Here is a 102,861-nt window from a genome sequence, read left to right as displayed (position 1 = left end):
GTACTGGCCTTCGCCGTCGTACTCGTGGATGACCAGCTTTTCGCCGTGGGTGCCTTTCATGAACACGTAGACGTAGCCAGGGCGCAAGGCACGCAGGGTGTAGGCGCAGTGCTGCAGCGTGGGGAAGTTTTGTTCCAGGGCGAAGCCCGAGCCACTGTAGCGGTAGGGTGGTGCATTGCCGGTGCGAGGCACGATGGCGTAGCGCAGCGGCAGAATGGGTACACGTGGGCTGCAGGGTGGGCCGGAGGTGGCGCGGCTGACGGTGGCCTCAGTCATGTGAGTTCCCCTTGTTGTGAACGAGCGCCTGCAGCTGGCGCAGGCGGCCTTGAGGCGACTCGTCGAGATTGTTGTAGATAGCCCCGGCTTGGGTGTCATTCATCAACCACATATGCTCCGCCACCAGCCGTATGAACTGACCTGCGACGGTCTCATCGCTGAAGTTGATTGCTCGCAGCTGCGGCAGCAGGGTCTCGATCCATTCACGCATTTCAGCCAACGTGCGATCGGCATGGCGTGGGGTGGCCAGGATTTCGTGGGCGAGGCTGAGCACGAAGTGCTCATGAAGGCCAGATTGCAGGCGGGCAAGCTCATGTTCATCGAGTGACAAGTGCGCAGCTGATTGGGTGCGAGCGGCGGTGGGAGTGTGCTCGTAGACTTTCCAGTCATGCACAGGCCCCCAATTCACCCTCCATGCCAACCGGGACACTGGGCCTAGCCAGGAAGCGCGATTGGCGTCACTCAACGCATGAAGCCAGGCATCGAGATGATTGGGTGCGATGTGGTGGGTGGCCAACCCTTGATCCGGCAGCCTGAATTGCACCAGGCTGTTGAAATGCTCGGAAAGGTCATCAAGGCTGGCCTGCGCATCCAGCGCGATGGCCCCACCAATGGGCATCCAAGCCTCGATGGCATGGCGGAGCAGTTCCGGCGCTTCACTGACATCCAGCAGCAAGGGGCCGAACTCGTACTCTTCGTCCATCACGCTGCGCTTCCAAAGCCATGCATGGCGGGGACGCTGGGTGACAGCGTCGACCAGCTCAAGCACAGACGGTGCGTAGGCCGGCACAACTTCACCCTCAGGTGATATGGACGGAAGGCGCACCGCCCAATGCTCAAGCGCCCGGCTGAGTAGCAGAAGGTATCGGTAGCCGCTGGCAAAGCTTGCGTGGGGTAACGGGTTGGACACTGTTCTGCTCATGCGCCCGGCACTCCGATGCACTTGCAGTCGGGGAGCGAGCAGGTTCCATCGGCACCTCGCCCACATTGTCGATCCAGCGGGTCACCGTTGAACGGCGCTGCGTTGATGGAAAAGGGATTGGTGGATCCCGCCGGCGTCTGATGCAATGCCCCTTTGATGCGTATGTTTGGGCTGTCCAGCGTGATACCGGACTCGTCGATCTGGATCGAGCCGGCCGGGCCTTGGATGATCAGGGTTTCAGCTGCTCGCAGGTTATAAATACGTGTGCGCCGGCGAATTTCCGCGCGCGCTTCCAGGTCCGCGTGCCCTTCGACATGCTGCTCGAAATTCCCGCCCACCTTGAGCTGGAAGTTGGCAGCAATCTTGTCCTGGCGATGGTTACCGACTGTTTCGATACGGTCCTTGCCGATGCTTATCGTCTGGTTCCGACCCACACGATGCGCTTCATCCTGGCCAACGGTGATGCGTGCATCGTTGCCGATGGTTTCGCTGCGGTCATGCCCGATGCTCACCGACTCATCGTGGCCAACCTCCTCGGACCGGTCATTGCCCACCTGGGTGGTTTCATCGTGCTTGACCACGTTGTTCTGGTCGCGCTCGGCATGAATGAACACCTCCTGGCGGCCCAGTTCGTCTTCGAAGCGCAGCTCGTTGAAGCCATCGCCCTTGTGGGTCTGGCTTTTGATGGTCATGCGGGTCTTGTGGTCGGGTAGGTCGTAGGGCGGTAGCTGGTTCCCGCAATAGGTGCGCCCAGTGATCATCGGCTGGTCGGGGTCGCCGTTGACGTAGTGAATGATCACGTCCTGGCCGATACGCGGTATGGCCATCGAGCCCCAGCTGCCCCCGGCCCAGCCCTGGGACACCCGCACCCAGCACGAACTGAACTCGTTGTCCTTGCTCTCCCGGTCCCAGGGAAAGCTGACCTTGACCCGGCCCCATTCGTCGCAGTAGATCTCCTCACCCGGCGGGCCGACCACGGTAGCCATGTGTGGGCCGTCGACGTGGGTTTTTTCCAATGGGGCAGGGCGCCATTCGGTTCTGCCGGGAACAAGCTGGGCGGTTTGTTCGTAGCGCGTGCTCTGGTCAACGCCAGCCGCTTCTTCCTGCAGGCTGGTGAATTGGCTGCCCTTGTGAACCACACGGCTTACGCGCCAATGGGCATTCAGATCTTCACGTGGGTGGCCTGTGAGGGTGAAGCTCAGTCCAGGTTGCAGCCTGACGTCATCCCCTTCAACGTCAGCAATGCGTACATCGTGGCGCAAGGCGGTGATGCGCGTTTCAGTGAATGGCTTGCCCACGACGTCGCGCTTGTAGCGGCCGGGGTAATCGAAGCACTCGTACTCGGTGGACTGGTGTTCAAGGAACGGTCCGGAAGCACGGTGTTCCTGGCGATACGCTGGATGGGTGAAGGTGTAGTCGCGCTGAACCTGCCGCGCGGTGCGTACCTGCTCGCTGTAACGCAAGCGGCGTAGGCACGGCCTGGCCTGATCGCCTCCACTGTTGGACAGGTACAGCACGGTATTGGGGTCGATCACTTCCCCGTCTTCGAAGAAACCCTCATCTTCATCAACGCCCTTGACTGCCCCATGGCTGATCAGCCCCATGGACTGCACACGGTCGGTGATGATCAGCTTGTGCAGCTTTTCACTGTGTTCAAAGCGGTAGACGAAACCTTCCTCGGCCGCGAGGCGGGCGATGAAATCAAGGTCCGTTTCACCGGCCTGAACACAGAACTCGCGGACCTGATGGTTATCGATGGCGCGCAGTTCGTATTGCTGGATGCCTTGACGCTTGAGCATCAGCTCCAGAATCTGCGGTACGGTCTTTTGCTGGAAGATGCGCCAGTTCGAGCGCAGCCGGGCGCGCGCCAGGATTGGTTCGACCACGGCGTGATAGTAGGTGCGGTAAAAGCCACTTTCGCCCTGGCTGAAGCTACTGACCAAACCGTGCACGTAACGCACCGGCTTTTGGCCATTCCAGAGAGTGAACAACACCGGCTTGTCCAGCAGCTCACCGAAGTTGATATCGGGCTCGAAACTGATCAAGTCCAGTTTGAGGCTGAAGGGTGTGCTGATCGCTTCCTTGAGTTCAAACGACACCACTTCGAATTCAGCCTTGCCCACGAGGGGCTTAAAGCTGAAGCGCAAATCAGATTGGCTAGGCATAAAAGATCCTTGTCCGCCTTCTGAGTGTTCGAAGCGCCCAGGCAGAACCAGACTGCCTGGGGCATTTCAGTAAGATCAGACGATCGGTTTACGCCAGTCGTCGGAGCCTTCGGTGCCTGCCACTACGTGGGTCCAGGAGATCTTGCGGTAGGACATGGCTACTTCGATCATCTGGGTGTAGTTCGCGTTGTCCTGGTTTTGGGCGTGGGGCAGGACCGTGTTGATATCGACGATGGTGGCGTCCTCCAACTTGGTGGTGAAGAAGTGCTCCTGCTTGCCCTCCACCGAAGTGCGGTACCAGTTGACTTCAACGGTCGGCAGCATTTCGCCGCTGGCCAGCGCCTGATACATCAGGGGCGTGGCCTTGTTCAGCGCGCTGGTGAAGATGAACGGCTTGTGTACCCGCTGGCCGGCGGGTTGGCCGCTTTGCGGGTCGGTGGGTGTTTTGATCTGGTGTTTGATTTCCTGCACCAGAATCTCGTCTTCATGGCCCTCGACGAATACGTTGCCGACTGAGTCTGAGGTGAAGGCACCGGCGGTGATGTTGCCTTGGGTTTGGCCTTGGATCTTGATGTAAGCGGGTGTTGGCATGGCAGTTTCTCCTGCATCCATGTGGATAAAGCACGCACACCGAAGGCGGCGTGGCCATCGGGAACGATGGACTTGTCAACGAAGCAATCGCCCCGTTAATTCGTTGAATTCAGTGGTGCCGGTTAAAGGCGTGCTACTGCTGCAAAATGCCGTTGAGCGACTGCAGCACCTCGGTGGTGATCAGGTGCAGGCGGTAGCTGTAGATGCCGTAAGCCGTGGCCATGGCAATGGCGGAAATCACCAAGGGGCTCCACCAGGGCCATTGCCGGTTCATGCGGAAGTTGCGCGGGGCAACATTGGTGTAGGGGTCGCAGACGGTCGTCGGCGTGGGCCCACGTAGCTCACGGATGATTCCGTGGAGTTGGTGAATGAGGGTGTTCAGCGTTTCTTCGCCCTTGGGCGCGAGGGCGTACTTGCCCTTCAGCCCCAGGCAAAGGATGAAGTACATGAACTCCAGCACATCCTTGTACTGCCGGGGCTCTTGCATCAGGCGCGAGATCACGGTGAAGATCTTTTCACCGCCGAAGGTTTCATCATGGAAGATGCTCAGCAGGGGCTCCTGGCTCCAGTAACTGGTCTGGCCCCACGGCCGGTCCATCACGGCCTCATCGATGAACAGGCACAGTCCGTAGGAATAAGCGAGCAGCTGCGTGGTTTCATAGCCGTGCTGACGCATCTCCTCCTGGATGTTCTCGATCTGGTTGCGGACCTTTTGGTGCACCTGCGCAAGGTTCGGCAGTGCGTCAAGCGTGCGCAGGCGCATGACCAGGCCGAATAGCGGTGCGGCAGCATCCAGCATCAGGTTGTCGTAGCCGCCGCGTAGCTGAAAGACCGGGTCGGCGGGGTAGCCTTTTTCGGCAGGTGCTGGATTTTTGTCGGGTGCATCCGCTGTTGCGGCGTTGGTGGGCACAGACTTCACCAGCATCGGTTGCAACTGCTCAGTGTTAGCAGGCGCAGAGTCATCAGCTGCAAGATCTTGCTCTTTCATCTCACTCACTCCTTATCGCCCAGAACTGCAGCTCAAGCCCTGGGAACTCCCCCGCGATATGAATTCCGAAACCGTTGGCCGTTTTCATGCAGGCCCAGGCCGGGTCGCGTCGATCAAGCTCGAAATAGCTGAAGCCTGCATGGAAGGGCAGGTCGCGCGGCGCCACGGGCAGCGGATGCAGCGCAATACCGGGCAGCTGCTTATGCACCACGTCATGCAAGGTCTCCAGGGACGTGACCTTGACTTTCTGCAAGAACAGCTGGCGCAAGGTCGGCGGCGGCAGGTCCGCGCGCACGGCGAGAATGAAGTCCGCGTCATCGATCAAGCGGCGGTCTTCGAGCGTTGTGGTCATCACGCCGTAATCCAGCGCGTCCAGTGGCAGCGAAACAGCGCGCGGTTGCAGAACTGTGCCCAGGGCGCGGCGCAAGGTGTCTTGCAGGGGTTTGAAGGACGTGCGCAGCGCGGTGTGCTGATAGGCCGGATACTCTGACGGCAGTCGGCTCTCGTCGGTGAAGGTCGCGAACTCGCCACAGGCCTGGCTCATGTGCAGGTACAACTGCTCAGGGTGTGTCTGCCCCTGCCTGGCCAAGTGCTGGAAGCACGGCCACCAGCGGTTCATGGCCTGCAACAGGTTGAAGTCGCGGATGTCGGCGATGCCGGACTGGCCCGATGCGCCAATCCGGGCCGCCAGGTTGCGTGCACGCTCGCGCAGGGTGTGGGTGATTTCTTCGAGGTAGCGCTGCAGTGCCGGTACGGCCCGCACCGAGACACTGGTGGGGTAGAACGCTTCATCCAGTTGCAGGGTGCCGTCGGGGCGGCGTTCAAGGATGCGCGCCACGGCCAGGCGGGTATAAGCACTGCTGTCATCGACCTTGCGCTTGAGTTGCAGGTTGGGCACGGCCAGGTCGACCTGTACCAGGTCGCCGTCGGCGCTGTGGGTGTCCTTGATGTCCTGGGCCTGGGCGTGGTAGCGCACGTTGGCCGTGCTGTCGGGCCAGCTCACTTCGCGGCCACCTTCGGTGCGCAGCGGCAAGCAAAGGTACACCTCACTGCCGGACGCGCCGTCGTCGTCGATTTCCAGCGGCGGCGGCGGGGGCAGGTCAGCGGGGATGTCGAACGCCGTACCATCGGGCATGATGCCGCGGGCGCGGGTGATGGCGACCTTGCCCAGGCTTAGGTACTCATCGTTCAGTTGCAGCTCGCTGAAACCGTAGAACGCCGCGTTCAGGCTGGCCAGGCGCTGATGCAGCGCCGCTTCGCTGGCCCGCGTGGCCTGCTGGAAGTGCTGCGGTTTGACGAACAGGCCCTCAGGCCACAGGACGGGGTTACGTGAGCTCATGGGCGTTCCTTGTCAGCGTGCGGGAGGGAAAGGTGCAGGGGCGCCATCAGTCTTCCTCCTTGAGCAGGATCTGCGTGTCGTTGACCAGCAGCGACAGGATGATCTGGTGCCCGCGAGGGGGAATGCGCAGCACTTGGCGCCAGGTGGCGTCTTCCTGGTTGCGGTAGTCGGCGATCACCGCGACGAAGCGCGTGTCGGGCTCGATGGGCGCGAAGGGAATGAACTTGAACTGGCCGGGGCGCAGCAGGTAGTCGTCATCGCGGATGTAGGTGCTGCGCAAGGCCTTGGCGGGGTCCTTGTCCAACAGCTGGAAAACGCTGTTGCGCAGCAGCGAGTCGTCGCGCAGTTGCAGGATCTTGATCGCGATGGGGGTGGCAATCGACTCGCTGGCCATGGCCATGGGGCGCGGCAAGGTCAGCACTACCGTCGAGTCGTCATACCCACCCGGTGTGCTTTCCTCCGATGGCGAGCGAAGCGTTTGGGCATCGGCTTGCTCGTTCAGCGCAGTGGCTTCGATGGCAGGAAACTGTTCGTGCAGGTACTCGAACAAGGTGCCCACCTTCTCCTTCAGGCTGTACGGGTCGCCTGCGCTCAGGCTGACTGCGTAGGGGCTGGGCTCCAGGGCTTGGTCCAGCTGGTCCGGCAGTTCGACGCTGTTGGGGTTGCCATTGAGCGTAGGGCTGACGTTGATGCTGATCGCGACCTGGGTGGGGTGGTCCTTGGGTGGCCCGATCGGCAGCGAGTGGTCTTTGATGACCTGGCTGGCTCTGTCCCAGGAGGTGCAGCCGGGCAGTGCGATCAGCGCGATCAGCAGTGGCGTGAGCAAGAACGGTCGGCAGCTCATAGGCGTTCTCCTGCCGTGAGGCCCTGCAGCGGATCGCGCTGCGATGGCGTTGCAGTGACCTGAGCATCCAGTGCCACCAGCGGGTCGTTGCCCGGGGTTGGCGCGAATGCCGAGCAGACTTCGGGAAACGCTTGGGCAGGGCCAGCTTCGGGTTGCCAAGGTTGGGCGTGCGCGTGCTCTATCCACTCGTCAAGCAGCCGTAGATCAAGATTGAACAGGCCCTCCAGCGGCTGCGTTTCGCCAGTTGCGCAGCGCACGTGGAGCCGGTAGGCGCCAATGCGCAGTTGGTCGCCCTCGTTGAGGCGCGTGGGGTAGTGGAGATCAAGGCTGACATCGCTACCGTTCAGATAGGTGCGCTGGCAATGGTCGACCACGCAGAAGCTGCCCTCGGTCCAGCGGATTTCGCAGTGCACCGGCGCAACGCCGTTTTTGCGATCATCAAGCAGCCAATCCGCGCCGTTGCTGCCGATGGTGCCGCCGGTGCTGGCGAACAGGCGCCGCGCCGTAACGGTTTGCGGCACTTGGCCGAGGTTGATAATGCTCAGGGTCATTGTGCTCATGAGCGCCCCCGGAAGCGTACGACAGGGCTGATCTTGCCGTGGCGGTCATCGACGAAGCTGGTCCAGCCCAGATAAGCACCCTGGGTTGGGTGCAGGCAGAAGGGCGACAGGGCGTTCTGCTTGAGGCGTAGTTCCAGGTCGTAGGCCAGGCCGTCGCGCAGCAAGAAGTCGATCAACGCACGCAAGCGCCCAAAATTGACGCCACTGGGCAGCAGGTCATGCAATTGCTGCTGGTCGAGTTCACTGATCACGATGGTGAACTTGCTGCTGCGCGTGCGGGTGCGGCTGCCGACCATGAAAGTGCTCCCCAGTTGCCCATTGCTGCACCCAAGGCTGACCAGCTGCTTGGCTGCGCAGGGCACCAGGCGTGTTTCGAACTCACGGATTCGCACATGGCTCAGGTCGAAACAGTGGCCGATGATGCCGGCTACGGTGCCCGGGGCACGGCTGCGGCTGGCGATCACCCCGGCAAAACTGAGCAGCCGGCTCCAAGGCAGCGCGGTATCGCCGCGCAGCTGTTTGTCGTTCAGCCCGAGCAGGGCAAAGATGTATTGGGAGAACCCATCGCGCGCACCCGGCTGGAAGCGGATGTAGTAGCGGTACTTGCGCCAGATACGGTGCAGCAGGCCCAGCAGGTAATGGTTGAAGAAGTCGAAGAATGCAGGCCGAACACCGATACCGTGCGCATGCTCGTACGCTACCTCCTCCAGGTAATACGTCGGCAGGGGCGAGTCGGTGCCGTGCAGGCCCATGAAGGTGGTGCACACCCGGTAGCGGTCCTCGGCGCCAGGCATGCGTTCGGCCTTGTAGATGTCCGATACGGGAAAGGTCAACCGAGGGTCGCTGGTAAGCCGCACGCGCCGCCGGGCCTCATCGCTGGGCCAGCGGGGTTCAAGGTCGTCTCCGTGCAGCCCGTGAAGGCGCTCCAGCAACTGGTAGAAGTTGTATTGGTGCGCGTTGGCGAGCAGTTTGTCGGCTAGATCAGCGGTTGCTTGCCGGTCTGGATGGGCCATGTATAGCGCTCGTTGTTGGTGGTGTTGATCACTTCCAGCTGGTGGAAGGAATTGATGCTGGCGTACAGCGCGAAGAAGTGGGCGAACACGCAACTGAACAGGTAAAGGTCGCCTTCGCAGAGGAAGGCGTCCTGGTCCAGTTTCAGCTGCGTATGCAGGCCGCGAATGGGTTGCCCCTTGATCAGCCAGTCCATGGGCGTGGTTTTTATGTCGCGCAAGCCGTCGAGGCGCTTGCCCGTGGTACGGGCTTGCTGCAGGTCGTGCAGGGCGGTGAAGTCATAGGCGCGGATCACTGCCTTGAGCGGGTCGGTCGAAAGCAGCGACAGGTAGTTGAGCGACATGTTGGAAATCAGTGCCCACTGCAACTGGCCGTCCAGCACGGGGCGGCAGGGGCGGGTCGGTACACGGATGTTGCGGTAGGTCGCCAGCGGCGGCGTCTTCTCGTCGATCACGTCGATGTCGCCAATACCTAACGCCAACGGCAAATCACGGTTGGTGCAGGTCAGGTCGATGGACGCCGTTTCAAGCGCCCCTATGTAGCTGCTGGCATCGGCGCGTACGAATGCGATGCGATGCGTTACGCCATCGCCTTGCAGGGACTCATCGAGCGAATAGCGGTAGTACAGGGCCTTGCGGCCGTGGATATGCTCGATTTCATGGGCAAACGATTCGAACGGGCGGAAGGTGCGCAGGTATTCGCCGGTGCTCCCGTCGGTGGTGGAGCGGGTGCTGATGACCTGGTCGACACTGAAAATCTCGTAGGCGTGGGGGTGGGTACCTCTGGGCTTGAGCTCGGCCTGGGCGGTTTCGCTGGCGAGATCGATGGGTTCGGCGCTGTGAGCGAACAGGTTGACGGCTGGCGTGCAGAACAGGCTGAAATCAGCAATGCCAACACGTAGCACGTCGGGCAGTTGACGGGTGAAGTGAAATGCGATCGCTACCCGATCGCTTGGCTGGGCAGGCCAGACCTTATCCAGGCCTGTGATGCAGAAGAAATGAAAACGCTGTGGGAAGGCAAAGTACTCCTGCAGGATGCGGTAGCCATCGAAGACGTTCTGCGGGTAGGGCAGCATGGCGTCTTCCGGGGCGAACCCCGGAAACACAATGCTGCTGGCGGGTAGCCGCCGTGCCTGGCCATTGATCGTTACGCTGACCTGCCTGAGGTATTGGGCAAGCCACAAATACAAGGTGCGGGCGCTCTGGTCATCGCCGCTCAGGTGAACGGCCAGGCTGGAACAGCCCAACGTATTCAGCGGCCGCTGCACCAACGTTCGCAGGCCGATGCTCACCACCGAACTGCCAAGCGCCTGGCTAGCGCCCACCGTGTCGAGCTGAAACGGCTGGATGTTGACTTCGGTGCAGGTGCGGAACTCGCACGGCACGCCGTCCACTGGCTTGGAGAACAACCGTGAGCCCTTGGCGATGCGCTGCGACTGGCTGAGCGACTGTTGGCACGGCGTGAACTGGACGATCGTGGCGCTGGGCAGTGGCCTAAGATAATTGGGCCACAACAGCTGCAGCATGGGATGGGTCAGCTCGGGCAGGTCGTCCTCAAGCTTGAGGCGTAGCTTGGCCGTCAGGAACGCAAAAGCTTCCATCAGGCGCTCGACATCCGGGTCACTGCCGCCCTTGCCAAGCAGGCGGGCCAATTGCGGGTTGTCCTTGGCGAAGTCGTTACCCAGTTCTTGCAGGTAACGCAGCTCTTCGCTGAAGCGGTCCTTGAGTGACATGGGGTCACCTCACTCTAGTGTGGCGGTTGTGCCCGTTGACCAGCAGTTCAAGTTGCAACTGTTCCGTGTGGTCGTTGACCTGCACCTGGCAATCGAGCCTGAAGTGCAGCTCCAGCGGGGCGTGGCAATCGGGAACGGCCTTGAGCGCAAGCACCGTGATACGCGGCTCGAAGCGCTGGAGGGTATGGCGGATGTCGGTGCTGACCTGCTGCAGCAGGTCGCCACTGCTCACGTCATGCCCGTTGAAGTCGCGCAGGCCGAGCTCCGGGCTGCTTTGTGAGCAACCCTGGCGCGCGTTGAGCAACGTTTCGAGGTGGCGCTTGATGGCGGTGATCTTGTGTGACGTGTTTTCCTGCCGGGACGGAGCCCGGCGGATGGACTGATCCGCCATCAAGCGTTCGAACAGGCCTGTCATTGTGTGTCGAGCCGCCCAACCAGGGAGATCTCGAAATTCGCGCCCATGTACTTGAAGTGCGGGCGCACCGCGAGCGAAACCTGGTACCAGCCTGGGTCGCCGGCAACATCGGAGACTTCCACCTTGGCCGAGCGCAACGGGCGACGGCTGCGTACATCGGCCGAGGGGTTTTCCTGGTCGGCGATGTACTGCTTGATCCACTTGTTGAGCTCGGACTCCAGGTCCTTGCGCTCTTTCCAGCTGCCGATCTGTTCGCGCTGCAGCACCTTGATGTAGTGGGCCAGGCGGTTGACGATGAACAGGTAGGGCAGCTGGGTGCCCAGCTTGTAGTTGGTCTGGGCCTGCAAGCCTTCCGGGGTCTTGGGGAAGTTCTTGGGCTTTTGCACCGAGTTGGCCGAGAAGAACGCCGCGTTGTCGCTGTCCTTGCGCATGGTCAGGGCAATGAAGCCTTCTTCGGCCAGTTCGAATTCCTTGCGGTCGGAAATCAGCACCTCGGTTGGAGTCTTGGCCTGCAACTGGCCCAGTGCTTCGTACAGGTGTACCGGCAGGTCCTCGACGGCGCCGCCCGATTGCGGGCCAATGATGTTCGGGCACCACCGGTAGCGGGCGAAGCTGTCGTTGATGCAACTGGCCAGCAGGAACGCGGAATTGCCCCACAGGTAGTTGTCATGTCGCCCGCCGATGTGCTCGTCGTAGTTGAAGCTCGCAATCGGTTGTTCCTGCGGGTGGTACGCGCAACGGAGCATGAAGCGTGGCCCGCTGAGGGCAAGGTGCCGTGCATCTTCGCTGTCTCGCAGCACTCGCCACTTGGCATGGCGGGGCCCGGCGAAGATGTCCTTGATTTCCTTTAGGTTGGGCAAGTCCTCGAAGCTGCTGAGGTTGAAGAATTCAGGGGAGGGCGCCGCAAGGAAGGGCGCATGTGACATTGCGCCGACCGATGCCATGTAGCTCAGCAGCTTGATGTCTGGCGAGGAGGGCCCGAAGGTGTAGTTACCGACCATGGCCGCAACCGGCTCGCCACCAAACTGGCCATAGCCAGCGGTGTAAACATGCTTGTAGATACCACTGCAGGTAATGTCGGCCGCATTCTCGAAGTCATCGAGCAAGTCCTCTTTGCTGACATGCAGGCATTCAAGCTTGATGTTTTCCCGGAAGTCCGTGCGGTCGACCAGAAGTTTGAGGCTTCGCCAGGAAGACTCAAGCTGCTGGAACTCGGGCTGATGCAGGATGGCATCCATTTGTTTACTGAGTGCCCGATCCAGCTCGGCAATCATTTGATCAACACGGTGCTTGTTGACTAATTGATCTGGGTCAGGATTTTTGAGGATTTCGGTAATAAAGGCGGATACGCCCTGCTTGGCGACTTGATAGCCCTCTTGAGCGGGCACCAACTTGGTTTCGGCCATGATTTGGTCGAGCAAGGTGGCATTGCTTATCGTGTCGGTAGTGACTTCTGCAGTTAGGGTCGTGGTGGGCTTTGGCATAAGGACGCTCCGTTGTCTCAGTGTTCTTCAGGCGCTTCGAGCACCAAGTCCAGTTCCTGGGCGAGCTGCTGACGGGCCTGGCCATCGTTCAGCAGCTGCTGCAGGTGTTTGCGGAAGGTGGGCACGTTACCCAGCGGGCCCTTGAGGGCAACCAGGGCCTCGCGCAGCTCCAGCAGCTTGTTCAGCTCGGGCACCTGGCGCGCGATGCGGTCGGGCCCGAAGTCGTTGATTGACTTGAGCTGCAGGCTTACGGCCAGCTGCGCGTCCGGGTCTGTGCCGAGCACGCAGGGCACCGTTATGTTTAGGCTGACTTGGGCGTCACTCAACACATCGTTGAAGGTGTGTTTATCGATGCGCATGACCGGGCGGTCTTCAAGGGCGCGGCTGTCGTCCAGGCCAAAATCGCCGAGCACGAGCATTTTATGCGGCAGCTCTATCTCGGCTTTTTCATCGCCGGTGGCGGGGACATATTTGATGTTGATGCGCTCTTTGGGCGCGACGGAACCAGTGCGTGAGGACATCGCAAAGTATCTCCTGAGTTGTAGGGCCAGTCCGTGGCTATGCGATTAAATTGCTTGTGGAGCTTGTAGGAAATTTCTCTGTTACAGTGGTGTCGGTTAAACAAAAAAATCAGGCCTTCCTGGGTCGCCTAAAAACATGCGCCGCATTTTGTCGTTAAGTCGAGCGCAAAAATGTAAAAAAATATTTGGTTTGTAGTCGGCCAATTTTATGCACTAGGATTTCATCGAGCCTTGAGCGCCAGGATGCGCGTTGCCGGACTTTCAGTTCGAAAAGCCGGCAAGGGGTTGTGTGCTGCTGAACAGGGAAAGTTTGTGATGAATGATCGAGTTACATATTGCCTAGGCCTTTCGTTGATAGTGTGTTGCACGTCATTGCACGCCTATGCCAATCAGGATTGCGCGCGGATCGTATCCAACCTCGAGCGCCTGGCCTGTTTCGATACATCGGCGGGAACCCCCGCTCACGTCGAGCAATCGAGGTGGTCCGCCCCGGAGCAGGAGTCACCCACGCTGCGCCGTGTCATGGTCCATGAGGCGGATCGCCAGCAGGAAGACTTGACGTTTCGCCTCAGGCGCCAGGATGACGGGCTTTTGATTTCGGCTCCCGCCATCGCCTCAGTCGCACCACACCCCTACCTGGTCATCAGCTGCGTGCAGAACATCTCCAGGTTGCAACTGGTCACCGCCCACCCCCTTGATGCCAGCCGAGTGCAGGTGCGATTGCAAGGGGAGCGGGGCGCCACCGTGGCCACGCCATGGCAAGTGATGGAGAACGGCCAGGTGCTTGACGCCGGCCGAGGCTTGCCTGGTATAGAACAGATCAAGCAGTTGATCGGTGCTCACCGCATTGAAGTGCACAGTGACAGCCCAGCGGTCGATGGGCTGGTGTTTGACGCACAGGGGCTGGACCCTCTGATCGACGAGGCGCGCAAGACATGCCGCTGGTAGCCCAGGTCACGGCCGGGGAAATCACCCGGTTACTCGCCCCGATCGACGCCCAGGCGCCGGCCGGCCTATTCGATGTGGAAGATGAAACCTACCAGGCCATCGACCAGGAAATGGTCAAGCTGGGCGGGTTGCAGGAGGCTGGCCTCGACTGGAGCTACATCGAGGAGGCTTCGCGCCATTACCTCAGCCAGCAGTGCAAGCACATGCGTATCGTTGCCCACCTGAGCGTCGCATGGCTGCGCAGCGGTTGCTGGGAACGCTGGGGATACACCCTGTCACTGCTGGCTGGCATGGTCGAAGGCTACTGGGAAACCGCGTATCCGAAGCCTGGCCCAACCGGCTTTATCGGCAAGCGCAAGCTGGTCGGGCTGGTACTCAACCGCCTGGCCGATGCGCTGCCGCGCCTGGACCGTTTTACCTACACCCCGGCTCATGCAGCAGCCGCCGAACAGGCGTTGAGGCGGCTGCAGCAACAACAAGCTGCCGCCCAGCTCGATGCAGTGCAGCTAGACGGGTTGGTAGACGTGTTACGCAAACACACCGCGCTTGCCAACGGCGTGGGTGAGCCTGCTGTAACCAACGTGCGCAAGGCAACCACCCAACCGGCGCCGCTGGCTGAGGTGATTGCCCCGTCAACGCCGCGGGTGTCGCCGGGCAATGAGCGTGAAACACGCCGGGCCGTGTTGGGCATGGCCGAGCTGATCAACCAGCAGGACGTTTACGACCCCACCGGCTACCAGCTGCGGCGCTTCGGATTGTGGGCGCACATTCAAGCAGCGCCCCAGCCCAGGCAGGGCAACCGCACCGAGTTGATGGCAGTACCCCAGGATATTGCCGCAGATTATGAGGACGCCATCGCCGCCAGCGCGGTAGACGCTGCATTGCTCCAGCGCATCGAAAAGAGCCTTGCGGCCTGCCCCTACTGGATTCGCGGCAGCTTCCTGGCGGCCAGTATTGCCTCGCGCTTGGCGATGCCTGAGGTGGCGGAGGCGATTCGCGCCACCACTGCACGCTTCGTATTGCGCCTGCCGGCATTGCAGCAGCTGTGCTTCAGCGACGGCCGGGCCTTTGTTGATGACCAATGCCTGGCGTGGCTGAGAGGTGGGCAGGCGCACGCTGCCCCTGCTGCAGCGTCCCAGGAGTTCGCCTCCCTGCGCGAAGAGCTGGCCTGCCAACTGGATGCAGGCGGTATAGAAACGGTTTTGCTGCGCCTGCAAGGCATGCAGACGCAATTCCTGGCCCCCCGCGAGCGCTGCCACAGCACGGTGATTGCAGCTGACTTGCTGGCTGCCAAAGGCGTGTCGTGGCTTGCCCAGGAGTTGTGTGCAGGTGTTGCCCGAACGATGCAGCAGACGACTGCCAGTGTCTGGGAACCTGAGGTATTTCAAAGGCTTGAACAATATGCCTGCAATCACGTGCTGACCCCTGGAATCAAGGAACGGGAGCCTCGATGAATCTATTACAGAAGTTGCTCAAGCGTTGGGGCTTGCCGCTGGTTACCCGTATCGGTCTGGCGCTGCCGGTACTGCTCACGCTGGGCGCCTTGCTGATCATGATCGGCATCTGGTGGCTGGGCCCGCAATGGACCTGGCGTGCGCAACAGCCCCTGGCCAGCGTGGCGCACCGTAGCCTCGCGAGCCTGGCCTTGTTGCTGGTTGCGCTGCTGGGCTGGCTTTTCGTGCTGCGTACAGGCTTTCGGCGCCTGCAAGCAGAGCGCAAGCAGGCCATGGCTGCAGAGCTGGATCGCGCATTGCCCTTCATCCAGGCACAGGAACAGGCCTTGAACCAAGGCCTTGCACGGCTTCTCGACAATGCCGGTGGGCGGCGCGCCTTGTACCGGTTGCCCTGGTACCTGGTGTTGGGTGGCGAGCACGCCGGCAAAACCAGCTTTATCGACCGCAGCGATCAGCGTTTTTCCCTGACGCGCATTGACAAGGCGCAGGCTCAGGGGCTGCAAGCGCAGGCGCAGCCCTATCCGATTGGCTGGTGGATGGGTGATGACGCAGTACTCATCGACCCACCCGGTGCGCTGGTTAGCCAACAAGTATCGGCAGGCTCGATCCCGGCAAGCCAGGCGCAGGCCGAGCACTGCGTGCCTCCCGGCACGCCGGCGAGGTTGTGGTTGCACCTGTTGGGCTGGCTGCTGCGCAATAGAAGCCGGCGTGGGCTTAATGGCGTGTTGTTGGTGGTCGACCTGCCGGCGCTGCTGCATGGCACGCCCGAGCAGCGTATGGCGTTGGCGCAGACCTTGCGCGCGCGCCTGTATGAAGTGAGCAGCCAGCTAGGCTCGCGTCTACCGTTGTACGTGGTGCTGAGCAAATTCGACCTACTGGATGGTTTCGACCCGCTCTATGCCGGGCTTTCTGCCAAGGCGCGGGAAAAACTGCTGGGCTTTACATTCAAACTGGATGCCCTCGGCAGTTTCGATGCCTGGCTCGATGAATATGGCGAGCACTACGATCAGTTGCTCGGCCAGCTGTTCGAACACGTTGTCGACCGGCTTGACGCACAGAGCGAGGCGCCAGTGCGAGCACGGCTTTTCTCATTGCATGCCCAGTTGATCGGGCTTAAGCCTATCCTGCTGAGTTTCCTGCGTGAAACCCTTGCAAGCGACCGGTTCACCACGCCTGCCTTGGTGCGTGGCGTCTACTGGTCGTCGGTGGTTCAACAAGGCGACATGCTCAATGCCTTTGTGCGCGAAGCGGCGCAGCCCTACCAGACCGAGCGCCCTCTGCGTGAAGGCAAGGTGCGGGGCAGGGCATCTGCTTATTTCATCCAGCAGGTGTTCAGGCGTGTCATCTACCCGGAAGCAGGGCTTGCCGGCGACAACGTCAAGGTGGCGCGCAGCAAGCGCCAGTTGTTCTGGGTAGGGTCCGGGGTCGGGGTGTTGGCCTTGTGCGTCGCGGTCGCCAGCTGGCAGCGCTACTTCGACATCAATGCTGCCAAGGCGGCCAGCGTGCTGGCCAAGAGCAGGGAATTCAGCGACCACGAAGTGGACCAACGCCTGGATCCAACCGGGCGCAATTTGCTTGAACCGCTGGACCAGATTCGCGACGCGGTGGCGGTGTTTGGTGATTACCGAGCAGCCTGGCCCGGGGTTGCCGACCTGGGGCTGTACCAGGGCCGGACTATCGGGCCACGGGTCGACGAGGCCTACCTCAATTTGCTTTCCAGGCGGTTCTTGCCAGCGCTGGCCAGTGGCGTGGTCGATGCCATGGACGCAGCGCCCCCGGGAAGTGAGCAGCAAATGGCTGCGCTCAGGGTCTATCGGATGCTGGAGGATCGTCGCAACCGTCGGCCTGAGTGGGTCGAAGGCTGGATGGCCCACCAGTGGCAACAAAAATTCCCGGGGCAAGGGCAGTTGCAGCGCGACCTCATGCAGCACCTGAAGTACGCCTTGGCTTATGCCGATACCGAGTTGCCTCAATACAGGCAACGTATCGCCGATGTACAGCAAGCGTTGCGCAAGGTGCCATTGCCCGAGCGGGTTTATGCAGGCCTCAAACAGCAGGCCGAGGAACAGTTGCGCACGGGCTTGAACCTGCGTCATCAAGTGGGGCCGGCTTTCGATGTGGTGTATCGCACCTCCTCCGGCAGCGGGCAGGGGGCGGGCAGCGTGATGCTCCCGTCGATGCTCACCGCCAAGGGCTTCAAGGCCTATTTCGAACCGCGCAGTCAGCACTTCGCCGAGCTGGCCATGATCGATCAGTGGGCACTGGGCGAGCGCGGCCAGCTCGATTACTCGGCCGCCGACCGGGAGGCGCTGAGCGAGCGCGTACGCAACCTTTACAGCGCTGACTTCATCGACAGTTGGCGCCATGCCTTGAATGCTTTTTCGGTAGCCGATTTCCGCGACCTGGACCATGGTGTGGCAATCCTGCAGCAGTTGACTGGGCCAACAGCTCCGCTGCACCGCCTGCTGGAGACGGTGAAGGACAACACATCGCTTTCGGCGCCCGCAGGCACCGACATCGTCAACCAGGCCGAAACACTGCGCCCGGCAAACAGCCCGCCAGGGCAGCAGCAGGCGTGGGCCATCCAGCGGGCGTTCGCCGGCTTGAGCGCCATGCTGCAGGCGGCGGGTGAAAAGCCGAGCTACTACGACGAAACCCTAGCCGCCATCACGGCCGTTCATGATTACGCCAAGGCCGTGCAAGACAGCCCGGACCGAGGCAAAGCCGCACTCCAGGCTGTTCATCAGCGCTTTTCGATGACCGGGTACGATCCGATCGGCACCTTGCAGCGGGTGGCGAGTGGCTTGCCGGAGCCGATCAATCACCAGGTGCGCAAAGTGGCCGAGCAAACCGCCATGGTGCTGAACGTCGAGGCCCTTCGCGAGCTGGAGCGGCGCTGGGATGCCGAGGTGTACAGCTTCTTCCAGCAGCGCCTGGCAGGGCGCTACCCCTTCGTGGTGCGGGCACCGGATGCCTCGCTGGACGATTTCGAAGCCTTCTTTGGGCCCAAGGGGCGGTTGCAACAGTTTCAGGATCAATACCTGAAGGTTTTCCTGAAGGACAACCTCGAGGCATTGAAGGCGGGCCGCCAGGGTGGTTCGCTGATTCGAGCCGATGTGATCGAACAGCTGGAGGCGGCCGATCGCATCCGCGAAACCTTTTTCGACCCACGGGGCAACCTCAGCGTGCAGTTCAGCATCGAGCCCTTGGGGCTGAGTGCCAACCAGCGTACCAGCCTGCTGGATTTGGACGGGCAGCTGATTGCCTATACCCACGGGCCGAGCCAGATCATTGGCGTGATCTGGCCCAATACGCTGGGGCCGCAGGTGCGCAGCAACCTTACGCTGCTCAAGCAGGGCGGCAACAGCAGCAGCCTTGAGTACCGCGGGCCGTGGTCGATGTTCCGCCTGCTCAGCCGCGCAGCGCTGAACGGGCGCACGGCGAGCAGTGTTGACGTGAGCTTTCGCACCGGTGATGGCGTGATGCGCTATCGGTTGAATGCTGAAAAGGCGTTCAACCCCATCACCCAGCAACCGTTCAAGGGCTTCAAGTTGCCGCGGGGCCTGTTGCAGAGCACGGCGTCCAACTGACTGTCGAGCCCCTGAAAGTACTAATACCCGTGACGGACACCGTTGCGGGTATTTTTTTGCCTGTAGGAGCGGGCTTGCCCCGCGAAGCAGGCGACGCGGTGGATGGCACCGGCTGCGCCGGTGTTCGCGGGGCAAGCCCGCTCCTACAAGGCGTGGCGGCGCTTTGCACACGTGCAGTACGCGGCGACACAGAAAGACCTGCATTTTGAGCGATAACATTCGATAAGCCGTGATTATTAAGCCTTAGATTTCACTTGAAAAAAGCCTTCAATATGGTGAAAATTCACCCGTATTTACATATTACGTAACACAATACGAAATCGTAGGAGCAAACATGGCCCGGGGCGGTATCAACAAGGCGGTAGTGCAGCAGGCGCGGCAGGTGCTGATCGCCCGGGGTGAATACCCCAGCATCGATGCGGTACGTATCGAGTTGGGCAACACAGGTTCGAAAACCACCATTCACCGCTACCTGAAAGAGCTTGAAGGCGTAAAACCCGCGGCGTTACAGGGGCAGGCGGCCTTGAGCGAGCCCCTGAGCAAACTGGTGGCGCAACTGGCGGCGCAGGTACAGGAAGAGGCGGATGCGCAGGTTCTGGCGGCTGAAGCGGCGTTCAGCGAGGAACGCGAACAGTTGCAGGCGCAATTGCAGGTGGCCCAGCAGGCACTGGCGGCTGCCCACCAGCAACAGCAGATTCAAGCAGCCGCGCTGGCCGCTGAGTCGGAACGCCTGACTACCACGCAAAACACCCTGCAGGCCGAGCAGTTGCGCAGTGCAAGCCTCAACCAGTCACTCGGTGAATTGCAGCTGCGCCTGGCCGACAAGGACGAGCAGGTCAAATCGCTGGAAGACAAACACAAGCACGCCCGGGATGCGCTGGAGCATTACCGCACCGCCAGCCGCGAACAGCGCGAGCAGGAGCAGCGCCGCCACGAGGCGCAACTGCAGCAACTGCAGGTGGAACTGCGTCAGCTGCAGCAGGGCATGATCGTCAAGCAGGATGAACTCACGCGCCTGCACCGCGACAATGAACGCCTGCTTGGTGAGCACCGCCAGGCCACCAGCGAATGCAAGGTCCAGAATGAACTGCTGGAGCAGCGCGATGCGCAGATTCAAGGCTTGCGTACCATCCTTGCCCAGGCGCAGGGCGCCAGTGACGAGATGCGCAGGCAGTTGCAGGGGCTGGAGCAAGCCCTGGAAGACAAGCGAGCGCTGTATGGTGAGCAAGGTCGACAGTTGCAGCACTTGCAAGAAGAACTGCTCAAGCGTGATGAGGCCTTGAAGGCGTATAGGGACGCCGAACGATAGAGGCGTGTTCCGGCCGCATCGCTGAGCCTGGTTCCCGACTGAAGGCCTGGTCGCAGCTGGGCTATAGTCATAGGCGGCGCACGCTCCAGGGGCAGGGAATTGCATGGGTACGGCCAGAAAACAGGACGAAGATGGGCTGTACGCAATCACCGGTGAAGCACGCACGGTGGCGTTGTTCCGGTTGGTGCTGGCAATCACAGGGTAATTGTGTCGCTGTCGCGCAGGGAACCCTGTAGGAGCGGCGGTGCGGCGACCCGACTTGCCCCGCGAAGAGGCCGGTGCAAGCAACCTCTACTTGCAATGATGGAGTTATAACGTAACATTTATGACTCCCGTTCACCCGAGCCGCCATGCCATGACCGAAGACGAACTGCTCCGCCAGGCCCCCGCAGCCTACATGAACGAAGTCCAGCAGCAATTCTTCCGCAGCCTGCTGCTAGGCCAGCGCGTCGACTTGCAGCAGCGTATCGAGCAGGAATTCCGCGCCTTGCGCGAACAAGAGGTGCACAGCGACCCTGCTGATATCGGCAGCGCGGAAGAGGAGCGGCAGTGGCAGCTGCGCTCGCTGGAGCGGGAAAAGAAACTTCTGGACAAGATTGACCAGGCGCTGGAGCGCCTGGCCCGCGGCGACTACGGCTGGTGCGAGGAAACCGGCGAGCCCATTGGCCTGCGCCGCTTGCTGTTGCGGCCCACGGCCACCCTGTGCATCGAGGCCAAGGAGCGCCAAGAGCAAAAGGAACGCCATCTGCGCGACGAGCGTTAATCCGCCGGCAGCCCCTGCGGCTGCAACTGCCAGCGCACCGAGCTGACCCCTTTTTCCAGGCTCACGCGGCTCACCAGGCGTTCCAGCTGGGCCGGCGCCTTGGGCGTGCCAAGCAGTTCGGCACGCACTTCCAGGCGCGCTGGGTTGGCCAAATCCTCGCTTTGTAGCGATTGCAGGCGCAGTTCCGGGTCATTCAGGCTGTGCAGCATCAAGCTGCGCACCTGAATTTCATCCTCGGCACGGCAAACAATGCGCACCTCGAAATGTTGCTCCACCTCAGTGGCCGGCAGTACTTCCTGGCGGTCGAGCCGCTGGGCGATATCGCGCAGCAGAATGTTGGCGCATAACACCACCAGGCTGCCAAGTGCTGCCTCCAGCAGCAATCCCAGGCTGCACAGCACGCCCACTGCAGCGGTGCACCAGAGGGTGGCGGCGGTGTTCAGGCCACGCACATTCAGGCCATCACGCATGATCACACCCCCTCCCAGAAAACCGATGCCCGACACCACGTAGGCGGCAATGCGCGAGGCATCAGTGGGGGCCATGCCTGGCACTGCCTGGGTCATCAGCACGAACAGGCAGGCACCCGTGCTGACCAAGGCATTGGTGCGCAAGCCGGTCAGGCGCTGACGCAGTTGGCGCTCGGCGCCGATCATGGCGCCCAGCAGCAGGGCGATGCTGACGCGCAGCAGAAAGACTTTCCAATCCATAGCGTACCTCTTCCACGGGCACAGGCCCGCATGATCGCCACATCAGGTGGCGCGGTTGAAAAACCAGAAAATGCGCAGGACCACGGAGGGAAGGAGGGAGGCAGCCTACCTGGGCTACCAGATTCACCGTCTTGCCAATGGCAAGACAGTGGCAGGGGCTGCCGGACTAGCTCGCCGAGTGGGCCTGTCGCAAGCGACTGGGGCTACTGTCCAATGCAGGACTCCTGTAAAGGGTTGCGAAGTTGCGCCGCGGACGTTACGCCCGCACAGGAGCGGGGTCAAGGGTGAAAGCATGACAAGGGATTCATGAGGAAATCCCCTACAACCGGTCACGCCTGCATGGAAATGCCCAGCCAGAATCGTTACCCTTCGCAGCATTCTTTGCCATCCGCGGAACCGTTACATGCTGTTCAATCTCGCCGTGTTGATTGGCACCTTGGTGGCCATGGAAGGGGTCGGCACGTTTGCGCACAAATACATCATGCACGGCTGGGGCTGGTGGCTGCACCGTTCGCACCACGAACCGCAACTGGGCATGCTTGAGACCAACGACCTGTACCTGCTGGCGCTGGCCTTGATCGCCACCGCCCTGGTGGTGTTGGGCAAGGCCGGCCATGCGCCGTTGCAGTGGGTAGGCGGTGGTGTGGCGGGGTACGGCGTGCTCTACGTGCTGGCCCATGACGGCTTCTTCCACCGGCACTGGCCACGCAAGCCACGCCCGGTGAGCCGCTACCTCAAGCGCCTGGACCGTGCCCATCGCCTGCACCATGCGGTGAAGGGGCGTACGGGCAGCGTGTCGTTCGGCTTTTTCTACGCGCCGCCCCTCAAGGTGCTCAAGCGCCAGCTGCAGGCGCGGCGCAACAGGCCCTGAAGGCGTCAGTTGGCCGACTCGGCCTGCGCCTGCGCAGCCCCGTGGCCGCGGCTCACCCACCAGCCAAAGGCCGCCGCAGTGAAGAACATGATCAGGCTGTAGAGCGCCGCTGGCACGGCCATCGTGGCGTTGTTCAACAGTGACGGGCTCAACGCCAGGGCGATCGCCAAGGTGCCGTTATGGATGCCGATCTCCATGCCAATGGCAATGGCCTGGCGCTTGGGGATGTTCAGCAAGCGTGGCACCCAGTAACCCACCGTCAGGCTCAGCACGTTGAACAGCAGCGCCGCCAGGCCCACTACCGGTGCATAGGCGACGACGGTCTGCCAGTCCTTGGCCAGGGCCAGGACGATGGTGAACGCCAGGAACAACGCTGCCACCAGCTTCATCGGTTTCTCCATGCGTGCGGCAAAGCCCGGCGCCCAACGGCGAATCATCATGCCCAGGGCCACCGGCAGCAGTACGATGGCGAACACCTGCAGAACCTTGGCAAATTGCAGCGGGATTGCCTGGTCCGAGGCCATGAACCAGGCCAGCGACAGGTTCACCAGCAGCGGCATGGTCAGGATGGCGATCAGCGAGTTGACCGCCGTCAGGGTGATGTTCAGCGCCACGTCACCGTGGGCCAGGTGGCTGAACAGGTTGGCGGTGGTGCCGCCCGGCGAGGCTGCCAGCAGCATCAGGCCAACCGCCAGGGCAGACTCCAGGCCGAAGCCATTGGCGATCAGGAAACACACCAGCGGCAGCAGCAGGATCTGGCAGCACAAGCCGACCAGAACCGGCTTGGGGTACTTCACCACCCGGGCAAAATCGGCCAGGGTCAGCGACAGCCCGAGGCCGAGCATGATGATGCCCAAGGCCAGGGGCAGGACGGCGGTAAGCAGGGGCGAAGCAGTCATTGGCAAACTCTCGGGCACATGAATGCAAGCAGTCTAGGTCGCCCTTGGGCGCAGGTTGATCGCATTGCGCCAGCACTTGGTAACTTATTGTTACTGGATCTCGGCCCCATCATGCCGCGCAGCGCGTGCATGCCACATTGCGATAGGCGGTCGGGCGCAGTAGCATTCCCGCTTTTTTACCGAGGATTAGCCTGTCATGCCGTTTCAGCAAGGTCTGCTTGCCACTCCGGTGCCGGCCCATGCCCGCCACCTGTTCTTCTCCCTGCAGTCGCCCGAAGCATTGCCTGCGGCCCTGGATGCGCTGCTGCCCCAGGTAGACGGCCAGCAGCTGGTGCTTGGCATTGGCGCGCCGCTGGTGAAGGCGCTGGGCCGTGAAGTGCCGGGCCTGCGAGCCTTCCCGCAACTGGATGCGGCAGTGGAGAACCCCAGCACCCAGCATGCGCTGTGGCTGTGGCTGCGTGGCAACGAACGTGGCGAGTTGCTGTTGCAGGCCCAGGCCCTGGAAAAGCTGCTGGCCCCGGCCTTGTGCCTAGCCGATAGCGTCGATGGTTTCCTGCACCGCGGCGGCCATGACTTGACCGGGTACGAGGACGGCACCGAAAACCCCGTCGACCAGGACGCGGTAGACGCCGCCATCGCGGTTGGCCAAGCCCCAGGCCTGGCAGGCTCCAGCTTCGCCGCCTTCCAGCTGTGGAAACACGACCTGGCGTATTTCAAGTCGCTGCCCCAGCAAGACCAGGACAACATCATCGGCCGTCGGCTGAGCGATAACGAAGAACTCGACGACGCGCCCGAGTCGGCCCACGTCAAGCGCACCGCCCAGGAGAGTTTCGAGCCCGAGGCCTTCATGGTGCGCCGTTCGGTGGCCTGGGCCGACAGCCGTGGCGCGGGCCTGGCGTTCGTCGCCCTGGGCCACAGCTTCGAGGCGTTCGAGGTGCAACTGCGACGCATGAGTGGCCTGGAGGACGGCATCATCGACGGCCTGTACCGCTTCAGCCGCCCGCTGACCGGCGGCTTCTACTGGTGCCCGCCCATGGGCGAAGTGGGCGTGGACCTGCGCCTGCTGCTGGCCTGACTGATTTAACAGCAGATTCTGTAGGAGCGGGCTTGACCCGCGAAGCAGGCGACGCGGTGCATGGCACCGGCTGCGCCGGTGTTCGCGGGGCAAGCCCGCTCCTACAGGCGATCGCGGCGCGGCGGCTGGCGATGTTCCCGGCGCGACAGCGCAGCCAGGAGAGCTGGGTTATCCCCTGCAGGACCTGCGTGACTGGCAGGCGCAATAGCATCAGCTGGAACAACCGGTCGCTGGCGCGCCAAATACTCCCGGGCCGCATATTTAACGCCACCGGTCCGAACCTGTCGCACTAAAACGAATGCATTGATATCGCCGAACTCTCAACCTGTGTACGGCGCCTGTGCCGTGCACTTTTGAAGTCACATGAGGTTAGAAGACCATGGCCAACAAAGAGAACAGCCGTACCGGCAGCCAAGGCAGCCAGGGTGGCAACAAGAACCCGGGCAATTTCGCCAATGACCGGCAAAAGGCGTCCGACGCCGGCCGCAAGGGCGGCCAGTCCTCAGGGGGCGGCAACATGCACCAGGACCGCGAGTCGGGCCGCAAGGGCGGCCGCTCGTAAGTGACGGCGCGCAGTGCCGGGGCGACCTGGTACTGCGCCCATTCGAGCAGGGCTTGCAATCAGGTAGCGATTGCCGACAATGGCAGCGCCCATCGCAAGCCACCCGGACACCCGCGCGCAATGATGCTGATCAAGCAATTCCCTGATATCTCTCTGGACGACACCCTGTTCGTCTTCGCCCTTGAAGCCGAAGCGGGCAGCGTGTTTGCCCACGTCAATACCGTGTTCACCGGCATCGGCAAGGTCAATGCAGCCATCGCGTTGACCAAGGCCATCGCTCGGCGCCGGCCAAAGTTGATCGTCAACCTGGGTTCCGCTGGCAGCCTGCGCCACGGCAAGGGCGCCGTCGTGTGCTGCACACGCTTCGTGCAGCGTGATATGGACGTGACCCCGCTCGGGTTCGCCCGCTACCAGACGCCGCTCGCCGATATCCCGGTACTGCTGGAACATGGCCAGGCCATTCCCGGTTTGCCGGTGGAAACCTGCGGCAGCGGCGACAGCTTCGAGATCAACCACGGTGACGCGCCTTACGATGTGGTCGACATGGAGGCTTATGTCTTCGCCCTGATCGCCCGCGAAGAAGGCATTCCGTTCGTATGCCTCAAATACATTTCCGATGACGCCGGTTCCGATGCCGCGCAGGACTGGTCGGTGCAAGTGCACCTGGCGGCGCAGGCGTTCGAGCGGGTGCTGTTCACCCAGGTGGATTGAGCCTGCCGCAAGGCTGACGGGGTAAACCTTCAGCGCGCCATGCGGTCGGTTCTGGTAGGGCCCGCCAACTGCCGGGCCGTCCTCGGGAGCTACTGACATGGCCAGGGCAATCTGGAAAGGTGCGATCAGCTTCGGCCTGGTGCATATCCCTGTGTCGCTGAACACCGCCGTGCGCAGCGAGCGGGTGGATTTCGACTGGCTCGACAAGCGCAGCATGGAGCCGGTGGGCTACAAGCGGGTAAACAAGGTCACCGGCAAGGAAATCGACAAGGACAACATCGTCAAGGGCGTGGAGTACGAGAAGGGCCGCTACGTGGTGATCAGCGAGGAGGAGATCCGCAAGGCGCGCCCGGAAGCCACCCAGACCATTGACATCTTCTCGTTCGTGCACGCCTCGGAAATCCCGTTGCAGCACTTCGATACCCCTTATTACCTGAGCCCCGACAAGCGCGGCGGCAAAGTCTACGCGCTGTTGCGCGACACCCTTGAAAAGACGGGCAAGGTGGCCTTGGCCACGGTGGTGCTGCATACCCGCCAGCACCTGGCCTTGTTGCGCCCACTGGACGAGGCGCTGGTGATGATTACCCTGCGCTGGCCCGAGGAAGTGCGTGGGCTGGAAACCCTGGAACTGGACAACAGCGTGACCGACAGCAAGCCGGCCAAACGGGAACTGGACATGGCCCGGCGGCTGGTGGACGACATGAGCGGCCCGTGGGCGCCGGACGATTACCATGATGCGTTTCGCCAGACCATCATGGACCTGGTGCAAGAGAAAGCCAGCAAGGGCAAGATTGCCGTGGTCGACAAGGGGCAAGGCGAGGCGGACGAGAAGGGCGCCGATATCATCGACCTCACCGAATTGCTCAAGCGCAGCCTGGGGGGCAAGAAAGCCGCCAAGCGCACGCGCAAGGCCTCCTGAAACCAGGCCCGCTTTTTTGGTAGGAGCGAGCGCAGCTCGCGAAGCGGTGGCTCAGGTGAACGGGGTTTGAAGGCAGTGTATTCCTGGCAGATCGCATCGCGAGCTTTGCTCGCTCCTACGTACGGGATTCATGCGGGATTCGCCACTCAAAGCAACACCAATTCGAACGGCTGCAGCAGGCACTCCTGCAGGTTGACCGGCAGCACCGCCGGGCGAGGGCCGTCCGTTTGCAGTTGGCTGACATGTGCGGCCAGGGCTTTGCGCTTGCGGGCAACGCTGGCCTCGTCCAATTGCAGGCGATGGGCACGGGCCCAAGGCAGACGCGGGTCATCCGGCTGGGCCCAGTGCCAGGCCCACACCGGTACTTCCACCAGTTGCGCCTTGCGCGCCTGGGCCGCCTGGGCTGCAGCACGGCCCACGGCCTCGTGGTCGCAATGGCCGTCGTCGCGCCAGGTGGCCATCAGCACATCATCCGGGCGCAGTACTTGGGTCAGGTGGTTGACCAGGAAGGCCTCCTCGCGTGGCAGGCCGCCGTCCTTGAGGTTCAGCCGGCGCCAGTCCAGGCGCATCAGGTCAAGGTCGAGGGCCTGCAGGGCCTGGCGGCTTTCCAGCGGGCGTTGCCGGCGCAGGCGGTGTTCGGTCCAATGCGCGCAGCCGGGGTGGCTGCCTTCGCCATCGGTGGCGGAGATCAGCACCAGGTCGTCCTCGCGCCCGCGCAGGTTAGCCAGCAAGCCTCCCGCCATCAGGATTTCATCGCCTGGGTGTGGGGCAATCAGCACCAATCGGCGACCTGCCGGCAACAGTTGCTGCACGTTCATCCAGGTGGCACGGGCCAGATGAGCGCCTTGCTGCCAGGCGGCCCACGGGGTGCCGTTACTGGACTGAATCAGGTTGCGGTTCATAGTTTCCAGGCTCCGGCCGGCATTTGGGCCAACTGATGCTCATGCCAGCCCCATTTGCTTGCGCATGCGCGCGGTGATTGATTGGCGGGTCTTGGCCAGGTCTGCCCAGGGGTCGTCGACTTCGACCAGGCGCTGGCGCAGGTTGCCGATGTGCCACTGGTTGGCGCCCTTGAGCTGGGCCAACTCCTCGCGCCAGATCGGCACCGATACCGGCAGGCCTTCGCGGGCGCGCAGGGAATAGGCGCATACGGTGGTGGCGCCTTTGCCGTTGCGCAGGAAGTCGATGAAGATGCGCCCCACCCGGTTTTTCGGGCCCGATACCGCGCTGAGGCGGTCGGGGAACAGCTCGGCCAGGTAGTTGACGATGGCGTGGCTGAAGGCCTTCACCTCATCCCAGCTGGCGCGCCGGGTGAGTGGAACCACCAGGTGCATGCCCTTGCCGCCGCTGGTTTTCAGAAATACCTTCAGGCCCAGTTCGTCGAGCAGGGTCAGCGTCAGCTGGGTGGCTTCGAGCATGGCTTTCCAGGGCAGCGCCGGGTCCGGGTCGAGGTCAAGAACGAAGCGGTCGGGCTTGTCGAAGTCCTTGTCGGTGGCGTTCCAGGTGTGCAGTTCCAGCATGTTCATCTGCACCGCGCCCAACAGTGTGTCTGGGCGGTTGATAACCATGGCCGCTTGGCCGGCTTCGGCCTTGTCATAGGCCAGCAGGTACGGGAGGTGCAACGGGTCGGCGTGCTTCTGGAAAAACAGCTCGCCACCCAGGCCATCCGGCGCACGCACCAGCGCCACCGGGCGGTGCTTGAGGTGCGGCAGAATCCACGGGCTGATGTCGGCGTAGTATTGGGCAATTTGCCGTTTGCTCGCGCCAATGGTGGCGTCGATCACGCGGTCTGGGTGAGTCAGGCGCAGCTTGCCGAGGCCTTTGGGTAGTGGCTGCGGGTGGTGGTTGTTGCCGGGCATGGCATGCTCCAGGTCGATGGCCATGGCCGGCTTATCGTCGCGCAGGCCATGGAACACGGAATGACGCACCACGCCATCGCGGGTCATCTGCGCATAGGCGACTTCGGCCAGCAACTGTGGCTTGAGCCAGTGCACCCCGCGCGCCTCGGCACCGGTTGGCGGCCTGGGTAGGGCAGGCTTGGCGATTTCCAGGGGCTTGAGGCGAGCATGCAGGGTGGCCAGGGTGGTGGCGCTGAAGCCGGTACCGACCTTGCCGGCGTAGCGCAGCTCGCCGCTGTCGGTGTCGTGCAAGGCCAACAGCAGGGCGCCAAAGCCGCTGCGGCTGCCTTTGGGGTCGGTGAAGCCGACGATCACGAACTCCTGGCGCTGCTTGCACTTGAGCTTGATCCAGTCGGCGCTGCGCCTACCCACGTACGGGCTGCCCGCGCGCTTGCCAATCAGCCCTTCAAGTTCCAGGCGGCAGGCGCTGTCGAGCAGGGCATCGACCGGCTGATCGAAGTCTTCGGAAAACTTCAGGGGTGCTGATGGCGCGTGCGCCAGCAACTGGCGCAGCGCTGCCCTGCGCTGCTGCAGCGGCAGTTGGCGAAGGTCTTCGCCGCCCAGATACGGCAGGTCGAACACGTAATAGGTCAGCGGCTCGTCATTGGCGCTGTCGAAGGCATTCTGCAGTGCCTGGAAGTCGGCCTTGCCGTTTTCATCGTTGACCACCATTTCGCCATCAAGCCACGCCGAGTCGACACCCAGGGCCTGCAAGGCCGCAACCTGGCGCGGCATTTTCGCGCTCCAGTCGTGCCCATTGCGCGTGAACAGGCGCACGTCATCGCCCTGGATGCGGGCCAGGATACGGTAGCCGTCGAACTTGATCTCGTAATACCACTCGCCGCTGGGCGGGGAGTCGACCAGCGTGGCCAATTGCGGCTGCAGTTGCTTGGGCAGCTCGGCCTTCCTACCGGTACTGGCACGCTTGCGCGTACTGCGCGGGGCGGGCTTGGCTGCACGTCTGGGCAGCAAGGTACGGTCGCTGAGCACGCTGTCGGGCTGGGCCTGGACGACGCTGTACTGCGCTTCGCTGCGGGCCTCGCCATCCTGGGACTTGACCAACATCCACTGTTCTTTCTTGCCGGCCAGGCGGGTACGGAACAGGTGCCACAGGCCACTGAGCTTTTCACCTTGCAGGCGAAAGCTCAGTTTGCCGTGCGCATAGCCCTGGCGTGCATCGCCTTCCGGCACCCAGATGCCCCGGTCCCAGACGATGACATTGCCGGCGCCATAATGGCCCTCGGGGATGTGGCCTTCGAAATCGGCGTAGTCCAGCGGGTGGTCTTCCACATGCACCGCCAGGCGCTTCACGCTGGGATCAAGCGAAGGGCCCTTGGGGAGAGCCCAGCTTTTCAGCGTGCCATCCAGCTCAAGGCGAAAATCGTAATGCAGGTGGCTGGCGTCGTGCTTTTGGATGCAGTAGCGCAGGGCATGGGCCTTGCCCCGGCCGCGCTTACCCCTGGGCTCGGGCGAGGCGCCGAAGTCACGCTTGCGCTGGTATTCCTGCAGTGCCTTGGCCATCACGGGCTCCAGGGATAAGGCTCTTTAGAAATGGGAGCGGGTGGCCGCCGGCCGAGTTCAAAAAACTCTGAATCATTGCCCAGGGCGGGGAGTCGACCAGAAGTACCCCATTACCGGAGAGCCGCCATGTCGCGAACAGACGAGCACAAGCCCTACACCCCAACCGAGATCGACGACACCGAAGACCGCATGGGCAGCGTCCATGAACTGGACTTCAACGAGCGCCCCGAGGGGCGCATCGGCGATGAGCGCCCAGCTGACGAGGTGGCCCGGGAGTTTCCAGCCAAACGGGTGGCCGAAAGCGGCATGACCGGTGGCGAGGCACTGAGCGACAGCCTGCATGAGGATGGCGTAACCGATGATGACCTGAGCCCGGACACGCTGCTGGACGAAACCGGTGCGCGCGACCCGCATGAACCGGGCGGCGTGGGCCCATCGGACCAAACCCTGCGCCAGGTTGATGCCGAGGAGATAGGCGGCGGCATCGGCCTGGACGAGGCAGAGTTGGCGCGCTCGGCGCCGTTGGATGGCGAACCGTGGACCGATGATGTGGTCAATGACGATGAAGGCAAGGCGCCTGCCAGGCCTGCGGCTGATTAACATTGCTGCCAACTTTGGAGGCGAGCATGGCCAGACACATCATCCATTTCACCGGCCCGATCAACTCATCTACCTGCGGCAACCTGATCAACACCTGTTCGCGTGCGATGCAGCAGGGGGCCGAGGAGATTCAGCTGAACATCGCCACCATGGGCGGGGAGTGCAGCTACGGGTTCACCCTGTACAACTTCCTGCGCTCGCTGCCGGTGCCCGTGCACACCCACAACCTCGGCACCGTGGAGTCGATGGGCAATATCCTGTTCCTGGCCGGCGAACACCGCACGGCGTGCAGCCACAGCAAGTTTCTGTTCCACCCGTTTCACTGGACGCTGCATGGATCGGTGGACCATGCGCGGATGGCCGAGTATGCGATGAGCCTGGACTATGACTTGCGGTTGTATGCGCAGATTGTGGCGCAGCGCACCGAGGGGAGTACAGATGTACTCGATGTGCCGCGCTACCTGATGGCGTACCCACGGATACTGGGGCCTGAGGAAGCGTTGGCGAGCGGGATGATTCATGCCATCGACGAGATGCCCGTGCCGGCGGAAGCCCAGCAGTGGAGTGTGCATGCGTGATGAGGTTGGTAGGAGCGAGCGTAGCTCGCGATGGGGCGCGCAGCGGCCCCGGGTTCTCACGCAGAACGGCTTTGCAGCTTGTATCGTCGGGGCTGCTTTGCAGCCCATCGCGAGCTGCGCTCGCTCCTACACGTGCAGCGCCAGGCAAGTGCAGGGTCAGGGTCAGGGTCAGTAAGGTATCGACCCGCTCAGCGATTCGATGGCCTCGACCAGTTCGTCATAGCCCACGGGCTTGTTCAGGTGCCGATCGAAGCCAGACTGGCGCGACTTGTACTGGTCGGCACTGGCGCCGTAGCCGGTGAGGGCGATGGCTGGGGTGTAGCGCAGGTGCGCATGGCCACGCAGGGCTTTTATCAAGGCGTGGCCATCCATCACGGGCATGCCGATGTCTGACAGGATCACGTCGTACTCGCCGGCAGCGGCGGCTTCCAGCGCCCTGATCGGGTCACTGAAGGCGGCGACCTCGGCGCTCTCCATCTCCAGCAACTGCTGCATCACCTCCAGCACTTCCACCGAGTCATCCACCAGCAACACCCGTGTACCCTGCAGGCGCCCGTCGCTTTCAGGAACTGGCGCTGCGGCCTGCTGGTGCGTACTCGGGTCGCACAGGGGCAGCCGTACGGTAAACGTGCAGCCCTGGCCAAGCCCTGGGGAGCTGGCCTCGACGCTGCCGCCGTGGGCTTCGGCCAGCTGGCGTACCAGCGACAGGCCGATACCCAGCCCCTCGTGCGTCGGGTTGGCCGCTGCCGGCGCGGCCTGGCTGAACAGGTCGAAGATATGCTCCAGGCTTTCAGGGCCAAGGCCCACGCCCTGGTCGATCACCTGCAGGCAGGCCTGCCCCTCACGGTGGTGCAACTGCAGGCGAATCTCGCTACCCACCGGGCTGAACTTCAATGCATTGTTCAGCAAGTTCCAGATGATCTGCTCAAGGCGCGTGACATCACCTTCGATCATCAGCGGTTGGCCGTCATCGGGCAGTTCCAGGTTCACCGTGCCACCGTGCTGCTCGCTCAGGATCACGCCATGAATACCCTGCAAGATGGCGCACAGGTCCACAGGTTCCGTCTTGAGCTTGAGCTTGCCGGTGCGGATGCGCGCCACGTCCAGCAGGTCGTCGATGATCCGCGCCTGGCTGGACACCGCCTCGCAAATGGTGCCCACCGCTTTGCTGGCAACGCCCAGGCCCTTGATCGAGGGCAGGCGGCGAAGGATTTCGGCATTGAGCTGAATCAGGTTGAGCGGGTGCTTGAGTTCGTGGGACATGACGGCGAAGAACTCGTCCTTCATGTGGCTGCTGCTCTGCGATTCGGCCAGTTGCTGGCTTAACCGCTCCTCGCCCTGGCGCACGCGCTCTTCGGCGGCGTGGCCTTTGCTGATGTCGATGAAGGTCAGCACCGTGCCGTCGATTTTCTGTTCGCTGGAGCGGTAGGGCAGCAGCCTGGCCAGGAACCAGTGCCCGCCCAGGCCGCCGATCTCGCGCTCGATGATGCTTTCGCCCTTGGCCACGGCACGGGCGTCGTCGGCTAGGGCCGGGTAGTCGAGGCGGTGGGTGATGTCGAGCAGCGAGCGGCCGGTATCGACCGGCAGCATGTTGAACAAGTCGGTGGCACGCGGGGTGAACCAACGGATACGCAGGTTGCGGTCGACGAACACCGTGGCGATGTCGGTGGACGCAATCAGGTTGCTCAGGTAGTCGTTGACCTTGTCGGTTTCCTCGACCTTGTTCTTGAGCTCGTAGTTGACCGTCAGCAGCTCTTCGTTGATCGACTGCAGCTCTTCCTTGCTGGTTTCAAGCTCCTCGCTGGCCGAGCGCAGTTCTTCGTTGATGGCCTGCATTTCCTCGTTGGAAGCGGTCAGCTCCTCGCTGGAAACCTCCGACTGCTCGATGGTTTCCTGCAGCTGCAGGCGGGTACGCTGCAGTTCGCGCTCCAGGTTGTGCAGGACCATGCTGTCGGTCTGGCGAATGACTCCGGGCAACGGTAGCGACGGGTCCGGTGCGCGCAGCTCGAACACCACCAGCAGGCATTCGCTGTTGCCCGCTTCGTCCTGGTATGGCTGCACGGTGATTTCCACCTGCTGGGTGTGCTCGCCGTCCACCAGGTCAACCGGCCTTGAGGTTACCGCGTCAACGCCCTGACGCGCCTGGAACAACGTGCTGCGCAGGGCCAGGCGCAAGGTCGGCAGCACCAGGTTGAGCAGGCTACGGCTCGGCTCGCCGCTGGCCAACTGCAGGAAACGGCCAATGCCTTCGCTCATGTGCAGGATATTGCCGTCACCATCGACGATCAGGCTGGGCGGCGTGCGCAGGGCCAGGGCACGGTGGTGCATGTCGGCATAGGACGGCTTGCGCCCCGGCTTGGCCTTGGCGGGTACGCCCTGGGCGACGTTGGCAAGGTCTGCCCCTGGCAATTGCCGGCCAGAGCGGCGCCCGGCAGGGTTCGTGTCACGGGCGCGGAAGATGCGGTTGCGCTTGTCCACCGGGGTGAACAGTTCGCCCGCCACGTCGGCCGACTCGGACGAGCCAAGGAACAGATAGCCGCCACTGCGCAGGGAAAAGTGGAACATCTGCAGGATGTCGCGCTGCACTTCGCGGTCGAGGTAAATCAGCAGGTTGCGGCAGACGATCAGGTCGATTTGCGAGAACGGTGGGTCGGAAAGCAGGTTGTGGCGGGCGAACAGCACCTTCTCGCGCACTTCCTTGCGCACCCGGTAATGCTGGTCTTCCTTGATGAAGAACTGGCGCAAACGGGTGGGCGGCACGTCGGTGACGATGGCTTCGGGGTAGGACCCGGCGCGGGCAATGCCGATGGCGCGTTGGTCTAAGTCGGTGGCGAACACCTGCACCTTGCTCGAACGCTGCTCCAGGGCCATTTGCTCGCACACCAGCATCGCCAGGCTGTAGGCCTCTTCGCCCGTGGAGCAGCCGGCCGACCAGACGCGGACCTCGTTGCTGGCGCTTTCCTCGCTGACCAATTGCGGCAGCACATGGCGCTCCAGTGCCTCGAAGGCCTCGCGGTCGCGGAAGAAATTGGTCACGCCGATCAGCATGTCGCCCAGCAATGCGGTGGCTTCTGCGGCGTTCTGTTCCAGGTAACGCAGGTAGCCGACCAGGTCGGTTTGCCCGGTGACGTGCAGGCGGCGCTCGATACGGCGCAGCACCGTGGCACGTTTGTAGTGCTGGAAGTCGTGGCCGGTGGCGCTGCGCAGGTTGAGCAGGATTTCTTCGAGCAGCGGCTCCGACGCCTGGGGGTTACCGGCGCGGGTGCCAAGCGGCGGCGGCAGGGTGTCGTCCTCGATTTCCGGCAGCTTTACCTGGCGGGCGGTGCGCCACAGCTCCAGCAGCTTTTGCGGCATTTCCGCGGCGGGCAGCACCAGGTCGACCATGCCGGTTTCAATGGCGGCGCGGGGCATGCTGTCGTATTGCGCATCGTCCGGGGTTTGCACCAGGGTGACGCCGCCTTGTTCCTTGATGCGCGAGAGGCCCACGGCACCGTCGGCACCGGTGCCGGACAGCACCACACAGAAGGCGTGGTCCTTGTGCACGTCGGCCAGGTCACGGAAGAACAGGTCGATGGCCACATGGTCGCCACGGCGCCGGTTGGCCGGGGTAACCCGCAGGTAGCCGTCGTTGGTGGACAGGCGGTTGGCCGGGGAAATCACATAGACATGGTTGCGCTCGATCGGTACTGGCGAAGTGACCTGGCGCACCGGCATCGAAGTGGTTTCCTGGATGATCCGGTCGGCCACGCTCTGGTGGTCGGGCGACAGGTGCAGCACCACCACGAAGGCCATGCCGCAATCGCCGGGCATCTGCTGGAAGAAGGTACGGATGGCCTCCAGCCCGCCCGCCGAGGCGCCGATGCCGACCACCGGGAAGTCCAGGTGGCTGGGGCTTAGCGCAGGGTTGTGCGGCGATGCGGGTTGCTCGGGGGTCGAGGTCATGGCGAAGCCTTGTGCAGACCGGAAATTTCAGCCCGTTGACGCATCGCCGGGCGCGTGGAAAGCGATTATAGGCCGTTCGTCGGCTCTGCCGCGAGGTGGAGCTGGCGAAGCGCCTTTGCGTTGTGACCTTGGTGGCCTGGGAAAAGTGCCGTCGGCGTATGCAGCGCGCAAACTTTTACCCTGGCGGTGTTTCGTGCCACCGGTCAGCCGTTTGCAATCGAATTGAGCAGACCGGCCCGTTGCCTGTTCGGAACTAAGGCATGGCACCGTTCCATGCGCCCAACCCATCCATTACGCAAGGAGAAAGGACATGGCGGGTGATCAACAACGGACCAGCCAACGCGGCGGCACCAAGGAAACCAACCCGGGCAACTTCGCCAACGACCGTGAGCGGGCTTCGCGCGCAGGCCACAAGGGCGGCCAGGCGTCCGGCGGCAATTTCGCCAACGACCGGCAGCGGGCCTCCGAAGCCGGGCGCAAGGGTGGCCAGAACAGCCACGGTGGCGGGCGGCAGCCTCAGCATCAGCAATAGCCCTGGTGGGAGCAACTCGCAAACATCTGATTTCAAAGAGAACCCTGTAGGAGCGGGCTTGACCCGCGAAGCAGGCGGCGCGGTGTATGGCACCGGCTGCGCCGGTGTTCGCGGGGCAAGCCCGCTCCTACACTCCCACAGGGCATTGAAAGGCCAATTATTTTGAATCTTTCGGGCACGGCATCACTCAATGCAAAGGTCATCCATGGAGAAAAGGAGGGCTGCGTGATGCCGAGTCCCCAGCTGTACATTATCGATTACCTGCTGCACGGCGAGCCGCGCAGTTTCATTATTCGCCTTGAGAAAATCGATAACGCCGAGGCTTGGCACTGGGCCAGTTGCGATGCGGGTATAGGGATCATTCCCAAATTCGGGCGGGAGAAAATCAAGAAGGTGAGCAGGCCCATGGCTGAGCGCTATGGGATAACCGGCGTGAGTTGGCGGCTGTCCGGCGCCAAGCCGAACCAACCGGTGAGTGACAAGACGATTCCAGGCTGACGCCTGCTTTGGCGGGTCAGGTGCCTGTGTACTTGACCGCTGCCGCCGTGCGCGAGGTCACGTTCAGCGCCTTGAGCAGCGACGACACATGAATGCGCACGGTGAACGGCGAAATATCCAGCGCCTTGGCAATTTCCTTGTTGGTCTTGCCCTGGGCAATCAAACGCAGCACCTCGTATTGGCGATGGGTAAGCTGCTCCAGTTCCGTTTCGCTGCCCAGGCTCGGCGCCAGCCCGGCCGGGGTATAACGCACCAACACTTCACCTTCGCGGATGGCCAGGATCGCCGTGCCGACCTCGTCCGGGGCGATGCTCTTGCCAATGAAACCGTCGACACCACAGGCCATCACGTGCTCGATCAAAGCGGGGTCGTCGACCATCGACACGATGATCAGCGTGGTACGGCGCAACTGCTGGCGCAGTTCGGCCAGGCGCTCGATGCTGTCGAGCCCTGGAAAGCGCAAATCCAGCACCAGTGTGTCCGGCGCCTCGCCCTCACGGGCCAAGGCCAGCACCTGCTGCAGGTCACCGGCTTCTTCCAGTTGCGCTTGCGGCATTACCCGCTGCACGGTACGGACCATCGCTTCCCTGAACAATGGATGGTCGTCCGCCACGATGATGCGGCACGTCACGTACTGACACTCCCTGAGGACCCTGGCTCTGCTGAGCATGTTAATTTAGCAGGCGCAAACCTGCGCCGTCGCGCCAGGATGGCCGTAATGCGACCCCGTGCACAAGGATGAGTACCATGGAATACAACAAGAACAACGAACTGGACCAAGCCAACCTGCGGGTTATCGTCGCTTCGATTGCCTTGGTCTATATCACCGTGCTGGGCTTTTTGCCTGGGCATTCGCTGCACAACTACCTGCCGGTGATCTACTACATCATCACCTTCATCACCCTGTCGATCGGCCTGCGCCAGGCCATTGCCCGCTGGCCCGGGCATTACCCATGGCGCCGGGTGCTGGGCATCGTGCACGACTACACCGGCACCTGCTTCGGCCTGGTGCTTGGCGGCGAGGCGGCGCTGCCGTTGTATGCGGTGATGGTGTGGGTGAACCTGGGCAACGGCATGCGCTTTGGCACCCGCTACCTGGCCATCGCCACGGTGCTGGCGCTGACCGCCCTGGTGGCGGTGTATCAGCTCAACCCGTACTGGCAGGCCAACCCGTTCATGGTGCTGATGCTGCTGACCACCAGTACGGTGATCCCGTTCTATGCCCACATGCTGCTCGAACGCACGCGCCAGGCCTCTGAGCGGGCGATGGTCGCTACCCAGGAGAAGTCGCGCTTCCTGGCCCAGGCCAGCCATGATTTGCGCCAACCGATCCACTCCATCGGCCTGTTCACCGCGTGCCTGCGCGAAGCGCCCTTGGCAGAGCAGGAGCGGCGCCTGGTGGACAGCATCGACCGCTCGCTGCTCAACGTCTCCCAACTGTTCCGCTCGATTCTCGACCTGTACACGTTGGACAACGGGCAGGTGCAACCGAAATACGAGGTCTTTTCGTTGCACGACTTCCTCGGTGAACTGTTGCGCCAGAATGCCGAAGCCGCGCGCTGGGCAGGGGTGGAGGTTCGCTTGCATCCCAGCCGCCACTGGACCCGCGCCGACCGCGGCATGTTGGCGACCATGGTGCAGAACCTGTTGTCCAACTGCTTCAAGTACGCCAGCCACAGGCCGTTGCTGATCGGCATACGGCGCCGGGGCGATGGCCTGGCCATCGAAATCTACGACCAGGGCCGTGGTATCGCCGAAGAGCATTGGGGCTTGGTGTTCGACGAGTTCTATCGGGTGCGCCAAGTACGTGACAAGGACGTTGAGGGGGTGGGCCTGGGGCTGTCGATCGTCAAACGCCTGGGCGGCCTGATGGGCCTGGCGGTGACATTGCGCTCGCGCCTGGGCCACGGCACGGCGGTGAGCCTGCAGGGCCTGCCGCGCCTGGCGCCGCAGCCGGCTACCCGCAGCCATGAGCAGCAGGCGCTGCAGGGCGCGATGCTGGGCGGTTTGCGGGTGTGCCTGGTGGAAGATGACCACAACGTGCTGCGCGCCACCTCGGCGCTGTTGCAACGCTGGGGCTGCGAGGTGGAGGCCCATGGCTCGCCGCTGGGGTTGGCCAGCCAGTGCGACGTGATCGTCGCCGACTACGACCTGGGGCAGGACGCCACGGGCGTCGACTGCATCGACAGCCTGCGGGCGCAGCGGGGCTGGGAAGTACCGGCATTGATCATGACCGGGCATGACCTTGAGAAGATCCAGGCGATGGTACATGGGCGCAGTATCGCCATCCTGTCCAAGCCGGTGCGGCCGGCAGAGTTGCGGGCGGCCCTGCGGGCCTTGCGCGAGGAGCCGGCGGCGCCGGTGTTGGAGCGCGGCGCCTGAGGCAACGGCGGGGGTTATTGCAGGATGATTGCCTGGCCTTCCTTGAGGCAGGACGGGGTGGGCTGGTAGAGGCCCATGCTACCGACCGCGACAATGGCGCCGCTTGGCATCTGGCAGTTGTACTCGCCTTTGGCGGTGGTGGCGGTGTAGTAGGTGATGGTGCTGTCACTGCGCACGTTGGCGACCTTGCTGACCGGCGTGTTGAGGGCGAACTCGGCACGCTCCTTCAGGGTTTGCTCGGAGGGCTTGATGGTCTGGCAACCGGCGACGGTGAACAGGGCTGCGGCGCACAGCAGGAGTTTGGCGGGTTTCATGGTGGGGGGCTTCCTTGGCGTTGTGGGGTGTGGCGGATGGCCGCACTATAGCGCCGGGGGCGGGATTGGGCAGTAGGGCGGATGTACGAGGTGGCCATGTGCCTTTAGTTTGCCTGTCGGGCCCTATCGCGACCTTTGGTCGCTCCTACAGGGGCGTGGGATCCCTGTAGGAGCGACCAGAGGTCGCGAAGAGGCCCCACAGGCCTCAGCCTTTCTTCAACACCAAGGTCAGGATGTCATAGCTGGCCACCAGCTCACCCAGCTGGTTGGTCACCTCCACATCCCATGCCACCACCCCCTGTGGCTGCCCCAGCGGGCTGGTCTTGCCCTGGTCGATCTTGCGCTTGCAGGTCAGCCGCGCCTGGATTGTGTCACCGATGCCCACCGGGTTGATGAAGCGCAAGGTATCGAGCCCATAGTTGGCCAATACCGGCCCTTCGCCCGGCGAAACGAACAGCCCGGCGGCAGCCGACAGCACGAAGTAACCGTGGGCGATGCGCTTGCCGAACTGCGAGGCCTTGGCTGCGATCTCGTCGAAATGCATGTAGAAGTGGTCGCCCGACAGGCAGCCAAAGTTGACCAGGTCGGCTTCGGTCACGGTACGGCGGTGGGTGAGCAGCGATTCGCCGATGCGCAGTTCGTCGAAATAGCGGCGGAACGGGTGCACCTCGGTTTCGATCACCTCGGCGCCACGCACATACTCGCCGGTCACGGCACTGAGCATGCTTGGCGAGCCCTGCACGGCAGCGCGTTGCAGGTAGTGCTTGACGGCGCGCAGGCCGCCCAGCTCCTCGCCACCTCCGGCGCGGCCTGGGCCACCGTGCTTGAGCTGCGGCAATGGCGAGCCATGGCCGGTGGACTCCTTCGCCGCCTCGCTGTTGAGCACCAGCAGACGGCCATGCCAGGCGGCTGCCACGGGAATGGCCTTGGCCGCCACGGCGCGGTCAGCCGTTACCAGCGACGCCACCAGGCTGCCTTTGCCACGTGCCGCAAGGGCCAGGGCTTCGTCCAGGTCGTGGTAGGCCATCAGCGTGCTGACCGGGCCGAACGCCTCGATATCGTGGGCGCCACCGTCTGCATGGGGGTCGCGGGCCTGGAGCAAGGTGGGCGCGAAGAAGGCGCCCTCGGCAACGCCCTCGCCGCGCGGGGCAAAGCCGTCGCTGGCGCCGAACAGCTGGTCGCAGCTTTGCAGCAGGGCGCGCACGCGCTCGCCCACGTCACGCTGCTGGTCGTGGGAGGCCAGGGCGCCCATGCGCACGCCTTCGAGCGACGGGTCGCCCACCACCACCTTGGCCAGGCGCTCTCGCAGCCCGCTGGCAACGGCGTCCAGGTGTTTGGCCGGAACGATGGCGCGGCGGATGGCGGTGCATTTCTGCCCGGCCTTGGTGGTCATTTCACGCACCACTTCCTTGAGATAGAGCTCGAACTCCTCGCTGCCTGGGTTCACGTCAGGGCCAAGAATGGCGCAGTTGAGCGAGTCGGCTTCGGCGGTGAACGGCACCGAATGGCGGATCAGGTTGGGCGTGACGCGCAGTTTGGCGGCGGTATCGGCAGAACCTGTGAACGTCACCACGTCCTGGCCCTGCAAGCGGTCGAGCAGGTCGCCGGTGCTACCGATCACCAACTGCAGGCTGCCTGCGGGCAGCAAGCCGGATGCATGCATCAGGCGCACCACGGCTTCGGTCAGGTAGCTGGTGGCGGTTGCCGGCTTGACGATGCAGGGCATGCCGGCCAGGAAGGTGGGGGCGAATTTTTCCAGCATGCCCCAGATCGGGAAGTTGAAAGCGTTGATGTGCACTGCAACACCGGCACGCGGCACCAGGATGTGGCTGCCGGCGAAATGCCCCTGCTTGCCCAGTGGGATCGCCGGGCCTTCATGTACCAGGTTGCCCGAGGGCAGTTCGCGGCTGCCAATGCCGGCATAGCTGAACAGCGTGGCATTGCCGCCTTCGATGTCGATCCAGCTGTCGGCGCGGGTGGCGCCGCTGTGGTGGGACAGCGCGTAGAGCTGTTCCTTGTGTTCGGCCAGGTACAGGGCCAGGGCCTTGAGGCGCTGGGCACGTTGCTGGAAGTCCATGGCCATCAGTTCGGCCAGGCCACGGGCACGGGCGAAGTCCACGGCTTCGGCGAAGTCCGGGCGCTCTTCGTGGCTGTAGGCCAGGACATGGCCGTCCAGGGCGCTGCGCAGGGCCTGGGCGCCGTGCTGGCCGATCCAGCGGCCGGCGATGAAACTCTGCAGGGTTGGGGCGTCAGACATGCTGTTCTCCTCGAAGTCGAAAGGGCGCGGTTACCACAGCGCCAGGGTGTAGCCGATGATCAGGCGGTTTTCGTCCAGGGCGTTGGTCAGGCCATTGCCGGAACGGAAGGTGACGTTGCGCCAGCGCAGGCTCATGTCCTTGAACGGGCCGCTCTGGATGACGTAGGTCAGGTCGGTGTCGCGCTCGCGTTCACGGCCGTTGCTGAGCGTGGCGGTTTCAGCGTGACGGCCGTCGGTGTAGCGAGTCATGAAGCTCAGGCCGGGGATGCCCATGGCCACGAAGTCGTAGTCGTAGCGCACTTGCCAGGAGTCGAGCCCGGCACGGGTGAAGGTGTTGTAGGTCACCAGGTTGACGGTGAACGGGTCGCCGCCGTTGACGAACGGGAAGGCGCTGTCACCGGACATCTGTTGCCAGGCCACGGTGAATTTGTGGGCGCGCACGCCCAGGGTGAACATGGCGTTGAAATTGCGGTTGTCGATGTTGCCGGCGCGCTCGGCGCCGTCGTTGCGGCTGTCGAAATAGCGCAGGTCGCTGCGCAGGCTCAGGCCCTCGCCCAGCGGGCGGGTATCGACCAGGCCGACGAACTGCTGGCGGTAGATGTCCTGCAGCTTGGCGTAGTAGTAGCTGACGCTGGTCTGTGGGCTGAGTGCGTAGCTGCCGCCGGCGAAGTCGAGGTGGTCGCTGCTGGCCGCGCCATAGCCGATGTCGTCGCGCCCGGAGGAATCGCGCAGGTTGGCCTGGGTCAGGCGCCCGGCGTTGACGGTGAGCCCGGTGATGTCCTGGCTGGTCAGCAGGCCGCCCTGGAAGGTCGAGGCCAGCAGGCGGGTGTCGTTGTACACCACCACCGGCAGAATCGGCTGCAAGGTGCCGACGCGCAAGGTGGTCTTGGACACGCGAACTTTACCGGTCAGGCCTAGCTCGCTGTAGTCGTCGACGGGCTCATGGCTGTTGGGGCCGAATGGCAGGAGGCCGGTGTTGCGCCGGTCGCGGCTGGAATCGAGCTTGACCCCCAGCTGGCCCATGGCATCCACGCCGAACCCCACTGGCCCCTCGGTGAAGCCCGATTCCAGCTTGGCGGTGAAGCCCTGGGCCCACTCTTCGGCCTTGGATTGGGGCGCGTTGCTCTGGCGGAAGTCGCGGTTGATGTAATGGTTGCGCAGCTCAAGCCGTGCGTGGCTGTCGCCGATGAAGTCCGCCAGGGCCGGCAGGGGCAAGGCGAGGGTGGCCAGGCAGGCGGCCGATTTCAGGTGTGTACGGTTCATTGTTGTTATACCCGACATGGTGAGGTTCAGTGCTTGCTGGCGCCGGCGGCGCCGATTCCGGTCATGGAACGGATGAACTGGGCCAGGTAACGCCCGCGCTCTTGGGCGGCGCGCTCGGAGCCGTCAGTGACCGAGAAGGCCCAGGCGCCGAGGAAGGCCAGGCTCATGGAGAACAGGGCAGGATTGCTGTAGGGGAACAGCGCGGTTTCGTGGTGCAGCACGTTCACCCATACCGCCGGGCCCAGCAGCACCAGCACGATCGCCGACACCAGCCCGGCCATGCTGCCGCACACCGCGCCACGGGTGGTCAGGCCCTTCCAGAACATCGAGAGCAACAACACCGGGAAGTTGACCGAGGCCGCCACCGCCAACACCAGGCCGGAGAGGAAGGCGATGTTCTGCGATTCGAACACCAGGCCCAGCACCACCGCGAGCATGCCGATCACCAGGGTGGCGATACGCGACACGCGCATTTCCTCCTGCTCGGTCGCCTGGCCCTTGCGTACCACGCAGGCATACAGGTCGTGGGACACGGCGGATGCACCCGACAGCGCCAGGCCCGCCACCACGGCGAGGATGGTGGCGAAGGCCACGGCGCTGATGAAGCCCAGGAACAGGTTGCCGCCGACCGCCTGGGCCAGGTGCACGGCGACCATGTTGCCGCCGCCAATGATGGCGCCGCTGGCGTCACGGTAAGCCGGTTCGGTACCGACCATGACGATGGCGCCAAAGCCGATCACGATCAGCAGCAGGTAGAAGTAGCCAATGAAACCGGTGGCGTAGAACACGCTCTTGCGCGCTTCCTTGGCATCGCTGACGGTGAAGAAGCGCATCAGGATATGCGGCAGGCCAGCGGTGCCGAACATCATGCCCAAGCCCAGCGAGATGGCATCCACCGGGTTCGACAGCAAGCCCCCTGGGGCCATGATCGCCTGGCCCTTGGCGTGCACGGCCACGGCATTGGCGAACATCGCCTCGGTGCTGAAGCCGAAGTGCCTGAGCACCATGAAGGCCATGAAGCTGGTGCCCGAAAGCAGCATCACCGCCTTGATGATCTGCACCCAGGTGGTGGCGAGCATGCCGCCGAAGGTGACGTAGGCGACCATCAGCACGCCCACCAGCACCACGGCGTACAGGTAGCTGATGCCGAACAGCAGCTCGATCAGCTTGCCCGCCCCAACCATCTGTGCCACCAGGTACATCAGCGCCACGGCCAGGGTGCCGAACGCCGAGCTCAGGCGCACCGGGGTTTGCGCGAGGCGGTACGAAACCACATCGGCAAAGGTGTACTTGCCCAGGTTGCGCAGGCGCTCGGCGATCAGGAACAGGATGATTGGCCAACCGGCCAGTACACCCAGGGCGTACAGCAGGCCGTCGTAGCCATTCATGAACATCATGGCGGAGATGCCCAGGAAGGAGGCGGCGCTGATCATGTCGCCCGCAATCGCCAGGCCGTTCTGCATGCCGGTGAGGCCGCCGCCGGCGGTGTAGAAGTCGCTGGCCGAGCGGGTGCGCAGGGCGGCCCAGCGGGTCACCAGCAGGGTGAAGCAGACGAACACCATGAACATCGAAATGGCAGTCCAGTTCATGCTGCGCACTCCTGCTTGACCTTGTCGTTGAGCGGGTCGAGCACGTTGTTGGCGCGGTGCACGTAGATGCCGGTGAGGGCGAAGGACAGCAGTACCATGAGCACGCCGACCAGCATGCCAACGGTGGTGACGCCGCCGCTCAGGGACTGGCCCAGGGTGCTGGGGGAGAAGGCCACCAGCAGGACGAAGCCGTAGTAGATCACCAGCATGGCCAAGGTGAGGCTGCCGTTGAGGCGGCGTTTGCGCCGCACCAGGTGCTGGAAGTCGGGGTGGTTGGCGATGCTTTCGATGTGTTCGGGGGTCATGGCAAGCGATCTCTTGTGTTTTGTAGTTGTTTTCTTGAGGTCACGCGGTTGTTGCTGGAGGGCCTCTTCGCGGGGCAAGCCCGCTCCTACACGAACCGGCTTGCCCCGCGAACGCTGGCGACGCGGTCTACAGCTGGTCGAAGTCGAGCACCACCTTGTCGCTGACCGGGTAGGTCTGGCACGACAGCACGTACCCGGCCGCCACTTCGTAGTCCTCCAGCGCGTGGTTGCTGTCCATCTCCACCTCGCCCTCGATCACCCGGCACTTGCAGGTCGAACACACCCCGGCCTTGCACGAATAGGGCAGTTCGGCGCCGATGGCGTTGCCGGCATCGAGGATGTTCTGGCTGTTGCGTGGCAGGTCGAAGCTCAGTGCCCTCCCGTCGCTGATTACCGTGATATGGCTGAGCGCTGCATCGGTTTGCCGCGCGGCTTCCCGGGCCTCGCGACGGGCTTCGCTGCCGGTGGCGGCGAACAGCTCGAAATGGATGCGCTCGCGGGCCATGCCATTGGCCTGCAGGCTGTGGCGCACGGTTTCGGTCATGGCTTGCGGGCCACAGATGAACGCAGCGTCCAGGCTGGCCACGTCCATCCAGCGGGCGAACAACTGGCCGCATTTGTCGGCGTCGATGCGGCCGTTGTAGAGGTCCACGTCCTGTTGTTCACGGCTGAACACGAAAATCAGGTTGAGGCGGTCGAGGTAGCGGTTCTTCAAATCTTCGAGCTTGTCGCGAAACAGCGCGCCGGAACTGGAGCGGTTGCCGTAGAGCAAGGTAAAGCGGCTGTGCGGCTCGCTGGCCAAGGTGGTGGCGATGATCGACAGGATCGGCGTGATGCCGCTGCCGGCCGCCACGCCCAGGTAGTGGCCCTGGCGCGCTGGGTCCAGCGGGACGAAGAAACTGCCGGCCGGTGGCATCACCTCCAATTGCTGGCCGGCCTTGAGCACGTCGTTGGCAAAGGCCGAGAAGCGCCCGCCGGGCACGCGCTTGACGGCAACGCGCAGTTCGCCGTCCTGCACCGCGCTGCAGATGGAATAGGAACGGCGCACTTCCTCGTCATCCAGTTGAGTGCGCATCACCAGGTATTGGCCCTGGGTGAAACGGAAGGCGCTCTGCAGGTGAGCCGGCACGTCGAAGGCGATCGATACCGCATCGCGGGTTTCATGGCGCACTTGCTTGATGGTCAGGCTGTGAAACTGGCTCATGGTGATCTCCACGGCTCAAATGCATTTGAAATAATCGAACGGCTCCAGGCACTCGCGGCAGCGGTAAAGCGCCTTGCAGGCCGTGGAGCCGAACTGGCTGAGCAGTTCGGTGTGGGTGCTGGCGCACTGTGGGCAGCACACCTGGGGGGCATCGCCCAGCAGGCTGCGCTTGCTGGCGCTGCCCTGGGGTGGAGCGATGCCATAGGCGCGCAGGCGGTCGCGGCCCTGGGCGCTGATCCAATCGGTGCTCCAGGCCGGGGTGAGGCGGCGCTCCAGGGCTGGCGCGGGGAAGCCGGCCTGCTCCAGGGCCTGGCGGATATCGCCCTCGATCACCTCGGTGGCGGGGCAACCGGAGTAGGTTGGCGTCACCACCAGGTGCAAGTGCCCTGCACGCCAGCCCAGGTCGCGGACGATGCCCAGGTCCACCACGCTGACCACCGGCACTTCCGGGTCCATCACCTGGCCCAGCACCGCCCAGGCCCGGGCCAGGTCGTCGCCCTGCAGCGCCCGGGCACCACGGTCGCCGGCAATCAGCTCACCAGGTTGCATCGGGGTAGGCCCTTGGCAGGAATTGCATTTCGGCCAGCAGCAGGCCCAGGTGTTCGCTGTGCACGCCCTGGCGACCGCTGAGGTAGAAGTGGCTGGCGGCCTTGGGCAACGGCAGCTCGACCGACTCGAACGTTGCGCTTACCTGCTTGAGCCAGGCGGCGCCGACGATGGCCGGGTCGGCACCTATGCCGGCTTCGGCCAGGCGCACTTCGTTGTCGCTGCCGCTGGTGAGTTCCACGGTGAAACGCCACAGCAGCGGGATGGCGGCGAGCATGCGCTGGCGGCTTTCCTCAGTACCACCGCCCAGGCGTTGCACCCACTCGCTGGAACGGCGCAGGTGGTAGGTGACTTCCTTCAGGGCCTTGGCGGCGATGCCGGCGATGCGTTCGTCAGCCGATTCGGCCAGCTGTTGCAGCACCGCATGGTGCCAGGCGTCGTAGAAGAACTGCTTGGCCATGGTCACGGCGTAGTCGCCATTGGGCTGCTCGACCAATAGCAGGTTGCGGTAGGCCCGCTCGTCGCGGCGAAACGCCAGGGCATCGGCGTCGCGGCCGTCGTCGAGCAATTCGGCGGTGTAGTCCAGCCAGTTGCGGGCCTGGCCGACCAGGTCGAGGCCAACGTTCATCAGGGCCAGCTCTTCTTCCAGGGCTGGCGCGTGGCCACACCACTCGCACAAGCGCTGGCCCTGGACCAGGGCGCTGTCGCCGAGCAGCAGCAGATACGGAATCAGGTCGTGCTTGTTCATGGCCTGCCTCACATGTGCCCGACTTCGTCGGGCAGTTCGTAGAAGCTGGCGTGGCGGTAGACCTTGTCGTCCGAGGGGGCGAACAGGGGGTCTTTCTCGTCCGGCGAGGAGGCGCTGATCAGGGCCGAGGGCACCACCCACAGGCTGACGCCTTCGCTGCGGCGGGTGTACAGCTCGCGGGCATTCTCGATGGCCATGGCGGCGTCGGCGGCATGCACGCTGCCGACATGCTTGTGGTTCAGGCCGTGCTTGCTGCGCACGAACACTTCGTAGAGGGTCCAGACAGACATTTTCGCTCTCCGCATCAATCGCCGCTCAGGCGGCGTTCTTGTTCTGTTGCTTGCGTGCATAGGCCACGGCGGCTTCGCGCACCCAGGCGCCACCTTCGATGGCCTGGCGTCGGGTGGCGACGCGCTCCTGGTTGCACGGGCCGTTGCCCTTGATGACTTCGTAGAACTCGTCCCACTGGATGTCGCCGAAGTCGTAATGACCGCGCTCGGCGTTCCACTTCAAGTCCGGGTCGGGGGCGGTGCAGCCGAGCAGTTCGAGCTGCGGCACGGTCTGGTCGATGAAGCGCTGGCGCAGTTCGTCGTTGGTCTGGCGCTTGATTTTCCAGGCCATCGACTGGGCGCTGTTGGGGGAATGCTCGTCGCTTGGGCCGAACATCATCAGCGCAGGCCACCACAGGCGGTTGATGGCGTCCTGAACCATGTCCTTCTGGGCTTGGGTGCCCTCGCGCATCATGGTCAGCAGCAGTTCGTAGCCCTGGCGCTGGTGGAAGCTCTCTTCCTTGCAGATGCGCACCATGGCGCGGGAGTAGGGGCCGTAGGAGGTACGTTGCAGCACCACCTGGTTGACGATGGCGGCACCGTCGACCAACCAGCCCACCGCGCCCATGTCGGCCCAGCTCAGGGTGGGGTAGTTGAAGATGCTCGAATACTTGGCCTTGCCGTTGTGCAGCTTGGCGATTTCCTCGTCGCGGTCGGCGCCGAGGGTTTCCATGGCGCTGTACAGGTACAGGCCGTGGCCGGCTTCGTCCTGGATCTTGGCCATCAACTGCAGCTTGCGTTTGAGGCTGGGGGCGCGGGTGACCCAGTTGCCTTCGGGGAGCATGCCGACGATTTCCGAGTGGGCGTGCTGGGAGATTTGCCGGATCAGGGTTTGGCGGTAGGCCTCGGGCATCCAGTTCTTGGCTTCGATCTTGATTTCGGCGTCGATCTTTTCCTGGAAGTGGCGTTCCTCGGCGGACATTTCCTCCAGGGCTTTGACGCGCTTGACTCCGGTTTCCACTAGCTGTGCGTACATGTTCTGACTCCTGCTAAGGCATGAGTCATTTGTAAGCGATACAAAACATAACGTCAAACGGTTTTATATGTATCGAATATGATTTGTGTATCGGATTGGAGGGTGGTGGGGGATGTGGGGCTAGGGATGTTCGGCGAGGGAGTGTTGGCGCCTGTGCGATCGAGCGCCGCGCAGGCAGCGCTCGGTCGTATAGGCGCCACACATCCCGCGCCAAACACCCAAAAAAAAGCCCCGGACCATGCCGGGGCTCATACACCTGCGCCCTGTCAGCTAGCCAACCGCTTGTCAAACACATGGCAAGCCTTGCCCTCGGAGCGCTTGAGCGTGCCACACGGCTGCAGCCGCACCTGTGTACTGATGCCGATGTAGGTCTTGATCTGCCGGGTCAATTCCCCCGTCAGCAGCTTGCGCTGCCCCTCGTCCAGCGCCTGGCACTCGGCACGCAGTTCCACATGCACCTCAACGCTGTCCAGATTGCCATTACGATACAAATGAATCTCATACATCTCTGAAAGCTGTTTTATTTTAAGCACCTGCTCCTCGATCTGGGTCGGGAACACATTCACCCCACGGATAATCAGCATGTCGTCACTGCGCCCGGTGATCTTGCCAATGCGCCGCATGGGCCGCGCGGTGCCGGGCAGCAGGCGGGTGAGGTCGCGGGTGCGGTAGCGCACCATCGGCAGCGCCTCCTTGCTCAGCGAGGTGAACACCAGCTCGCCCAGCTGGCCGTCAGGCAGCACCTGGCCGGTGACCGGGTCGATGATCTCGGGGTAGAAATGGTCTTCCCAGATGGTGGGGCCATCCTTGGTTTCGATGCACTCCATGGCCACCCCCGGCCCCATGATCTCCGACAGGCCATAGATATCCAGGGCATCGATGCCCAGGCGCTGTTCGATGGAGCGGCGCAGTTCATCCGTCCAGGGCTCGGCGCCGAAAATACCCAGGCGCAGCTTGAGGGACTGTGGGTCGATGCCCTGGCGCTCGATCTCGTCGGCAAGGTTGAGCATGTAGGAGGGCGTGACCATGATGATGTCAGGCTGGAAATCGCGAATCAGCTGCACCTGCTTCTCGGTCTGGCCACCGGACATGGGGATCACCGTACAACCCAGCCGTTCAGCACCGTAGTGCGCGCCCAGGCCGCCAGTAAACAGGCCATAGCCATAGGACACGTGCACCTTGTCGCCCTTGCGCCCGCCGGCGGCGCGGATCGAACGGGCCACCACGTTGGCCCAGGTGTCGATGTCGTTCTGGGTGTAGCCCACCACGGTCGGCTTGCCCGTGGTGCCGCTGGACGCGTGCAGGCGCACCACCTCCTGCTGGGGTACGGCGAACATGCCGTAGGGGTAGTTGTCGCGCAGGTCGTTCTTGCCGGTGAAGGGGAACTTGGCCAGGTCATCCAGGGATTTCAGGTCGCCGGGGTGGGCGCCGCAGTCGTCGAAGCGTTTGCGGTACAGCGGCACGTTGGCGTAGGCGTGGTTGAGGCTCCAGCGCAGGCGTTCCAGCTGGTGCTGGCGCAGGGCGCCGATACTTGCGGTTTCCATCGGGTCCAGCAGGGCACGATCGGCATCATGGTACATATTCATGGCTTCACTCGAATTGTTCTTGTACGTCGGCTGCCCGAGGCTCAGGCCGCTTACCGTGAGTGTCATGGGCGCAGCATAACCGGCTGCGCATTGTTCAGTCACAAGCCTTTGGTCAGAGACGCTCGATGACCATGGCAATGCCCTGGCCAACACCGATGCACATGGTGCACAGGGCGTAGCGGCCAGCGCCTTGCTCAAGCTGGTGCAACGCGGTGGTGACCAGGCGTGCACCGCTCATGCCCAAGGGATGGCCCAGGGCGATGGCGCCGCCGTTGGGGTTTACCCGCGGGTCATCGTCGGCCAGGCCCAGCTCGCGCAGCACGGCCAGGCCCTGGGCGGCAAACGCCTCGTTCAGCTCGATGACATCCATGTCGGCCAGGGACAGGCCGGTGAGCGCCAGCACCTTGCGCGTCGCTGGCACCGGGCCGATACCCATGATGCGCGGCTCAACCCCCGCCACCGCCATGCCGACGATTCGGCCACGGGCCTTGAGGCCATGACGCTGGGCGGCTGCACGGCTGGCCAGCAGCAGGGCGCAGGCGCCGTCGTTGACCCCGGAGGCATTGCCCGCGGTGACGCTGCCGCCCTGGCGAAACGGCGTGCCCAGCTTGGCCAGTTGTTCAAGGGTGGTGTCGGCACGCGGGTGTTCATCCTGGTCCACCTGAACAGGAGGGCCCTTGCGCTGGGGAATAACCACCGGCACGATTTCCCGCGCCAGGCGCCCACTGGCCTGGGCCGCCGCAGCCTTGTGCTGGCTGCGCAGGGCGAAGGCATCTTGGTCGGCACGGGAAATATTGAACTGTTCGGCGACGTTCTCGGCTGTTTCCGGCATGGAATCGATGCCGTACTCGGCCTGCATGCGTGGATTGACGAAACGCCAGCCAATGGTGGTGTCGTACAACTCGGCGCTGCGGCCAAAGGCCTGTTCAGACTTGCCCATCACAAACGGCGCGCGCGACATCGACTCGACGCCGCCGGCCAGCATCAGCCCAGCCTCACCACAGTGCAGGGCACGCGCAGCGTTGCCGATGGCATCCAGCCCGGAGCCGCACAGGCGGTTGAGGGTGGTGCCTGGGACGGTGATCGGCAACCCGGCGAGCAGGCTGGCCATGCGTGCGACGTTGCGGTTGTCTTCGCCGGCCTGGTTGGCGCAGCCGAGGATCACATCGTCGATGGCCGGCCAATCCAGTTCCGGGTGGCGCTCGATCAGGGCCTTGATCGGCACCGCCGCCAGGTCGTCGGCGCGGACACGGCTCAGGGCGCCGCCGTAACGGCCGATCGGGGTGCGCACGGCGTCGATGATCAGGGCATCGAGGGGCGTGTGGTCAGTCATTTGCAGTCTCCTGCGCGAGCACCGTGCCGCGCACTTGGTAGGATTTGCCGTGGAACAGGGCGATCAGCTCGCCGTGCTGGTTTTCGATGCGCACGTCATACAGGCCGGTGCGGCCCTTGCGGCTGAGCTCGACGGCGCGTGCGGTCAGCAGGTCGCCGCACTGCGCCGGGGCGACATAGTCGATGCTGCAGCCCTGGGCGACCGTGGCCTTGTCGTAGCTGTTGCAGGCAAAGGCAAAGGCCGAGTCGGCAAGGGCGAACAGGAATCCGCCATGGCAGGTGCCGTGGCCCTGCAGCATGTCGGCGCGTACCGGCATGCACAGGCTGGCGCGGCCGGGGCCGGCGTCCAGCAGGCGGATGCCCAGGGCACGGCTGGCCTGGTCGCGGCTGAACAGGGCGTCGGCGCAGGCCTGGGCCAGGGCGTCGGGGGCAAGTTGCAGGTCAGTCATGCAGGCGGGCTCCTTGGGCGACGCTGCGGCGCAGCATCAGGGAAGGGCGGTAGCGGCTTTCGCCGTAACTGCGTTGCAGGTTTTCCAGCACGCGCAGGGTGTAGCCGACACCCATCTGCTCGGCCCAGGCCAGCGGGCCTTGCGGGTAATTGACCCCGGCGCACATGGCCAGGTCGATGTCACCCGCGCTGGCCACGCCTTGCAGCACGGCATCGGCGGCCTCGTTGGCGAGCATGGCGACAGTGCGCAGCACCACCAGGCCTGGCAGGTCGGTGAGGCCGCTGACGTTCAGGCCTGCCTGGCGCAACAGCGCCACGGCCTGGTCGAGGGCTTCACCCGTGGTGTCGGCGGACCAGCTGATGGCAATGCGCGATGCGGCCTGGTAGTCCAGGGCAAGGTCCACCAGCACCAGGTTGCGCAGGCCGTCTTCGCGCGCCCGCTGGCTGGCCATGCGGCCATCGGACAGCGCCAGGGTGGCCTCGCCTACGCGGATCAGGCCCGTGCCTGCACGTTCGGTGACGCTCAACCCACGGTCGCGCAATCGGGTTATCAACGGCTGCATCACACCCAGCTGGCCTTCGACCACGCAGCCATCGACCTTGGCCTGGCTGTGCAACGCCAGCGCCTGTGGGCGTTCGGCACCGTCGGCATAGCAATAGAAGCCTTGCCCGCTCTTGCGCCCAAGGCGGCCGGCATCCACCAGTTCTTTCTGCACCAGCGACGGCTGGAAACGGAAGTCACCGTGGAAGGCGTCGAAGACTGAACAAGTCACGGCATAGTTGACGTCATGGCCGATCAGGTCGGTAAGTTCGAAGGCTCCCATGCGAAACCCGCCTGCATCGCGCAGCAGCGCATCGAGCGTTGCGCAATCGGCAGCGCCTTCCTGCAGCAGGCGCAGGCTTTCGGCATAGAACGGGCGGGCCACACGGTTGACGATGAAGCCTGGCGTGGAGCGCGCATGCACCGGCTGCTTGCCCCAGGCCTTGGCGGTTTCATAAAGCGTGGCGGCGACTTCGGGGGCCGTGGCAAGGCCGGAGACGACTTCTACCAGGGCCATCAGCGGTGCGGGGTTGAAGAAATGCATGCCCACCACCTGCTGCGGGCGCTGCAGGCCGGCCGCCAGGCTGGTGATCGACAACGACGAGGTGTTGCTGGCCAGGATACACGCCGGGGCGCACAGGCTTTCAAGCTGGCGCAGCAGCGCCTGCTTGATTTGCAGGTTCTCGACGATGGCCTCGATTACCAGGTGCGCATCGGCCAGTGCCTCGATGGCGTCCACGGGCTGCAGGCGGGCGCTGATGGCTTCACGGTCGGCAGGCTGCAACTTGCCTTTCTCGACCAGGCGCTGCAATTGGCGGTCGATTCCTGCCACGGCCTGGGCCGCAGCGCCAGGGCGGTTGTCGTAGAGCTTCACCGGGTGGCCGGCCTGGGCCGCCACCTGGGCGATACCTGCGCCCATGGCGCCGGCGCCGATCACCGCGACCTGGGCGGTGCTGTGTAGTGCGTGCATGTTCAACGCCCCTTGAATTCGGCTGTACGTTTGTTCATGAAGGCGCTGACGCCTTCACGGTAATCCTCGCTGCGCCCGGCCAGGCGTTGCAGGTCGCGCTCCAGTTCCAGTTGCTGCTCGAAACTGTTGTCGAAGCTGGCATTGAGGCTGCACTTGATCAGGGCCAGGCCGTAGGTGGGCTGGGCCGCCAGGTGGCGGGCGAGGCTGAGGGCTTCATCGCGCAGCGCGGCATCGTCGACCACCCGGTGGATCAGCCCCCAGCGCTCGGCCTGCTCGGCGCCAAGCCGTTCACCCAGCATCGCCAGCGCCTTGGCCCGCGCCATGCCAACCAGCCGTGGCAGCAGCCAGGTGCCGCCGGAATCGGGCACCAGGCCGATCTTGCAGAATGCCTGGATAAAGCTGGCCGAGCGGGCAGCCAGCACCAGGTCGCAGGCCAGCGGGATATTCGCCCCGGCACCGGCGGCCACGCCATTGACGGCGCAGATCACCGGCAGCGGCAGGTCGCGCAGGGTGCGCACCAGGGGGTTGTAGAATTTCTCGATCGACTCGCCGAGGTCTGGCATGGCTGCGCCGGGTGCCACATTGCGGTCGGAAAGGTCCTGGCCTGCGCAGAAACCACGGCCCTCGGCGGTCAGCAACAGCACCCGCACGTCGCTGTTCTGGCGCACCTGGCGCAGGGCATCGCGCACCTCCAGGTGCATCTGGGTATTGAAGCTGTTCAGTTGTTCGGGGCGGTTCAGCGAGAGGAGGGCGACGCCGTTCTCGATGGAAAACAGGATGTGTTGGAAAGCCATGGCGGACTCGCTCGGTCGGACGATGGGGGCGGCGCGGTTCAGCAACCTTTGAACTGCGCCGGGCGTTTTTCCTGGAAGGCGCGGATGCCTTCGTCGCGGTCGGCAGTGCCGGCCAGCAGGGTAAAAGCGTGGCGCTCGAAGCGCAGGCCGCTGGCAAGGTCAGTGTCACCGGCCTTGAGCAGCGCTTCCTTGGCCAGGCGAACGGCCAGCGGCGCCTTGGCGGCAATGCTGGCCGCCAGCTGCAGGGCGCGTTCGACGGCCAGTTCAGGCACGGTGATTTCACTGACCAAGCCGGCCTGCTGGGCATGCCGGGCGCTGATGGCCTCGCCGGTGAGCACCATCTGCATGGCCAGCGGCTTGCCGACTGCACGCAACAGGCGCTGGGTGCCACCGGCGCCGGGGATGATGCCCAGGTTGATTTCCGGCTGGCCGAAGCGGGCGTCCTCGCCGGCGATGACGATGTCGGCGCACATCACCAGTTCGCAACCGCCGCCCAGGGCGTACCCATTCACGGCAGCGATCAAGGGTTTGCTGAAGGCGGCGATGCGCTGCCAGTGGGCGACGCGAGGGTCATTGAAGATGCCGACCAGGTCTCGTTCGGCCATCTCGCGAATGTCGGCCCCGGCGGCGAACGCCTTGGGGCTGCCGGTGATGACCACGGCGCGGGTGTGTTCGTCGGCCTCGGCACTTGCCAGCTCGGCGGCCAGCTCTGCCAGCAGCTCCGTGCACAGGGCGTTGAGCGCCTCGGGCCGTTGCAAGGTAACCAGGCGGACGCCGGGGTGGGGCGCCTGCACATCGATGAAACGAGGCATGTTGGAGTCCTCAGGCTGCACGCACGGCACAACGGGTGGCCGGCATTTCTTGGAATTGTCTGCAGGGGCAGTGTTGAAGCCTGCCCAGGTGGAACCAGTATAAGCACCATGCGATACAGTAAATCAACATGTAATGTTGTTTCAGTATCTAATTACTGGCTCGAAAAACTCGCTACCCTTTCTAAACGCCAGTGAATAAAGGCTTTTCAATGGGATTGACGTGCCTGACATTTACGATACAAGATCGCCTCAGTGAATGAATCATTTGAGGACTGTAAGCATGCCTTGCTATCGACTCGACGGCCTGACCCCGGTGGTCGACCCCACCGCCTACGTGCACCCGAGTGCAGTGCTGATCGGCGACGTCATCGTCGGCCCACACTGTTACGTGGGGCCGCTGGCCTCGTTGCGTGGTGATTTCGGGCGCATCGTGCTGGAGGAGGGTGCCAACCTGCAGGACACCTGCGTGATGCACGGCTTTCCCAGCGGTGACACGGTGATCGAGCGCAACGGCCACGTGGGCCATGGCGCGGTGTTGCATGGCTGCCGGGTGGGCGAGGATGCCCTTGTCGGCATGAATGCCGTGGTGATGGATGGCGCGCGCATTGCTGCACGTTGCATCGTCGGCGCTACAGCCTTCGTCAAGGCGGGGTTCGAGTGCGCCGAGCAAAGCCTGGTCATGGGCGCCCCGGCCCAGGTCAAGCGAGCCCTGACCGAGCAGGAGGTGCAATGGAAGCAGCGTGGCACGGCCGAATACCAACATTTGGCCCGGCGCTGCATGGCCAGCCTGGTCGAATGCGCACCCTTGGCCGAGCCGCAAGCGCAGCGACCGCGCATGGGCGACGGTGGCTTCAGGCCCAAGGGCGAGGAGGGTGCATGAGCTTGCCTGCGTCACGCCATGGCCAGGCGACCCGCCGCACAGGTATAGTCGGTGCTTTCTCCGCGCACAGTTCGTCCATGAGCAACCTCGCCCCGCTGAACACCCTGATCACCCGCTTCCAGGAGCAGACCCCGATCCGTGCCAGTTCGCTGATCATCACCCTTTATGGTGATGCCATCGAGCCCCATGGCGGTACGGTCTGGCTGGGCAGCCTGATCAACTTGCTGGAGCCGATCGGCATTAATGAACGGCTGATCCGCACGTCGATCTTCCGCCTGACCAAGGAAGGCTGGCTGACCGCCGAAAAGGTTGGCCGGCGCAGCTACTACAGCCTCACCGGCACCGGTCGCCGACGCTTCGAAAAAGCCTTCAAGCGTGTGTACAGCCCAAGCCAGCCGGCCTGGGATGGCGCCTGGACGCTGGTGCTGCTTTCGCAGCTGGAAGCCGCCAAGCGCAAAGCTGTGCGCGAAGAACTGGAATGGCAGGGCTTCGGGGTGATGGCGCCAAACGTACTCGGCTGCCCTCGGGCCGACCGCGCCGACCTGGCCGCCACCTTGCGCGAGCTTGAGGCCAGCGACGACAGCATCGTCTTCGAAACCCACACCCAGGAAGTACTGGCCTCCAAGGCCATGCGAGCGCAGGTGCGGGAAAGCTGGCGTATCGACGAGCTTGGCCAGCAATACAGCGAGTTCATCCAACTGTTCCGGCCGTTGTGGCAGAGCCTCAAGGAACTCGATGAACTCGACGCCCAGGATTGCTTCCTGGCGCGCACCTTGTTGATTCACGAGTACCGCCGGTTGCTGCTGCGCGATCCTCAGTTGCCCGACGAGCTGCTGCCGGGGGACTGGGAAGGCCGCGCAGCCCGTACCTTGTGCCGCAACCTGTATCGGCTGGTGTGCACCCAGGCGGAGGCGTGGCTGAACAGCGCGCTGGAAACGGCCGATGGGCCACTGCCGGATGTCAGTGAAGGCTTCTACAAGCGCTTCGGCGGCCTGGGCTGACCACCGCTCAAGCGCGCCGGGCCAGCTTGTGCGCCATGAACTGGTGCGCAGGCGAGAACAGACGGTTGAAGGTCAGCAGGACTGCGCTGACCGTACCCAGCGCCGACGCCGCGGCAAGCAGGAACATGATGACGATCTGGTAACGCACCGCATCGTCCGGTTGCTGGCCCGCCAGTATCTGGCCGGTCATCATCCCGGGCAGGCTGACGATGCCGACGACCGTCATCTGGTTCAAGGTCGGCATCATGCCGGCCTTGAGTGCTTGCACTGCGGCGGCATGGGCTGCCTCCCAGCGCGTGCCGCCCAACGACAACACCATGTCCACGACATCACGTTGTGCGGTCAGCTCACGGGTCATGCGGTCGATGCCCAGCGCAACGGCGGTCAGGGTGTTGCCGAGGATCATGCCGAGGATGGGGATGGCGTACTGCGGTTCGTACCAAGGGCGAACGCGCAGCACGATGAACAGGCCGATGGCCGTGACCAACCAGGCACTCAAGCCCACCGAGAGCACGCTGTCGGCCAGCAGGCCACGGTGGCGATGCTGGCCACGCCCGGCGGCGGAAACACCGGCAATCAGGGTCATGGTCAGCATCAGGGGCAGCACGATATACCACTGGGCATGCTGGAATACCCAGCCAAGGATGTAACCAATGGCCAGCAGTTGGGTGATGGTGCGCAGCGATGCCCAGAACAACTGGCGCGCCAGCCCGAGCTTGAGCAGCACCGATAACAGTCCGTTGACCAGAATCAGCGCTGCGGCGATCGCGACATCGGTGTAGGCGAGGTTGTGGTAATTCATGCCGGGTTCCCGTCGAGCAAGTTGCCTTGGTGCATGGTCAGTGTACGCGTGCCGATGCGCTGTGCCTGCTGGTGGTCATGGGTGACCCAGAGACAGGCGCGAGCCCCAGGGGATTCGTTGAACCAGTTCATGACCAGGGCTTCCACGGCAGTGACCGATTGTGGGTCCAGCGCTGAGGTAGGCTCGTCGAACAGCATCACCTTGGGCGCAAGCAGCAGTGCCCGTACCAACGCCACCACCTGGGCTTCGCCACCCGAGAGGTCGGCACCGTGCTTGTCGATGAAGTTCCTTGGCTTGCCTGCCAGGTCGAGTAGCGCTGTTGCCTTGTGCGCATCGAACGTGCGCTGGCGATTGTGCCGTAGGGAGAAGGGCAGGCGCAGGTTGTCAAGCACAGTGCCGTCCACCAGGGCGGCACGCTGCGCCAGGTAACAGACCTGGGCGCGGTAGTCGGGTATAGGCAAGGCAGAGACCGGCTGGCCGAGCCACAGGATGTCGCCGGTACTGGGGGCGTCGAGCAAGGCCAGGGTGCGAAGCAGTACGCTTTTGCCAGAACCTGATGCGCCGATGAGGGCGACACGTTCGCCGGCATTGATGGAAAGGTCGGTGGGTAACAGTAACGTGGCTTGGGTTGATGGGTCGACTTGGCCCAATTGCCTGGTTTTCAGCAGGGCTGTGGAATCTGGATGGTTGGAGCCCGTAGTCACTGGCGTTCCTTGAGGTGGGTTGAGCAGTGGAAGTTTGGCGTTGGAGGGCAGCGTGCGGGCTTGTTTATTTATAACTACGCTAAATAGTCATTTAGCGTAGTTATAAATAAAACATATAATTTAGCGGCAGCGGCGGGCGAGCCAGACCGTTTGGCCGCCACAATCCGGGTCTTCGACGATGTGCTTCAGCACCTCGAAGCCGTGGTCGTGCAATTGTGCTGTGTATTCCTGCGCATCCAGGCTGGCGTGGTACAGGGTTTCGCCCTGGAACACACCCAAGGCTTCACCCAGCGATGTGCCGCTGGTGAACATCAGTAGCGCGCCGGGTGCAGCATGCCGCTGGAACACTGGGAACATACCGCGCTGGTCATCGGGCTTGAGATGAAAAAAACTGTTCCAGGCCAGGATGCCAGTGTACTGACGGTCCAGCGACAACCTGCGCATGTCTGCATGAACCCATGAATACTCAGGGAAACGGCTGCGGCATATCTCCAGCATCTGCACGGAAGAATCCACGCCGGTGACTGCCATGCCGGCCTCGATCAGGTAGCGCGCCACAGGCTCGCCGGAGCCACAGCCAAGATCAAGCACAGTCGAAGCTGGTGACAGCAAGGCATGGTAGCGTTCGATCCATTTACGTTCGGCCAGGCGATTGCCGCGCAGCTCATTCCAGGTTTGTGCGTGACGGTTGTAGAGATCGATGATCTGGTCGGCAGAAGGATGGTGAGGCATGCAGCGTCCTTGAAACTGGGAGTGGATTGTCCTGGGCGGTGCCGTATGGATATCGGGGTGAAGATAACCTGAGGGGGCGGCATGAACAAGGATCCAGGGAATTGGCCCTGGCCTGATTTGAAATCTGGCTAATGATTCTGTCCTTAAAGATAACAGCCGGGAGACTAAGCAGGGCATGTGCAATATCCCCAAAAATGCATATTGCACACGCTTACTTTTCGATGCTGTCTGCCTGGAACTTTCTTAGCAGTTCCAGATGGGGGTGGAGTTCTGTTTTCGGTCCAGCATCGCAGCGGCTGATCAGCCCTTGGAAGCTAACTACCAGTCCATTCCGTACGTTTCAAAGGCGCTCGATAAAAACTAAGAGCTAGACCGGATCAAAACGTATAACCCAGCCACACCTGTATTGTATCGAAGTTGTCGTTGCCGAACAGTTGCTTAGACGCTGCGAGCGGATGCACCCAGTTATACGAGACAGAGCTATACCAGTGACAAGACCAATCGAATTCGAGATAGGCTCCGATCTCATTGGCAAAATTTTTGTTGGCTACAGGTGTGCCGTAATAGTTGTAAGTGGCTAGCTCGAAGTGATTCCCAATGACCCCACCATGCACGGTTTCGTTGAGTCGGTATTTTGAGCGTACGGTATGCACAACTTCGTTGCTATTGAACAATAAGTAACTGCCGACGACTTCACCGATTGTCCACTGACCCCAGTCCGTCCAGCCTTTGGCGCCAGAGTCGAAGTCTGTGCGGGTCTGGTCTGATGGATTGTCATCACCGGAGAACCGGGCGTAGCGATAGCCGATTGAGGGCTGCCCTCGCCACTCGCCAAAAGAGTAATCCGCACTGGCGTACCATGCGTACGACCTATAGCGATAGCCGCCACCACTACCGCGCTGGATAGCTCCCTCCGCCGAAAGAGCCAACCCGGGCAGAGTGAGTAGATGGACATCCAGCGCACGTAGATTGAGTGTTTGCATCCCTTCTCGCGGGGACGACAGTAACGAAAGGTGATCCTCCATCACGTGAGTGCGATAAAACATGGCACCTAAGTTGGCAGCCGGAAGGTGCCAGTCCACATTGACCCCATTGAGACGAAAGTCGCCCGCATGCCGATCAGTGCGCAAGCTGAATGCCTGCACGCTGAGTGCCTGATTCTCGCCCCATTGCATCACCGCGCCATCGCGGAAGGCGGAGCGTGGCGCACTATAGTAACCGGCATCTCCAAAGACGTTGACGTTACCCCCGCCTATTAGAAAGGCATTGGCCACCTTAAAATTCTGATTGCCCACCATCAGGCGCCAGTCCGCTGTCGCCAGGCCGATCTTCAGCTCCTCCACTGATGTATTAGTGGTGCCGGCATGAGTGTAGCCACCGGCGTCCGAACCACCTTCGGTCGCCGCACTGACCAGCGAGGCACCGGCCAGCAGGCGGGTATCTGTCGAGAGTGCGAACTCCAGACCAGCGCTGGGCTTGAGGGCGTATTCCTGCCACCGGTTGTGTTCGGGCCCAAGCTTCTCGTTGCGGACATCCCGCCAACCCGCGCCAAAATTCGAGTTGTGGCTATCAATGGCAACGGCGAAGGCGGAAAGATCAAAGTTCCATCTGAGCGACGGACTTTCCTCATAGGTTATTGCGGCACAGAAATCAGGAACAGTGCACAGTGCCAGCAGCATGGAGACAGACTGCCGAATATAAAATTTATGATGTATCACGCATGGCTCCAGTTGATTGTTTTAGTCAGGAGGTTGGCTGCGGAAAACATTAATAAAACGTAAAAATGCGGATTGTAAAGTTAAAAATATTCTTTTTTAGAACGCAAAAAACAGGTAGTTCTCTCGCAATTAATGGCTGGTTTTACCCATCTCGCCCTGTGATACTGCGCCACTGAAAAACGACATGAGAAGCCCGGAGAGCCTTCATGAAAAAAAGCGATATCGTCCAACTGATCGCCGCTGCAACACTGGAAGAGAAAGTGAACCTGCTGAGCGGTAAGGGTCTATGGAAGTTGCCGGGTATCGAGCGGCTTGGTGTGCCTGAGATCATTCTCACCGATGGCACTTATGGGGTGCGCTACAGCGAATCACAGATCGACGATGACCAATCGTGGTCAATGCGTGACTTCTATGCCGTGGTCGGCCAGAGCGCTAGCGAAGTAGACTCAGAGCGCGAGGTCAAAGTGTTTGGCCGGACCAAACCGGCAACCTGCTTCCCAAACGGGTCGAGCGTGGGTTGCTCGTGGAATACTGAACTGGCACGGCATATGGGTGTAGCTCTTGGCAAAGAATGCCGGCACATGGGGGTAAACGTCCTACTCGGGCCAGGCATCAATCTGCGGCGCACGCCATTGGCGGGGCGCGCATACGAATACTACTCCGAAGATCCGGTGCTAACGGCAGGACTGGCAAGTGCACTGATTCAAGGGCTTCAGTCCACCGGCGTGGGAGCTTGTCTCAAGCACTTCGCCTGCAACAATTCGGAGTACCAGCGAACCACCATGGACTCGGTTGTCGACGAGCGCGCCCTCCGCGAACTCTACCTGGAGGCCTTCCGCCGAGTCATCCGGGATGCCGATCCTTGGTCGCTGATGACTTCCTACAACCGTCTCAACGGTGTGCAAGCCTCCGAGCATACCTGGCTACTGACCAATGTCTTGCGTGAAGAATGGGGTTACCAGGGACTGGTAATGTCCGACTGGTATGGCACCAAGGATCGAGTGCGGTCGTTCCAAGCGGGTAACGAACTGACGATGCCCGAGCACCACGTCGACCGTCAGGAGCTTTACGACGCCGTGCTTCGGGGGGAAGTTTCAATGGCAGCCATCGATGAGGCCGTTGAGCGGGCCTTGGTGCTCATCGAACGGACCACTTTTGCCCCTGGTAAGCCGGTATGCTTCGAGTCCCACCACGCGTTGGCGCAAGAGATCGCCCGGGAAAGCATCGTACTGCTGAAAAATGAGCACGACGTACTGCCGATCACTGCGGACAAATACAAGTCTCTATGTGTGCTTGGCCCGACAGCCCTCAAACCGACCATCCAGGGATCTGGATGCGCGACTACCGTGCCTTGGATGCTTGATCGTCCGCTAGACGAAATACTAGATGTTGCAGGCGACAGCTTCGAGGTTCGCTACGACCCTGGTGTCCCAGATGATCCGGCCACCGGTGCAATCACCCAACAGGCACAGCACTTGGTTCGGAACTCAGATGTGGTAGTGATATTTGTTTCCACGCCGGTTGGCGAAGATGGCGAGAACGGTGATCGCAAAGATCTTTTCATCCAGCCGAGTGATGCACGCCTGCTGGAAGCAGTGGGGCAGTTACACAACAATGTCGTGGTGGTGATGGCCAGCAGCGACTCGGTCGTTATGCCTTGGCTCGAAGGTGTACCGGCATTGCTCGGACTGTTCTATGCGGGGCAGGGGATGGGACGGGCGGTGGCAGATATCCTGTTCGGCAACACTTGCCCGAGTGGAAAGCTGACTACCACCGCGCCGAACAGCTTGCAGGAGACACCCGCTTTCCTAGGGTACCCCGGAGAAAATGGACGTCATCATTACAGTGAATCTATTCATGTCGGCTACCGCTACTACGATGCTCGGGCGATCGCCCCGGCGTTCCCGTTCGGATTTGGCCTGAGCTACACGAGCTTTTCATACGAACAGCTGGATGTCTGTGCAACTAAGTTCCGCGTCGGGGAGCGGATCCAGTTAACCGTTCGGGTGCGCAACGTTGGACCAGTAGTAGGCAAGGAGGTGGTCCAAGTCTATGTTTCGCCTCCGCAGTGTCGGCTTGCTCGTTCACCCCAGGAACTCAAAGCCTTTGCCAAGCTGAGCATCGACGTGGATTGCGTCGCCACCTTCACCTTGGCGATCGAGGTCGAGGACCTCGCCTATTATGATCCGGCCCTCGGCCAGTGGGTCGTTGAACCCGGCCAATACGAACTGCGGGTTGGTGGTTCTTCCCGGCACATCGCACTCACGACTACGGTGCAGGTGGTAGGAACGGTGCAACTGCCACCTCTGGCAATCGACGCTTCATTGCTCGAATTGATCGAACGACCCAGGCCATTCGCAATTATTTGTGAACGCTATGCCAAGGTCCATCAGGTGTCGGTCGAACAGGCCGGTCAGGCACTGCGGGAAGTTGCGCCAGAGATCTTCGTAGGCCTGCATATAGCGTTAACGTCGATGTTCGCGATCGACATTTCGCGACAAGAACTTGCCGATATCTTGGAACTGTCCTGAAGGGCCAAGGAGCAACACGGATGCAGCCTTTCAACAGATTCCGTCGCACAGGCGCGCCGCGCCCGCAAGCACAAAGCCTAGGCTACGAGCTGGTCCAGTTCGAAACTGGACTGGCAAACAGTTTCGTCTGCGAGGTTTTGTACTGTGAACCTCACTGGCACGAGGCATGCGAGCTGATTGTGGTGCTGAGCGGTACTGTGGAAGTGCGTGTGCATGATTGCACGCATATCCTAAACCCGGGAGGCGCCATCTTCATAGACGCAGACGCTTTGCACACTCTGCATGCCTGGAGCAGCCCCAGCTGTGTACTGGCCATACAGTTTGCGCCCGGTCTGACCCGTCTGGGCAGCGAATCAGCCTGCACCGGCTTTGACTACCAAGTGGCGGCCAAGGACCAGTGGACGCGTGCAGATCGCGAGATCTTGGGGCTTGCGGTCGACATTGCCAGCAAGGCTGATACTGCTGGCGTCGGGCGTTTCGCTAGACTCGAACCGATATATCGTCTCCTTGCCTCACTCGAAGCGGCGCAACGTTGCAAGGCAATTTCTCCCACGACCAGGATCGGGGACCCGCTGGAGCCAATCAAGGGCGCTATCGGATACATAAACGAGCATTTCGTTAACGATTTGCGCCTCACTGAAGTCGCTAACGCGGTGTGCATCGATTACTTCAAGCTCTCGCGCCTGTTCAAAAGCACCACAGGCCTGGGCTTCAAGGAATACCTCACCCTACTGCGCCTGGGCAGGGCCCGCACACTGTTGAGGGATGCTGCGATCAGCATCACTCAGGTCAGTGAACTCAGCGGTTTCAATGAGCACAAGCATTTAGACGCTGCATTTCGACGCTACCACGGAATTACTCCCAGCCAGTACCGCAAGACGCTTCTGAGCGCCAAGCCGCTGGAAAAGGGCTGGCGGGAGGAAGGAGTGAACCGGCAACTTGAAGGTGTCGAACTACAAGAAGCCCTGGCCCAGGCAGCAGCGTCGCTGCAAAACACTCATCCTTCATCGCCGCGATCCGTACCCGAGCCGAGTTGATGCAACGGCAGGTAACGATCGCGCTCACAAACGACAACAACAAGAGGCAGCGCATGAACGAAAGTCAACAACCGAGCGTGTGGGAAAAGGTTTGTTATGGATCCGGTGATCTGGCATCAAACCTGATGTGGGCAACCTGCGGTAGTTATTTGCTTTATTACTACACCGATATCTTGCGGCTTGACCTAGCGGCCATCACCTTCCTGCTGCTGGTGGTGCGTGTCATCGATGCGTTTGTAGATCCGGTCGTGGGGTATTTCCTGGACAAGCGCTCGGGAGCTACGATCCCTCGCATTATAAGGTTCCTTGCAATACCTTTCGGCTTAACCGCGTTCCTGACGTTTCTGCCGATTGCCGCTGATCCGTGGTTAACGCTAGTCTGGGCTTCCGTTAGCTACTTAGCTTTTGGCGCCGTGTATGCAGCAATCAACACATCCTATGGTGTACTCAACAATCTAATGAGCCAAGATGCTCAAGTGCGAGTCTCGTTAAGTGTGTATCGAATGGTCGGCTGCCAGGTCGGCGTTTTTTTCATCGCCAGCTGCACATTGCCGTTAGTTCATTGGCTAGGTGGCGCCAATGACGTGACTGGTGAGCGCACTGGCTTTGCGCCGTTCGCCGCTATCCTAGCAGCCATGGCCACCCTACTGTGGCTAGCAACAGGTTCAGTTTGCAAGGTCCGCAATTTTTCACAGCCAACACCCTATCGACTGCTCGATGTTCCGAAGCTGCTAATGAGAAATACGGCATGGCGCTCGTGCACTGCTGCGTTTGCGTTGTATTTCGTCAACATCAGCGCTTACGTGTCGATGGCTATTTTTTACGCAAAGGTGGTGCTAGGGCGGGATGCTGAATTTGGCGGTGTAATGCTGAGTCTGTTCACCTTCGCTGCGATGTTCAGCATGCTGTTTGCAAGTAGGGTGACGAGGCGCCTGGGTAAGCGGACGACGTTGCAAGTTAGCAACACCATTCAGGGTATGGCCATGGTAGGCGTGCTCTGCGCACCACACTGCGTACCAGTGGTGCTGGTGATGTTCTCGATCGCATCATTTACCTTGGGCCTTGGATCTCCAATCTACTACGCCATGGTCTCGGACTCGATCGATTTGGGCACTCAACAATCCGGTGTGCGGATGGCCGGTATGGCCTATGCCATAAACAGTCTGGCCATGAAATTGGCATATGCGGCGACGGGATCGCTGGTTGCTAGCTTCCTGACGTTCGGTGGGTATGATCCTTCTCTTACCGAGCAGGCTAAAGAAGTGGGGCAGTGGATCATCATAGGTTTTGTGGGACTACCCGCGGTATCCTGCCTACTATCCCTGGTATTCATTAGACGTTATCCGGACGATCGCAAGATTTCGCATGTCTCCCTTGCTCAAAGCCTGCCAAATGAAGAGAGGAGGCAAGCTGCCGGCCCTCTATAACATCAGTACTGCTTTTGCCAGAACTCATCGGCAGCGGAGTGATATGTCGCTGCCTGATTCAGCAATCCTCGTCAAGCAGGTGACTGTTTTCAAAGGTGTAGCTGAAGTCTGCAAAGCGGCTATAGGGGGCAGCGATCGTACGATCATTATCACCGAAATTCTAGAGGCAGTGGTACAGACGATTGGGTGACCAATGCAGGTGCATAACACATAGGAAATCTATGAGCGTGCTCAATCACTCCATCTGCCTCTATGGTCACCAGCACTGCACACAATGTGACTTCATAATGCCCGCGGCGGTAATGTAATACCGGGCTGGCTGTCTTAGCGCTGCGTGGAATGCTACTGATCGATTTTTCTAGGCCGTGAGGGCCTAGTAAACGACCAGCAGCATGTCATGTGTGGCTCACACTTGGAGCGCATGCTTCGACTAGTCGTGGGGCGGCACGATCATGCCGCCCATGACCCTCATCGACTGAGGCAGTCAGTAGTGATACAGCACGTACAGCTCCAGCGCGCTGAACGTATTGTTGTCGCCGAAGAACTCCTTCGCCGCACCCTTTGGTTTCGCCCAGTTATACGAAAGCGACGCATACCAGCGGTCTGTCGGAGTCCAGTCTAGGTACAGTACTGATTCGTCGGCAAAACGCCGCTCGCTCACTGGTGCACCCAAGAAGTTCTTTTCATCCAGCCAGAACTGGTAGTGGATGGCGCCCAAGGCCACAGTCTCTGTCAGCTGGTTTTTCACGTAGAACTGCTGCACCCGTTCGTTACTGTTGAAGAGCAAGTAGTTACCCATGATGTCGCCCACCAACCACGTGCCCCAGCCAGTGAAACCTTTGCTCAAGGGGTCCCAGGCCTTGACGGTGTTGTCAGTAACGTCGTCGTCGCCAGAATAGACCAGATACCGATAACCTAGGTTGACCGGCCATGGTGTCTGCGTGAAGGCATAATCGCCTTGCAGATACCAAGCCTTGGCATCGTATTCTATCCCTCCATGACCGTTGCCTTTCTGCACCGCGTATTCGCCGTCCAACGTCAGCGCGGGTATGCCCGGGACCTTCACTCCCAAAGCGCGAAGATTGTAGACCTGTTTGCCATCCCGGGGGAACACTTCATCTCCACGGGGAACCTCAGAGTTCACCCGAAACGCCATCGCGCCAAACTTCCCAACGCCCTCGATGGCGTAGTCAATGTTGGCACCAGTCATGCGGTAGTCGCCGATCAAATCATCATCGGCCCGTAGCGTGAACGCCTGCGCCTGAAGGGCGCCCTGGCTCCAACCGAGGATCGCCGAGTCGTTGAACGCCGTGCGCGGGCCCAGCCAATAGGCGCCTTTGTCCAGTGCGTCCAGGTTGCCATCCATGACGATGAAGCCATTGCCCACCAAGTAGTTTTGGCGGCCGGCGGTGAATTTCCAATCGCCGGCCTGGAAGCCGGCGTACAGTTCTTCCCAGCGAGCAGCACCGTCCGAACTACGGGTATTGCCTCCGGCGTCACCGTCGCCAAAAGTGGTGGCGCCCATAACGGACGCGCCGCCCAGCAACTGGAAGTCCGGGTTCAGTTGATACTGGAGGGTAATCCCAGGCTTGATATAGAACTCCTGCCACCGCGCATTTGTGCCTTCGTTCTCTCCGCTACGCGAGTCGATCTTGCCGGTACCGAAGTTCACTCCATGAGTGCTGATTGTCGCCGCGCCGGCGTTCAGATTGACGGAACCGGATAGGTCGCCTTCCTTGAATTCATAGCCGGCAAGCGCAGGTTGGGCCGCCAGACAAAGGCCGGAAACAAGGGCCAGTTTGCTGAAATCGATACGACGGTACATGTCTTGCTCCTGTGGTTGTTGTTGTGTCGGGGCAGTAAATGAGGCGCAGGGGCACCTGCGGCGCCAGCTACACGCCGGCACCTTTTGTCGTTGTTGTAAGAAGGGTGGTGGGTCTACGACAGACCGTCAGGCAGACGTTTTCCCCATGACGGTCAGGTTGAACATCTCCTCGATGTATTCGCGGTCGAGGTTCTCCCCGATGAACACCAGGCGGCTGCGCCGGTCCTCGTCCGGCCACGCATCGAGGTAGGTTTCCGGAAATAGATAGTGTTCCACTCCATGCACCACCACCGGCCTGGCTGCACCTTCCACGTCTAAAAGGCCTTTCAGACGCAGCAGGCGCTTACCATAGGTCCGCGCCAATAGCTGGAAGAAGCGAACTAGCTCACCCCAGGGCAGTGGTTGGTCTAGCTGCAGGCTGCAAGTGTTGACCCCACCATGGGAAGACTCAACCGGTGCTAAGGCTGGCGTTGGCCAGCGCCGGAACACGGTGTTCACCACCGGATATCGCTCATCGTCAAGCAAAGCGCTCATTACTGCATCCTCCCCGCCATCCTCGATGTACTGAGCGCGCGGGTTGATCTGCCGGCTAGCCTGCGCCACCGCTGAAACCTGCGCAGCGCTGGCCAGGTCTGTTTTGGTCAGAACCAAATGGTCAGCCAAGGCGATCTGACGAAATCGCTCCGGCCGGGCGTCGTCCGGAGAAAGCGGGATCAGGGTGTCCACGGTGGTGATCACGCTACGCACGCTAAACCAGCTGTTCACCGGTTCCTGACTCAGCAGCAGTCGTAGAAGCGGCACCGGATCGGCAAGGCCGGTGGTCTCTACCACTACACGTTCGAAAGGCGGAAACTGCCCACTGGCTCGGCGCTGGTACAGCGAGATCAGAGTGTCGGTAAAGTCATTCTTCAGGCTGCAACACAGACACCCGCTTTTAAGCAGCATGGCGTCTTCATCCAGCCTACCCAGTAGAAGATGGTCTAACCCGACTTCGCCGACCTCGTTGATGATCACGGCGGTACGCGTCATGCGCGGGTCGGCCAGGGCCTTGTGCAGCAAGCTGGTCTTGCCGCTCCCAAGAAAGCCAGTGAGCAAGGTCACAGGTAGCCGCCGCGGCATGTTCATGGCTGTTCAGTCTCCTGGGAATACACGATGCGGCCTTGGAAGACAGTGGTTAGTACTTGGGTGTCGGCGATTTCACGCGGACCAACTTCGAACAGGTTGCGGTCCAGCACAATAAAGGTGGCCTCCAGACCTTGGCGTAACGAGCCCCAACGATCTTGCTGACCGACTGCTATCGCGCCGTTCAATGTCATCAGTTGCAGCGCAGTTGTCAGGGGGATGCTTTCGTCGCCGTGATCCAGCATGCCGGCGAGAGCAGGGAACAAGTTGGGTGTAGGGGGCAGCATCCAGTCGGTGCCTACGGTCATCAGCGCGCCATGTGCCAGCAGGGTCCGGAAGTCGTAGGCTTTGCCAAGTGCCTGTTGGTATTCCGGGATATGCCAAATAGCCGGGGACATTTCAGCGACTACGCCCAGCTCGGCAAAGCGCCCGCGGTCTCGCGGTGACACATAGTGTGCGTGGGCAATGTCATGCAACTGTCCGGGCCGACGGGCAACTTGGGCAGCCTGTTCGTAGTTGTCGAGGCCGATCCGTACCGAGCCATAGCCGGTGCAATGAGATTTGACGATCATGCCCTCGACCGTCCACTGACCGATCTTCTCGACCAACTCATCGGAGTCCAACAACAAGTTGTAGGTGACCGGTTGGTCGGTAACCGGATCGAGGGGCACGTGACTGAAGGTCGGGGCCATTGAAGTACCGTCCAGCGCTACTTTGATTGCGTCCACGTGGACTCGATCGCTGGCGTACCTGCCGCGCTCGGCAATGAGCTGTTCCTGGGCGGCTCGGTCGCATCCGCTGAGCACCTCCGATCCCCAAGGAATATGGCAGATCAGATGCATTCCCAACTCACCACGAATGTCCAGCGCCTGTGCGGCCTGCAGGAAACTGCGCTGGGCGGAGGCTTCTTGGGCGGAGGTGATTCCATAGCGGTTGCAGATGGCAGCTCCATGCTTAAGTGCTCGCAGGTCGTCATCAGCGCTGCGGGCAGGTGCGCACATATAGATCCGTGCCCAGGCAGCCTCGCGCAGCACACCAGTAGGCTCCCCAGTAAGTGGATCCTTGATGATCACTCCGCCTGGTGGAGGAATAGTGTCGCGATCAATGCCGGCGGCGGCCAGCACGGCGGAGTTGACCATCACATTGTGGAACGAGAAGTCGTGCAGGCAGATCGCGACACCTGGGATCACGTTATCCAGCCATTCCCGGGTCAAAAGCTCCGGGCCCAATACCAATGGGTTGTAGACGCTGGCAATCAACCAACCGCTGTTGCCCTTACCTTTCCAGTAAGCCTTAAGCTGGGTGGCCAACTCTTCGAGGGTTTGCGGGTCATCCAAGTTGCAGCTGTAGCCGAGCTGTCGCGCCGCTGCCCAAAGCATATGGGTGTGGGCGTCATGGATGCCCGGCATCACCATGCGTCCACCTAGGTCGACGCGCTCGACGCCAGCAGGCGCCTTGTCATTTATCAGTGACAGCTCGCCAATGGCCTGAATGATGCCATGCTCGACGAGCATGGCAGAAGCCCAGGGGGCCGTAGGGTCGACGGTGTGGATGCGGGCGTTGTGGTAGATCGTTGCGCTCATGTTTACCTCGCTATCAAACGGCTTGCACGGCGTAGGCACGCCGGGTAATGAAGAGTGGGACCAGTGCCGCCAGCGCCGCGCAACTGCAGGAAATCACGAAGATCGGTTGCAAGTTTTCGTCACTGGAGAGCATCGCCACCGCAGCTGGCGCTAGGGTGGCAGCGGAGATCTGCACCAGGCCAATCAGGCTGGTGGCGGTGCCGTTACGGTCGGTGGTGGCGATCAGGCCCATGTAAAAGGACAACGCAAGCATCCAGCCGACGTTCATCAGGAATATTGCGGCAGTGAGCCCAGTAGCGCCGGCTGGGCCGCGAGCCAACAGTAGGTCCGCCAGCAGTACCATCAAGGCACCGCATATGATCATCGGCGTGCGCCCGAGCCGCGTCCCCAGTAAACCAGCCAACGCTGCGCCGGGCAGACCGCCAAGCAGACCGATACCGAAGGCTAGGCCGATGTCGGCTTCATTGATGCCCTGAGCGCCCCCGATGTTGCCGATGAAACCCCAGACCGCATAGATCGACAGTTGCAGCATCAACATCCCGGCCAGCCCCAGGTAGGCGTAGGCACCGGAGCTGGCACTGGCAATCTCTGCGAGAGCGGCTTTCGATTCAGGCTTTTCGTTAAATACACCGGACAGTGCGTAGCTGATCGCCCACAGAAAGACGAACCACAGTCCCACTGAACTAACGGCGAAGGCTTTGCCTAGGTGTTCGGCGATCGCGGGGAAGGCCACGGCATAAGCCGAGAATATCAACGTCTGAATTGCCAGTAAGACACCGAAGGCCCGGTCCGGGCGCGGCATGCGCCCCAGGTGGAACACCGCAACGCTATACATAACACCCGCTGTCAGTCCGGCAATCCCACGCAGTGCGAGGACCAGTGTCAGGTTATCGGAGCTGACGGTGAGCAGGTTTGCGGCGATGGCGAATGCCGCGCTGACTAGCAGGGTTCGGCGTGGTGAAGCATGACGGCATATCCAAGCACTCAGAGCGGTGCCGCCGACCATGCCCAGCGATTCAGCGGAAATCAGCCAGCCCTGATGCGTGATATCCAGTTCCAGACTATCCGCTAGCACATTGACGAACAGGGGCCATACGCCGACAACGATGATCGAAGCGCTAGCCAGCAAAATCAGTATCCATTTATCACTGGCACGCAAGGTTGAGCGAGTGTTCATGAAGACCTCGGCAAAAGCCGGGCACGCAAGGGAGGAGGGCGCACCCGTTTATGTTTTGTTGGAAAAGTGGGCTTAAGACCCTGACTCAGGGCAGGGCACGAAAGATCACGTCGGAGGCCCGATAGCTTCTGCGCGGAAAGAGAGTGAGAAAATGACAACTGGTGCGCTGAGCGCTTTGTAAGCGTGGGTAGGGTGGAGTTGCATGTGACGCTCCTGTGGTTTTTTTCTTGTTGAAACAGGGCTTGGCGAAATAATTTTTGCCCTATAAAAATATTTTTGTAAACAAAATAATTTGCAAAGCAAAAAATATCCCTACAATCGCCCCTATCAGCGATCAAGGGAAAAGACATGAGCGGGTTACGTGAACGGCAGAAGGAAGAGCGGCGCAAGGGGATCCTAAAAGCAGCCCTGGAGCTTTTTCAGGCAGAGGGCTTCGAGGCCACCACTATCGACCAGATCGGCGCCTTGGCTGGAGTGTCGCCACCCACGGTCAGTAACTACTTTGCCGGAGGTAAGCAAGACATCCTCTTCGCTCTGTTGAGGGCGCCAGACGAAAAAGTGGTGGCCGGGCACCGTGGCAAAATCTTGGATGAGGCTGACCCGGTCGAAGCGTTCTGTGCATTTGAACGGCTGATCGCCGACAGTCAGCTCAAAGCGATGCCGTCCAACTTGTGGCGCGAGATCGCCCCCTTGCTGATGACTGGACAGTTGACCCAGATCCTGCAGCCGTGGAACGAAACGGTGGTAGCGGAAGCGGGCGTCATGCTGGCGCATTTCCAGGCCCAGGGAATGTTCCGTCTGGATCTGGATGTGCCATTCGTATCCCGGCTGTTCAACGACTATTTGAACCTGGCGTTCCTGCGGCTGGCCACCACCGAGCAGCCGGACCTGGTTGCGCACAGTGCTCATGTGCGCAAGGTAGTGATCTTGCTGCTCAGCGGGCTGCGGAACCCCATTCAGTAGCCGGACTAGGTCGGTCTTACGATAGGGGCGTGCTCAATCGCGGAAGCGATCGATCCGCTCCTGCTGGTCTCGCAGCAGGCGCGACACATTATGGATTTCGCTGACGCTGTCCTCCAGCCGAGCCGCCAGCTCATCGCTGAGTCGCTCGATCGAGCCCACGCTCTGGTTTATCTCCAATGCCACTGCACTCTGTTCCTCAGTTGAGCTGGCAATCTGACTGGCGGTTTCGTCGATACTAGCAACACCAGCACCTACCTGATAAAGCGCCGCCACCAATTCCTCGAACAGCCCCCCAAGGACATTCGCCTGACTTCGGCTTTGGGATACCGCGGTCACCGCAGAGCGGGTGTCATGCTGCAGCGTTTCGATAATGGTCTGGGTTTCCTCCACTGACAGCTGGGTACGCCGCGCAAGGTTACGCACCTCGTCTGCCACTACTGCGAACCCTCGGCCTTGCTCGCCCGCCCGCGCCGCTTCGATCGCCGCATTCAGGGCCAGTAGGTTAGTCTGCTCGGCGATCGCACGGATGATCTCCAGCACTCCGCCAATGCTGCCACTGCGTTTAGCCAGCGCCTCGATATGCCGGTCGGCGCTGTCGAGGTCTCGTGATTGCTGCTGCACCAAGGCAATCGTGCGATCAATAAGCTGGGAGCCGTTATCCACGCTCAGCTTGATCTTTGCAGCACTGCGGGCCGCGTCGTCAGTATTGCGAGCAATCTCCTGTGCGGACAGCGTCATCTGTTGCATAGCGGTGGCAACCTGGTTCAGCTCGTCGCGGTGCCGGAGCATCAGATGCTGACTGGCGTCGCTGGCAGCATGGGCCTGGCCTGCCGAAGCGCTGAGCCCCTGCATAGACTGTTTGAGGTTCCGCATCAGGCCCTGTAGCAAAGCGAGAAAGCTGTCGAAACCTTGGCTTACTTCGCCCAATTCGTCTTGCCGGCGCAGACCCAGACGACGACCAAGGTCGGCCCCGGCCTCCGCCAGAGTACGCATCATTGCCGCCAGATCACGTAATGGCGCCAGCATACGGTTGGCCAAAAGTGCAGTAACCAGCAGCGCTGTAGCCACCATAAAAGCCGCCCACAGAAACGCCGAAATCGTTGCATGGGCGACATGCTCGTCGATCTGCTGCTGCATTGCAGCCAATGGGGCAAGGACGCTGCTCACTGGCAAGCGAACATCTATCTGCCAAGGTGCGATGCCCGGAACAGGTTCGAAGCCACGCTCAAATTGCAGGGACTGACCTTCATCCAATCCCAGCGGGGTGCTCGGCGCGCCGATCTTCAGGCCGGCTTCCGAAGCGCCCGCGAGTAATCCGCTGGCGGTGACGATGCGCACAATCGCTCCTGGCTGTTCGAGCTTTGTCACCATGTCCTTCGCGAGCTGGCTGACCTGATCAAGCGACAAGTCGATGCCAAGCACTGCCACCCGCCGGCCATCGACGATGATGGGCAAACTCAGCGAGGTCATCAACAGTGATTGCCCGGCGTATTCGAACAGATAAGGGTCCGATAGGCAGACTCGACCCGTGCTGGCAGGACAGTAATACCATGTGTTGGCAGGGTCTTCAGGCGGACCGCTCCAAGTGCTCTGGACGATGGTATTGAAGGCCGGTTGGCCGTCGGCATCCCGATACAGCACCGGCGAAAGTCGGCCATCGGCAACACCCTGAATGGCCGGGTCGAGTGTGCCCAGCGCGGAGGGTTCGAAGGTGGCATAAGTACTCCATAGCGACGGATCGGCTTGCAGCGAGGCACGCAAAAGGTTGGCAACCTGTTCGCCGAGTTGCGCGGAAGTCAAGGCACCACTGGCATGAAACTGGTACAGCTGAGTGATTTGTGCCACCAGAATCTGCGCTTTGTGAAGCGGCTGGGCGAAAAAGGTCTGGGCCTGGTTGACCTGGGCGTCGTTCAACGCGCCCACTTGCCGGGTGAGGGCCGCTTGTAGCTGGGCTGACGTGGCGGTGCTGGCCCTTTCAGCCACACGTTGCAACGAGTTGAAGTTTAGGCCGATCAGCGCGGCGGCGACCGCAAGGCCACTGGCCCCCATTAAGAGGATCATTCGGGCGCGAAGAGAAGTTGGCATGCTGTTCCCTGATCTGTTGTTTTTATTCAGGCGCGCTGATGAGGCTGCGCGCAAGGGGCGTAGTTATAGCGTGGGGCCAACCTGTTTTCATGCTCGGCAAGGGCAGCAAAAATATGCTCAGGGGACAGAAAAAAACTGCTTTCGCAGTGTGGTGGGTTTTTCCATCATCCATAAAAAAGAGGGCTATGCCCTCTATTCGATATGTAGCGTTGCCAGTAAGCAATGATCAAATGGCGCGCACTGATGGAGCCAGGATCCCCAAGATCTGTTCGGTACGTCCGGCGTCTTGCGGCAGCAGCGACTGGCTCAACTGGTAGGCGTAGATCAGGTAAGCGCGAGACTGCACTTCGTCCTCACTGACGCCGGCCTGTACCAGCAGTCCCTCGATGTAGGTAAGGCGATGACTGTCGACTTCATCCATTGCCTGGCGTGCCTGCTTGTCGCGACGGGCCCAGGCACGAATGGCCAGCTCGATGGCCGCCGCGTCTTTGGCCCGCTGACCATGGGTCGGCAGTTCGATCAGTTGCCGCAGTTGCTGCATCGCCGGGTTGTTGGCATTGCGCAGGTGCAGGATTACATCTTCCGTAGCCCGTGCCCGCCAGTTATCGAGGATGCCGGCAAGCAGCTCAGCGCGACTCTTGAAGTGGTAGTAGAAGCTACCGCGAGTGATTTTCATCTCCTTGGCCAGGGTGTCGACCCGAACTGCATCGACGCCACCGCTGACCAGCACGTGCTGCGCAGCTTCGATCCAGTCTTCGCGCGTAAGGGTTGAACGTACAGTCATGTATGTTAATCGCCTTGTTGTCCAGAGGCGGCAGGAATGCCGTGCGGTATTCACCGCGAAGACCGGATTCTAGCGTGCGCCTTAGCCAAACGCCTAGTCAGCCCCCCCTTAATACCCGATTTACGGGCAAGTGATGATGAAATCACGGACATACACATGTGTATTTTTTTTGATGAATTGGGCGCTAAGCCCATTGACCGTTTCCAGAACTGTCTCTAGCATCTAAATACACATCTGTATGTTGGTAGCGACGGGAGCACCTGATGAGTGATAAAGCGAAGACCCTGCTGGCAGCTGGGCACAACACGAACTACCACGAGGCAGGCGAAGGTAAGCCGCTGTTCCTGCTGCATGGCTCAGGTCCGGGTGTTTCTGGCTGGGCAAACTGGGCGAAAACCGTTCCGGCCTTCGCAGATCAGTGGCGAGTCATCGTTCCGGACATAGCCGGCTTTGGCTTCACCGAGTTCAAGGACGGCACCAAGTACGACATTAAGCTCTGGGTTAGCCATCTGGTCGGCATCATGGATGCGCTGGATATCGAGAAAGCTTGTTTTGTAGGGAACTCGTTTGGTGGTGCGCTGGCTATCGGTCTGGCGGTATTCGCTCCGGAGCGGGTCGACCGCCTGGTTCTACTGGGTACTCCAGCCGGTGAATTCGAGCAGACCGCAGGCCTGCGCGGGGCATGGGAATATGAGCCGTCGCTGGACAACATGCGTCATTTGATGGCGCTGTTCCCATACGACCAGAAGCTCATCACTGAAGAGATGGTCCAGGCACGCTTCGAGGCGAGCGCACGCCCAGGCGCACAGGAGGCGCTGCGCAAATTGATCCCGAAACCCGCCTCTGATGGTCCAACCATCGTCAAAGGCTTCCCAGCATCGGCATTGGCCAAGATCACCGCGCCTACGTTGGTGGTACATGGTCGCGAAGATCGTGTGGTGCCGCCTGAGTGCGGCTTTTTGATTGCCAATAGCATCCCCAATGCCGACCTGCACCTGTTTGGTCGTTGTGGTCACTGGGTACAAAGCGAGCAATCCCGGCGATTTGTTGCGTTGGTTCGCGACTTCCTCAGCGAGTGACCTGCCATGAGTCGGAATCTGATGGAAAAAGTGCTCTGGCAACTGTGTGTCGAGCGGGCTGCAAAAGACCGCTTTCGCCAGGACCCGGCCGGCTTCCTTGAGCGCTTTGCACTCAACGAGCGAGAGGTGGCGATGATCCTTGAGTTCGACGTCGCCGGCCTGCAGGCCGAAGGCGTCAGCCCAATGCTCACCATGGGCTACTGGCAGGAACTTTCACCTCAGCGCGACATGGTGACCTATAAGCGCCGGCTGGGCTGTACCGACGAACAAATTGCCGGCTTCTCTGCCGCGCTTAAGGGGTGATAGATGGGCAAGATCGTTGGCGGCTTCTGGATGCCGCATGACCCAGTGATGTTTGTGGCGCCCAAGGCGCCGCCTGAAGCCCAGCGCGAAGCTGTGTGGGGCGCGTATGGGCAGTGTGCCGAACGCCTTGCTGCGCTGCGCCCGACTTCAGTGATAATCGTCGGCTGTGACCATTACATTTTGTTCGGTACACATTGCCTGCCTCGCTACGTGATCGGAACAGGAGACGTGGAGGGGCCGATCGACCGTTTGCCGGGCCTTGCCCGTGAGCAAGTGCCGAACCATGGCCGCCTAGCCGAGCATATCGTCGAACACGCACAGGCTGAGGGCATCGATTGGACTGTGGCACGCAGCTTCACCGTGGATCACTCTTTCTCCATTCCACATCAACTGGTGATCAAGCCTGCTCAAGCGTTATTGGGGCGTGAGTTGCCAACCATCCCGGTGTATCTGGCCTGTGGCGTCGATCCCTACATTACCTTGTCCCGTGCGGCGGACCTCGGGCGGCAAATTCGCGCTGCAGTTGAAAGCTTCGACGATGAAGAACGCGTGGTGATCATCGGCAGTGGCGGCATCAGTCACTGGGTCGGCACCGTTGAGATGGGGCTGGTAGCTGAAGACTTCGACCAGGAGATCCTGCGCCACGGGATCAATGGCGACCTGCAGGCGCTGTGCGCCTACTCGGATGCAGAAATTCTCCGCCGTGCCGGCAACGGGGCGATGGAAATCCGCAATTTCGTCTGCGCCATGGCGGCGCTGGACCGGCCACAGGGCGAAGTCATTGCCTACGAGGCCGTGCCTGCCTGGGTAACCGGCCTGGGCTTCGTACAACTGAAGGAGGCCGAACATGAGCCGCATTTTGCTCTGCCAACGTGATGACCTGGCGCCCGGGGAGCTGAAGAAAGTCGACAACCCGAACGGTGGTGATGCGCTATGCGTTTACAACCTGAATGGCACCTTCTACGCCACCACGGACATGTGCACCCACGCCACGGCATCGCTGGCCGAGGGGGACTTGGAAGACGACCTGATCACCTGTCCTGTGCACTGGGGGCAGTTCCATGTGCCAAGTGGCCAGGCCGTGACTTTCCCCTGTGAGAAGCACCTGCGCACTTACAGGGTCATTATCACCGACCGTGAGGTCTACGCCGACACCGCCGAAGAAGCCGAAGAGGCGCTGGCGGCTGCGAACAGCCCGGTGTGAAGCCGAAATACTGTGAGTCTGAGCAATGGATAACAACAAGTACATTCCGCTGAGAAACATCGAGAGCACCCCGGCACTCGATAACCTCGACCGTATCTGCGATATGGAGGAAGGACGCCTGTCGGGCAAAGTCTTTTGGGATGAGCAGATTTATGCCCAGGAACTGGAAAAGATCTTCGCCCGCTGCTGGCTGTTCGTCGCCCACGAGTCCCAGCTTGCCAAGTTTGGTGATTACCTGACCACCAGCATGGGCGAGGACGAAGTGCTGGTGGTGCGGCAGAAGGATGCCTCGCTGAAGGTGTTCCTTAATGCCTGCCCGCACCGTGGTAACAAGGTGTGCTTCGCCGAAGCCGGCAACGCTCGCGGTTTCATCTGTAATTACCACGGTTGGTCATTCGGCGCCGACGGTGGCCGCCTCCTCGGCATGCACGAATCCAAGTGCTACGAAGAGAGCAATTTCGACAAGAGCAAGCATGGCCTGCGAGAGGCACGAGTAGCTACTTACAAGGGACTGGTGTTCGCTACCTTCGCAGCGGACGCACCGAGTCTTGAGGAATACCTGGGGCCAATGACTTGGTACCTAGATGTAATGCTTGATATGGACGAGGGCGGTAGCGAGTTCCTCGGTGGCTGTATCCGCTCCACCATTGAATGTAACTGGAAAATCGCCGCTGAGAATTTCGTCGGCGACATCCTCCACGGTGGCTGGACTCACGATTCTGCAGCCAAGGCCATGCTCGGCGGTCCGGTAGCCAAAGTTGGTGAACTTCCTGAGTCTTACTCGGTTAACTGGAATGGCCATGGTTACGAGTTTGCCACCGATGTTGTGGGGAATGCTGCGACTCTGGGCGAGCGGGAGATCAACAAATACCTGCATGTGCTGCGGCCAAAAGTGGCCGAGCGCCTGGGCGAGTTCCGTTCGAAGCTGATTGGCGCTATCTCCTCCTTCACGGTGTTCCCCAATTTCTCCTTCCTGCCGGGTCAGAACACCGTGCGTATCTGGCAGCCTCGTGGACCACACAAGATTGAGCTGTTCACTTGGGTAATCGTCAACAAAAACGCGCCGCAGGACATCAAGGACAAATGGCGCCGTGGCGCGATGATGACCTTCTCGCCGACCGGTGTGTTCGAGATGGACGATGGTGAGAACTGGGAGTACTGCACCAAGACCAGCCGCGGCGTGGTAACTCGGTATCAGGACCTGTATGTCGGTCTGGGGATGGACAGCCGTATCGATGACAGTGAGTTGCCTGGAAACGTGTTCAAGGGTCAGCTCAATGAGTGCAATGCGCGGGCGTTCTACCAGCGTTGGAAAGATCTGTTACAGGCTCCTACCTGGGCCGACGTACCAGACCGCAACGGCAAGATGCGCTGAGGATGACTGCGATGATCAATGAAGTGATGCCTACCTCCGATGAAGTACTCCGAGTGGAGCAGTTCCTGCTGCGGGAAGCGCGTTTGCTGGATGACGAGCGCTGGGATGAGTGGCTACAGACATTGAGTGAAGCCATCCACTATTGGATGCCAGGCATTGAAAACCGTCGCCGTGAAGACAAGTCCGGGCCTTATCGCCTGGAGCACATGGCCTTTTTCGATGACGGCATGCGTGAGCTGCAGCGGCGTGTATCACGATTCAAACAGCCCTCGGCTTGGGCAGAAAACCCGCCAACTCGCAACGTGCACCTGGTCAGCAATATCGAAGTGTATGGCGGCGAGCAGATGGGTGAATACCGGGTCTACTCGTGCTTTATCAACGTGCGCAGCCGCGGCCTCGATGAGCAGTACCAACTGACCGGAAGGCGCGAGGACGTGCTGAGGCTCGAAGCGGATGGGCTGAAGCTGCTCAAGCGCAAGATCCTGGTCCCCAACGCGATGTTGCTGTGCAAGAACATCAACACTTTCCTCTGAGGGCCTGGATATGGGTTGGCTGAACGAACAAGTCGCTCTTGTGACCGGTGGCACTGGCGGAATCGGCAGCGCGGTAGTGCGGCGCTATGTGGCTGAGGGCGCCAAGGTCGCGGTGATGGCCCGTGACATCACACAGTTGCGCCAGCTGGAGCAGGAGCTGGGTGACGCGATTATAACTGTGCAAGGTGACGTTTCGGACTATCGAGATAACCAGCGCGCAGTAGCCGCAACGTTGGAGGCTTTCGGCAAGCTCGACACCTTTGTCGGAAACGCTGCGGTGTTCGATTACTTCACACGGCTCGATCGCATCGCGCCGGAAGATTTCGCCGCGGCGTTCAATAAGCTCTTCTCGATCAACGTGCAAGGTTACCTGCTGGGTGCCCAGGCTGCGACCACCGCTCTGCGCGAAACCTCTGGCAGCATGATCTTCACTTTGTCCAACAGCGCGTTTTATGCCGGTGGTGGAGGGATTCTCTATGTCACTGCAAAACACGCATTGGTGGGGATGATACGCCAGCTTGCCTTCGAACTTGCGCCTGACATCCGCGTCAACGGCGTAGCACCGGGCGCTACCAACACGCCGATGAAAAGTCTTGAGGGGCTGAACAGTCGAAGCGTGCCGCTGAATGAGATCCCAGGGTTCGAGGCGGGGGCAGCGCAGTCGGTGCCGCTGCAACGCATCGCTGAGCCAGCGGACCACGCCGGTCACTACGTCTTGCTGGCCTCTCGTGAAAACGCCGGGCTGACCACGGCCAACTTCATCCACAGCGACGGTGGTTGGGAAATCCGTAGCGCGGGTTCGCCTCGGCATCGCAGAACCTGATCCCAAATTCCCACAACTACAAGAATGAGTAGGCGTGATGAGTAATGACACAAGAAGTCTGAGTACGCCCCAGCACCGGTTGCTGGAAATCTTCTCCAGCCTCGAACTACCTATATTGGCGGCTCCAATGTTCCTAGTTTCCGGTCCGCGTCTGGTCGCGGCTTGCTGCCAGGCTGGCGTCGTCGGCAGCTTCCCGGCACCCAACGCCAGGTCGGTGACGAAATTGCAGGAATGGTTGGAGCAGATTGTTAGCGATCGTGATGCGGCAGCTGGGCGGGGTGAGCAATGGGCACCATGGATGTTGAACATGATCGTGCACAGCACCTATGACCGCTTCGACACAGAACTGGAGCTGGTGCGCCGTTACAAGCCACCAATCGTTTCCACGGCACTGGGCAGCCCGGCCAGGATTTTGGAGGCGGTGCATGAGTACGGTGGCGCAGTGATTGCCGATGTTGTCACCCCAGCTTTGGCGCGCAAGGCAGTAGCGGCCGGCGTAGACGGGCTCGTGCTGGTGTGCAATGGCGCCGGCGGTCACACCGGTACCAGCAATCCGTTCGCTTTCGTCGCCGAGGTGCGCGAGTTCTGGGATGGCCCGTTGGGGCTGGCGGGAGCCGTTTCCAATGGTCGTGATATCCACGCTGCGCAAGTGCTGGGCTGCGACTTCGCCCTGGTCGGTACGCGCCTAGTCGCCACTGAGGAGAGCCTGGTCGAGCAAGCCTATCGCGACATGCTGGTCGACTGTTCGATGGACGACATCGCTGCCACAAAAGCGGTCAGCGGCGTGCTGGCCAACTGGATGAAGCCGTCATTGGCGAAGGCGGGCATCGACCCGAACGCGGAGTCCAGGGCACAAATCGACTTTTCCGGCAACATCGCCAGCGCCAACAAGGCTTGGAAACATGTGTGGTCGGCCGGGCAGGGGGTGGGCCAGGTCCGACGTATCAGCACCGTCGCCGAACTGGTGGATGAACTGCATCAAGGGTATCGACAGAGCGTTTCACGCCCAGTCTGATGCCATTAAGCGTGTCGAGGGAAGTAAATGATGAATCAGCAAAATCTCGAAGCGGCCTCCAAGGCCATTCTCGAAGCGCGGGCGCAGCGCCAAGCCATCGGGCGGATCTCCGAGCGCTTCGATATCACCAGCCTGACCGATGCCTACTCCGTGCAGGAACTCAATACCCAGGCTGCGCTTGCCAACGGTCGACGCCTAAGTGGGCGCAAGATCGGCCTGACTTCACTGGCGGTGCAGCAGCAACTGGGTGTCGACCAACCGGACTTCGGCATGCTCTTCGCTGACATGGAGTACGTCGATGGCGGCGATGTCGACAGCAGCCGATTGATCCAGCCCAAGGCCGAAGGGGAGATCGCTTTCGTCCTGGGGCGCGATCTGCCGCATGCCGATACCACTCTCGGCGAACTGTTGCGCGCTGTGGATCATGTATTGCCAGCCTTGGAGATCGTCGATTCGGTGATTCAGGACTGGAAGATCACCCTGGTCGATACCGTAGCCGACAACGCCTCGTCAGGCCTGTATGTCCTGGGCAAAACCCCCATTCTGTTGTCTGGCCTGGACTTGTCTTTGGAAGGCATGGTGCTGGAAAAGAACAGCCGCCAGGCTGCTATCGGTGTAGGTGCGGCGTGCATGGGCAACCCACTGGATGCCTGCCTGTGGTTAGCACGAACTATGGCCGAAGCTGGTCGTCCGCTGCAGGCCGGCGATGTGCTGTTGTCCGGCGCACTTGGACCAATGGTTCCGGTAGTTGCCGGTGATCGACTGCGGCTACGCCTGACCCGGTTAGGCGAGGTGAGTTGCCAGTTCGTCTGAACCACTATCTGCGATACGCCGCGGGATCGACTCCACGGTGGCCATTACAAGAACAAAATCAGTGAGCGAGGCGTTTAGCCCGACCCGCTCACGAGGGCGTGCAATGTACGACTTCTACAACGACCCGGCGCAGCTCGCGCCTGCGCAAGTGCTGCGCGAAATCCGAGCCGATGGCAGTTTCATCCTCAAGTCACCTGAGCCATTAAAGCCTTATGCACGCTGCATTGGTGAATGGTTGGAACACTGGGTCACAGTGGCACCTGAGAGACCATATCTTGCCGAACGACGTGGTAATGGCTGGTTCAGGCTGAGCTTCGCACAGGTTCGCCAGCGTGTAGGCTCACTTGCGCAGGGGTTGCTGGAACTTGATCTGCAGCCCGGCAGGCCAGTGCTGATGCTGTCGGAAAACGATATCGACCAGGCACTGCTGAGTCTGGCCGCCTTGCATGTGGGTATTCCGGTGTCCACGGTGTCAGTGGCCTATTCGCGCAACACTAGCGGCGGATGCAGCAAGCTCAAGGCGATCATCCAGGTGCTCAAGCCTGCGGCAATTTTCGTCAGTGATGGGGACGCCTATTTCGAGGCAATCCGCCTGACCCGGCCTGAATGCCCAGTGCTGGTTGCACGTAATGCACAAGAAATTCCGGACGCGCTGGCGCTGCCGTTGCTCTACAAAACCGAAACTCCGGCTGTCATGGCGGCATTTCATCGGATCGAAGGCGATACGCCAGCCCGTTTCCTGATGACCTCTGGTTCTACGGGCGCGCCCAAAGCGGTGATCAACACCCATGGCATGCTCTGCGCCAATCAGCAGGCCATCGCTCAGTGCTGGCGCTTTGTGGAACAGGGCGAAGTTGTAGTGTTGGACTGGCTGCCCTGGAGTCATGTGTTCGGTGCCAACCACAACTTCAACCTGGTCCTGCGCAATGGCGGGACCCTGTACATCGACGACGGTCTGCCGCTACCGGGGCAGATCGACCGTACTGTAGAGAATATCAAATCGGTGAAACCGACGCTGTTCTTCAATGTGCCCCGCGGTTATGAGGTTCTGCTGCCTTATCTGGAACGCGACGAGGAGCTGTCCGAGGCGTTGTTCGGTCGTCTGCGCATGCTGTTCTACGCAGCTGCCGCTTTACCTCAAAGCAGCTGGGACCGCCTGGTTGCGTGTGCCCGAAAGGTGAGCAGCGAACCATTGTTCTTCGCCACTGAATGGGGATCGACGGAAACCTCGCCGGTGGTCACCAACGTGCACTTCAACTCGAACCGTGCCGGCATCATCGGCCTGCCGGTCCCTGGCACCGAACTTAAGTTCGTGCCTTCCGGTGACAAGTTAGAAATGCGTGTCCGTGGGCCTTCGGTGTTTCCTCGATATCTGGACGACCCAGTCAACAGCGTTGCAGCATTCGATGAGGAAGGTTTCTACCGCATTGGTGATGCTGGGCGCTTGGTCGATCCCGAACACCCGGAGCTTGGAGTGCAGTTCGATGGCCGCGTCACCGAGGACTTCAAGCTCACAAGCGGCACCTGGGTGTCTGTGGGGACTTTGCGCACACGCTTGGTCAGTGCCTTGGCACCCTATGCCAGCGACTGCGTGATCTGTGGACATGATCGCGATGTGATTGCTGCTCTGGTGTACCCGACGCCGGCATTGCGGGAACTCTTGGGGCGGGAAGGGCGGACCATGAACGGTAGTGCCCTGGCGATGTGCTCGGAGGTACGCCTTGCCTTGTGCGCCGGTCTTCAATCTTTGGCCAAGGCCTATCCAGCTTCCTCGCAGCACGCCGCCAGGTTGATCATCCTCGACTCTCCGCCAAGCTTGGCCGATGGCGAAATCACCGATAAAGGCTACATCAATCAGCGCGCAGCGCTGTCCCTGCGCGCAGACGCGGTCCAGCGTCTTTACGCCGAAAACCTCGGTCAGGACGTGATCCTGCTCGCTGAAGTGTATGGAGAAACCGCATGAGTCAATCCAAATTCAAAGTCGCGATCATCGGTTCGGGCAATATCGGTACTGACCTGATGATCAAGATCCTTCGCAATGCCAAACACCTCGAAATGGCTGTAATGGTCGGTATCGATCCTGCCTCAGATGGCCTGGCGCGTGCTCAGCGTTTGGGAGTAGCCACAACGCACGAAGGGGTCGAAGGTTTGATCGCCATGAAGGCCTTCGATGAAGTCGACTTCGTGTTCGACGCTACCTCAGCCGGCGCACATGTGCGTAACGATGCGGCATTGCGTGCAGCGAAGCCGGCCATTCAGGTGATCGACCTGACGCCTGCGGCCATCGGTCCCTACTGCGTCCCGGTGGTGAACCTGGAACAGAACCTGCGTCAGCCTAACGTGAACATGGTCACCTGTGGTGGCCAGGCGACCATCCCCATGGTGGCCGCGGTATCCCGTGTCGCCAAGGTGCATTACGCCGAGATCGTCGCCTCGATCGCCAGCAAGTCTGCTGGCCCAGGCACCCGCGCCAACATCGATGAATTCACCGAGACCACCTCCAAGGCCATCGAGACCATCGGCGGCGCGAGCAAAGGCAAAGCAATCATCATCATGAATCCGGCGGAGCCGCCGCTGATGATGCGCGACACGGTGTTTGTGCTTTCCGAGCTGGCCGAGCAGGCGCAGATCGCCGCTTCCATCGAGGAAATGGCGGCAGCGGTACAGGCTTATGTCCCAGGCTACCGGCTGAAGCAGCAGGTGCAGTTCGATGTGCTGCCCGAAGGCCTCAAGACATCGATTTTCCTCGAAGTCGAGGGTGCCGCCCATTACCTGCCGGCCTACGCCGGTAATCTCGACATCATGACCTCGGCGGCGCTGGCCACCGCCGAGCGCATGGCGCTGTCAATGACCCAGGGAGCAGCATGATGAAAAAGCTTTACATCTCCGACGTGACCCTGCGCGACGGCAGCCACGCGATTCGCCACCAGTACAGTCTCGACAACGTGCGTGACATCGCCCGGGCCTTGGACAAGGCCAAGGTCGACTCCATCGAAGTCGCCCATGGCGACGGTCTTCAGGGTTCGAGTTTCAACTATGGCTTTGGCAAGCACAGTGACATCGAATACATCGAGGCAGTCGCGGGGGTGGTCAACCATGCCAAGATTGCCACGTTGCTGCTGCCGGGTATCGGCACGATTCACGATCTCAAGGCCGCCTACGATGCAGGCGCGCGCGTGGTTCGGGTCGCCACCCACTGCACCGAGGCAGACGTTTCGAAACAGCATATCGAGTACGCCCGCAAGCTGGGCATGGATACCGTGGGTTTTCTGATGATGAGCCACATGATTCCTGCCGAGGAGCTGGCCAAGCAGGGCAAACTGATGGAGAGCTATGGAGCCCAGTGCATCTACATGGCCGACTCCGGGGGAGCTATGAACATGAACGACATCCGTGATCGTATGCGGGCGTTCAAGGCCGTGCTGAAGCCACAGACCCAAACCGGCATGCATGCGCATCACAACCTCTCACTCGGCGTGGCCAACTCGATCGTGGCGGTTGAAGAGGGCTGTGATCGCGTCGATGCCAGCCTGGCTGGTATGGGCGCCGGTGCCGGCAATGCGCCCCTGGAAGTGTTCATCGCCGCCGCCGAGCGCCTGGGCTGGAACCATGGCACCGACCTGTACACGCTGATGGATGCGGCGGATGACATTGTGCGCCCATTGCAGGACCGCCCGGTGCGTGTCGACCGCGAAACTCTCGGACTTGGTTATGCCGGCGTCTATTCCAGCTTCCTGCGGCACGCCGAAATCGCGGCGGCGAAATACGGCCTAAAGACGCTGGACATCTTGGTCGAGCTCGGCCGCCGGCGCATGGTCGGTGGCCAGGAAGACATGATCGTCGACGTAGCACTCGATCTGCTCAAGGCTCAGCGAGGGTAGGGCGATGGGACACCACATTCAGATTCTTCCGGTGGACCTTTCCTGTCCGATCGCCGAAGGCCAGACCGTGCTGGATGCGGCCTTGGCCGATGGTCTGATGCTCAAGCACAGCTGCCGCACGGGCACGTGCGGCAGTTGCAAGGGCCGAGTGGTCAGCGGTGACGTGGACCACGCCGACAGCCCATTGGATGTGCTCAGCGAAGTGGAGCGGGCGCAGGGCATGGCTCTGTTCTGTTGTGCCCGGGCCTGCTCCGATCTAGTGATCGAAGCACCGGAAGTCACTGAACTACGCGGCATCAGTGTTCAGCAGATGGGGACCCGCGTGGCAACAATCGACAAGGTGAGTCATGACGTAGCGGTGCTGCGACTGATGTTAGCACCGGGGTCGACGTTCAATTACTTGCCTGGTCAGTACCTGCAGGTGCTGCTCAAGGATGGAAGCCGACGGGCCTATTCGATGGCTTCGAGCATTCCCCGCGGCAATCAGGTGGAGCTGCATATCCGTCATATGCCAGGTGGGGTTTTCAGCGGGCATGTGTTCAACACCCTACTGCCGAAGGCAATTCTGCGGGTAGAAGGGCCGTTCGGTTCGTTCTACCTGCGAGATAACGAGCGGCCGATGATCTTCCTGGCCAGCGGAACTGGCTTTGCGCCAATTCAGGCGCTGCTTGAGCAATTGCAAGAGCAGGGTAACCGCCGACCGGTTTACCTCTATTGGGGCGGGCGACAACGCGTTGACCTGTACCGTCACGAGCAGTTGAGCGCATTGCAAGCTCAGTTGCCTTGGCTGCGCTACACGCCGGTACTTTCCGAACCCAGCCCAGCCTGCGATTGGCAGGGCGCAACGGGTTTCGTACACCGACAGGTTATCAATGACTTCAAGAGTTTGAAGGACTTTGACGTGTATGCCTGCGGTGCCCCGATTGTGGTGGATTCCGCTCGGCGTGACTACGTGGCCGAGCTGGAGTTGAACATCGACCGCTTCTATGCCGATGCCTTCGTTTGATCCAACTACAACAACAAGAAGGGCCCTTGCATGTTCTATCAACCAGGTGTGACTAAACATGATTTGCCTTATGACCCGTTCAAGTCTTGCGTAGTACCTCGACCGATCGGTTGGATCTCCACGCGCAGCGTTGACGGCGTCGACAACCTGGCTCCTTACAGCCAGTTCACCAATGTCAGCTTCGACCCGGCCATGGTGATGTTTTCGTCGAATCAAACCACTGACGGTCGACGCAAAGACAGCGTAATCAATGCCGAGCAGACCGGCGTGTTTATCTGGAATATGGCGACCTATGACCTGCGCGAGCAGGTCAACCTGACCGCGCAGGAGTTGCCATATGGGATGGATGAGTTCATTCACGCAAGCCTGGAAAAAGCCGAGGGCTTGAAAGTCGCGGCGGCTCGCGTCGCCGCTTCGCCTGTACAGTTCGAATGCCAGTACCTACAGACCGTCCGCCTCCCCGGCAACGGGCCTATGGGCACGGTGGACGTAGTGTTTGGCAAGGTGATTGGCATCCACATTGTCGACCACGCACTGACTGAAGACGGCCGGCTGGATGTCCTCAAAATTCGTCCTTTAGCCCGGCTTGGTTACTTCGATTACACCAGTGTGACTTCGGCGTTCGAGATGATAATCCCGGAGTCTGACCGCTTGCTGGTCGGTCTGGAGGGCGCCGCAGCTCGCAACCACAGTTGAATTGATCCGACGCCCGTCCTGGGCGTCACTGCTTTCTAGTCGTAGCGCCATCCGGAAAACAACAATAAGTCACGGAGTCGACATGACCCTCCTTCAGAAACCGTCAAAAACGGCGCTGTTTGCGTGCGCGCTATTCGGGCCAGTTGCCCATTGCCAGGCGTCGGCCTTCATGGAAGACAGCGCTGCCAGCTTGAAAGCGCGTAACTACTATTTCGATCGGGACTACAAAGGCAGCAGCCCTCAATCCGCGTCCCGCGAATGGGCGCAGGGTTTTATCGCCAGTTTCGCTTCTGGTTACACCCAGGGTCCAGTGGGCTTGGGCCTGGAGGGCCAGGCATGGCTTGGCCTGAAGCTGGATTCCTCCCGAAGCCGCGTCGGCACGGGGCTGTTTCCTTACAACCCTGACACCCATGAGCCGAGTGATGAGTACTCAGAGCTAGGGCTCACCGCGAAGGCCCGTGTCGACAAGACCGAGCTGCGCTGGGGGACTTTGGCACCAGCGCTTCCGGTGATCTATGCCAGTCAAACCCGGCTTTTCAGCCAGACCTTCCGGGGTGCCGAACTGAAATCTCAGCAGTTCGACAACATGCTCCTCTTTCTCGGCCAGATGGACCGTAACAACCTGCGTGATTCGACGGATTACCAGCCTTTGTCGGTGGCTTCGCCTAACGGTCGCTTTAACCCCGCAGCAACCAGTAGTCGGTTCCGCTACGCCGGAGGGGATTTCCGACTGGGTGAGCCGCTGGTGATCAAGGCGTACCTCGCTCAGCTACGAGATCTATACCGGCAAAGCTACCTGGGTTTCGAGCACAGTTTAGTGTTGGGCAACGAAAAGCTCTTGACCGATGTGCGCTACTACGAGAGTGCAGAAGATGGCGCTGGTCGGGCAGGGCGGGTAGACAATCGCAATCTTGGCGTGATGCTGACCTATGTGCGAGGCGCTCATAGAGTCTCTGCAGGCTACATGCACCTGGAGGGAGCCAGCGCCATGCCCTATCTGGCGGGGAGTGATCCGCTGGTAATCAGTGCCGGTGCTTATGCGTCGGAGTTCGTCAATCGCAACGAGCGCAGTTGGCAGGCACGCTATGAGTACGACTTCGCGGGCAGTGGGATACCCGGTCTTCGTGGCACCCTGCGCTACCTTGAAGGACGGCACATTGATCTGCCAACGGCACTTGGCGGGAATGGACGCACCGAATCCGAAAAGGAAGTGGAGCTCTCCTACGTCGTGCAATCTGGTCCGTTACGGGACATTGCTTTTCGGTTGCGTCACGGTTGGTATCGCAACGACTTCTCCCCAACCGCAAGCTTTCGCGACGACAATGAATTGAGGGTAAACATCGACTACACCTGGCGACTCTGGTAGCCAAGTGTTTGCTGCCGTGGCCGGCATGCACGCGGTCAGCCCTACGACGTAATCAGCCCGAGACAAGATGAATGGCGACAATACTATGGGGCGGCCGATATGATCGCTCCTGCACAGTGGGTCAGCAGTGCGGTTGTTAACCGCGCTGCTGGCCTTGGTATTGGGTTCAGGTCGCTCGCCACCGCGGACTGCAGAGAACACGAGATCTAGTTAATCTCTCGCATGAAAGCCATGTCCAATCAGCACCTACTTAAAATCCCACTGCATTTGCGAGGCGATACTGACGTCTTTAGATGAATTCACGCACGCGCCCAGATAGTCGGTAAAGCGAGGCGGCGGTGATATTCCCTCATCCAGCAGGCGGCTGTTGTCGAATAGGTAATTGAGATCGGCAAATCCGCCATACAAACGCAAGGCCCTTAACACCAGCCTCGGATTGGCAATACCGATCCGTTCCTCAAAACTGCTCGCCAAGCTTTTCAGGTCATGCGCGCCGACACGGCGATAGCGTTCGCCCACGGGCGCACCGTTGCTGGCCAGCGCATAGGCTTGATCGATTTCCGCGTAGGTGCAGGCCGACTGGCTGCCAGCAGAAATGTGATAAAGGTCATATTTGAGTTGGGGCTTGAACGCCAGGCCGATTAGGGCATTCGCACAGTAGTCGGCCGGAATCACGTCGATATGCTCATCCATGCCGCAGGTGAAGCTCTCCAAAGCAAAGCCCATTCGGAATACCCAGAAGATGCTCGCTGAAGGCCGGCAGCCAAGTGTGCTGTGGCCGACGACTATCGACGGACGTGCTACCACCAGTGGTAAATTCGGCAGCTGTTCGCGGAGGCGCCTTTCGATTTCAGCCTTGGATGCAGTGTAGTCGACCAGTTGTTGCTCGACTTCTGGAAACTCCCAAGATTCTCTGACCGGGGAGTGGCGCTGCGGACCACAACTCATTGCAGTGCCGACATGGACAAAGCGCTTCAACCGCTGGGAACGGCTCATGACCTCAGCGAACGCGAAGGTGCCTTCGACATTGACAGGCCAGATGCTTGGATTCTTCGAGAACGAAGCCACGGCGGCGCAATTGATGACTCGGTCGATTTCCATCAACTGATCGTGTTTATCCGCCAGCCATCCTGTATCAAGAAAGTCGCCGCAGATTACCTGTGCCTCGGTCAGGTGAAGGCGGTTTTCATCAGAAACACCGTGCTGTTGCAGATTGTCATGGAGACGCTGCAAGCCCTGACGCGGGTTCGCAGCGCGCACCAGAAAGCGTAATTCAGCGGCATGGCCTGCGGTGATCATCTGGGCGGCTACTGCACCACCGAGAAATCCGGTAGCGCCAGTAAGCAGTACGCACTCTGGCACTGCGTTGTTTATGGGGAGGGAAAAATGTGTATTCATGGATATCCTTGGGTGCTGGAATGCTCATGTTTCACGTCTGCCGGGACGTGCACGGACTTGCCTAGATGCCTTGCCAGCCAATGCGGGGAAGGGACATCTGTATGCCCGGCCTGAACATTGGCAGAGGGGTTGCAAAGTACGACTAGATCACGGCTCACGTACCCTGCTGGGTTGATACCCAGCAGGTATTCCGGACCGTCGTCGCCGGCCTGGTTGGATTGGGCCACGACGGAATAGCGGCCATTGTCGCAACGGCGCATGGCCTCGCTGAAACACTGATTCCAGCTTGAAAACAGACCGGAACAGCTTATGAAATAGAGTTCCTGGCCATGCCACTCACGCTCTCCACGTACGGTTGAGCACGCTGAGAGCATCAGCATGCCGACGCAACTGCAGAGCAACAAAGCGCGCGTCGTCATGACTACGAACATGTTCAGAATGCGTGGCGGTAAAACAGCGAGTAAGACTCGATCCCATTATTTGGCTGTTTTATGCCCGCGTTGGAGTAGTGGATGACGCGCAGGCCGACGCGATCCTGATTGGCGAACTTCAAACCGACACCCAAGCGGTCCTCGAAGTTGAAGGACGACCCCAATGTGCGATCGCCGACCCTAGAACCTGAAAACAGCGATACGCCGACGCCAGCTTCGATGAACGGAGTGATGATGCTGCTGGTGTTGAACTCGTAGACGAATACAGGCGCAAACGAGATCGAGGTCCTTGACGCGGCACGCTTGCCGCTCTCCCAGTGGGTCAGACCGGTGTCCCAATATCCGGTCAGATGCCCGGTGTCACTTTGCAGCCAGTTTTTAGCCCACTCGAAGCCTAAGCCTATACGGCCGGTAAACCCCTGTTGCCCGGTGGTACCCACAGCACCGCTGATGTCCATCGCCTGGGCGCCTGCGCTCAAGGCGCACAGTGCCAGAGTAACAAAGGAAGAAAGGAAGCGTTTTTGCATGGAATAAAGGTCTCGATGAGAAAACGGTTTCAGCCGCCAAGGTCTTGGCAACGCAACGTTGCAAGCCTTGGCCGATCGAGGTCCATGCTAGAGGGCAGTGCTGAAGAGTCAGTCCAGAGATTGTCAAGATCGTTTCAAGATCTTCTTTTTTACGTTGCTTCGAGGATTATGGGCAGGGTGATACGCAGCACTAATCCACCTTCATCGCGCCGCTGGGCCTCAATGCTGCCACCGTGCGCATCACAGATAGCTTGAGCAATCGACAGGCCAAGGCCACCTCCCCCGGAGACGCGGGCACGAGACTGCTCGGCCCGCCAGAAGCGCGCAAACATATTGTCCAGATCCTTGTGCTCGATCGCCTGACCTCGATCAAGGAAGTCGATGTACAGATTACTGAAATCTGTCCGTGCGGCGATCCTCAGCGTGCGGCCATCGGCGGCATACTTGATCGCATTTTCAACCAGGATATTAATAAGTTGACCCAGCCGTCCCTTATCCGCTTCGACGGTCAGTTCCCTGGCACAGTGGACACTGACGGCCATGCCAACAGCTTCGAGCTGTGGCAGAAACCAAGCCACTCGCTCTTCAATAAGTTCAACCAACGTAAAGGGCGAGACGTGCAGTGGTAACTGGCCTGCATGAGCCAGCGATAGCAGGTGCAGGTCGCCCACCAAGGAGTTAAGGTTGTTCAATTGTGCTTGTACCAAGCACAATTGCTCCGGGCACAATGGGAATACATCGTCGAGCATGCCTTGAATCCTGCCGAGCGCCGCATTGAGCGGCGTACGCAGTTCATGGGCCAGGTTAGATCCCGACTCGGCGACCTCGTTTTGATATAGCCCGAGTCTTTCGACCATTTTGTTGAAGTGCACGCATAGCAGCTGCATTTCGGCCGGCTGACTGGGGTGATGGGAGACGCGTGTATTGAGGTCTCCTGAAGCCACTTTTCCAGCAGCATGGGCTATCTCGCGGAACTGCCTAGAAAGAGGTCGCGACAGCATTAGACCCGCAATGATAATCATCGGGATCACAATGATGATGAAGCTATAAAAAGCCAGCCAGTCATTACCACTACTGAAACCAGGCAGGAAGTCATTGATGTCGTAGTAGCGTTGCAACATCTGCCACAACAGCGGCTCATTGCGCTCAACATCGCCAAGGGCGACGACGAAGCGGGCATGGTCAGCCGCGTTCATTGAAGCCTGTACGAGATAGTCGCTGATCCAGAAATACAGGAACATGCAACCCGTAATGGCAACCACCGCGCTCACCGCCAGCAGCGTCATTCGAAGGCCTACCCAAAGCCAGAGAGGGGGCTCTTTGATGCGTCTCATTTGAATCGGTACCCCACTGAACGCACTGTGACCAACACACCATGGATGCCGACCAATTCGAGCTTACGCCGCAGGTTATGGACATGGGTATCGATGATGCGGATCAAAGCATCGCTTTCGGGCATGCAAATTTCCAGCAACTCTTCTCTACTGTAAGCACGCGAGGGGGAGCGAAGCAGAGCAGCGAGAAGCAGAAATTCCGATCGGGTGAGTTCAAGCACTTGCTCGTCACCCTCACGACTGTAAACTCCCGCGACGATACGCTCGTTATCCAACCACACGCCAGCGCATTCCAGGCGTTGACGAGGATTGCTAATACCACGGTATCGACGCAATACAGCATGCACCCTGGCCACAATCTCTCGTGGGTTACAGGGCTTGACCACATAGTCATCAGCGCCGTAACGCAGTGCACCGATCTTGTCCGGTTCGTCGCCGATAGCGGTGACCATGATGACCGGCGAGTCGCTCTCGCGGCGGATCTCCGCCAATAGTTCAGGACCGGAAAGCTTTGGCAGCATCATGTCCAGCAGAACGATAGAAGGAGACACTTGGCGGAACAGCGCCAAGCCCCGTGCTCCATCTTCGGCGACCACCACCTCGAAACCATCCTTGCGAAGGTAAGCCTCAAGAATACTGGCACCATCGGCGTCGTCCTCGACGATCAGTACACGTCGGACATTCATAGATATACACCGCCTACTAACAGATTGATTGCTGAGTTCGCAATGCCGCTAGCAATTGCTCATCCAACTAGCGGCCATTCGGAGTATCGACGGTGCTATAGCCAAGCGGGTCACACAGGATGCCCATCGCCAAGGTCTTCCTGCTAGTCTCCAACTCCAAGACCAGCAATCGGATCTCACGCTTAAGGAAGGTACACGCGAAGTTAGCAAATTGTTGCTCCAGCCATTACGACGCAGACAATTCGTGGCTCAATCGCATCGAGCAAACATGCGAGGGCAGCAGCATCCAACCCTAAAATTCCGCCGCAGAGCGCCAGATGTTCGTAGAGGCACAACTTCTGCGTTTTTCGCTCAGCTGGATCCTCAATGCTCCGGAAACGGTGATAAGCCGAATCAATTTTGGCGACAGCGGATGCCTCCTACGGGTCGTCGAGCACGGCCTTTAGGTAGAAGCGTTGTCCGAGCTAGACGATATGACCCCCTAGAAGACGCAATCGTTTTCGTCGCAGTACCGACGCCGGAGAAACACTCGAATTCGTGTGGGCTAGACGAACCTGAAATCAGCCGTCTTGCTAGCGCGCGTGAAAAGCGCAGTCCTGGCAGGGTGGGGCGGCCAGAACACGGTTCCAATGCGCTGCGTTTTGTTCTCCCTGCGAACAAGAGTACGCTGTGCTTCAGGCGTGGCCTTGCTGTCCTGATCTTGCCATGAACAGCTGCATTCAACATACTCGAGCGAAAACTTGCGCACGGATCAGTGAGTGCGTCCCCATTGCCTTTCGATGCGGCCCGCATCACTTCTTCGTGAGGGCAAAGGCAGTCATTTTTCAAGGAAACGAATGTGACAATTCGGAATATCGATCAAGAGCAATTTGTTGAGATTCTGCAGTCCAAACTGTCGGTACGCTCTCCTGTCAAGAGCATTGAACGTTTATTCGGACGGGCCAAAGAGCTCGAACTTGTGGAGGAAGCTTTATTCGACCAGGGCGGGCACGTTTTCATCTACGGCGATCGAGGAGTCGGTAAGTCATCGCTTGCGGCCTCGGTGGCCGCGCAATATCAGAGCAGTGACAACGAACCGATACAAATTCCATGTGGCAAGGACACATGCTTCTACAAAACGATAGAAGAGATTGCCGAACGAATTTTGCGTCGTGCGGGTGGTCGGCGTGATTTGGAGTATACCCATACCCTCAACCTGAAACTGTACAGGCTCCAGATAAAAGACAAAGAAAAAAGTATCACTATCCCCCCCATTGACTCGATGTTTTCTGCGGTAGATGTCATGGAGGAGGTGGTGAAAGTGCACTCAGAACGGCCGGTAGTAGTGATCGATGAGTTTGACCAGATCGAGTCAGCCACCGAGCGAGCAAAATTTGCCCACTACCTCAAGGATCTAGGCGATCGAGGAGTGAATGTGAAGTTCATTTTTACTGGAATTGCCACGTCTCTCTATCAGCTGCTGGGTGATCACGAGTCCAGTTTTCGCCAGCTCTTTACCTTAAAACTGGAGCGGCTGTTCTGGACCTATCGCGAAGACATTGCCTACAGTGCCATCGATGCCTTTGATCTGGAGGTGGATGAAGAGATCGTTCACTCGATCGCCCGTATCAGCAATGGTTTTCCATATTTTGTTCATCTTTTAACCCAAAATCTCCTATGGTCAGTGTTCAAGGATGAACAGGAAGTCCGTCGCATCGAGCGTACACATTTCGATGCAGCTATCGCGCGCTCTATTTTCGGCATAAGCGGACGTTTGCAGAAGCCTTACGACAGCGCGGTATTACACAAAAGCCGCGATTACTTACTCGCGTTGTGGGCTACCGCCGATTCCGAAGATACCGTCCGCTACGTTGATAATATCTTTAAGTCCTACTTGAGAATCAATCAGCAAATCTTCGGACTGGAGCCAACTGAGGTTGAAGCAAAACCTCTCGAGCCAGCCCAATTTAAGAAGATTTTGAAAAAATTCCTGACAAAAGATTGTGGTGAAGTACTCGAGTTAGTCGAAGGGCGAGAGCACATGTATTCGTATCGCGAAAATCTACTCCGTGGCTTTGTTGCGTTGAAAGCCCAGGAAGCGGGGATTGAACTTCAAGGTGACTTGCCCGATGAGCCCAGAATACCCACTGCGATGGCCAAATCGCGCTTCAGTGGCGGGCAGGGGAGGCTTTCCGCTTATGCTGCAGACCCGTCAAAAGCTGTTAAATTCCGCTCTGAGCGTTGATCGTGTTACTTAAAGAAGGAAGAGTATTAGCGCCGGACGCAAACACTGGTTGCACCGATCAGTAAAGGCAGGCTTGTTTTCGATCTTCAAGGACATAGGCACAGCGTTGCCGCAACCAGTGTGAGGATGAAGTAGAATTGACTATCAAATCACGAAGTGTAGGCTGCTGAATAGGCCCATGGGAGGAGATAACTCTACTAAATATTCATTTAGCATAGTTATTCCGTAGAGTCATAAGTTAAGGGGAGGGTACCACATTCCGCTACCCTCAAGACTCTGATTTTTGGGGCCTCACAAGGATGACCTTTTTCTCGTTTCCTTCGCCAATCGTGCCTATATGCAAGGTATCGCCCAGATTTAGTCCCATTTGCTCCAGTACCTCGGCTGGTAGCGGCACGATTACGTCACCGCTACCGTCCGCCGTCGGCAGGCATTGGGTTATCCAAGTGTTTCGTGTCTGTGTCGTTTCATTCTTGTCCTCTGTGATCGTCTGCCAACTCTAGTATCGCAGATACTGAGTGACCCGCTAGCGGAAACTCATGCTTGACCGGAGGATCCCTAAAACGAGCCGTGTAAACCACTTTTTTTCGTGTTAACCACAGTGGTTTACACGTAAAAAAAGTGGTTTACAACGCCCGGAAATAAGCGTCCGAACCGGCATTTCTCTGCTGAGCGCGCCGATGTGAAAGCAATACGATCTTAAACTGGCTAACGGACCTGTCGAGCACCTAAATCAATTACTCATGGTGATCCTTCCACCTTACAAGCCTAATAGCGTCAGCCTGGATGCTGGCCTAAGGCATGTGATTACTGAGGGTCAGAGTCCGTACAGATTGCGAACGGCAGAGACACAGGACTGGGGTATTCCGAGGACTCGTAAACAATGCCGTAAACGAGCGAGCTGGTCCCCAAAACAGCACACTGCGGCGGCTAGTATTTGTTAAAATCGGAGGAAACCTGATCGTTGTCCGCCACCGGATTACTAGCGCAAGGTCCTGGCGTTGAGCTAGGCGTATTCGCAGATTTGTTTGAAACAGTGGCTTGATCTGTAGCGCAAGAAAAATCGGTCAAGGGCCATGTGGCTGGGGCTTTCGCATAATTGACAGTGGTTTCGCATTTTTAGCTGACGACGACAGTACACCGCCCCGAGGGAAAAATCCAAGGATGCGCATAATGAGTATTATGTTAAATAATGTACTGACGTACTATCTCAACCCGGCGTCTTGATCCTCGGACTCATCGAAGCTGTAAAGGTCGAAAGAAAAACGGACTCCATCGAACATAGGCCGGAATCCGTGAAATAACAGTCATATACCCCAGGCATCTCACCTTGTCCTCAGCTCTCAGTCGCTCGGTGCTTGAAAGTAACCCGGACACCGCTAGGCAGTAACACCCTGATTTTTCTTGGGTTCAAGATTTTTCTGATGGCGAGCACTCCAGCCTGCTCATTTCGAAAGTTAACTGGACGCTTGCGCCCCGCAGCGCTTCACCTCAAGGAAATCTCTTTCCCTGCACCCACTTACCGTGCGTGCGAGATGCCGCAGAAAGTCCAGTCTGCACCGATGATCGAGAGTAAATCGGAAACGTACTCTCGGTAACTCATGCATCACCATATTCCCCTTGAATCTGCGCAGCGTTTTCGCTAAACCTTTAGAAATTGAAGTTTTGCAAAGAGCTATCTTATGACGGCGGAAATATTCCCACTGTTTGGTCAGGCCTGGAGCCCCTTCGATTACGAGCCGTCTCTCGAGCCCGCCGAAAGCGCATGCATCAAAGCTCAACTTGAACGCCTGGATCCAATGCTGGAAGCTCCTGCGAGCTATCGTTTGGTGAGAGAATATTTAAATGCAAAAAATGCGAACACAGAATCGCAAAATGCAGCGCGGATTATGGAGCGCCTTCTGATCTGGTGTTTTTTTGTAAAAAAACAGTCCGCACTTAAGCTGGCAGCTCCCGATCTACTGGAGTTTTGCCTTTTCTATGCAGAACCTCCGCATAATTTTGTCAGTGACGGAATAAGGTGTAAAAGGCATCTCATGAAAGATGGCTGCTGCATTGCAAATCCAGACTGGAGGCCGTTCAAAAGAAACCGTTACGATAGCGTCGAGTATATTCGGGGTAGGCTAAATGTATTTTATCGATATCTGACTAAGTACATTGGGCATACTGTGAACCTCCCCAGGGAACTCACCGACCGGTATTTGCAACCTACAGATCCTTACGAGAGCCTCAAAGACCAAGCCCGGAGGTATTTTGCACTCTATCTTGAATGCGGCTCATTGAAGGATAGTCGCAAGTATGAGCGACGATACCCCGAAGAAGGAAAGCTTTTCATTTTGGCAACGTGTTTTTTTCTTAAAATTTCTCTGTCTGAATTAGTGAAGGTGGTCGATTACTTTTCAATGAGTCGCTTCAAGCTCGTCAACGGGAAATGTGCGCTGAGCGTTCCAGGGGCTTTCGGAGACCTGAATAGAGATGTTCCGCCTGAATATTTAATATATTTATACCGGTATCGGGCCTATCTAGGCCTGGAACCTATACCAACCGAGAGTGAGCTAGCGCCTATTTTCAAGTCCCGAGCTTATGCACGGCACTTGATGCGAAGTTTGCCTTCGTACGACGGAATACCGACACCAGGAAAGCTTTTTATGAAGCTTCGGCCCTACTGGGACCTCGAGCTGGCAGGTATGGCACCGACTAGCACACTAAACCTCAAACGCAGTTCATATCCTCCTGTGCAGGATCGATTGGGACATTTCCCGCAAGAGCATGTGCCGAATGACATTAGACCTATAGAGTCGAACGCCCCTCCTCCTCCATTATGCTATTTCTGGGACAGCAAGAATCCAGCAGCTATGGAAGTAGATTCTTTCCAACTTCAGCGTCGCATGGCCACAGTCCTGGAAGGATATAGCTTTGAAGCCGAGCCTCTTTACCTATTCGCTTCATATGCAAATTCAGTTGCGGGCCAAAAAAGTCGATTGAAAGTCAAGGCATTCGAAAAGCTTGCGCTTTGGTCTTGCATGGTGAACAACAAACCTATTTCCGAGCTGACTACGCGTGACGCAGAGGCGTTCTATGTTTTTTGTGCTTGCCCACCCCTGAATTGGCGTATCAAGGGGCATCCGAAACGCCACATACTCGATAGGGATACGATGCTACTTGCTCCTAATCCTCTGTGGCGCCCTTTTAGAATAGGCGTGGAAAACCGATCTGAATCAAGCCGCCGAGCAGGTCGGGTCATCATCTGGTGCGATGCCATAATGCAAGATCTGCTAATCGACGGTAAGGTTGATCACAATGCATTTGCTATGCTTTCCAAAAATTTGACCTAGGTCTCGGCAGGCTCCGCGTTCGCTACTCGCCGAGGCTGAAATCCCGGGCTGAGTGTAACCAGCATTTCTGCTTCGCTAGCCTTGAATCGACCTTGCCTGAGAATGTCGTTCAGCCGCCTGGAGCTACCCGGAAAAAACGGGTCGAATGGTCATGTGAACATAAGGGCCTTCCGTGGGCTAAGCACTATACGAACCAAGCAACTGAGCCAGCCTGTAGGCTGCGCAGTCATATTGATATCTTACTCAGAGCTAAACCCCATCGATTGCTGAAACCGATCTGCGTCTCCGGCGCCTCTGCTAGTGGCCTGACATATCGACTTACGACTGTGGACGAAAGGTGGAATCAACTGCTTAATCAATTACTATATTCCGACAAAGCCCGTTAAGACCAGGGAGGCAGCCTCGGGGTTGCGTCCTCGCTTGGTAAAAATTAAGGTAGCCGAACTCCCGAGCAGCCAGCTCTAAGGCAGCATTGTGCTTGATGCGCATCTCGATCGCGAGTTTCCTGGCTCTGGATTTGATGGCTCTCATCTCAGCGTCCTCAGCGAATGTAACTACCATGGATTGATCTCCAACGATCAGGATATTCTTGGTTAAAGCCCAAGATCCAATTCTAGGCATGCCTCTGCGAGCGTTTCATCTGCCATTCCGCGGAAACAGAGCAGGCTCAACACCTCGTACGTGAATGTTGACCATTGCACTTGCCGGGGAGCACTGGGATCTACGGGATCCGATAGGCGTTGGGCTTTGAGTGCCTGATGCAGCGTTTCGCTCAGCACTCGGATTGCAACGCAGCGCCGACCTGAGTTCATGAGTACCTGTTCCCCAGTAACTTTGTAGCCTTGCGAAAGCAGGTGATCCACGTCAGTTCTTGTGACTAAGGAGTTGAATAGTATCCGCAGATCTAACTCTGTGAGGCTGTCACCTGCCAGACGCCAAATACGCTTTATTTGTGAAGGCGTGTACCGACTCTCGTAGGCGGCGTTGTAGACTGCGCGACTGACAGCGGCAGTTGTGACAAAGGTTTTTCTGGGCTTTTGCTTAACCTGTTCGAAAGGTGCACGAGGGTAAATCACATTGAGTGATCCGGCCAGGCTCGATCGACTGAAATTTTTCATACGTGATCTCCAGTGTTGTCGCATTGACATCTGCTTAAGCGTCGTCTACATTCAAAGCGTGAGTAGCCTCTCATTTCGTCAGCATCGAAAAACAAAGGCCGGTTGTACCCCTGCATTAGCTTCTTGGCTGGACTAACGGTGTAGCTGACGCACTGTAACGCTTACCAGGAAATTGAATGCAGGTCTCCTCCCCTGCCCTGCAAATGCTTCAGTCGGAAGCCAACATTCAAGATTTGCGCTTATAGGGCAGAGTGATCGCTGGATTATCAAGGCCCAAGGCTTTCGCATGCTTTTTAGACTGTTTTTGTCGTCCTAGCTTGCACGACACCCGGTGATACTCTGCTACCTGGTTTACAAACCATTCCTGGAACTGCTTGATGGTCATGTTGGTCATAGATAGCCATCCTATGTGAAGGAAAGTCGTATTTCGTTATGTGGTCTTCAGAGTTTTCGACTTGCTTTTCAGATCGTAGACTGATGTTCGGATTGTGATTCTAAGATGCGACAAACGGTAGTATGTTTTTAGCCGTATATTGATTCGGCAATTGCGCGGATGGTGCGCCAGTTGATTTTCCTTTTTATAATATTACTAAAGATTAATTTTCTGTAAATACCGTCTTAGAGCGTTTCTCCTCCCCCATAAAAATTATGATCGACAGGACGTAGTTTTGTGACAGCCGTATTGAAAATCCCTGGCCAGCACGCTGTTACACCCATCGAACAGACGAATGGCTTCCAGTGACATGCCAAGCGTTGCTACAACGCTCGATGAATCGATACGGTTTTGATCGCCTCCACCAACCAACCTCTGGGCAGAGAACACCGACAGCCCATCCCTATGAGTACATTTGTACTCTTGGCATCGCCCCTACTGCATTGCGGTACATTTCGCACGGCGCGGTAGTTCCTTCGTCTCCTGGTGCTCGGTACTATATGGCCAACTGCCAGTGGTGCCCGGCGCGCCGGCTTTGGATTGAAGGGATGCAGCATGATTAGAAGGTTCCGGCTTGAGCAAAAAGGCCGCTACGAGAAGCTGGTAATTGCTCAACGTTTGTCGGACATGGTGGACAAATACCTGGATGGGCGCACCGCCCCCTTGCTGATCGGCGCCGAACAGGGCGGAATCGGCGAATGGGATGACGTGGTCATCTACCATGCGGATCAGCATTACGAGCACTTCCAGATCAAGCGGCAGACGACCCCCTTCAGCGATAAGCACATCAATAAAGCCGACTACATCAAGTCCTACAGGCCTAAGGCCGGCAGCAATGCGCCAGCTGTCCCGCTCGATAGCAAAATCGATTCTGAGCTTGATAAGGCTATGAAGAGCTTGTCTGCCTGGAGCCTCAAGCCCGAGGCCAAGCAGCCACCAGCGCGTGCCTTTTCACTCATCCTGCTCGGTCTGGAAGTCGTCATCAAGGGTAAACCCAGTGACTTCATCACCGCCAATCACCTGCATGAGTTTTGTCGGCTGTGCAAGCAGGACGGCCTCGATCTGGCTGCCCTTTCCAGTCGCGCCGATACCCCAACGCAAAACGTCTACAAATGGCTGACGACCTGGTGTGACTTCACCGACTGGGATCATGTTCGACGGACGATGCGGACACTCACGATCCATGCAGTAGGGAGCGAAGAAAACCTTGAAGAGCGTGCGTGCGAGTCGTTAGGACGGCACTTTAATGATCCGCGGGCAACCCTTGAGAAGCTAGTGGGGTACATTTCTACGAATACCACGGATGTGAACGCCATCAGCTGTCATGCGATGGCCAACCATCTCAAAGACGCACGTCGGTCAGATGCTGAGACTTGGACACAATATCTCATGAAGCAGCTGGCCGGGCCGAATTGGATGGTCGCCGGTACCCACAACCTTAATGGTGCGGCGAGCTTGCCGGCGGTGCATGCTGCCACGGAAGTTGTCGCTCACCACTGGACAGCTGGCGGTAACAACAGAAGGCTGCGATTGCACGCTACCTATTGCCCGCCTACCCCACATATCGTGGCCCTTCCCTCGGCTATCCTTCGCTTGGCCCTGCACTTGAAAAGCGGGAGCCATTGCCTGCTCTTGGGTGAACCGCTTTGGCGCCAAGGCGCTGGGAGCGAGTTGGGTAGAACGCTCGGGATCAGCGAAAGTGACCTTGATGACCTTCCGTGGATAGACAATTCAGAGGCGCTGTCCTGCGCGTCGGGTCGCGAAATCTCGTCGATCCTAGAGGCGCGAGATGAATCTTCAGCACTTCACCTGGCAATGAACGATCTTGTGTGGGAGCAGCTACACGCCCGCATCACCACCAAGTTGAACTCGGTAACCGACATGCCATTGTTGGCAGTACTGGAACCGAAGTGGCGCTCCTGGGCCGCTGAGTTAACAGCCGACGCCGCTGCGCGTGAGTCACTGTTTGAACAACTCATGTACCCGAAAACAGAAGGCTTAGACGGGAAACACGCTCTGCGCGTCGGGCCTCGCACTTTAGACTTGCTGGAAACCGCCATTCTGATGCTGCTTCTGGTTTGCGTCGCAATCGGTGACGACGACGGCAATTGGCGCGAAATCCCTGACGTTGGAGATGTTCTCAGCATTGCGCTGCAGAACTGGTCAGGCGCTTCAAGCGATCTTGGCGGTGTCAGGCCTGTTGCCGATGATCTGATGGCCATTTTGGGGCCTTCGCCGGCGTCGGTAGTCATTCTTGCGGGCGTCGAAGGGTCTCCCACGAGCCTG

The 102,861-nt window shown here is 60.3% G+C and carries 90 protein-coding genes and 1 pseudogene (1 of these 91 cut by a window edge); 40 read left to right on the top strand and 51 right to left on the bottom strand.

What is annotated here, in order from left to right:
• From F3J44_RS21615 to tssB, 13 genes are all read right to left on the bottom strand, one after another.
• A partial coding sequence (locus tag F3J44_RS21615; protein ID WP_205300044.1) for a toxin VasX occupies nucleotides 1–276 on the bottom strand: 276 nt, incomplete at its 3' end.
• A complete protein-coding gene (locus tag F3J44_RS21610) occupies nucleotides 269–1,186 on the bottom strand; it encodes a DUF4123 domain-containing protein (RefSeq protein WP_205300043.1) in 918 nt (305 codons plus the stop codon). The genes F3J44_RS21610 and F3J44_RS21615, both read right to left, overlap by 8 nt.
• Before the next feature lie 8 nt (nucleotides 1,187–1,194).
• Nucleotides 1,195–3,363: a type VI secretion system Vgr family protein gene (locus F3J44_RS21605; RefSeq protein WP_167275878.1), complete on the bottom strand. Its 2,169-nt coding sequence runs from the start codon at nucleotides 3,361–3,363 to the stop codon at nucleotides 1,195–1,197.
• 75 nt (nucleotides 3,364–3,438) lie between these two features.
• A complete protein-coding gene (locus tag F3J44_RS21600) occupies nucleotides 3,439–3,954 on the bottom strand; it encodes an Hcp family type VI secretion system effector (protein ID WP_167275876.1) in 516 nt (171 codons plus the stop codon).
• A 133-nt stretch (nucleotides 3,955–4,087) separates the two neighbouring features.
• Nucleotides 4,088–4,942 carry a type IVB secretion system protein IcmH/DotU gene (icmH, locus tag F3J44_RS21595; RefSeq protein WP_167275874.1) on the bottom strand — a complete coding sequence of 285 codons (855 nt, stop codon included), beginning with the start codon at nucleotides 4,940–4,942 and terminating at the stop codon, nucleotides 4,088–4,090.
• Between the two features lies 1 nt (nucleotide 4,943).
• The gene (gene tssK, locus F3J44_RS21590; RefSeq protein ID WP_167275872.1) at nucleotides 4,944–6,281 is read right to left on the bottom strand and encodes a type VI secretion system baseplate subunit TssK; all 1,338 of its coding nucleotides are present in this window, start codon (nucleotides 6,279–6,281) and stop codon (nucleotides 4,944–4,946) included.
• Between the two features lie 46 nt (nucleotides 6,282–6,327).
• On the bottom strand, nucleotides 6,328–7,125 hold the full coding sequence (tssJ, locus tag F3J44_RS21585) for a type VI secretion system lipoprotein TssJ (protein ID WP_167275869.1): 798 nt from the start codon (nucleotides 7,123–7,125) through the stop codon (nucleotides 6,328–6,330).
• A complete protein-coding gene (locus F3J44_RS21580) occupies nucleotides 7,122–7,685 on the bottom strand; it encodes an FHA domain-containing protein (protein ID WP_167275867.1) in 564 nt (187 codons plus the stop codon). The genes tssJ and F3J44_RS21580 overlap by 4 nt, the downstream gene beginning before the upstream one ends.
• Entirely contained in the window at nucleotides 7,682–8,698 is a 1,017-nt protein-coding gene (tssG, locus tag F3J44_RS21575) for a type VI secretion system baseplate subunit TssG (RefSeq protein ID WP_167275863.1), read from the bottom strand. The genes F3J44_RS21580 and tssG overlap by 4 nt, the downstream gene beginning before the upstream one ends.
• A complete protein-coding gene (gene tssF / locus F3J44_RS21570; RefSeq protein ID WP_167275861.1) occupies nucleotides 8,662–10,428 on the bottom strand; it encodes a type VI secretion system baseplate subunit TssF in 1,767 nt (588 codons plus the stop codon). Before tssF ends, tssG begins: the two co-directional genes overlap by 37 nt.
• Nucleotides 10,429–10,432: 4 nt before the next feature.
• Entirely contained in the window at nucleotides 10,433–10,843 is a 411-nt protein-coding gene (gene tssE / locus F3J44_RS21565) for a type VI secretion system baseplate subunit TssE (RefSeq protein ID WP_167275858.1), read from the bottom strand.
• The gene (gene tssC / locus F3J44_RS21560; protein WP_255457000.1) at nucleotides 10,840–12,264 is read right to left on the bottom strand and encodes a type VI secretion system contractile sheath large subunit; all 1,425 of its coding nucleotides are present in this window, start codon (nucleotides 12,262–12,264) and stop codon (nucleotides 10,840–10,842) included. The genes tssE and tssC overlap by 4 nt, the downstream gene beginning before the upstream one ends.
• 80 nt (nucleotides 12,265–12,344) lie before the next feature.
• Entirely contained in the window at nucleotides 12,345–12,848 is a 504-nt protein-coding gene (tssB, locus tag F3J44_RS21555) for a type VI secretion system contractile sheath small subunit (RefSeq protein WP_167275852.1), read from the bottom strand.
• A gap of 243 nt (nucleotides 12,849–13,091) precedes the next feature.
• On the opposite strand from tssB, the gene vasI reads away from it, so the two are divergent.
• The 5 genes from vasI to dksA all read left to right on the top strand — a co-directional run bounded on the left by vasI (nucleotide 13,092) and on the right by dksA (nucleotide 20,912).
• A complete protein-coding gene (gene vasI / locus F3J44_RS21550; RefSeq protein ID WP_205300042.1) occupies nucleotides 13,092–13,796 on the top strand; it encodes a type VI secretion system-associated protein VasI in 705 nt (234 codons plus the stop codon).
• Nucleotides 13,784–15,250, top strand: coding sequence for a type VI secretion system protein TssA (gene tssA / locus F3J44_RS21545; protein ID WP_167275850.1), 1,467 nt, complete (start codon nucleotides 13,784–13,786; stop codon nucleotides 15,248–15,250). Before vasI ends, tssA begins: the two co-directional genes overlap by 13 nt.
• Complete coding sequence (gene tssM / locus F3J44_RS21540; protein ID WP_167275847.1) at nucleotides 15,247–18,840, top strand: type VI secretion system membrane subunit TssM; 3,594 nt, start codon at nucleotides 15,247–15,249, stop codon at nucleotides 18,838–18,840. Before tssA ends, tssM begins: the two co-directional genes overlap by 4 nt.
• 334 nt (nucleotides 18,841–19,174) lie before the next feature.
• Nucleotides 19,175–20,149 (top strand): DNA-binding protein, encoded by a 975-nt coding sequence (locus tag F3J44_RS21535; protein ID WP_167275844.1) that lies wholly within the window; start codon nucleotides 19,175–19,177, stop codon nucleotides 20,147–20,149.
• Nucleotides 20,150–20,474: 325 nt separating this feature from the next.
• A complete protein-coding gene (gene dksA / locus F3J44_RS21530; protein ID WP_240158462.1) occupies nucleotides 20,475–20,912 on the top strand; it encodes an RNA polymerase-binding protein DksA in 438 nt (145 codons plus the stop codon).
• Here dksA and F3J44_RS21525 read toward each other — a convergent pair.
• Nucleotides 20,909–21,622: an MgtC/SapB family protein gene (locus F3J44_RS21525; protein ID WP_167064050.1), complete on the bottom strand. Its 714-nt coding sequence runs from the start codon at nucleotides 21,620–21,622 to the stop codon at nucleotides 20,909–20,911. The genes dksA and F3J44_RS21525 overlap by 4 nt on opposite strands.
• 403 nt (nucleotides 21,623–22,025) lie before the next feature.
• Between F3J44_RS21525 and F3J44_RS21520 the strand changes: the two genes are divergently transcribed.
• Nucleotides 22,026–22,493, top strand: coding sequence for a sterol desaturase family protein (locus tag F3J44_RS21520; RefSeq protein ID WP_167064053.1), 468 nt, complete (start codon nucleotides 22,026–22,028; stop codon nucleotides 22,491–22,493).
• Nucleotides 22,494–22,498: 5 nt separating this feature from the next.
• Here F3J44_RS21520 and F3J44_RS21515 read toward each other — a convergent pair whose 3' ends face one another.
• Nucleotides 22,499–23,392 carry a bile acid:sodium symporter family protein gene (locus F3J44_RS21515; RefSeq protein ID WP_167275841.1) on the bottom strand — a complete coding sequence of 298 codons (894 nt, stop codon included), beginning with the start codon at nucleotides 23,390–23,392 and terminating at the stop codon, nucleotides 22,499–22,501.
• 196 nt (nucleotides 23,393–23,588) lie between these two features.
• On the opposite strand from F3J44_RS21515, the gene F3J44_RS21510 reads away from it, so the two are divergent.
• The 4 genes from F3J44_RS21510 (at nucleotide 23,589) to F3J44_RS21495 (ending at nucleotide 26,659) form a co-directional block, all read left to right on the top strand.
• Nucleotides 23,589–24,467, top strand: coding sequence for a Dyp-type peroxidase (locus tag F3J44_RS21510; RefSeq protein WP_167275839.1), 879 nt, complete (start codon nucleotides 23,589–23,591; stop codon nucleotides 24,465–24,467).
• A 379-nt stretch (nucleotides 24,468–24,846) separates the two neighbouring features.
• A complete protein-coding gene (locus F3J44_RS21505; RefSeq protein ID WP_167064062.1) occupies nucleotides 24,847–25,029 on the top strand; it encodes a general stress protein in 183 nt (60 codons plus the stop codon).
• Between the two features lie 120 nt (nucleotides 25,030–25,149).
• The gene (locus tag F3J44_RS21500; RefSeq protein WP_167275838.1) at nucleotides 25,150–25,740 is read left to right on the top strand and encodes a nucleosidase; all 591 of its coding nucleotides are present in this window, start codon (nucleotides 25,150–25,152) and stop codon (nucleotides 25,738–25,740) included.
• A 97-nt stretch (nucleotides 25,741–25,837) separates the two neighbouring features.
• Nucleotides 25,838–26,659 carry a Ku protein gene (locus F3J44_RS21495; protein WP_167275836.1) on the top strand — a complete coding sequence of 274 codons (822 nt, stop codon included), beginning with the start codon at nucleotides 25,838–25,840 and terminating at the stop codon, nucleotides 26,657–26,659.
• Nucleotides 26,660–26,805: 146 nt separating this feature from the next.
• Here the strand turns inward: F3J44_RS21495 and F3J44_RS21490 are convergent, their stop codons facing one another.
• Nucleotides 26,806–27,561 (bottom strand): PIG-L deacetylase family protein, encoded by a 756-nt coding sequence (locus tag F3J44_RS21490; RefSeq protein WP_167275835.1) that lies wholly within the window; start codon nucleotides 27,559–27,561, stop codon nucleotides 26,806–26,808.
• Between the two features lie 39 nt (nucleotides 27,562–27,600).
• Nucleotides 27,601–30,078: a DNA ligase D gene (gene ligD, locus F3J44_RS21485; protein WP_167275833.1), complete on the bottom strand. Its 2,478-nt coding sequence runs from the start codon at nucleotides 30,076–30,078 to the stop codon at nucleotides 27,601–27,603.
• A 126-nt stretch (nucleotides 30,079–30,204) separates the two neighbouring features.
• Here ligD and F3J44_RS21480 point away from each other — a divergent pair, with 126 nt between their 5' ends.
• Nucleotides 30,205–30,678, top strand: a complete 474-nt coding sequence (locus tag F3J44_RS21480; RefSeq protein WP_167275832.1) for a phosphotransferase system, HPr-related protein — start codon at nucleotides 30,205–30,207, stop codon at nucleotides 30,676–30,678.
• Between the two features lie 26 nt (nucleotides 30,679–30,704).
• Entirely contained in the window at nucleotides 30,705–31,256 is a 552-nt protein-coding gene (locus tag F3J44_RS21475; protein WP_167064080.1) for an ATP-dependent Clp protease proteolytic subunit, read from the top strand.
• A 168-nt stretch (nucleotides 31,257–31,424) separates the two neighbouring features.
• Here the strand turns inward: F3J44_RS21475 and F3J44_RS21470 are convergent, their stop codons facing one another.
• On the bottom strand, nucleotides 31,425–35,198 hold the full coding sequence (locus F3J44_RS21470; protein WP_167275830.1) for a CheR family methyltransferase: 3,774 nt from the start codon (nucleotides 35,196–35,198) through the stop codon (nucleotides 31,425–31,427).
• A gap of 310 nt (nucleotides 35,199–35,508) precedes the next feature.
• Between F3J44_RS21470 and F3J44_RS21465 the strand changes: the two genes are divergently transcribed.
• Entirely contained in the window at nucleotides 35,509–35,730 is a 222-nt protein-coding gene (locus tag F3J44_RS21465; RefSeq protein ID WP_167064086.1) for a general stress protein, read from the top strand.
• 228 nt (nucleotides 35,731–35,958) lie between these two features.
• On the top strand, nucleotides 35,959–36,228 hold the full coding sequence (locus F3J44_RS21460; RefSeq protein WP_167064089.1) for a DUF6555 family protein: 270 nt from the start codon (nucleotides 35,959–35,961) through the stop codon (nucleotides 36,226–36,228).
• Between the two features lie 16 nt (nucleotides 36,229–36,244).
• On the opposite strand, the gene F3J44_RS21455 is transcribed toward F3J44_RS21460, so the two are convergent.
• Nucleotides 36,245–36,859 carry a response regulator transcription factor gene (locus F3J44_RS21455; protein ID WP_167064092.1) on the bottom strand — a complete coding sequence of 205 codons (615 nt, stop codon included), beginning with the start codon at nucleotides 36,857–36,859 and terminating at the stop codon, nucleotides 36,245–36,247.
• 116 nt (nucleotides 36,860–36,975) lie between these two features.
• Here F3J44_RS21455 and F3J44_RS21450 point away from each other — a divergent pair, with 116 nt between their 5' ends.
• Nucleotides 36,976–38,610, top strand: coding sequence for a hybrid sensor histidine kinase/response regulator (locus F3J44_RS21450; RefSeq protein WP_167275828.1), 1,635 nt, complete (start codon nucleotides 36,976–36,978; stop codon nucleotides 38,608–38,610).
• Nucleotides 38,611–38,624: 14 nt separating this feature from the next.
• Here F3J44_RS21450 and F3J44_RS21445 read toward each other — a convergent pair whose 3' ends face one another.
• The 16 genes and pseudogenes from F3J44_RS21445 to paaF form a co-directional block, all read right to left on the bottom strand.
• Nucleotides 38,625–38,924 (bottom strand): hypothetical protein, encoded by a 300-nt coding sequence (locus tag F3J44_RS21445; protein ID WP_167064099.1) that lies wholly within the window; start codon nucleotides 38,922–38,924, stop codon nucleotides 38,625–38,627.
• Between the two features lie 205 nt (nucleotides 38,925–39,129).
• Entirely contained in the window at nucleotides 39,130–41,181 is a 2,052-nt protein-coding gene (gene paaZ / locus F3J44_RS21440) for a phenylacetic acid degradation bifunctional protein PaaZ (protein ID WP_167275826.1), read from the bottom strand.
• Nucleotides 41,182–41,211: 30 nt separating this feature from the next.
• The gene (locus F3J44_RS21435; protein WP_167275822.1) at nucleotides 41,212–42,444 is read right to left on the bottom strand and encodes an OprD family porin; all 1,233 of its coding nucleotides are present in this window, start codon (nucleotides 42,442–42,444) and stop codon (nucleotides 41,212–41,214) included.
• A 26-nt stretch (nucleotides 42,445–42,470) separates the two neighbouring features.
• Nucleotides 42,471–44,030 (bottom strand): annotated as a pseudogene (locus F3J44_RS21430) (cation acetate symporter); the annotation flags it as partial.
• The gene (locus tag F3J44_RS21425) at nucleotides 44,030–44,338 is read right to left on the bottom strand and encodes a DUF485 domain-containing protein (protein WP_167275817.1); all 309 of its coding nucleotides are present in this window, start codon (nucleotides 44,336–44,338) and stop codon (nucleotides 44,030–44,032) included. The pseudogene F3J44_RS21430 and the gene F3J44_RS21425, both read right to left, overlap by 1 nt.
• A 127-nt stretch (nucleotides 44,339–44,465) precedes the next feature.
• Nucleotides 44,466–45,542, bottom strand: a complete 1,077-nt coding sequence (gene paaE / locus F3J44_RS21420; protein ID WP_167275814.1) for a 1,2-phenylacetyl-CoA epoxidase subunit PaaE — start codon at nucleotides 45,540–45,542, stop codon at nucleotides 44,466–44,468.
• Between the two features lie 15 nt (nucleotides 45,543–45,557).
• Nucleotides 45,558–46,091 carry a 1,2-phenylacetyl-CoA epoxidase subunit PaaD gene (gene paaD, locus F3J44_RS21415; protein WP_167275811.1) on the bottom strand — a complete coding sequence of 178 codons (534 nt, stop codon included), beginning with the start codon at nucleotides 46,089–46,091 and terminating at the stop codon, nucleotides 45,558–45,560.
• Complete coding sequence (gene paaC, locus F3J44_RS21410) at nucleotides 46,078–46,836, bottom strand: 1,2-phenylacetyl-CoA epoxidase subunit PaaC (protein ID WP_167275808.1); 759 nt, start codon at nucleotides 46,834–46,836, stop codon at nucleotides 46,078–46,080. Before paaC ends, paaD begins: the two co-directional genes overlap by 14 nt.
• Before the next feature lie 8 nt (nucleotides 46,837–46,844).
• Complete coding sequence (gene paaB, locus F3J44_RS21405) at nucleotides 46,845–47,126, bottom strand: 1,2-phenylacetyl-CoA epoxidase subunit PaaB (protein ID WP_167064119.1); 282 nt, start codon at nucleotides 47,124–47,126, stop codon at nucleotides 46,845–46,847.
• 25 nt (nucleotides 47,127–47,151) lie between these two features.
• On the bottom strand, nucleotides 47,152–48,087 hold the full coding sequence (gene paaA, locus F3J44_RS21400) for a 1,2-phenylacetyl-CoA epoxidase subunit PaaA (RefSeq protein ID WP_240158468.1): 936 nt from the start codon (nucleotides 48,085–48,087) through the stop codon (nucleotides 47,152–47,154).
• A gap of 320 nt (nucleotides 48,088–48,407) precedes the next feature.
• Nucleotides 48,408–49,727, bottom strand: a complete 1,320-nt coding sequence (gene paaK / locus F3J44_RS21395) for a phenylacetate--CoA ligase PaaK (protein WP_167275805.1) — start codon at nucleotides 49,725–49,727, stop codon at nucleotides 48,408–48,410.
• A 112-nt stretch (nucleotides 49,728–49,839) separates the two neighbouring features.
• Nucleotides 49,840–51,060, bottom strand: a complete 1,221-nt coding sequence (gene pcaF, locus F3J44_RS21390) for a 3-oxoadipyl-CoA thiolase (protein WP_167275802.1) — start codon at nucleotides 51,058–51,060, stop codon at nucleotides 49,840–49,842.
• Nucleotides 51,053–51,508 (bottom strand): hydroxyphenylacetyl-CoA thioesterase PaaI, encoded by a 456-nt coding sequence (gene paaI / locus F3J44_RS21385; RefSeq protein WP_167275800.1) that lies wholly within the window; start codon nucleotides 51,506–51,508, stop codon nucleotides 51,053–51,055. Before paaI ends, pcaF begins: the two co-directional genes overlap by 8 nt.
• A complete protein-coding gene (paaH, locus tag F3J44_RS21380) occupies nucleotides 51,501–53,018 on the bottom strand; it encodes a 3-hydroxyacyl-CoA dehydrogenase PaaH (protein ID WP_167275797.1) in 1,518 nt (505 codons plus the stop codon). The genes paaI and paaH overlap by 8 nt, the downstream gene beginning before the upstream one ends.
• Nucleotides 53,019–53,020: 2 nt before the next feature.
• Nucleotides 53,021–53,812, bottom strand: coding sequence for a 2-(1,2-epoxy-1,2-dihydrophenyl)acetyl-CoA isomerase PaaG (paaG, locus tag F3J44_RS21375; RefSeq protein WP_167275795.1), 792 nt, complete (start codon nucleotides 53,810–53,812; stop codon nucleotides 53,021–53,023).
• Nucleotides 53,813–53,850: 38 nt separating this feature from the next.
• Nucleotides 53,851–54,624, bottom strand: coding sequence for a 2,3-dehydroadipyl-CoA hydratase PaaF (gene paaF, locus F3J44_RS21370; RefSeq protein ID WP_167275792.1), 774 nt, complete (start codon nucleotides 54,622–54,624; stop codon nucleotides 53,851–53,853).
• Between the two features lie 280 nt (nucleotides 54,625–54,904).
• Here paaF and paaY point away from each other — a divergent pair, with 280 nt between their 5' ends.
• Nucleotides 54,905–55,504, top strand: a complete 600-nt coding sequence (gene paaY / locus F3J44_RS21365; protein ID WP_167275789.1) for a phenylacetic acid degradation protein PaaY — start codon at nucleotides 54,905–54,907, stop codon at nucleotides 55,502–55,504.
• A complete protein-coding gene (gene paaX, locus F3J44_RS21360) occupies nucleotides 55,501–56,505 on the top strand; it encodes a phenylacetic acid degradation operon negative regulatory protein PaaX (RefSeq protein WP_167275787.1) in 1,005 nt (334 codons plus the stop codon). The genes paaY and paaX overlap by 4 nt, the downstream gene beginning before the upstream one ends.
• Before the next feature lie 7 nt (nucleotides 56,506–56,512).
• On the opposite strand, the gene fetB is transcribed toward paaX, so the two are convergent.
• From fetB to F3J44_RS21340, 4 genes are all read right to left on the bottom strand, one after another.
• Complete coding sequence (gene fetB / locus F3J44_RS21355) at nucleotides 56,513–57,307, bottom strand: iron export ABC transporter permease subunit FetB (protein ID WP_167275784.1); 795 nt, start codon at nucleotides 57,305–57,307, stop codon at nucleotides 56,513–56,515.
• Nucleotides 57,304–58,011 (bottom strand): ATP-binding cassette domain-containing protein, encoded by a 708-nt coding sequence (locus F3J44_RS21350; RefSeq protein ID WP_167275782.1) that lies wholly within the window; start codon nucleotides 58,009–58,011, stop codon nucleotides 57,304–57,306. Before F3J44_RS21350 ends, fetB begins: the two co-directional genes overlap by 4 nt.
• Before the next feature lie 120 nt (nucleotides 58,012–58,131).
• Nucleotides 58,132–58,743, bottom strand: a complete 612-nt coding sequence (locus F3J44_RS21345) for a class I SAM-dependent methyltransferase (protein ID WP_167275779.1) — start codon at nucleotides 58,741–58,743, stop codon at nucleotides 58,132–58,134.
• Between the two features lie 377 nt (nucleotides 58,744–59,120).
• A complete protein-coding gene (locus tag F3J44_RS21340) occupies nucleotides 59,121–60,461 on the bottom strand; it encodes an alginate export family protein (protein ID WP_167275776.1) in 1,341 nt (446 codons plus the stop codon).
• 206 nt (nucleotides 60,462–60,667) lie between these two features.
• Between F3J44_RS21340 and F3J44_RS21335 the strand changes: the two genes are divergently transcribed.
• From F3J44_RS21335 to F3J44_RS21325, 3 genes are read left to right on the top strand one after another with little or no spacing between them, the layout of a single operon-like run.
• Complete coding sequence (locus F3J44_RS21335; protein ID WP_167275773.1) at nucleotides 60,668–62,992, top strand: beta-glucosidase; 2,325 nt, start codon at nucleotides 60,668–60,670, stop codon at nucleotides 62,990–62,992.
• Nucleotides 62,993–63,012: 20 nt separating this feature from the next.
• The gene (locus F3J44_RS21330) at nucleotides 63,013–64,029 is read left to right on the top strand and encodes an AraC family transcriptional regulator (RefSeq protein ID WP_167275771.1); all 1,017 of its coding nucleotides are present in this window, start codon (nucleotides 63,013–63,015) and stop codon (nucleotides 64,027–64,029) included.
• Nucleotides 64,030–64,082: 53 nt separating this feature from the next.
• Entirely contained in the window at nucleotides 64,083–65,456 is a 1,374-nt protein-coding gene (locus tag F3J44_RS21325) for an MFS transporter (RefSeq protein WP_167275768.1), read from the top strand.
• Between the two features lie 484 nt (nucleotides 65,457–65,940).
• Here F3J44_RS21325 and F3J44_RS21320 read toward each other — a convergent pair whose 3' ends face one another.
• From F3J44_RS21320 to F3J44_RS21305, 4 genes are all read right to left on the bottom strand, one after another.
• The gene (locus F3J44_RS21320) at nucleotides 65,941–67,281 is read right to left on the bottom strand and encodes a hypothetical protein (protein WP_167275764.1); all 1,341 of its coding nucleotides are present in this window, start codon (nucleotides 67,279–67,281) and stop codon (nucleotides 65,941–65,943) included.
• A 126-nt stretch (nucleotides 67,282–67,407) separates the two neighbouring features.
• The gene (locus tag F3J44_RS21315; RefSeq protein WP_167275762.1) at nucleotides 67,408–68,406 is read right to left on the bottom strand and encodes a GTP-binding protein; all 999 of its coding nucleotides are present in this window, start codon (nucleotides 68,404–68,406) and stop codon (nucleotides 67,408–67,410) included.
• A complete protein-coding gene (locus tag F3J44_RS21310) occupies nucleotides 68,403–69,986 on the bottom strand; it encodes an amidohydrolase (protein ID WP_167275759.1) in 1,584 nt (527 codons plus the stop codon). The genes F3J44_RS21315 and F3J44_RS21310 overlap by 4 nt, the downstream gene beginning before the upstream one ends.
• 13 nt (nucleotides 69,987–69,999) lie before the next feature.
• The gene (locus tag F3J44_RS21305) at nucleotides 70,000–71,163 is read right to left on the bottom strand and encodes an MFS transporter (protein WP_167275757.1); all 1,164 of its coding nucleotides are present in this window, start codon (nucleotides 71,161–71,163) and stop codon (nucleotides 70,000–70,002) included.
• A gap of 348 nt (nucleotides 71,164–71,511) precedes the next feature.
• Between F3J44_RS21305 and F3J44_RS21300 the strand changes: the two genes are divergently transcribed.
• Nucleotides 71,512–72,126 carry a TetR/AcrR family transcriptional regulator gene (locus tag F3J44_RS21300; RefSeq protein WP_167275754.1) on the top strand — a complete coding sequence of 205 codons (615 nt, stop codon included), beginning with the start codon at nucleotides 71,512–71,514 and terminating at the stop codon, nucleotides 72,124–72,126.
• Between the two features lie 33 nt (nucleotides 72,127–72,159).
• Here F3J44_RS21300 and F3J44_RS21295 read toward each other — a convergent pair whose 3' ends face one another.
• Nucleotides 72,160–74,211: a methyl-accepting chemotaxis protein gene (locus F3J44_RS21295; RefSeq protein ID WP_167275752.1), complete on the bottom strand. Its 2,052-nt coding sequence runs from the start codon at nucleotides 74,209–74,211 to the stop codon at nucleotides 72,160–72,162.
• Between F3J44_RS21295 and F3J44_RS21290 the strand changes: the two genes are divergently transcribed.
• A complete protein-coding gene (locus F3J44_RS21290) occupies nucleotides 74,210–74,437 on the top strand; it encodes a hypothetical protein (RefSeq protein WP_167275749.1) in 228 nt (75 codons plus the stop codon). The genes F3J44_RS21295 and F3J44_RS21290 overlap by 2 nt on opposite strands.
• Here F3J44_RS21290 and F3J44_RS21285 read toward each other — a convergent pair whose 3' ends face one another.
• A complete protein-coding gene (locus F3J44_RS21285; RefSeq protein ID WP_167275746.1) occupies nucleotides 74,438–74,995 on the bottom strand; it encodes a TetR/AcrR family transcriptional regulator in 558 nt (185 codons plus the stop codon).
• Between the two features lie 263 nt (nucleotides 74,996–75,258).
• On the opposite strand from F3J44_RS21285, the gene F3J44_RS21280 reads away from it, so the two are divergent.
• The 15 genes from F3J44_RS21280 (at nucleotide 75,259) to F3J44_RS21210 (ending at nucleotide 89,089) form a co-directional block, all read left to right on the top strand.
• Nucleotides 75,259–76,074 (top strand): alpha/beta fold hydrolase, encoded by an 816-nt coding sequence (locus tag F3J44_RS21280; protein WP_167275743.1) that lies wholly within the window; start codon nucleotides 75,259–75,261, stop codon nucleotides 76,072–76,074.
• A gap of 21 nt (nucleotides 76,075–76,095) precedes the next feature.
• Nucleotides 76,096–76,377, top strand: a complete 282-nt coding sequence (locus F3J44_RS21275; RefSeq protein WP_205300041.1) for a hypothetical protein — start codon at nucleotides 76,096–76,098, stop codon at nucleotides 76,375–76,377.
• A 3-nt stretch (nucleotides 76,378–76,380) separates the two neighbouring features.
• Nucleotides 76,381–77,253, top strand: coding sequence for a protocatechuate 3,4-dioxygenase (locus F3J44_RS21270; protein ID WP_167275738.1), 873 nt, complete (start codon nucleotides 76,381–76,383; stop codon nucleotides 77,251–77,253).
• Nucleotides 77,225–77,581 carry a non-heme iron oxygenase ferredoxin subunit gene (locus F3J44_RS21265; protein ID WP_167275736.1) on the top strand — a complete coding sequence of 119 codons (357 nt, stop codon included), beginning with the start codon at nucleotides 77,225–77,227 and terminating at the stop codon, nucleotides 77,579–77,581. Before F3J44_RS21270 ends, F3J44_RS21265 begins: the two co-directional genes overlap by 29 nt.
• A 25-nt stretch (nucleotides 77,582–77,606) precedes the next feature.
• On the top strand, nucleotides 77,607–78,956 hold the full coding sequence (locus F3J44_RS21260) for an SRPBCC family protein (protein WP_167275733.1): 1,350 nt from the start codon (nucleotides 77,607–77,609) through the stop codon (nucleotides 78,954–78,956).
• 11 nt (nucleotides 78,957–78,967) lie between these two features.
• Nucleotides 78,968–79,489 carry a 3-phenylpropionate/cinnamic acid dioxygenase subunit beta gene (locus F3J44_RS21255; protein ID WP_167275731.1) on the top strand — a complete coding sequence of 174 codons (522 nt, stop codon included), beginning with the start codon at nucleotides 78,968–78,970 and terminating at the stop codon, nucleotides 79,487–79,489.
• Between the two features lie 10 nt (nucleotides 79,490–79,499).
• A complete protein-coding gene (gene hcaB, locus F3J44_RS21250) occupies nucleotides 79,500–80,312 on the top strand; it encodes a 3-(cis-5,6-dihydroxycyclohexa-1,3-dien-1-yl)propanoate dehydrogenase (protein WP_167275728.1) in 813 nt (270 codons plus the stop codon).
• A gap of 37 nt (nucleotides 80,313–80,349) precedes the next feature.
• Nucleotides 80,350–81,327, top strand: a complete 978-nt coding sequence (locus tag F3J44_RS21245) for a nitronate monooxygenase family protein (RefSeq protein ID WP_167275725.1) — start codon at nucleotides 80,350–80,352, stop codon at nucleotides 81,325–81,327.
• 30 nt (nucleotides 81,328–81,357) lie between these two features.
• A complete protein-coding gene (locus F3J44_RS21240) occupies nucleotides 81,358–82,140 on the top strand; it encodes a 2-keto-4-pentenoate hydratase (protein ID WP_205300040.1) in 783 nt (260 codons plus the stop codon).
• A gap of 103 nt (nucleotides 82,141–82,243) precedes the next feature.
• The gene (locus F3J44_RS21235) at nucleotides 82,244–84,103 is read left to right on the top strand and encodes a feruloyl-CoA synthase (RefSeq protein WP_167275720.1); all 1,860 of its coding nucleotides are present in this window, start codon (nucleotides 82,244–82,246) and stop codon (nucleotides 84,101–84,103) included.
• The gene (locus F3J44_RS21230) at nucleotides 84,100–85,008 is read left to right on the top strand and encodes an acetaldehyde dehydrogenase (acetylating) (RefSeq protein ID WP_167275718.1); all 909 of its coding nucleotides are present in this window, start codon (nucleotides 84,100–84,102) and stop codon (nucleotides 85,006–85,008) included. Before F3J44_RS21235 ends, F3J44_RS21230 begins: the two co-directional genes overlap by 4 nt.
• Nucleotides 85,008–86,021, top strand: coding sequence for a 4-hydroxy-2-oxovalerate aldolase (gene dmpG / locus F3J44_RS21225; RefSeq protein ID WP_240158460.1), 1,014 nt, complete (start codon nucleotides 85,008–85,010; stop codon nucleotides 86,019–86,021). The genes F3J44_RS21230 and dmpG overlap by 1 nt, the downstream gene beginning before the upstream one ends.
• A gap of 4 nt (nucleotides 86,022–86,025) precedes the next feature.
• A complete protein-coding gene (locus tag F3J44_RS21220) occupies nucleotides 86,026–87,027 on the top strand; it encodes a CDP-6-deoxy-delta-3,4-glucoseen reductase (protein ID WP_167275713.1) in 1,002 nt (333 codons plus the stop codon).
• A gap of 30 nt (nucleotides 87,028–87,057) precedes the next feature.
• Nucleotides 87,058–87,723, top strand: a complete 666-nt coding sequence (locus F3J44_RS21215) for a flavin reductase family protein (protein ID WP_167275710.1) — start codon at nucleotides 87,058–87,060, stop codon at nucleotides 87,721–87,723.
• Nucleotides 87,724–87,805: 82 nt separating this feature from the next.
• Nucleotides 87,806–89,089: an OprD family porin gene (locus tag F3J44_RS21210; RefSeq protein ID WP_167275708.1), complete on the top strand. Its 1,284-nt coding sequence runs from the start codon at nucleotides 87,806–87,808 to the stop codon at nucleotides 89,087–89,089.
• Nucleotides 89,090–89,335: 246 nt separating this feature from the next.
• Here F3J44_RS21210 and cprA read toward each other — a convergent pair whose 3' ends face one another.
• The 4 genes from cprA to F3J44_RS21190 form a co-directional block, all read right to left on the bottom strand.
• Entirely contained in the window at nucleotides 89,336–90,487 is a 1,152-nt protein-coding gene (gene cprA / locus F3J44_RS21205) for a cationic peptide resistance protein CprA (protein ID WP_167275705.1), read from the bottom strand.
• 433 nt (nucleotides 90,488–90,920) lie between these two features.
• Nucleotides 90,921–91,445, bottom strand: a complete 525-nt coding sequence (locus tag F3J44_RS21200; protein ID WP_167275702.1) for an acyloxyacyl hydrolase — start codon at nucleotides 91,443–91,445, stop codon at nucleotides 90,921–90,923.
• 149 nt (nucleotides 91,446–91,594) lie between these two features.
• Nucleotides 91,595–92,731, bottom strand: a complete 1,137-nt coding sequence (locus F3J44_RS21195) for an ATP-binding protein (RefSeq protein WP_167275700.1) — start codon at nucleotides 92,729–92,731, stop codon at nucleotides 91,595–91,597.
• Between the two features lie 44 nt (nucleotides 92,732–92,775).
• Nucleotides 92,776–93,465, bottom strand: a complete 690-nt coding sequence (locus F3J44_RS21190; protein ID WP_167275697.1) for a response regulator transcription factor — start codon at nucleotides 93,463–93,465, stop codon at nucleotides 92,776–92,778.
• Nucleotides 93,466–94,303: 838 nt separating this feature from the next.
• Between F3J44_RS21190 and F3J44_RS21185 the strand changes: the two genes are divergently transcribed.
• Entirely contained in the window at nucleotides 94,304–95,689 is a 1,386-nt protein-coding gene (locus F3J44_RS21185) for an ATP-binding protein (RefSeq protein ID WP_167275694.1), read from the top strand.
• A gap of 1,682 nt (nucleotides 95,690–97,371) precedes the next feature.
• Nucleotides 97,372–99,024: a hypothetical protein gene (locus F3J44_RS21180; RefSeq protein WP_167275691.1), complete on the top strand. Its 1,653-nt coding sequence runs from the start codon at nucleotides 97,372–97,374 to the stop codon at nucleotides 99,022–99,024.
• A gap of 593 nt (nucleotides 99,025–99,617) precedes the next feature.
• Here the strand turns inward: F3J44_RS21180 and F3J44_RS21175 are convergent.
• Both F3J44_RS21175 and F3J44_RS21170 read right to left on the bottom strand, forming a co-directional pair.
• Nucleotides 99,618–100,142 carry a hypothetical protein gene (locus tag F3J44_RS21175; RefSeq protein WP_167275689.1) on the bottom strand — a complete coding sequence of 175 codons (525 nt, stop codon included), beginning with the start codon at nucleotides 100,140–100,142 and terminating at the stop codon, nucleotides 99,618–99,620.
• Nucleotides 100,143–100,368: 226 nt separating this feature from the next.
• Entirely contained in the window at nucleotides 100,369–100,536 is a 168-nt protein-coding gene (locus F3J44_RS21170) for a hypothetical protein (RefSeq protein ID WP_167275686.1), read from the bottom strand.
• A gap of 594 nt (nucleotides 100,537–101,130) precedes the next feature.
• Between F3J44_RS21170 and F3J44_RS21165 the strand changes: the two genes are divergently transcribed.
• On the top strand, nucleotides 101,131–102,861 hold the 5' portion of the coding sequence (locus F3J44_RS21165) for an ABC-three component system protein (RefSeq protein ID WP_167275684.1). The gene runs 207 nt beyond the window's last position; the window shows 1,731 of its 1,938 coding nt (coding positions 1–1,731); its start codon is at nucleotides 101,131–101,133; its stop codon lies beyond the right edge, outside the window.

This window comes from Pantoea sp. Tr-811, assembly GCF_011752535.1.
Taxonomy (GTDB): domain Bacteria; phylum Pseudomonadota; class Gammaproteobacteria; order Pseudomonadales; family Pseudomonadaceae; genus Aquipseudomonas.
Note: the sequence above shows the minus strand (reverse complement) of the source record. Positions and strands in the feature narration are given on the sequence as shown.

What these genes read in the sequence shown, in the direction of transcription:
- F3J44_RS21605 (WP_167275878.1), bottom strand. Translation starts at nt 3,363, where the DNA reads ATGCCTAGCCAATCTGATTTGCGCTTCAGCTTTAAGCCCCTCGTGGGC.
- F3J44_RS21600 (WP_167275876.1), bottom strand. Translation starts at nt 3,954, where the DNA reads ATGCCAACACCCGCTTACATCAAGATCCAAGGCCAAACCCAAGGCAAC.
- icmH (WP_167275874.1), bottom strand. Translation starts at nt 4,942, where the DNA reads ATGAAAGAGCAAGATCTTGCAGCTGATGACTCTGCGCCTGCTAACACT.
- tssK (WP_167275872.1), bottom strand. Translation starts at nt 6,281, where the DNA reads ATGAGCTCACGTAACCCCGTCCTGTGGCCTGAGGGCCTGTTCGTCAAA.
- tssJ (WP_167275869.1), bottom strand. Translation starts at nt 7,125, where the DNA reads ATGAGCTGCCGACCGTTCTTGCTCACGCCACTGCTGATCGCGCTGATC.
- F3J44_RS21580 (WP_167275867.1), bottom strand. Translation starts at nt 7,685, where the DNA reads ATGAGCACAATGACCCTGAGCATTATCAACCTCGGCCAAGTGCCGCAA.
- tssG (WP_167275863.1), bottom strand. Translation starts at nt 8,698, where the DNA reads ATGGCCCATCCAGACCGGCAAGCAACCGCTGATCTAGCCGACAAACTG.
- tssF (WP_167275861.1), bottom strand. Translation starts at nt 10,428, where the DNA reads ATGTCACTCAAGGACCGCTTCAGCGAAGAGCTGCGTTACCTGCAAGAA.
- tssE (WP_167275858.1), bottom strand. Translation starts at nt 10,843, where the DNA reads ATGACAGGCCTGTTCGAACGCTTGATGGCGGATCAGTCCATCCGCCGG.
- tssB (WP_167275852.1), bottom strand. Translation starts at nt 12,848, where the DNA reads ATGTCCTCACGCACTGGTTCCGTCGCGCCCAAAGAGCGCATCAACATC.
- vasI (WP_205300042.1), top strand. Translation starts at nt 13,092, where the DNA reads ATGCGCGTTGCCGGACTTTCAGTTCGAAAAGCCGGCAAGGGGTTGTGT.
- tssA (WP_167275850.1), top strand. Translation starts at nt 13,784, where the DNA reads ATGCCGCTGGTAGCCCAGGTCACGGCCGGGGAAATCACCCGGTTACTC.
- tssM (WP_167275847.1), top strand. Translation starts at nt 15,247, where the DNA reads ATGAATCTATTACAGAAGTTGCTCAAGCGTTGGGGCTTGCCGCTGGTT.
- F3J44_RS21535 (WP_167275844.1), top strand. Translation starts at nt 19,175, where the DNA reads ATGGCCCGGGGCGGTATCAACAAGGCGGTAGTGCAGCAGGCGCGGCAG.
- dksA (WP_240158462.1), top strand. Translation starts at nt 20,475, where the DNA reads ATGACTCCCGTTCACCCGAGCCGCCATGCCATGACCGAAGACGAACTG.
- F3J44_RS21525 (WP_167064050.1), bottom strand. Translation starts at nt 21,622, where the DNA reads ATGGATTGGAAAGTCTTTCTGCTGCGCGTCAGCATCGCCCTGCTGCTG.
- F3J44_RS21520 (WP_167064053.1), top strand. Translation starts at nt 22,026, where the DNA reads ATGCTGTTCAATCTCGCCGTGTTGATTGGCACCTTGGTGGCCATGGAA.
- F3J44_RS21515 (WP_167275841.1), bottom strand. Translation starts at nt 23,392, where the DNA reads ATGACTGCTTCGCCCCTGCTTACCGCCGTCCTGCCCCTGGCCTTGGGC.
- F3J44_RS21510 (WP_167275839.1), top strand. Translation starts at nt 23,589, where the DNA reads ATGCCGTTTCAGCAAGGTCTGCTTGCCACTCCGGTGCCGGCCCATGCC.
- F3J44_RS21505 (WP_167064062.1), top strand. Translation starts at nt 24,847, where the DNA reads ATGGCCAACAAAGAGAACAGCCGTACCGGCAGCCAAGGCAGCCAGGGT.
- F3J44_RS21500 (WP_167275838.1), top strand. Translation starts at nt 25,150, where the DNA reads ATGATGCTGATCAAGCAATTCCCTGATATCTCTCTGGACGACACCCTG.
- F3J44_RS21495 (WP_167275836.1), top strand. Translation starts at nt 25,838, where the DNA reads ATGGCCAGGGCAATCTGGAAAGGTGCGATCAGCTTCGGCCTGGTGCAT.
- F3J44_RS21490 (WP_167275835.1), bottom strand. Translation starts at nt 27,561, where the DNA reads ATGAACCGCAACCTGATTCAGTCCAGTAACGGCACCCCGTGGGCCGCC.
- ligD (WP_167275833.1), bottom strand. Translation starts at nt 30,078, where the DNA reads ATGGCCAAGGCACTGCAGGAATACCAGCGCAAGCGTGACTTCGGCGCC.
- F3J44_RS21480 (WP_167275832.1), top strand. Translation starts at nt 30,205, where the DNA reads ATGTCGCGAACAGACGAGCACAAGCCCTACACCCCAACCGAGATCGAC.
- F3J44_RS21475 (WP_167064080.1), top strand. Translation starts at nt 30,705, where the DNA reads ATGGCCAGACACATCATCCATTTCACCGGCCCGATCAACTCATCTACC.
- F3J44_RS21470 (WP_167275830.1), bottom strand. Translation starts at nt 35,198, where the DNA reads ATGACCTCGACCCCCGAGCAACCCGCATCGCCGCACAACCCTGCGCTA.
- F3J44_RS21465 (WP_167064086.1), top strand. Translation starts at nt 35,509, where the DNA reads ATGGCGGGTGATCAACAACGGACCAGCCAACGCGGCGGCACCAAGGAA.
- F3J44_RS21460 (WP_167064089.1), top strand. Translation starts at nt 35,959, where the DNA reads ATGCCGAGTCCCCAGCTGTACATTATCGATTACCTGCTGCACGGCGAG.
- F3J44_RS21450 (WP_167275828.1), top strand. Translation starts at nt 36,976, where the DNA reads ATGGAATACAACAAGAACAACGAACTGGACCAAGCCAACCTGCGGGTT.
- F3J44_RS21445 (WP_167064099.1), bottom strand. Translation starts at nt 38,924, where the DNA reads ATGAAACCCGCCAAACTCCTGCTGTGCGCCGCAGCCCTGTTCACCGTC.
- paaZ (WP_167275826.1), bottom strand. Translation starts at nt 41,181, where the DNA reads ATGTCTGACGCCCCAACCCTGCAGAGTTTCATCGCCGGCCGCTGGATC.
- F3J44_RS21435 (WP_167275822.1), bottom strand. Translation starts at nt 42,444, where the DNA reads ATGAACCGTACACACCTGAAATCGGCCGCCTGCCTGGCCACCCTCGCC.
- F3J44_RS21425 (WP_167275817.1), bottom strand. Translation starts at nt 44,338, where the DNA reads ATGACCCCCGAACACATCGAAAGCATCGCCAACCACCCCGACTTCCAG.
- paaE (WP_167275814.1), bottom strand. Translation starts at nt 45,542, where the DNA reads ATGAGCCAGTTTCACAGCCTGACCATCAAGCAAGTGCGCCATGAAACC.
- paaD (WP_167275811.1), bottom strand. Translation starts at nt 46,091, where the DNA reads ATGCAACCTGGTGAGCTGATTGCCGGCGACCGTGGTGCCCGGGCGCTG.
- paaC (WP_167275808.1), bottom strand. Translation starts at nt 46,836, where the DNA reads ATGAACAAGCACGACCTGATTCCGTATCTGCTGCTGCTCGGCGACAGC.
- paaB (WP_167064119.1), bottom strand. Translation starts at nt 47,126, where the DNA reads ATGTCTGTCTGGACCCTCTACGAAGTGTTCGTGCGCAGCAAGCACGGC.
- paaA (WP_240158468.1), bottom strand. Translation starts at nt 48,087, where the DNA reads ATGTCCGCCGAGGAACGCCACTTCCAGGAAAAGATCGACGCCGAAATC.
- paaK (WP_167275805.1), bottom strand. Translation starts at nt 49,727, where the DNA reads ATGAATATGTACCATGATGCCGATCGTGCCCTGCTGGACCCGATGGAA.
- pcaF (WP_167275802.1), bottom strand. Translation starts at nt 51,060, where the DNA reads ATGACTGACCACACGCCCCTCGATGCCCTGATCATCGACGCCGTGCGC.
- paaI (WP_167275800.1), bottom strand. Translation starts at nt 51,508, where the DNA reads ATGACTGACCTGCAACTTGCCCCCGACGCCCTGGCCCAGGCCTGCGCC.
- paaH (WP_167275797.1), bottom strand. Translation starts at nt 53,018, where the DNA reads ATGCACGCACTACACAGCACCGCCCAGGTCGCGGTGATCGGCGCCGGC.
- paaG (WP_167275795.1), bottom strand. Translation starts at nt 53,812, where the DNA reads ATGGCTTTCCAACACATCCTGTTTTCCATCGAGAACGGCGTCGCCCTC.
- paaF (WP_167275792.1), bottom strand. Translation starts at nt 54,624, where the DNA reads ATGCCTCGTTTCATCGATGTGCAGGCGCCCCACCCCGGCGTCCGCCTG.
- paaY (WP_167275789.1), top strand. Translation starts at nt 54,905, where the DNA reads ATGCCTTGCTATCGACTCGACGGCCTGACCCCGGTGGTCGACCCCACC.
- paaX (WP_167275787.1), top strand. Translation starts at nt 55,501, where the DNA reads ATGAGCTTGCCTGCGTCACGCCATGGCCAGGCGACCCGCCGCACAGGT.
- fetB (WP_167275784.1), bottom strand. Translation starts at nt 57,307, where the DNA reads ATGAATTACCACAACCTCGCCTACACCGATGTCGCGATCGCCGCAGCG.
- F3J44_RS21345 (WP_167275779.1), bottom strand. Translation starts at nt 58,743, where the DNA reads ATGCCTCACCATCCTTCTGCCGACCAGATCATCGATCTCTACAACCGT.
- F3J44_RS21335 (WP_167275773.1), top strand. Translation starts at nt 60,668, where the DNA reads ATGAAAAAAAGCGATATCGTCCAACTGATCGCCGCTGCAACACTGGAA.
- F3J44_RS21330 (WP_167275771.1), top strand. Translation starts at nt 63,013, where the DNA reads ATGCAGCCTTTCAACAGATTCCGTCGCACAGGCGCGCCGCGCCCGCAA.
- F3J44_RS21325 (WP_167275768.1), top strand. Translation starts at nt 64,083, where the DNA reads ATGAACGAAAGTCAACAACCGAGCGTGTGGGAAAAGGTTTGTTATGGA.
- F3J44_RS21320 (WP_167275764.1), bottom strand. Translation starts at nt 67,281, where the DNA reads ATGTACCGTCGTATCGATTTCAGCAAACTGGCCCTTGTTTCCGGCCTT.
- F3J44_RS21315 (WP_167275762.1), bottom strand. Translation starts at nt 68,406, where the DNA reads ATGAACATGCCGCGGCGGCTACCTGTGACCTTGCTCACTGGCTTTCTT.
- F3J44_RS21310 (WP_167275759.1), bottom strand. Translation starts at nt 69,986, where the DNA reads ATGAGCGCAACGATCTACCACAACGCCCGCATCCACACCGTCGACCCT.
- F3J44_RS21305 (WP_167275757.1), bottom strand. Translation starts at nt 71,163, where the DNA reads ATGAACACTCGCTCAACCTTGCGTGCCAGTGATAAATGGATACTGATT.
- F3J44_RS21300 (WP_167275754.1), top strand. Translation starts at nt 71,512, where the DNA reads ATGAGCGGGTTACGTGAACGGCAGAAGGAAGAGCGGCGCAAGGGGATC.
- F3J44_RS21290 (WP_167275749.1), top strand. Translation starts at nt 74,210, where the DNA reads ATGCTGTTCCCTGATCTGTTGTTTTTATTCAGGCGCGCTGATGAGGCT.
- F3J44_RS21295 (WP_167275752.1), bottom strand. Translation starts at nt 74,211, where the DNA reads ATGCCAACTTCTCTTCGCGCCCGAATGATCCTCTTAATGGGGGCCAGT.
- F3J44_RS21285 (WP_167275746.1), bottom strand. Translation starts at nt 74,995, where the DNA reads ATGACTGTACGTTCAACCCTTACGCGCGAAGACTGGATCGAAGCTGCG.
- F3J44_RS21280 (WP_167275743.1), top strand. Translation starts at nt 75,259, where the DNA reads ATGAGTGATAAAGCGAAGACCCTGCTGGCAGCTGGGCACAACACGAAC.
- F3J44_RS21275 (WP_205300041.1), top strand. Translation starts at nt 76,096, where the DNA reads ATGGAAAAAGTGCTCTGGCAACTGTGTGTCGAGCGGGCTGCAAAAGAC.
- F3J44_RS21270 (WP_167275738.1), top strand. Translation starts at nt 76,381, where the DNA reads ATGGGCAAGATCGTTGGCGGCTTCTGGATGCCGCATGACCCAGTGATG.
- F3J44_RS21265 (WP_167275736.1), top strand. Translation starts at nt 77,225, where the DNA reads ATGAGCCGCATTTTGCTCTGCCAACGTGATGACCTGGCGCCCGGGGAG.
- F3J44_RS21260 (WP_167275733.1), top strand. Translation starts at nt 77,607, where the DNA reads ATGGATAACAACAAGTACATTCCGCTGAGAAACATCGAGAGCACCCCG.
- F3J44_RS21255 (WP_167275731.1), top strand. Translation starts at nt 78,968, where the DNA reads ATGATCAATGAAGTGATGCCTACCTCCGATGAAGTACTCCGAGTGGAG.
- hcaB (WP_167275728.1), top strand. Translation starts at nt 79,500, where the DNA reads ATGGGTTGGCTGAACGAACAAGTCGCTCTTGTGACCGGTGGCACTGGC.
- F3J44_RS21245 (WP_167275725.1), top strand. Translation starts at nt 80,350, where the DNA reads ATGAGTAATGACACAAGAAGTCTGAGTACGCCCCAGCACCGGTTGCTG.
- F3J44_RS21240 (WP_205300040.1), top strand. Translation starts at nt 81,358, where the DNA reads ATGAATCAGCAAAATCTCGAAGCGGCCTCCAAGGCCATTCTCGAAGCG.
- F3J44_RS21235 (WP_167275720.1), top strand. Translation starts at nt 82,244, where the DNA reads ATGTACGACTTCTACAACGACCCGGCGCAGCTCGCGCCTGCGCAAGTG.
- F3J44_RS21230 (WP_167275718.1), top strand. Translation starts at nt 84,100, where the DNA reads ATGAGTCAATCCAAATTCAAAGTCGCGATCATCGGTTCGGGCAATATC.
- dmpG (WP_240158460.1), top strand. Translation starts at nt 85,008, where the DNA reads ATGAAAAAGCTTTACATCTCCGACGTGACCCTGCGCGACGGCAGCCAC.
- F3J44_RS21220 (WP_167275713.1), top strand. Translation starts at nt 86,026, where the DNA reads ATGGGACACCACATTCAGATTCTTCCGGTGGACCTTTCCTGTCCGATC.
- F3J44_RS21215 (WP_167275710.1), top strand. Translation starts at nt 87,058, where the DNA reads ATGTTCTATCAACCAGGTGTGACTAAACATGATTTGCCTTATGACCCG.
- F3J44_RS21210 (WP_167275708.1), top strand. Translation starts at nt 87,806, where the DNA reads ATGACCCTCCTTCAGAAACCGTCAAAAACGGCGCTGTTTGCGTGCGCG.
- cprA (WP_167275705.1), bottom strand. Translation starts at nt 90,487, where the DNA reads ATGAATACACATTTTTCCCTCCCCATAAACAACGCAGTGCCAGAGTGC.
- F3J44_RS21200 (WP_167275702.1), bottom strand. Translation starts at nt 91,445, where the DNA reads ATGCAAAAACGCTTCCTTTCTTCCTTTGTTACTCTGGCACTGTGCGCC.
- F3J44_RS21195 (WP_167275700.1), bottom strand. Translation starts at nt 92,731, where the DNA reads ATGACGCTGCTGGCGGTGAGCGCGGTGGTTGCCATTACGGGTTGCATG.
- F3J44_RS21190 (WP_167275697.1), bottom strand. Translation starts at nt 93,465, where the DNA reads ATGAATGTCCGACGTGTACTGATCGTCGAGGACGACGCCGATGGTGCC.
- F3J44_RS21180 (WP_167275691.1), top strand. Translation starts at nt 97,372, where the DNA reads ATGACGGCGGAAATATTCCCACTGTTTGGTCAGGCCTGGAGCCCCTTC.
- F3J44_RS21175 (WP_167275689.1), bottom strand. Translation starts at nt 100,142, where the DNA reads ATGAAAAATTTCAGTCGATCGAGCCTGGCCGGATCACTCAATGTGATT.
- F3J44_RS21170 (WP_167275686.1), bottom strand. Translation starts at nt 100,536, where the DNA reads ATGACCAACATGACCATCAAGCAGTTCCAGGAATGGTTTGTAAACCAG.